89 protein-coding genes and 1 pseudogene (2 of these 90 cut by a window edge) are annotated in these 115,343 nt (G+C 71.1%); 40 read left to right on the top strand and 50 right to left on the bottom strand.

Going from position 1 to position 115,343, the window contains the following annotated elements; all coding sequences use genetic code 11:
• Together CP984_RS40220 and CP984_RS40215 are read left to right on the top strand one after the other, a co-directional pair.
• Positions 1–1,070, top strand: partial view of an epoxide hydrolase family protein gene (locus CP984_RS40220; protein ID WP_078587020.1) — the 3' portion only. Its footprint begins 175 nt before the window's first position; 1,070 of the gene's 1,245 nt are visible here — the last part of the coding sequence; its start codon lies off the left edge, out of view; it ends in the stop codon at positions 1,068–1,070.
• Between the two features lie 157 nt (positions 1,071–1,227).
• Positions 1,228–1,923, top strand: coding sequence for a DUF4232 domain-containing protein (locus tag CP984_RS40215; protein WP_032920061.1), 696 nt, complete (start codon positions 1,228–1,230; stop codon positions 1,921–1,923).
• Between the two features lie 57 nt (positions 1,924–1,980).
• Here CP984_RS40215 and CP984_RS40210 read toward each other — a convergent pair whose 3' ends face one another.
• Complete coding sequence (locus tag CP984_RS40210; protein ID WP_078587022.1) at positions 1,981–2,301, bottom strand: hypothetical protein; 321 nt, start codon at positions 2,299–2,301, stop codon at positions 1,981–1,983.
• A gap of 118 nt (positions 2,302–2,419) precedes the next feature.
• A complete protein-coding gene (locus CP984_RS40205; RefSeq protein WP_003979188.1) occupies positions 2,420–3,220 on the bottom strand; it encodes an inositol monophosphatase family protein in 801 nt (266 codons plus the stop codon).
• Positions 3,221–3,343: 123 nt separating this feature from the next.
• Between CP984_RS40205 and CP984_RS40200 the strand changes: the two genes are divergently transcribed.
• A complete protein-coding gene (locus tag CP984_RS40200; RefSeq protein WP_003979187.1) occupies positions 3,344–3,910 on the top strand; it encodes a GNAT family N-acetyltransferase in 567 nt (188 codons plus the stop codon).
• A 62-nt stretch (positions 3,911–3,972) separates the two neighbouring features.
• Here CP984_RS40200 and CP984_RS40195 read toward each other — a convergent pair whose 3' ends face one another.
• On the bottom strand, positions 3,973–4,509 hold the full coding sequence (locus CP984_RS40195; RefSeq protein WP_030182192.1) for a hypothetical protein: 537 nt from the start codon (positions 4,507–4,509) through the stop codon (positions 3,973–3,975).
• A gap of 171 nt (positions 4,510–4,680) precedes the next feature.
• On the opposite strand from CP984_RS40195, the gene CP984_RS40190 reads away from it, so the two are divergent.
• Positions 4,681–5,961: a serine hydrolase domain-containing protein gene (locus CP984_RS40190; protein ID WP_100246448.1), complete on the top strand. Its 1,281-nt coding sequence runs from the start codon at positions 4,681–4,683 to the stop codon at positions 5,959–5,961.
• Between the two features lie 68 nt (positions 5,962–6,029).
• Here CP984_RS40190 and CP984_RS40185 read toward each other — a convergent pair whose 3' ends face one another.
• On the bottom strand, positions 6,030–6,497 hold the full coding sequence (locus CP984_RS40185; protein WP_003979184.1) for a cupin domain-containing protein: 468 nt from the start codon (positions 6,495–6,497) through the stop codon (positions 6,030–6,032).
• Positions 6,498–6,674: 177 nt separating this feature from the next.
• On the bottom strand, positions 6,675–7,538 hold the full coding sequence (locus CP984_RS40180) for an SDR family NAD(P)-dependent oxidoreductase (RefSeq protein WP_003979183.1): 864 nt from the start codon (positions 7,536–7,538) through the stop codon (positions 6,675–6,677).
• A gap of 58 nt (positions 7,539–7,596) precedes the next feature.
• Here CP984_RS40180 and CP984_RS40175 point away from each other — a divergent pair, with 58 nt between their 5' ends.
• The gene (locus CP984_RS40175) at positions 7,597–8,343 is read left to right on the top strand and encodes a TetR/AcrR family transcriptional regulator (RefSeq protein WP_003979182.1); all 747 of its coding nucleotides are present in this window, start codon (positions 7,597–7,599) and stop codon (positions 8,341–8,343) included.
• 160 nt (positions 8,344–8,503) lie between these two features.
• Here CP984_RS40175 and CP984_RS40170 read toward each other — a convergent pair whose 3' ends face one another.
• Positions 8,504–9,109, bottom strand: a complete 606-nt coding sequence (locus CP984_RS40170) for a hypothetical protein (protein ID WP_003979181.1) — start codon at positions 9,107–9,109, stop codon at positions 8,504–8,506.
• A gap of 221 nt (positions 9,110–9,330) precedes the next feature.
• Here CP984_RS40170 and CP984_RS40165 point away from each other — a divergent pair, with 221 nt between their 5' ends.
• Positions 9,331–9,807, top strand: coding sequence for a DUF4279 domain-containing protein (locus CP984_RS40165; protein ID WP_003979180.1), 477 nt, complete (start codon positions 9,331–9,333; stop codon positions 9,805–9,807).
• A gap of 60 nt (positions 9,808–9,867) precedes the next feature.
• Here the strand turns inward: CP984_RS40165 and CP984_RS40160 are convergent, their stop codons facing one another.
• A complete protein-coding gene (locus CP984_RS40160) occupies positions 9,868–10,443 on the bottom strand; it encodes a restriction endonuclease (RefSeq protein WP_003979179.1) in 576 nt (191 codons plus the stop codon).
• Between the two features lie 115 nt (positions 10,444–10,558).
• Here CP984_RS40160 and CP984_RS40155 point away from each other — a divergent pair, with 115 nt between their 5' ends.
• Positions 10,559–11,281 carry a PhzF family phenazine biosynthesis protein gene (locus tag CP984_RS40155; RefSeq protein WP_003979178.1) on the top strand — a complete coding sequence of 241 codons (723 nt, stop codon included), beginning with the start codon at positions 10,559–10,561 and terminating at the stop codon, positions 11,279–11,281.
• Between the two features lie 238 nt (positions 11,282–11,519).
• Here the strand turns inward: CP984_RS40155 and argG are convergent, their stop codons facing one another.
• Positions 11,520–12,965, bottom strand: a complete 1,446-nt coding sequence (gene argG, locus CP984_RS40150; protein WP_003979177.1) for an argininosuccinate synthase — start codon at positions 12,963–12,965, stop codon at positions 11,520–11,522.
• A gap of 140 nt (positions 12,966–13,105) precedes the next feature.
• Here argG and CP984_RS40145 point away from each other — a divergent pair, with 140 nt between their 5' ends.
• Complete coding sequence (locus tag CP984_RS40145; RefSeq protein ID WP_003979176.1) at positions 13,106–13,639, top strand: DUF4334 domain-containing protein; 534 nt, start codon at positions 13,106–13,108, stop codon at positions 13,637–13,639.
• A 91-nt stretch (positions 13,640–13,730) separates the two neighbouring features.
• On the opposite strand, the gene CP984_RS40140 is transcribed toward CP984_RS40145, so the two are convergent.
• The 5 genes from CP984_RS40140 to CP984_RS40120 all read right to left on the bottom strand — a co-directional run bounded on the left by CP984_RS40140 (position 13,731) and on the right by CP984_RS40120 (position 16,841).
• Positions 13,731–14,588, bottom strand: coding sequence for a calcium-binding protein (locus tag CP984_RS40140; RefSeq protein ID WP_003979175.1), 858 nt, complete (start codon positions 14,586–14,588; stop codon positions 13,731–13,733).
• A 170-nt stretch (positions 14,589–14,758) separates the two neighbouring features.
• Complete coding sequence (locus tag CP984_RS40135) at positions 14,759–15,079, bottom strand: hypothetical protein (RefSeq protein ID WP_003979174.1); 321 nt, start codon at positions 15,077–15,079, stop codon at positions 14,759–14,761.
• 67 nt (positions 15,080–15,146) lie between these two features.
• Positions 15,147–15,836 (bottom strand): DJ-1/PfpI family protein, encoded by a 690-nt coding sequence (locus CP984_RS40130; RefSeq protein WP_003979173.1) that lies wholly within the window; start codon positions 15,834–15,836, stop codon positions 15,147–15,149.
• 203 nt (positions 15,837–16,039) lie between these two features.
• On the bottom strand, positions 16,040–16,294 hold the full coding sequence (locus tag CP984_RS40125; protein ID WP_003979172.1) for a hypothetical protein: 255 nt from the start codon (positions 16,292–16,294) through the stop codon (positions 16,040–16,042).
• 109 nt (positions 16,295–16,403) lie between these two features.
• Complete coding sequence (locus CP984_RS40120; protein ID WP_030182199.1) at positions 16,404–16,841, bottom strand: HIT family protein; 438 nt, start codon at positions 16,839–16,841, stop codon at positions 16,404–16,406.
• A gap of 43 nt (positions 16,842–16,884) precedes the next feature.
• Here CP984_RS40120 and CP984_RS40115 point away from each other — a divergent pair, with 43 nt between their 5' ends.
• On the top strand, positions 16,885–17,469 hold the full coding sequence (locus CP984_RS40115; RefSeq protein ID WP_003979170.1) for a 2'-5' RNA ligase family protein: 585 nt from the start codon (positions 16,885–16,887) through the stop codon (positions 17,467–17,469).
• 213 nt (positions 17,470–17,682) lie between these two features.
• Complete coding sequence (locus CP984_RS40110; RefSeq protein WP_030182202.1) at positions 17,683–19,998, top strand: glycosyl hydrolase family 18 protein; 2,316 nt, start codon at positions 17,683–17,685, stop codon at positions 19,996–19,998.
• Between the two features lie 775 nt (positions 19,999–20,773).
• On the opposite strand, the gene CP984_RS40100 is transcribed toward CP984_RS40110, so the two are convergent.
• The gene (locus tag CP984_RS40100) at positions 20,774–22,309 is read right to left on the bottom strand and encodes an FG-GAP-like repeat-containing protein (protein ID WP_003987311.1); all 1,536 of its coding nucleotides are present in this window, start codon (positions 22,307–22,309) and stop codon (positions 20,774–20,776) included.
• Positions 22,310–22,422: 113 nt separating this feature from the next.
• Positions 22,423–22,950 (bottom strand): hypothetical protein, encoded by a 528-nt coding sequence (locus tag CP984_RS40095; RefSeq protein WP_003987310.1) that lies wholly within the window; start codon positions 22,948–22,950, stop codon positions 22,423–22,425.
• A 405-nt stretch (positions 22,951–23,355) separates the two neighbouring features.
• Between CP984_RS40095 and CP984_RS40090 the strand changes: the two genes are divergently transcribed.
• Positions 23,356–26,673, top strand: a complete 3,318-nt coding sequence (locus CP984_RS40090; protein WP_158706233.1) for an ALF repeat-containing protein — start codon at positions 23,356–23,358, stop codon at positions 26,671–26,673.
• Between the two features lie 67 nt (positions 26,674–26,740).
• Entirely contained in the window at positions 26,741–27,139 is a 399-nt protein-coding gene (locus tag CP984_RS40085; RefSeq protein ID WP_003981416.1) for a hypothetical protein, read from the top strand.
• A 298-nt stretch (positions 27,140–27,437) separates the two neighbouring features.
• On the opposite strand, the pseudogene CP984_RS40080 reads toward CP984_RS40085, so the two are convergent.
• Together CP984_RS40080 and CP984_RS40075 are read right to left on the bottom strand one after the other, a co-directional pair.
• Positions 27,438–27,732, bottom strand: a pseudogene (locus CP984_RS40080) (transporter); the annotation flags it as partial.
• Between the two features lie 125 nt (positions 27,733–27,857).
• The gene (locus CP984_RS40075) at positions 27,858–28,724 is read right to left on the bottom strand and encodes a PhzF family phenazine biosynthesis protein (protein ID WP_003981414.1); all 867 of its coding nucleotides are present in this window, start codon (positions 28,722–28,724) and stop codon (positions 27,858–27,860) included.
• A gap of 142 nt (positions 28,725–28,866) precedes the next feature.
• Between CP984_RS40075 and CP984_RS40070 the strand changes: the two genes are divergently transcribed.
• The gene (locus tag CP984_RS40070; protein WP_003981413.1) at positions 28,867–29,796 is read left to right on the top strand and encodes a LysR family transcriptional regulator; all 930 of its coding nucleotides are present in this window, start codon (positions 28,867–28,869) and stop codon (positions 29,794–29,796) included.
• A 32-nt stretch (positions 29,797–29,828) separates the two neighbouring features.
• Here the strand turns inward: CP984_RS40070 and CP984_RS40065 are convergent, their stop codons facing one another.
• From CP984_RS40065 to CP984_RS42720, 3 genes are all read right to left on the bottom strand, one after another.
• Positions 29,829–30,422 (bottom strand): hypothetical protein, encoded by a 594-nt coding sequence (locus CP984_RS40065; protein ID WP_003981412.1) that lies wholly within the window; start codon positions 30,420–30,422, stop codon positions 29,829–29,831.
• A 166-nt stretch (positions 30,423–30,588) separates the two neighbouring features.
• Entirely contained in the window at positions 30,589–31,386 is a 798-nt protein-coding gene (locus CP984_RS40060; RefSeq protein WP_003981411.1) for a MerR family transcriptional regulator, read from the bottom strand.
• Positions 31,387–31,515: 129 nt separating this feature from the next.
• Positions 31,516–32,550 (bottom strand): helix-turn-helix domain-containing protein, encoded by a 1,035-nt coding sequence (locus tag CP984_RS42720; protein WP_003981410.1) that lies wholly within the window; start codon positions 32,548–32,550, stop codon positions 31,516–31,518.
• A 107-nt stretch (positions 32,551–32,657) separates the two neighbouring features.
• Between CP984_RS42720 and CP984_RS40050 the strand changes: the two genes are divergently transcribed.
• Positions 32,658–33,554, top strand: a complete 897-nt coding sequence (locus CP984_RS40050) for an alpha/beta hydrolase (RefSeq protein ID WP_003981409.1) — start codon at positions 32,658–32,660, stop codon at positions 33,552–33,554.
• Positions 33,555–33,572: 18 nt separating this feature from the next.
• Here the strand turns inward: CP984_RS40050 and CP984_RS40045 are convergent, their stop codons facing one another.
• From CP984_RS40045 to CP984_RS40035, 3 genes are all read right to left on the bottom strand, one after another.
• On the bottom strand, positions 33,573–34,619 hold the full coding sequence (locus CP984_RS40045; RefSeq protein ID WP_176564564.1) for a helix-turn-helix domain-containing protein: 1,047 nt from the start codon (positions 34,617–34,619) through the stop codon (positions 33,573–33,575).
• A 166-nt stretch (positions 34,620–34,785) separates the two neighbouring features.
• Positions 34,786–35,934 carry an alpha-lytic protease prodomain-containing protein gene (locus CP984_RS40040; protein ID WP_050498889.1) on the bottom strand — a complete coding sequence of 383 codons (1,149 nt, stop codon included), beginning with the start codon at positions 35,932–35,934 and terminating at the stop codon, positions 34,786–34,788.
• Positions 35,935–36,306: 372 nt separating this feature from the next.
• Positions 36,307–37,647 carry a sensor histidine kinase gene (locus tag CP984_RS40035; RefSeq protein WP_003981406.1) on the bottom strand — a complete coding sequence of 447 codons (1,341 nt, stop codon included), beginning with the start codon at positions 37,645–37,647 and terminating at the stop codon, positions 36,307–36,309.
• A gap of 479 nt (positions 37,648–38,126) precedes the next feature.
• Here CP984_RS40035 and CP984_RS42870 point away from each other — a divergent pair, with 479 nt between their 5' ends.
• Complete coding sequence (locus CP984_RS42870; protein ID WP_003981405.1) at positions 38,127–39,128, top strand: bifunctional class I SAM-dependent methyltransferase/NUDIX hydrolase; 1,002 nt, start codon at positions 38,127–38,129, stop codon at positions 39,126–39,128.
• A 140-nt stretch (positions 39,129–39,268) separates the two neighbouring features.
• Here the strand turns inward: CP984_RS42870 and CP984_RS40025 are convergent, their stop codons facing one another.
• The 4 genes from CP984_RS40025 to CP984_RS40010 all read right to left on the bottom strand — a co-directional run bounded on the left by CP984_RS40025 (position 39,269) and on the right by CP984_RS40010 (position 43,420).
• Entirely contained in the window at positions 39,269–40,639 is a 1,371-nt protein-coding gene (locus CP984_RS40025; RefSeq protein WP_003981404.1) for an FUSC family protein, read from the bottom strand.
• A gap of 173 nt (positions 40,640–40,812) precedes the next feature.
• Positions 40,813–41,643 (bottom strand): SigB/SigF/SigG family RNA polymerase sigma factor, encoded by an 831-nt coding sequence (locus tag CP984_RS40020; protein ID WP_003981403.1) that lies wholly within the window; start codon positions 41,641–41,643, stop codon positions 40,813–40,815.
• A gap of 355 nt (positions 41,644–41,998) precedes the next feature.
• Positions 41,999–42,916: an aminoglycoside phosphotransferase family protein gene (locus CP984_RS40015; protein WP_003981402.1), complete on the bottom strand. Its 918-nt coding sequence runs from the start codon at positions 42,914–42,916 to the stop codon at positions 41,999–42,001.
• A 42-nt stretch (positions 42,917–42,958) separates the two neighbouring features.
• Positions 42,959–43,420 carry a MarR family winged helix-turn-helix transcriptional regulator gene (locus CP984_RS40010; RefSeq protein ID WP_030182216.1) on the bottom strand — a complete coding sequence of 154 codons (462 nt, stop codon included), beginning with the start codon at positions 43,418–43,420 and terminating at the stop codon, positions 42,959–42,961.
• Between the two features lie 193 nt (positions 43,421–43,613).
• Here CP984_RS40010 and CP984_RS40005 point away from each other — a divergent pair, with 193 nt between their 5' ends.
• Positions 43,614–43,997, top strand: a complete 384-nt coding sequence (locus CP984_RS40005; RefSeq protein ID WP_003981400.1) for a VOC family protein — start codon at positions 43,614–43,616, stop codon at positions 43,995–43,997.
• Positions 43,998–43,999: 2 nt separating this feature from the next.
• Positions 44,000–45,112: a DNA-3-methyladenine glycosylase family protein gene (locus CP984_RS40000; protein WP_003981399.1), complete on the top strand. Its 1,113-nt coding sequence runs from the start codon at positions 44,000–44,002 to the stop codon at positions 45,110–45,112.
• A gap of 16 nt (positions 45,113–45,128) precedes the next feature.
• On the opposite strand, the gene CP984_RS39995 is transcribed toward CP984_RS40000, so the two are convergent.
• A complete protein-coding gene (locus CP984_RS39995) occupies positions 45,129–46,115 on the bottom strand; it encodes a helix-turn-helix transcriptional regulator (RefSeq protein ID WP_003981398.1) in 987 nt (328 codons plus the stop codon).
• Between the two features lie 248 nt (positions 46,116–46,363).
• Here CP984_RS39995 and CP984_RS39990 point away from each other — a divergent pair, with 248 nt between their 5' ends.
• Both CP984_RS39990 and CP984_RS39985 read left to right on the top strand, forming a co-directional pair.
• Positions 46,364–47,803 carry an MFS transporter gene (locus tag CP984_RS39990; protein ID WP_003981397.1) on the top strand — a complete coding sequence of 480 codons (1,440 nt, stop codon included), beginning with the start codon at positions 46,364–46,366 and terminating at the stop codon, positions 47,801–47,803.
• A 378-nt stretch (positions 47,804–48,181) separates the two neighbouring features.
• The gene (locus CP984_RS39985) at positions 48,182–48,364 is read left to right on the top strand and encodes a hypothetical protein (RefSeq protein ID WP_003981396.1); all 183 of its coding nucleotides are present in this window, start codon (positions 48,182–48,184) and stop codon (positions 48,362–48,364) included.
• Positions 48,365–48,415: 51 nt separating this feature from the next.
• Here the strand turns inward: CP984_RS39985 and CP984_RS39980 are convergent, their stop codons facing one another.
• From CP984_RS39980 to CP984_RS39960, 4 genes are all read right to left on the bottom strand, one after another.
• Positions 48,416–48,886, bottom strand: a complete 471-nt coding sequence (locus CP984_RS39980) for a GNAT family N-acetyltransferase (protein WP_030182228.1) — start codon at positions 48,884–48,886, stop codon at positions 48,416–48,418.
• A gap of 143 nt (positions 48,887–49,029) precedes the next feature.
• The gene (locus tag CP984_RS39975; protein WP_003981394.1) at positions 49,030–49,614 is read right to left on the bottom strand and encodes a DUF1360 domain-containing protein; all 585 of its coding nucleotides are present in this window, start codon (positions 49,612–49,614) and stop codon (positions 49,030–49,032) included.
• A gap of 200 nt (positions 49,615–49,814) precedes the next feature.
• On the bottom strand, positions 49,815–50,189 hold the full coding sequence (locus tag CP984_RS39970; protein WP_003981393.1) for a cupin domain-containing protein: 375 nt from the start codon (positions 50,187–50,189) through the stop codon (positions 49,815–49,817).
• Positions 50,190–50,901: 712 nt separating this feature from the next.
• The gene (locus tag CP984_RS39960) at positions 50,902–51,837 is read right to left on the bottom strand and encodes a hypothetical protein (RefSeq protein WP_003981392.1); all 936 of its coding nucleotides are present in this window, start codon (positions 51,835–51,837) and stop codon (positions 50,902–50,904) included.
• A gap of 100 nt (positions 51,838–51,937) precedes the next feature.
• On the opposite strand from CP984_RS39960, the gene CP984_RS39955 reads away from it, so the two are divergent.
• The 7 genes from CP984_RS39955 to CP984_RS39925 all read left to right on the top strand — a co-directional run bounded on the left by CP984_RS39955 (position 51,938) and on the right by CP984_RS39925 (position 58,426).
• A complete protein-coding gene (locus CP984_RS39955) occupies positions 51,938–52,756 on the top strand; it encodes a maleylpyruvate isomerase N-terminal domain-containing protein (RefSeq protein WP_003981391.1) in 819 nt (272 codons plus the stop codon).
• Positions 52,757–52,887: 131 nt separating this feature from the next.
• The gene (locus tag CP984_RS39950; RefSeq protein ID WP_003981390.1) at positions 52,888–53,901 is read left to right on the top strand and encodes a hypothetical protein; all 1,014 of its coding nucleotides are present in this window, start codon (positions 52,888–52,890) and stop codon (positions 53,899–53,901) included.
• Between the two features lie 71 nt (positions 53,902–53,972).
• The gene (locus CP984_RS39945; RefSeq protein WP_003981389.1) at positions 53,973–54,371 is read left to right on the top strand and encodes an STAS domain-containing protein; all 399 of its coding nucleotides are present in this window, start codon (positions 53,973–53,975) and stop codon (positions 54,369–54,371) included.
• A gap of 111 nt (positions 54,372–54,482) precedes the next feature.
• On the top strand, positions 54,483–55,367 hold the full coding sequence (locus CP984_RS39940) for a LysR family transcriptional regulator (protein ID WP_003981388.1): 885 nt from the start codon (positions 54,483–54,485) through the stop codon (positions 55,365–55,367).
• 100 nt (positions 55,368–55,467) lie between these two features.
• Positions 55,468–56,526 carry a tartrate dehydrogenase gene (locus tag CP984_RS39935; protein WP_003981387.1) on the top strand — a complete coding sequence of 353 codons (1,059 nt, stop codon included), beginning with the start codon at positions 55,468–55,470 and terminating at the stop codon, positions 56,524–56,526.
• Positions 56,527–56,606: 80 nt separating this feature from the next.
• Positions 56,607–57,974: a C4-dicarboxylate transporter DctA gene (gene dctA, locus CP984_RS39930; protein WP_003981386.1), complete on the top strand. Its 1,368-nt coding sequence runs from the start codon at positions 56,607–56,609 to the stop codon at positions 57,972–57,974.
• 47 nt (positions 57,975–58,021) lie between these two features.
• Positions 58,022–58,426 (top strand): RidA family protein, encoded by a 405-nt coding sequence (locus CP984_RS39925; RefSeq protein ID WP_003981385.1) that lies wholly within the window; start codon positions 58,022–58,024, stop codon positions 58,424–58,426.
• Positions 58,427–58,673: 247 nt separating this feature from the next.
• Here the strand turns inward: CP984_RS39925 and CP984_RS39920 are convergent, their stop codons facing one another.
• On the bottom strand, positions 58,674–59,246 hold the full coding sequence (locus tag CP984_RS39920; RefSeq protein WP_030182235.1) for a hypothetical protein: 573 nt from the start codon (positions 59,244–59,246) through the stop codon (positions 58,674–58,676).
• A 410-nt stretch (positions 59,247–59,656) separates the two neighbouring features.
• On the bottom strand, positions 59,657–60,628 hold the full coding sequence (locus CP984_RS39915; protein ID WP_050498898.1) for an SDR family NAD(P)-dependent oxidoreductase: 972 nt from the start codon (positions 60,626–60,628) through the stop codon (positions 59,657–59,659).
• 196 nt (positions 60,629–60,824) lie between these two features.
• Between CP984_RS39915 and CP984_RS39910 the strand changes: the two genes are divergently transcribed.
• The 7 genes from CP984_RS39910 to CP984_RS39880 all read left to right on the top strand — a co-directional run bounded on the left by CP984_RS39910 (position 60,825) and on the right by CP984_RS39880 (position 68,741).
• A complete protein-coding gene (locus tag CP984_RS39910) occupies positions 60,825–61,628 on the top strand; it encodes an alpha/beta fold hydrolase (RefSeq protein ID WP_003981382.1) in 804 nt (267 codons plus the stop codon).
• Positions 61,628–62,896 (top strand): SpoIIE family protein phosphatase, encoded by a 1,269-nt coding sequence (locus CP984_RS39905; RefSeq protein ID WP_003981381.1) that lies wholly within the window; start codon positions 61,628–61,630, stop codon positions 62,894–62,896. Before CP984_RS39910 ends, CP984_RS39905 begins: the two co-directional genes overlap by 1 nt.
• Positions 62,897–62,933: 37 nt before the next feature.
• The gene (locus CP984_RS39900; RefSeq protein WP_003981380.1) at positions 62,934–63,272 is read left to right on the top strand and encodes an STAS domain-containing protein; all 339 of its coding nucleotides are present in this window, start codon (positions 62,934–62,936) and stop codon (positions 63,270–63,272) included.
• A 167-nt stretch (positions 63,273–63,439) separates the two neighbouring features.
• On the top strand, positions 63,440–63,868 hold the full coding sequence (locus CP984_RS39895; RefSeq protein WP_157849542.1) for a DUF2690 domain-containing protein: 429 nt from the start codon (positions 63,440–63,442) through the stop codon (positions 63,866–63,868).
• Positions 63,869–64,037: 169 nt separating this feature from the next.
• Positions 64,038–64,913, top strand: a complete 876-nt coding sequence (locus CP984_RS39890) for a hypothetical protein (RefSeq protein WP_003981378.1) — start codon at positions 64,038–64,040, stop codon at positions 64,911–64,913.
• Positions 64,906–66,672: a GMC family oxidoreductase N-terminal domain-containing protein gene (locus CP984_RS39885; RefSeq protein ID WP_003981377.1), complete on the top strand. Its 1,767-nt coding sequence runs from the start codon at positions 64,906–64,908 to the stop codon at positions 66,670–66,672. Before CP984_RS39890 ends, CP984_RS39885 begins: the two co-directional genes overlap by 8 nt.
• A 98-nt stretch (positions 66,673–66,770) precedes the next feature.
• The gene (locus CP984_RS39880; RefSeq protein ID WP_050498890.1) at positions 66,771–68,741 is read left to right on the top strand and encodes a hypothetical protein; all 1,971 of its coding nucleotides are present in this window, start codon (positions 66,771–66,773) and stop codon (positions 68,739–68,741) included.
• 620 nt (positions 68,742–69,361) lie between these two features.
• Here the strand turns inward: CP984_RS39880 and CP984_RS39875 are convergent.
• The 4 genes from CP984_RS39875 to vanH are packed head-to-tail and all read right to left on the bottom strand — an operon-like array spanning position 69,362 to position 72,699.
• Positions 69,362–70,036, bottom strand: coding sequence for a hypothetical protein (locus CP984_RS39875; protein ID WP_129820782.1), 675 nt, complete (start codon positions 70,034–70,036; stop codon positions 69,362–69,364).
• Positions 70,008–70,634 carry a D-Ala-D-Ala dipeptidase VanX gene (vanX, locus tag CP984_RS39870; protein ID WP_003981376.1) on the bottom strand — a complete coding sequence of 209 codons (627 nt, stop codon included), beginning with the start codon at positions 70,632–70,634 and terminating at the stop codon, positions 70,008–70,010. Before vanX ends, CP984_RS39875 begins: the two co-directional genes overlap by 29 nt.
• Positions 70,631–71,671 (bottom strand): D-alanine--(R)-lactate ligase, encoded by a 1,041-nt coding sequence (gene vanA / locus CP984_RS39865; RefSeq protein WP_003981375.1) that lies wholly within the window; start codon positions 71,669–71,671, stop codon positions 70,631–70,633. Before vanA ends, vanX begins: the two co-directional genes overlap by 4 nt.
• Entirely contained in the window at positions 71,668–72,699 is a 1,032-nt protein-coding gene (vanH, locus tag CP984_RS39860) for a D-lactate dehydrogenase VanH (protein WP_078587031.1), read from the bottom strand. The genes vanA and vanH overlap by 4 nt, the downstream gene beginning before the upstream one ends.
• A 496-nt stretch (positions 72,700–73,195) precedes the next feature.
• Between vanH and CP984_RS39855 the strand changes: the two genes are divergently transcribed.
• Entirely contained in the window at positions 73,196–74,578 is a 1,383-nt protein-coding gene (locus tag CP984_RS39855; RefSeq protein WP_003981373.1) for a UDP-N-acetylmuramoyl-tripeptide--D-alanyl-D-alanine ligase, read from the top strand.
• Positions 74,579–74,586: 8 nt separating this feature from the next.
• Positions 74,587–75,705: a lipid II:glycine glycyltransferase FemX gene (locus CP984_RS39850; protein ID WP_003981372.1), complete on the top strand. Its 1,119-nt coding sequence runs from the start codon at positions 74,587–74,589 to the stop codon at positions 75,703–75,705.
• Positions 75,706–75,814: 109 nt separating this feature from the next.
• Here CP984_RS39850 and CP984_RS39845 read toward each other — a convergent pair whose 3' ends face one another.
• Together CP984_RS39845 and CP984_RS39840 are read right to left on the bottom strand one after the other, a co-directional pair.
• Positions 75,815–77,074 (bottom strand): sensor histidine kinase, encoded by a 1,260-nt coding sequence (locus CP984_RS39845; RefSeq protein WP_003981371.1) that lies wholly within the window; start codon positions 77,072–77,074, stop codon positions 75,815–75,817.
• Entirely contained in the window at positions 77,067–77,762 is a 696-nt protein-coding gene (locus tag CP984_RS39840) for a response regulator transcription factor (protein ID WP_003981370.1), read from the bottom strand. Before CP984_RS39840 ends, CP984_RS39845 begins: the two co-directional genes overlap by 8 nt.
• 86 nt (positions 77,763–77,848) lie before the next feature.
• On the opposite strand from CP984_RS39840, the gene vanY-N reads away from it, so the two are divergent.
• Positions 77,849–78,400 (top strand): D,D-peptidase/D,D-carboxypeptidase VanY-N, encoded by a 552-nt coding sequence (vanY-N, locus tag CP984_RS39835; RefSeq protein WP_050498891.1) that lies wholly within the window; start codon positions 77,849–77,851, stop codon positions 78,398–78,400.
• Positions 78,381–78,560, top strand: a complete 180-nt coding sequence (locus CP984_RS39830; RefSeq protein ID WP_030190919.1) for a hypothetical protein — start codon at positions 78,381–78,383, stop codon at positions 78,558–78,560. Before vanY-N ends, CP984_RS39830 begins: the two co-directional genes overlap by 20 nt.
• Positions 78,561–78,796: 236 nt before the next feature.
• Here the strand turns inward: CP984_RS39830 and CP984_RS39825 are convergent, their stop codons facing one another.
• Complete coding sequence (locus tag CP984_RS39825) at positions 78,797–79,339, bottom strand: hypothetical protein (protein ID WP_003981368.1); 543 nt, start codon at positions 79,337–79,339, stop codon at positions 78,797–78,799.
• Between the two features lie 254 nt (positions 79,340–79,593).
• Here CP984_RS39825 and CP984_RS39820 point away from each other — a divergent pair, with 254 nt between their 5' ends.
• Entirely contained in the window at positions 79,594–80,355 is a 762-nt protein-coding gene (locus CP984_RS39820; RefSeq protein WP_003981367.1) for a MerR family transcriptional regulator, read from the top strand.
• Positions 80,356–81,019: 664 nt separating this feature from the next.
• On the top strand, positions 81,020–81,811 hold the full coding sequence (locus tag CP984_RS39815; protein ID WP_032920656.1) for a phytanoyl-CoA dioxygenase family protein: 792 nt from the start codon (positions 81,020–81,022) through the stop codon (positions 81,809–81,811).
• 61 nt (positions 81,812–81,872) lie between these two features.
• On the opposite strand, the gene CP984_RS39810 is transcribed toward CP984_RS39815, so the two are convergent.
• Positions 81,873–83,174 carry a condensation domain-containing protein gene (locus tag CP984_RS39810; protein WP_003981365.1) on the bottom strand — a complete coding sequence of 434 codons (1,302 nt, stop codon included), beginning with the start codon at positions 83,172–83,174 and terminating at the stop codon, positions 81,873–81,875.
• Positions 83,171–83,425 (bottom strand): acyl carrier protein, encoded by a 255-nt coding sequence (locus tag CP984_RS39805; RefSeq protein ID WP_003981364.1) that lies wholly within the window; start codon positions 83,423–83,425, stop codon positions 83,171–83,173. The genes CP984_RS39810 and CP984_RS39805 overlap by 4 nt, the downstream gene beginning before the upstream one ends.
• Before the next feature lie 176 nt (positions 83,426–83,601).
• Between CP984_RS39805 and CP984_RS39800 the strand changes: the two genes are divergently transcribed.
• The gene (locus tag CP984_RS39800) at positions 83,602–85,128 is read left to right on the top strand and encodes an amino acid adenylation domain-containing protein (protein ID WP_003981363.1); all 1,527 of its coding nucleotides are present in this window, start codon (positions 83,602–83,604) and stop codon (positions 85,126–85,128) included.
• Positions 85,129–85,157: 29 nt separating this feature from the next.
• On the opposite strand, the gene sbnA is transcribed toward CP984_RS39800, so the two are convergent.
• From sbnA to CP984_RS39765, 7 genes are all read right to left on the bottom strand, one after another.
• On the bottom strand, positions 85,158–86,225 hold the full coding sequence (gene sbnA, locus CP984_RS39795) for a 2,3-diaminopropionate biosynthesis protein SbnA (protein WP_078587039.1): 1,068 nt from the start codon (positions 86,223–86,225) through the stop codon (positions 85,158–85,160).
• A 15-nt stretch (positions 86,226–86,240) separates the two neighbouring features.
• Positions 86,241–87,326, bottom strand: coding sequence for a 2,3-diaminopropionate biosynthesis protein SbnB (gene sbnB, locus CP984_RS39790; RefSeq protein WP_003981361.1), 1,086 nt, complete (start codon positions 87,324–87,326; stop codon positions 86,241–86,243).
• A gap of 43 nt (positions 87,327–87,369) precedes the next feature.
• Complete coding sequence (locus CP984_RS39785; protein ID WP_050498892.1) at positions 87,370–88,410, bottom strand: TauD/TfdA family dioxygenase; 1,041 nt, start codon at positions 88,408–88,410, stop codon at positions 87,370–87,372.
• On the bottom strand, positions 88,407–90,929 hold the full coding sequence (locus CP984_RS39780; protein ID WP_003982966.1) for a non-ribosomal peptide synthetase: 2,523 nt from the start codon (positions 90,927–90,929) through the stop codon (positions 88,407–88,409). The genes CP984_RS39785 and CP984_RS39780 overlap by 4 nt, the downstream gene beginning before the upstream one ends.
• An 88-nt stretch (positions 90,930–91,017) precedes the next feature.
• Complete coding sequence (locus tag CP984_RS39775) at positions 91,018–91,236, bottom strand: MbtH family protein (protein WP_003982967.1); 219 nt, start codon at positions 91,234–91,236, stop codon at positions 91,018–91,020.
• A 69-nt stretch (positions 91,237–91,305) separates the two neighbouring features.
• The gene (locus tag CP984_RS39770; protein ID WP_003982968.1) at positions 91,306–104,544 is read right to left on the bottom strand and encodes a non-ribosomal peptide synthetase; all 13,239 of its coding nucleotides are present in this window, start codon (positions 104,542–104,544) and stop codon (positions 91,306–91,308) included.
• 670 nt (positions 104,545–105,214) lie between these two features.
• Positions 105,215–115,343 carry the end of a non-ribosomal peptide synthase/polyketide synthase gene (locus CP984_RS39765; RefSeq protein WP_003982969.1) on the bottom strand. 11,918 nt of this gene lie beyond the right edge of the window, so only the last 10,129 of its 22,047 coding nucleotides appear in the window; the start codon falls outside the window, past its right edge — the gene reads right to left on this strand; the stop codon is at positions 105,215–105,217.

Below are 115,343 nucleotides of genomic sequence, written 5' to 3'. Positions count from 1 at the left end.
CGACACAGGGCCTCGAACTCGACCGGCTGAGGACATTGCTGGACACCTGGCGCCGGCACGACTGGCGGGCCACGGAAGCCCGCTGGAACGCCATTCCTCATTACCGCGCCCGCCTCGACGGCCTGGGCATCGCGTTCTGGCACGTACGCTCGCCCGAGCCCACGGCGCTCCCCTTGGTGCTGACCCACGGCTGGCCGGGCTCCGTACTCGAATTCGAGAGCGTCCTCGGGCCGCTCACCGATCCCGTCGGTTACGGCGGTTCGGCCGCCGACGCCTTCCATGTGGTCGTACCGGCGCTGCCGGGATTCGGGTTCAGCGAGCGTCCGCGCGAGCGCGGCTGGCAGCCCGCCCGTACGGCACGGGCGTGGGCCGAGTTGATGACCGCGCTGGGCTACGAGCGGTTCGGCGCGCATGGTGGGGACTGGGGCGCGTACGTCAGCACCGAACTGGCGCGCCAGGTGCCCGAGCGCGTCGCCGGACTGCACCTGACGATGCCGCTCGCCTCTCCCCTGCCGGAGGACCGCGACACGCCGACCCCGGCGGAGCAGCGCATGCTGGAGCGGCGCGACACCCACCTCGCGGACGGCTACGGCTTCGGGATGATCATGGCTACGCGTCCGCAGACGCTCGGCTACTCCCTGCTCGACTCCCCCGCCGGCCTGGCGGCGTGGCTCGGCGAGAAGTTCGCCGCCTACGCCGACACCCGGCCGGAGGCAGGTGGCGGGGTGAGCCTGACACGACAAGTCGAGAACATCGCCCTGTACTGGCTGACCGGGACCGGCGCCTCCAGCGCCCGCTGGTACTGGGAGACCATGCGCTGGGTGCCCCGCAGCGCCGAAGAGGAGAACGCGCAGCCGGTGACGACACCCACCGCCTGCTCACTGTTCCCCGCCGAGCCGTGGCCGACCGCCCGGCGCTGGGCCGAGCGCCGCTACCGCGACCTCCGCTCGTGGCACGAGATGGACCGCGGCGGCCACTTCCCCGGCCTGGAACAGCCTGACCTGCTGGTCTCCGAAATCCGGGCCGCGTTCCAGCACGCGCGACAGCGCACCGACGGTCTCGCGCGGTGACGGCTTCTACAGTCCCGGCCCGTCGGCGCATGCCCTCGGGGGGCTGTACGGGTGTCAGCCGGGCGTTGGCGGAGCGGCGTCCTCGTGCTGGCGGGCCCGGACAAAGTGAACGACATATCGAGCAGACAGCGACACCAACTGTCCTGGGGGATCCGAAATGAGCTCCAGCGCCACCGCCCGTACGGCCCTTCGCCGTACGTTCCGTATCGCGGCCGCGGTCGCGGGTCTGGCTCTGACCGCCTGCTCCGGGTCGGACGCTGCCGGTACGAGGGCTGCGGACCGGCCGGATACGGGGGTGGCCGACGCGGACCCCGGGGGCGCGGCCTCCCCCACCGCAGGGCAGGACTTCAGCGATGAGGTCGAGGCCAAGGCCGGGTCCGCGGGCGAGCCGACGGCCGGAGCGCGCGCCGGGGCCGGTGGTCCCGGCGGTCAGCGCTGCCACACCTCGGACCTCAAGGCGGCCTTCGCCACCGGCGAGGACGCGGTCCCCGACCCGAACGCGAGCGGCGGGACGACCACCAGCATCGTGCTGACCAACAAGAGCAGCCACACCTGCAAGATCGGCGGCTTTCCCGGTGTGGACCTCCGGCCGGACGCCGGCGGCCCCAGCTGGTCGCTCGCCCGCTCCTCCGCCAAGCACGGCTCGATCACCCTGGGCCCCGGCGACAGCACCGACTTCACCCTCAACCTCGGCATGGCCAAGAACAACGAAGAAGGCTCCTGGAAACCCCAAACGGTCGCCGTCACCCCGCCCAACGAGACCACCGCGCTCACCCTGAAATGGCCCTGGGGACCCCTCATTCACCAGGACGGCGCCACCCACCCCACCACGTTCGTCAACCCCATCGGCTGACCGTGACCCGGCTCCCCCTCACTGGGATTCGCCGGGCTGAAATACGAAGCGGCAGTGCTAAGCGGCGTCGGCTTCGTCGAGGAGCCGATGCAGTACGGCGGCCTCCTCGCGCAGCCGCGCCGCCCGAGCGGCATGTGCGGGAGCCGTCAATTGCGCTGCCACCGCGAGTCGTTCATCGGCCTCCGACCGCACGATGTCAACGACATGGCTTTCACTGAGCTCTCGTCGCGCCACTTCGGTGGCACCGGCCCCGACCGGCAACTGCTCAATGGCCAGGCCGCGTGTCTCGGAGGCATCCGCAGGTACCGCCTCGGCGTTGTCCAGTGCGGCAAGCGTTGAGCGCAGGGCACTCACCGCGGTCTTGTCACGGGCGCTCATGGCTTCCCGTAGGGCTTGACGCATTCGAGGACGCAAAGACATGAGGGTGACCTTATGTACGTATCGCCGGGACCACAACGGAATTACCCCGGCGCCACACCAGCCATCAGCTCCAGCCTCATCTGCATCTGCGCATCATCGACATCAACAGCCCATGGGTCTCGTCGTCGGCCGCGGCGACAAGCCCACGGCCCGCCTCACCGATCGGGGCACCGTCGATCCCGGTGACAACGCAGCCGGCAGCCCGGCACACGGCGATCCCGGCCGCGAAATGCACGCTCTCGGAGAGATTGCCGCCGTCGGTGACGTACGCGGCACGCTTGCCGGCAGCGACCCAGGCCAGCGCCAGCGTCGTGGAGACGACGCGCGGCCGGAAATAGTCGATGAACCCGGGGTGGGCCAGCAGATCCACGGCCCGGAATTCGGGCGCGCTCGGAAAAGGCGGATCCAGGTTGACATCCACCAGTCGGGAAGCGGGCGTGGGCGTAAGCAGTGCGTCGTCGGCCCCGTCATGCCGCACCCAGGCGGCCTTCCCGTCGGTGAAGAAGACCTCGCCACTGAACGGATCGGCCACCGCCGCCGCCCCATCACGCAGCGCCACGTTGACGGCCACCAGCATGTTGCCGACGGCGTAATTCAACGTGCCACACAGCGGATCCACCAACCACTGACGCACAGCCTCGGCAGCACCCTGCTGCCCGCCTTCCTCCCCGAGGATCGCGTCATCGGGCCGTGCGGCACGGATGACACCGAGAATGGCCTTCTCGGCCTCCACATCTGCGGTGGTGGCAAAGTCCCCCGCGCCCTTGTCGATACGGCTGAGCCGCCGGCCGTACATGGCGCGGACCACGTCCGCGCCGGCCCGCGCCCCGGCTATCGCGACTGCGGCATCGTCGGAATTTGCGTATGAGTCGACCATGCCGCGCAGACTATCGAGGCGCGGCTATCACCAAGCGAACTTTCCGTAGGCAGCAGTAGTTTGCCGTAGTTGGTCAGTATTGGTGCTCGGCCGGAGCAGGGGTGACTGGGTAGGCTCACGATCATGGATACCAGCGAGAGGGCCAGTGGGCCGGTCATTTTGGACGCGATGGAGCTGACGTCCGATCCCGGCCTTGCAGAGCGGTTCGCGGAGTCGGCCCATCGAATTCTGGCGGACCTGGTTCGCGGAGGCGCTGCGCTCGGCTGGGTCGAACCGCCTTCACGCCGCGAGGTGCAGGATCTCTTCCGCGATGTCTTTCGTGCGGTGCAGGACGGAGACGGGGCACTACGCGCCGCTTATGTCGACCGTCGGCTCGTCGGGCTGGGTTACTGGATGCGCTACGCCCGCCCGACCCACCGGCCGCACGCCGATCTGGAGAAGATCGCGGTGGCCGCCTCCGCGCATGGACGTGGCGTCGGCCGCGCGCTGACCGCTGCCTTGATCTGTGACGCCCGGCGGGCGGGTATCGAGGTCCTCACCCTGGACGCCCGCGGCGACAACGACAGCGCCCTGCATCTCTACCGGTCATTGGGTTTCACCGAATACGGCAGGCTGCCCGACTTCGTCGCCGTCGGCGAGCACCGCTATGACAAAGTCTTCTGCATGCTGGACTTCCGACGGCAAGGCTGACGCCGGGCACGGCGGTGAGGTGCCCCATTACGGCGACCGGCCACTCCGCATTCCCCATTCCACTACCCTTCGTCCTTGACCTCCAGCGCCTGTCTCGCCTGACCGATGAACGCGACATAGGCATCACGGAATTCCAGATACGCGGCGTCGTATGCGTTTCTCGGCTCGGGATTCTCCGCACCGATGAGTGCTTTGAGCAGCGGCTGTACGCGTCGCGCCCTCTGCCGTACCTGCTCCGCCGCTGCGGAAACCTCGGCCGGGCCGTCGAGCCGGACCTCGTGGGTCGCCTTGTTCATGTTCCCGATGGCCGGGCCGATGCGTTCGTACATCTCGGTCAGGAGCCGGTCCTTGCTTCCACGGTCACGCGCCGCGTCGACCTCGTCGATCTGCCAGGTGACCTCGGAGAAGGCGTGTGCGCAGCGCATCATTTCCCGGTACGTGGACCGCCGTCGGTCGCGCTGCTCGCGAAGGGCCTCTGCCATCGTCGTCGTCCGTGCTTGGGCCAGCGCCGCGCGCGAGGTGGCCCGCGCGGTGATGTAGCTGGCTCCGAGGGCGGTCAATGCCGTGAGGACGCCGACCCATAGTCCGCTGTTCGCCATGATCGAAGAGTCTGCCAGCTGGGGGTGCGGCCAGGAAACGGTCCGCCGCACAAGACACTTCCCCAGGCGGCGATTATGCTCGGCCGACTGTTGCTCACCGAGTCGCACGCGGCCCGCGCGGCGGGAGGGGCGACGCTTTCGCCGAGTATCGCGCGCAGTTGGGGATTGCGTATGCACAGCCGCACCGTCCGATCCGGCGCACGTCGCGTCCGCGCCCGTTTGCGTGCGTACGCAGCTATGGCGGCGTCCCTCGCCCTTGGCGTAACCGCCCTGGCGGGACCAGCGCACGCCACAGGAGTCGGCCACCACCCGCCCGTCCGGCACCAGTTGACGCAGGAGGCCCTGGACCGGCTGGTGACGAAGGCCGGTCTGCCCGGCGTGGCTGCTCTCGCCCGGGATCAGAACGGAACCTGGAGCGGTACGGCCGGGGTCGCCGACCTCGACACCGGCCGCGAGCGCGTAGCCGCCGACCACTTCCGGGCCGCCAGCGTCACCAAGACGTTCCTCGCCACCGTCATGCTGCAACTGGAGGCCGAGGGCGCGCTCCGCCTCGACGACAGCGTGGAGCGGTGGCTGCCGGGCGTGATTCGCGGCAACGGCAACGACGGCCGTCGCATTTCCGTACGTCAATTACTTCAGCAGACCAGCGGACTGTTCAATTTCGCCGAGGACCCCGAGCTGAGGAAGCTTTACGCGGGCGCGGGTTTCCTCGATCACCGTTATGACACCTTCGCTCCCGAAGATGTGCTGAAGGCCGTGCTACGGCACCGGCCACTGTTCGAACCGGGCAGCGGTTGGGCGTATTCCAACACCAATTACCTAGTCGCCGGAATGATCGTCGACAAGGTGACCGGGCACTCCTACCGTGACGAGATCGAGCGCCGCATCCTGCGCCCGCTACGATTGGGCGAGACGTATTTCCCCGGCACCGACCCCAGCCTGCCTGCCCCACACCCCATCGCGTACTCGAAGCTCTACGTGCAGGCTCCGCACGCCGAAGTTCACGACGCGACGGAATACAACACCACCATGTGGGCCGGCTCCGCAGACCTGGTATCCACCACCGGGGACCTCAAGCACTTCCTGACCGCGCTGCTGCACGGAGACCTGCTGCCGCCGACGCAGATGCGCGCCATGCTGCAGTCGGCACACGTGCCGGAAGGGGCCCTCTTCAACCGGTACGGACTCGGCCTCATGGGCCGCGACCTGTCCTGTGGGATCACGGTCTGGGGCCACGACGGGAGTCTGCACGGTTCCCTCACGCACGTTTCCGGCACCGTGGGCAGCCGGCATGTGCTCGCCTTCAACATCAATGGCGACTGGCTGACTCAGCAGACGGCACAGAATTACCAGGACGTCATGGAGGCGGAATTCTGCGGCAGGAAACCCGGCACGACTTCCCCGAGGAAGTACACCGGGCTTCCCGCCTCAGACATGACGCGGCCGCATTGATCCCCACCCGGCCCGTCACGAGCCCTGCGACGTGCGCCTTACGCCCGTTTCCCCTAAGCCCGCTTCGTCTACGCGGGAGGTGGCGGAGCGTCGTGGAGCACCACTCCGTACTGCTCCAGAATGCCGACGTGCTCCGCGTCGCTGCGCGCGTCGGCGGGGCCGATCGAATGGAAGTAGCCCTCAATGGCGCCGGGGTTGTTGATGACGAGAACCTCTGCCGTCGGCGTGACGGCCTGGAACGTGTGAGGGACCAGCCTGGGCCCGTAGACGTAGGCGCCCGGCTCGGCGTCGCGTACCTCGCACTCGGCGAGTGAGGCCGAGCCGACCCAGAACCGGACGCGGCCGGCCAGGACCACCCAGCTCTCGTCCTCCCGGCTGTGGGTGTGCAGGGGCGGTGCGTCCCCGCGCCCCACGGTGAGACGCATGACGGTGACCGCTCCGTGCGTCTCGGCACTGGTCACGACCTGCTCGATCACGCTCTTGTAGTAGCGGAAATCCGGCCCGTCCCCCGGGTTCCGCACGAGGGCAATGCTCATGTGAGGTCCTTCCGACGCGCGGCCACACGTCGGCGGCCGGCTCACCGGAGACGCATTGATTTATCGTTCAAGCGTTGCATGCGGCGAGGGCCCCGGCCATACACCGAAAGGAGTTGGCTTGTTCTCACCCACCTCCAGGCAGCGCGCCCTCTCCCAGCCACGAGAGAGACGGCCGGCCTACGCAACGCCCTCCGGCAGCCCGACGGGGTACTCCGCGCCGAAATCGGCGGAGACGGAGACGGCCTGCCAGGCTTCGGCCTCGGCGATCTGCTGCCGCGAGTGGTCGAGCGCCATCCTGGCCGCGGTCTCGCCAAGGAGCAGGTGGGTGGGGAGGTGGTCACGCTTGACCACGCGTACGAGGATTTCAGCCGCGCGGTCCGGGTCGCCGGCGGTCCGGCTGCCGCGGGCCCGGTCCGTGAAGGCGCCGACAGTCGCCTCGTACTCCGGCGGGACGTCCTGGATGTCCATGGACGCACCGGCCCAGTCGGTGGCGAAACCGCTGGGCTCGACGACCAGGTAACGGATGCCGAACGGCGCGGTCTCGGTGGTGAGTACGCGGGTGAGGCCGTCGATCGCGAACTTGGCCGCCTGATAGGAGCCCAGGCCGGCGCTGCCGCCCACCCGGCCGCCGATGGAGGAGAACTGGACGACGATGCCGCCACCCTGCGCCTTCAGCAGGGGCAGCGCCGCCTTGGAGACGTTGTACACGCCCCAGAAGTTTGTCTCGAACTGGCGGCGGAAGTCGTCCTCCGGGGCCGTTTCGACCGGGGCGACGTTCGCGTAGCCGGCGTTGTTGACGATCACATCGATGCGGCCGAAGCGGTTATGGGCGGCGTCGAGCGCGGCCGCGGCCGCCGCGGCGTCGGTCACGTCGAGCGCGACCGGGAGGACCTTGTCGCCGAACCGCTCGACCAGGTCGGCGAGTTGCTCCGGTTTGCGAGCGGTGGCGACAACCTGGTCGCCTGCCTCCAGGGCGGCGACTGCGAGGGAGCGGCCGAAGCCGCGGGACGAACCGGTGATGAACCACGTCTGGGTTGCCATGGCGATAGCAAAACACGGTTGCGTTAATAGTGCAACCTGGTTGCGTTAGGATGCCCGTATGGCCAGCCGCAGTCAGTCCACGAGAGCCCGCAGCCCCGAGGCCAAACGCGCCCGCGAGGCCACGATCCTCGCCGCGGCAACCCGTCTGGCCACCGCGAACGGCATCCGATCGGTGACCTTGACCGACATCGCCGCCGAGGTCGGCATGCACAAGTCGGCGATGCTGCGCTACTTCGAGACCCGCGAAGAGATCTTCCTGCGCCTGGCTGCCGCCGGGTGGGTGGAGTGGTCGCAGGCGGTACGCACGCAGCTCGCCGACGCGACGCCCGGCGCGGACGGCGAGGACGCGGCGAGCGCCGCCGACGCCGCGAATGACGCAAGCACCGCGAATGCCATGAACAGCGTGGGCCACGAGTCGCGCCCGCACGCGGTCGCCGCCCTGCTGGCCGAGTCGCTGGTGGCGCGGCCCCTGTTCTGCGACCTGCTCGCGCACACGCCGATGAACCTGGAGCGCAACGTCTCGCTGGAGAGCGTACGGGCCTTCAAACTGACCGCGATCGCCGAGGTCACGGCCGCGGGCGACGCACTGCGCCGAGTGGTCGCGCTGAGCCCCGCCCAGGCCGGCAACGTCGTCGCCACGGCTACGTCGATGGCCGGAGCACTGTGGCAAATGGCCGCCCCGGGCACCGAACTCCGCCGCCTGTACGAGTCGGACCCGCACCTCGCCCACGCCGTCGTCGACGTGGCCCCCCGGCTGACGGACATCTTGGGCGGGCTGCTTCGGGGCTACGGGGCCGACGGCTAGTTCGGGTGGGCGAGGACCAAGCGGGCACGGGGCGCGGGCGGGCGGCATGGGTGCGCCCGGTGGAGCCCGTATAGGGAGGTACCTCTTCGCTAGGCCCCCAGGGACCGCAACCCGCTCAGCTCAGCCCCGCACCTCCACCACCGACACCACAAGCAATGGCTCAGCGATACGGGCTCCAGCGGCCGAAGCGGGCCATCAGCCTCCGGGCCTCGTCCTTATTCAGCCCCAGTGCCGCGGCGGCCTGCTCGGGGCTCGTGTCCCGCCTGGCATCGTGGGCCGGCCAGTACCCGGCCTGTACGGCGGTCACCTCCAACAGGCGCGCTGCCCGCAGAGCCGCCAGCGGCGAGGTTTTCGCCAGCTGCTCGATCTCCTCCCCCAGTTGGGTCAGCAAAGTGGTGACCGTCTCCGGAAGCAGGATGGCCGACCATTCCACCTCTTCGGTGTGGCCGTCCCAGTCCTCCATGCAGGCGTCCGCCGCGCCCGCGCCCGCCTCGGCCAGCTTCTGTTCGCCGATCTCGTCCCAGTCCAGCGCGTGTTCTTCACCGGTCCAGCCGCAGGAACACACCGCGCGCAGCGCGGCCGCCCGTGGGACGCGCGTGAAGCGGCCGTCATAGACATTCCATTGCGAAACGCTCGGCCCGCCCGCACCGGAACCGCTGTCGAAGTAGACCGGGCCCGGTACGGTCCCGTCGGCCAGGAGCACACCGACCGCGCCTTCGTGCGAGGTCCCGAACTCCTCCGTCGTCCACGTCTCCCGCTCGCCCATGGGCAACCTTCCCGCCGTTCCGACCACGCCCGAACGCGCCCGTGCGCCAGACCCTCGCGCACAAGGCGCCGAGACGACCATGCCTCAATTCTGGAGAGCCGCACTACCGGATTCGCCAAAGCGGTGAAGATACCTCCGCCCCGGAAGCCCGTCAGCCGCTCCTGTAGAACTCCTATCGGAATTCCTTCAGGCCGGAGTCGTACAAAGGTAGGCTCCCGAAAATGCTTCTTGAACAGTACGTTTACTTCGCTCTGTCCAGTGAGCGCATGACCGCGCGGGAGATGACGGTGCTCCTGGGCGTCCAGCCCGACGAGACCTCGGTTCGCGGCAGCCGCAGCAGCCAACCTGCCATACCTGTGTGCCACAGATGGAAGATCGTGTGCCGGGAGCCGGGCTTGAGGGTCGATGAGCAGATCGCCCATGTTCTGGACCGGCTTCGACCACATACGGATCGCATTGCCGGGCTCGTGAAACAGCTGGCTGACGAGCCCGGGGCGGAGGGCACCGCGGTGTTGGAGGTGGTGCGCTATTTCAGGGATGCCCATGAGCCCGGCGATGACGGCGACAACGGCGATGACGAGCAATCAGGTACGGAGAAGCCCAACCTCCTCGGGTGGTCGTTGGACCGGAAGGTGCTGGAGTTCCTCGCCGTCACCGGGGCCGTCCTGGACGTCGATGAGTACGACATGACGGGCTGAGCGCGTTCGCTCGTACCGACCGGGGGGCCGGACAGGGGCGGCCGCCCTCCCGGACGCAGTTCAGTCGTCGGGAGCGATCTTGCGGTGGTTCCCCGACCGTCCGATGTCGAGGTTCAAGAAGGCGGTCAGGGGCGTGCCGCCGTTCCAAAAACCGAGCAGATTGACGTCGATGAGCACCAGTTGGCGCCTGGCAGCGAAGGCGCGCGCTTGTTGAGTGAAGACGCAGGAGGCGACGAAGACGGGGATATCGGCTCCGTGTTCGTCGCGGGCGGTACCATTGAAAGTCTGCAAGTCGCGGCTGCCGACCGAGCGGTGCTTGGCGTAACGCTTGCACTGGATGACGAGTTTTCGGCCGTCGGGCAGGTAGCCGATGACATCCGCACCCAGGTCACCGGCGCCGCCGACCTGCCGCACCTGCGTGCAGCCGTCCCTGCGGCACAGCTCCGCGACGTGCTCCTCGAACTGCCGGCCGTTCATCTTCCACACCGCCTCCAACGACCGGCGTGCCTCCCGGCGTTCCTCCTCCTGCCGTCGTATCCGCTCGGCACGCGCCTCACGCTGCCCCGCACGCACCAGCCCCACGACCACCACGGCCACCGCCGCAACAGCCAGCACCGATAACACCAGCGTCACCATTCCGCCCCCTCCCGAAGCCCGCGCTGCCGAACCGGCGATACGGCATGATCACCCGGGACGCGCGCGATCTCATCAACAGAACTGCACGACCTCACCGACGCACAAGGAGCCGGCCATGGTGGACTGCCTGCTTGCCCACGCTTTCGTCGACGACAACGGGGAGTTCGGGAATCCCGTACTCGTGGTGATCGAGCCGGACGGCGGCGGTCTCCCCCAGGACCGGCGGCAGGAGCTGGCCGACCGGCTCGGTATCCCCGCGGTCGCCTTCGTCCGCTCCCCGCCCGCGCGGCGTACGTCGATCGCCATCCACGGCTCGTACGGCCTGCCGATCCGGTTCGGCGGCCACCCCGTACTCGGCACGCTCGAAGTCCTCCACCACCTGGGGCACACCGTCGAGGAGATCGTCCCGGAGGCCGGACCGGTCGCCTGCCGGCGCGACGCGGAGGGAATCTGCCGGCTGACCGCGCCCGCCACCTGGTCCAAGCCGTGGCGCCATCTGCAGATGGCGTCCGCCGCGGAGATCGACGCGCTGACCGGGCTGCCGGACGGGGAGGATTTCACTCAGGTCTGGGCCTGGACGGACGAGGCCGCCGGTGAGGTCCGCGCGCGGCTGTGGGCCCCGCGGATCGGAAAGGGCGAGGACGAAGCCTGCGGCAGCGCGTCGATGCTGCTCACCCTGCAGCACGGGCGCCCGCTGCGGGTCCTGCACGGGCGGGGCTCGGTCATACACACCTCCCCCGCCGGTGACGGCCTGGTCGAACTCGGCGGCCGGTGCGCGGTACGAACGCCCGCCGAGGAGGTGACCGCCGCGGTGGACCGGGCCTACGGCCGGGGCTGAGACGCGCGTACCGGTCGGGTCGACGGCACGGCGCCCGGCCCGGTTTCGGGCCGGGCGCCGCGTGCACCGCCGGTTTTACGAGGCTGTCGGCCTTATGAGGCTGCCGGTCGTACGAGGCCGGGGCGCCGCCGCCTCGCCGAGCGACGCGCCCCTCCCCCAGTGGTACGAGTCCCCATCGACCGAATGCCGGAGCCGGCCGCCGATGGCCACCGCCCCACAGCCGTCAACCACGCACCAATCAGTCCGTCCCCGACTCCATCGCGGCCCGGTCCAGCAGCTCGTCGTCGCCCGAAACCACACCCCGGGAGGCGATGGCCTCGGCGCCGCCCTCCGGCATGCTGCCGATCAGGCCGGTCGCCGCGGCCTGGGCGGCGCCGATGGCGGGGCTCGTGGCGCCGATCAGTCCGAGGCCGGCGTACTGTTCGAGCTTGGCGCGCGAGTCGGCGATGTCGAGGTTGCGCATGGTGAGCTGGCCGATCCGGTCCACCGGGCCGAACGCCGAGTCCTCGGTACGCTCCATGGACAGCTTGTCGGGGTGGTAGCTGAACGCCGGGCCGGTGGTGTCGAGGATCGAGTAGTCCTCACCGCGCCGCAGGCGCAGCGTCACCTCGCCGGTCACGGCCGCGCCGACCCAGCGCTGCAGCGACTCGCGCACCATCAGTGCCTGCGGGTCGAGCCAGCGGCCCTCGTACATCAGCCGTCCGAGGCGCCGTCCCTCGGTGTGGTACTGGGCGAGGGTGTCCTCGTTGTGGATCGCGTTGACCAGCCGCTCGTACGCCGCGTGCAGCAGCGCCATGCCGGGCGCCTCGTAGATGCCCCGGCTCTTCGCCTCGATGATCCGGTTCTCGATCTGGTCCGACATGCCCATGCCGTGCCGACCGCCGACGGCGTTCGCCTCCATGACCAGGTCGACGGCGGTGGCGAACTCCTTGCCGTTGATCGTCACCGGGCGGCCCTGTTCGAAGCCGATCGTCACGTCCTCGGCCGGGATCTCGACCGAGGGGTCCCAGAACCGTACGCCCATGATCGGTTCCACGGTCTCCACGCCGGTGTCCAGGTGCTCCAGTGTCTTGGCCTCGTGGGTGGCGCCCCAGATGTTGGCGTCGGTGGAGTATGCCTTCTCCGTACTGTCGCGGTAGGGCAGGTCGTGGGCGAGCAGCCACTCCGACATCTCCTTGCGGCCGCCCAGCTCGGTCACGAAATCCGCGTCCAGCCAGGGCTTGTAGATCCGCAGGTTCGGGTTGGCGAGCAGCCCGTACCGGTAGAACCGCTCGATGTCGTTGCCCTTGAAGGTCGAGCCGTCGCCCCAGATCTGCACGTCGTCCTCGAGCATCGCCCGTACGAGGAGCGTGCCCGTGACGGCGCGGCCGAGCGGCGTGGTGTTGAAGTACGCGCGTCCGCCCGAGCGGATGTGGAACGCCCCGCAGGCGAGCGCGGCCAGGCCCTCCTCGACCAGCGCGGCACGGCAGTCGACCAGGCGCGCGACCTCGGCACCGTAGGTTTTCGCGCGGCCGGGCACGGAGGCGATGTCCGGCTCGTCGTACTGGCCGATGTCGGCGGTGTAGGTGCACGGGACGGCACCCTTGTCGCGCATCCACGCGACCGCGACGGAGGTGTCGAGACCACCGGAGAAGGCGATGCCGACGCGCTCGCCGGCGGGGAGGGAGGTGAGGACCTTGGACATAGGAAGAGTATGCGTCATTCCGCATGCTCATGCAACGAGGGGTGGGGGGTGAGGTTCGGATGCCCGGGTGGTCGGGGCGGCAGGAGCTCGGCGGCGGCATGGGGCATCCTGTCCGTCCGATCCGAGGGAGGTCCCCGTCCATGAGTACCGAGCAGGAGGCACACGCATTGCAGGGCACACAGGAAACTCAAGAGATACGGGAAATACTGGACACCATCGCGTCCGGCGGCGAGTACGCCAACGCGAAACTGGCGGAACTCTTCGACCGCCTCGAACCGGTCGACCTCGGCGTCCTCACCGGCACCTGGCAGGGCGGCGGCTTCGAGCGGACCAGCGAGAACGCCGTGCTGCTGGCGAAGATGCGGTGGTACGGCAAGCGGTTCATCGACGCCGATCACGTGGAGCCGCTGTTGTGCCGCGACGAGAGCGGGGCCGTGTACTCGTACGAGGAGATGGGCCTCGCGACGCTGCACGAGGTCGTCTACCGCGGTAAACAGTCCACGGCGATGGTCTATGACCAGTTGCCCGTCATCGACCACTTCCGTCGGCTCACCGACGATGTGCTGCTGGGCGTGGTGGCCAAGAAGGGCGCTCCGGCGGATTTCTACTTCCATCTCACCCGCGTATCCGCCGCCTCCACAACACCGTCGCGGCCTGCCGGGGACGGCGGGTAAGCCGGCAAGGACCGGCGACTGAATGGCGACCGGGTCGGCCCGAGGCCAGGGCTCAGTCCCAGCTTCGTACCGACCCGGCCCGGCTCCACGCTCAGTCCTGATGCACCTCATTGCGTCCGGGGCCCCCGGAGAGCTTGTCCGTACCCGGGCCGCCCCACAGGACGTCGTCACCGCTGTTGCCCCAGAGCGTGTCGTCACCGGCCTCGCCGTACAGGCGGTCGTTGCCCTTGCCGCCGTAGAGGACGTCGGCGCCGCCCCTGCCGTGCAGGACGTCGTTGCCGTCGTCGCCGTGCAGGGTGTTCCCCTCGTCCGTGCCGGTCAGGGAGTCGTTCCCGGCGCCGCCGTAGCAGTCCTGCCCGCAGTGGGTGAGGGTGTCGTTCCCCGGGCCGCCGTAGGAGCCGAAGCCGAACGGTCCACTGCCGCCGTCGATGCGGTCGTCGCCGTCGTCCCCGTGCAGCATGGCGCCCGGAGACCCGTTGAGCACGTCGTTGCCCTTGCCTCCGTGGACCCGGGCCCAGGCGCTGCTGTCCGGTTCGAGCGTCACGGTGTCGTCCTGGTCGTCGAGGTCGATGCCGTAGGTGTCCGAGTCGTCGGAGTTCTCCGGGATCTTGACCGCGCAGCGTACGGCGGTGCGGTCCCCCTGCGTGGGATACGCGCACTCGTCCGCGTCGGCCGCGCTCGCGTCGATGGCGATGTCGTACCGGTCGTGGAAGGTAAGGACGTAGTACGACTCGAACTCGCCGCGGTGCTCGATCTCCTCGTCGACCGTCAACTTGTTGTGCTGGCCGGGAGCGGCCTTGTACGAGAGTACGGTGCCGTTCTGGTGGATGACCGTGGCCCTGGTGGCCTGTGAGGCTGCCTGGGCGGCCGGTGCCGTAAGGACGGACGGGCCGAGGACGAGAGTGAGGGCGAGGGAGGCGGTAGCAGCGACGGTGCGGTGGGTGCGCATACGGAAGTGGCCCTTCGGGACGTCGGTGTGCCGTGGTGCTCGCGGTCACTCGGTTGGACCAGAGGGCCGAGAGGGGCGTTGTGGCGTCACGCGTGAACATCGGCGGGCCGGGCGGTGGCTGAGATGTGGCCGGGCCGCTGCCGTACGCGACAACGGCCACTGCCCTGCTCTCAGTTCTCCGTACTCGCCGGAACGGCGCGGCGCTCGCCGGTGACCTTCGAGGCCGGGAGGCGTCCCGCCTTGGAGGTTCCCGTCAGGGTGTCGCCGTCGACCGTCACGGCGAAGGCCAGGTTCAGCCGCATGGGCTTGGTGATGGACTGCTTCCACGTGAGCCGGTCGCCGTCGAGGACGACTTCACTGAACGGTACTTCCTCTCCCGTTCCGTGCGCGGTCCCGACGAGAACACCATCCTCGCGCCGGAATTCCGCTACAGCCTTGATTTTGCCGATCGGTGTGGACATGGACAGATCCCAGGTTCCTTCAATGGACATGGTGCTGCTCTTCCTGACGGTGTTGAGTGGTGTAAGAGGGCAAAGCGAGGAAAGAGAAAGGCGCGGGTCAAAACCCAGCGGGTTCCGGCCCCTCGTTCCGCCAGACGGTGCCGCGGCGCTCATGGGCGAAGAGCTCTTCCACGGCGTGGGCAATACGGGGGCCCGCCTCCCGCTCCAGCAGGTACAGGCCCAGGTCGAGTCCGGAGGTGACGCCGGCGCCGGTAACGAGGTCGCCGTCGTCGACGACACGGGCGCTCACCGCGTGGGCGCCGGTGGCGTCGAGCATGTCCAGGCCCATGTGGTGGGTGGTGGCACAGCGCCCCTCCAGCAGACCGGCCATGGCCAGGACGAGTGAGCCCCCGCACACGGCGCTGACCGTCACGTCGGGGTTCTCCATCGCGGCCCGCAGCAGTGCGGGCAGTTCGGTGGTCAGGGTGCGGCCCAGCAGTACGGGGATGGTGTCGCCCTGCGGCGTCTGCCCGGCCCCCGCGTCGTGGTCAGGGGTCTCGCCGGGATCTCCGATGCGGCCCGCCGCGCCGGGGATCACGATCAGGCCGGGGCGCCCGGGGTCGAGGGCGGCCGTGGCGCGGAGCGCCAGCCCACCGGTACCGCTGACCACCTCGCGCGGCCCCTCGGCGGAGACCAGCTCCACGCTCACCGCGCCCGCGGAGGCCGCGCCGCCGGCGCTCAGCACCTCGTAGGGGGCGACGACATCGAGCGGATCGAAGCCGTCGAACAAGACGAATTGGGCATGCATGGAGCGGTCCTTCGCTAGGGAGAAGTCCGGTCTGCGCCGGGTACGCCCCGAACGTAACCGGCTGCCGACCGCGCCTCCCAGTGGCTGAAGTGACACTTGTCAACGGGATCTCGCCAATGCCGCGAAGAGGCCGCTGAGCTGCGCAGCGGCGGTGATTCCGGGAGGCGGAGGCCGACGTGCCGACAGCGCCCGCCCGTCGTACGTCAGCCCAAGTGCAACAACAGGAGCAGCCCGCCCAGGGCGATCAGAGGAAGCCCCAATGCACGGAGAACGGCTGGCTGGGCGAGCGGACCCGCCACGTAAGTCGCCTGCAAGTGGCCGTAGCGCGCCATCATCTCGCGGTGACGCTCGGCCGCCTTGCTCTGTACCCGTTCACATCGCCGGGTGATGAACCCGCCGATGTCGAACAGCACGAGCACCCCGATCAGCACATACAGAATCGCAAAAACTATTCCCATTGATCGGATTCTACGGTTGCCGACCACCGGAACAGGCCATCGAGGGCACACCGCCGGGGGCTGCTGACAAGCGCACGCCCGTAAAGCCCAACACCCAACGCCCCTCGCCTCATCCAGCGTCGAGCGCCGCGAGGCCACCGCGGACAGCGGCAGCCGCCCTGTCGAGCTGCGCCCGCTCCTGCACGCGCCAATCAGCCTCCATACGGAACGGGTCGCCCGCAAAGCGGGGAAAAACATGCAGATGGACGTGGAAAACCTCCTGAAAGGCCGCTTCACCATCCGCAAGAAACAAGTTGACGCCTTCACATCGCAGACCTGACCGGCGCAGTGCGCGGCCGAGTTGATGCGCCACCTTCCAGACCGCGACGCCGACACCCTCCTGAAGGTCCTCCAGGCCCACCGCGTGCGCCTTGGGGATGACCAGCACATGGCCGGGAGTCACGGGCTGGAGATCCATGAAGGCGATCACCGAATCGTCTTCATGGACGACACTGGCGTCAGCCCGACCGTTCACGATCGCACAAAAGACGCATCCATTGTCCGTCACGGCACGCCCCCTAAGGCCACGAGAAACACCCGCCGATGCGATCATGGCGCAGATGTACGCGGACGAAGCACACGAAGGCGCGGGCGAGGGCAAGAACGCGCCCTCAGGATGGCCGGACCTACCAGGTGACACCGCATTCACCATCAAGGTCCCCGAAGCCGATCCGCTGGTCCGGGCCGGATTCCCTGCCCACGTGATCGTGCTGTACCCGTTCGTGTACGAAAGTCGGATCGATGCCGCCACCGACCGCGAATTGACCACTCTCTTCGCCGGGCATGACGCTTTCACGCTCACCTTCGACAGCTTCCGTCGCTATCCCGGCGTGCTCTACCTCGATCCGTGGCCGCACGACCCCGTGACCGCACTGACCAAAGATCTGACCCGGCGGTGGCCGGAGGCGGTCCCTTATCGGGGGATATTCGGCGCCGGACTCGCCCCGCACCTGACGGTCGCGAACAGCGAAGGTCCTGCCACCCAGGACGCCGCATACGACGCACTGCAGGCCGAACTGGAGCCCCGGCTGCCGCTGAGCTGTCGCGTCCAGGCGGTCAACCTCATCATCTGGGACGGAGCGCGCTGGCGCGATCGGGCCGCGTACCGGCTGAGGGGCTGCCATGACCCCTGCTGACACACCGCCGCCCGCGCCGCTAGCCACCCCGCGCCGCTACACCTCCGCACCCTCAACTGCCGCCCGTGCCCGGCCCGTTGACGCCTTGGTCCAGACCTTTTATCGTGCGACTGCCAAACGGCATCCGGCGCCACACCTGCCACCCTGGCGCGCGGCCGGGGATGCGCACTTCGGTTGTCACACCCTGTACCACTCACACTCACAGGGGTGCTCATGAAAGACCGGCGCAGATTCCGCAGCAGAGCCGCGGCCCTGCTCACCACGTTGATCCTGGCCGTGGCCGCCATGCTGACCGGCCCAGCGGCCCCCGCCCAGGCGGCGGGAACGCTCACCGCGGCCTTCACCGCTCAGGAGAACGGCTCCTGGTGGAAGGGCACTTACGTCGTCCGCAACGGTGGTTCCGCCGCCGTCACCGGATGGACCCTGGAATTCGACCTGCCGACCGGTGTCACCATCAGCGGGCATTACAACGGCGACGCCACCGTCAACGGCCGCCACGTAACGGTCAAGAACGCGCACTACAACGCGACCGTTCCGGCCGGCGGCAGTACCGATCCGTTCAGTTACTGGTTCATCGCGAGCGGACCCGTCGGTACGCCGACCACCTGCACCGTCAACGGGGACAAGTGCGACGGCTCACCCGACGTACCGCCGTCCGCGCCCGGTACGCCCGAGGTCACCGCCACCACCGCGCGCAGCGTCTCGCTGAGCTGGCCGGCCGCTTCCCAGGGCGATTACCCGGTCACCTCGTACGAGGTGCTCAGCGAGGGCCGTACGGTCGCCACCTCCCCCGGTACCAGTGTGACCGTCACCGGTCTGACCCCGGCCACCCGCTATACGTTCACCGTCCGGGCCAAGGACCGGCGCGGCAACGCGGGGCCGCCGAGTGCGCCGGTGACCGCGAGCACCGTGGACCCGGCGAGCGATCCCGTACCGCCGTCCGCGCCCGGTGGGCTGCGCAGCACCGCGATTACCTCCTCCAGCGTCTCCCTGGCCTGGGACAAGGCCACCGACAACGTCGGCGTGGTCGCGTACGACGTGTACCGGGGCGCCGAGCTGGCCACCACGGTCCCCGGCAGCACCACCAGTGCCACGGTCGGCGGTCTGACGCCCGCCACCGCGTACACCTTCTCCGTGAAGGCGCGCGACGCCGCCGAGAACGCCTCGCCCGCGTCCAACGCCCTGACCGTCACGACGGACGACGTGGCCGGGCCCGGCAAGTACCTGAAGGTGGGCTATTTCGCGCAGTGGGGCATCTACGGGCGCCAGTACTTCGTCAAGAATCTGGACACCTCGGGCGCAGCCTCGAAACTCGACGTCATCAACTACGCCTTCGCCAATATCGACCCCGTCAACCTCACCTGCCTGGCCGGGGTGACCAAGGGCACCTCGGGCAAGCCACAGGACCCGGACGAGGGTACGGGGGCGGGTGACGCGGACGCCGACTACGGGCGTGCCTTCCCCGCCGCGCAGTCGGTGGACGGGGTGGCGGACGACGGCTGGGGCAAGTTGCGCGGCAACTTCAACCAGCTCAAGAAGCTCAAGGCCAAGCATCCGCACCTGAAGGTGGTGATGTCGCTCGGCGGCTGGACGTACTCGAAGTTCTTCTCCGACGCGGCGGCCACCGACGCCTCCCGCAAGAAGTTCGTCGCCTCCTGCGTCGATGTGTGGATCAAGGGCAATCTGCCCGCCTACAACGGCGCGGGCGGTCCCGGAACGGGTGCGGGCGTCTTCGACGGGATCGATCTGGACTGGGAGTGGCCGGGCGCCGAGGGCCACCCGGGCAATCACTACAGCCCGAACGACAAGGCCAACCTCGCGCTGCTGATCAAGGAGTTCCGCCGGCAGCTCGACGCGCTGGGCGGCGAGCACAAGCTGCTGACCGCGTTCACCCCTGCCGACCCGGTCAAGATCCAGCAGGGCTGGGACCTGTCCACGATCTTCGAATCGCTGGACTACGCCAACGTCCAGGGCTACGACTTCCACGGCTCGGGCAGCGACGATTCCTGGGAGCCCAAGCGCACCGGCCACCAGGCCAACCTGTACCGCGACGCCCAGGATCCGTACACCTTCGACTTCAGCGTCGAGCGCGCCGTCAAGACGTACCTGGACGCGAAGGTCAGTCCGCGCAAGCTGACCATCGGCTTCCCGTTCTACGGGCGCGGCTGGAAGACGGTCGCGGACGGCGGGGTGCACGGCGAGTGGCAGTCGGCGGACGGCGCGGCCCCGGGCCAGTTCCCGGAGGAGGCGGGCATCCGGGGTTACCAGAACCTGCTGGCCAACGTGCCCAACATGACCATCCACCACGACGAGCAGTCCATCTCGACGTACGGATACACCGGGGCGGGCGGTCAATGGTGGTCGTTCGACGATACGTGGTCGATCGGAAAGAAGACGGACTGGGTCAAATCCAAGGGACTTCTTGGCGCCATGGTCTGGGAGATGTCCGGTGATACTCCGACGGGCACCTTGATGCAGGCCATCACGACCGGACTCGCCGGGCGGCCCGGCACCGCTCCGGCCGGCTAGCCGCGCGCGGTCGCCCCGCCCCCGGGGGCCGCTGCCCACCCGTGGGCATCGCCGCGGAAACCACCAGGTCACAGCGGTGCGGCAGTCGCGGGCCCCCGCGCGCCGGCGCAGCCCGGCCCGCATCGCGCGAGCCGGGCTCCGCACCCGCGCCCGCACCCGCACCCGCACCCGCACCCGCACGGCAGTTTCTCGCAGAAACCGGCGCCTTTGGATAGAAGCTCGCAGAGACCGGGTGTCCGAATTTCCCATCCGTCTCCCAGTGGACCATGCCCGGCTGGCGCCGGAACCGCCCCACAAAGCGGCGGCCCCGGCGCACCGGAACCGCCCTCCGGACCCGCGGTGCGGTACCGCCGCAACGGAGCCCCCTCCCTCGCCGGAAGGGCAGCTCGCCCTGCGTGACGATGGCGCTCCGGCGGTGTGGGGGTACCGGTCCGCGGAGAGCGGGGTGTGGTGGGGGCCTGGGCGAGCCGGGCGCGTCGCCGGAGCTTCCGGCCCGCGCACCTCACCGCCCGCACCCCGACACCGCCACGCACGCCCACCTCGACCGTTCCCTACCGCGCCTTCACCGCCACCGACTCCTCCCCCACCGCTGCCCGGACCCTGCCGCCTGCTCCGGTTGGCTTCGCGCGACTTCGGGTCGGTAGCCACCGTCGAGCGTGACCAGCCGTAACGAGCGAGCACCGCGCGGAGCGTTTGCCTGGCCAAGTGGGCAAAACGGAGAGGGGCACCCGGTCATGCTGCCGGGTGCCCCTCTCGTCATGCGCTGGTGCGAGGTTCAGGACGCGCTGGGCCACATTGGGGAGCGCGAACCGAGGGTGCCCTTCCCGTTGCCCGGGTAGAGGTACAGGCCGCCGGAGCTGTTGACGGCGGCGATGTCGGCCTTGCCGTCACCGTCGAAGTCGCCGCCCATGACGGCCCGGAAGCCGCCCCAGCTCTCGTCGGGCCACATCGCCTTGTCGTAGTCGAACGTGCCCTTGGCGTTGCCGGTGTACAGGCCCAGGCCACCGGTCTGGGAGACCGCCGCGAGATCGTCGCGGCCGTCGCCGTTGAAGTCGGCGGTGGTCAGGTGCTTCTTGGACCAGGTCTTGTCGTGCCACACCTGGCGCTTGAAGCCGGAGAGACGGCCGTCCGCGGCGGTGGTGTAGGCGTACAGCGAGCCGTCGTTCCAGATGGCCACCAGGCCGTCGCGGCCGGAGTCGTCGGCCTTGTAGCGGGCGAACTTCGAGACGGTCTTCCAGGAACCGTCCTTGGCCATCGAGCGGGGAGAGCCCAGCTTGCCGCTCTTCGTGCCCGGGTACAGGTCGAGAGAGCCGTCGACGTTGAGGGCGGCGATGTCAGTCAGGCCGTCACCGTCGAAGTCACCGGCGGTTATCGCGCGCTTGCGACCCCAGGAACCGTCGTGGTTCCACAGCTCGCGGCCGTATTCGAGCTTGCCGTCCGGGCCGGTGTAGAAGACGTGCAGGTTCTTGTCGTCAAGGACGGCCGCGACGTCGGGACGGCCGTCACCGTTGAAGTCCGCGCCGGCGACGACATCGGTGACATGTTCGTACAGGGCCGTCAGCCGGATCTGCTGGACCCAGCTGTGCAGGTCGTCGACGCGGGTCTCGACGGCGCCCGTACGGGTCTCCTCGGAGCCGAAGCAACCTCCCTGCCACGAGGCGCCGTTGACCCCGACCAGCTCGTAGCCACCGGCCTCCGTCGCCCGCAGGGCCGGGCCGCCGGTGTCGCCCATACAGACACTCGCACCGTCCTTGCCGGTGACGGCGAGCGTCGTCTTCTCCACCGCGTCGACGGAGAAACCACCGCTGTGCAGACGGTCGGGAACCCACTCGTCCTTGGTACGGCCGTAACCGGCCAAGCGCAGCGTGTCGTTCTTGGCAGGAGCAACGGAACCGACGGTGACCGGGGTGATGTCGTCGACCGGTGCGGACAGCTTCGCCATCACCAGGTCACGGTCCGCACGCGGCACGAGCTCGGTGACGGTGCGCACCTGTCCGCCCTTGCCGGACAGGTCGGTGCGGCCGATGGAGGCCGAGGCGGCCAGCTTCGGCTTGCCGGCGGCGACCTTGTCCTGGCCGGGGTGGTCGGCGAAGCAGCTGGCGGCCGTGAGCAGCCACTGCGGGTCGACCAGGGCGCCGGTACAGGCGCGCTTGCCGCTGCCGATGTCGAGCTTCGCCGTGAACGGGTACGTCCCGTCCTTGGCGGCGTCACCCACGACAGCGATGGCCGGGGTGCCGGTCAGGACGCCGGCCGCGACGGCGGTCGCGGCCAGTCCGGTGAGCCATGCGGCGCGCGGACGTCTGCCAAACACTCTTGCTTCCTCAATTCTTGGGAGGGAGATGGCTGGGAGGGGGCGGGAAAGGCGCGGGTGCCCGCGAGGGCCGGCACTGCAGCGCCTGACGGAGGGCCCGGGCCCGGACGGGACTATTTGCTCGCGATGATTTCGAGCAGCATGTGCTCCCGGCCCGCGGGGTCGGCGTTCTCCCCGATTCCCTTCCAGGAGTTCTTCGGGACGTCGAAGGACTTCTTCTCGGTGCCGACGGTCATGTTGACCTTGGCCTTGTAGTCGTGGCTCTGCACGCCGCCGACCGCGGGGACCTCCAGCGCGAGGTAGCCGCTGTCCCCGGAGACCTTGAAGCAGAAGTCCGCGCGGTCGCGGGCGATGAACCGAAGCAGGTTCGGGCTGCTGTCGCATTCGGCGAGGACGATGTGGCCGTCACCGTGCTTCAGCTTGAGGTTCTTCTCCTTGAGGATGCGGTCCGCACCGGGGTAGGAGAAATCCTCGATGGCGAGCGGGGGCTGCTCGGACGAGCCGGCGGCAACCGAGATCCGGTCCGCGCGGGGGCCCGAGGTCTGGTCGGCGGCGCTGGCCGCTCCGGTCAGCAGGACGGCGCCGGCGACGAGGGCGCTTCCGGCCAGGCCAACGGCCAGCGGCCGCAGGGGTATCCGCATCGATGACTCACTTTTCGCTCGGTGAAGGCTGAAGGGAGCAAACCGCCCCCAGCGGAAGGATTATCACTCGGCGTCACACACCATCAAACTCCGGAGCTTTGTTATCAAAGCGTCACCCGTCCACCTATCGGCTTACGTATCCATCGATACCCAGGCACCGCTTCACCCTCAACTGCCTAGGAGAGGTGGTTAGTTGACACTCCGCGCCATTCGCCCTGCTTCCGCTCGCGGGCTCGCCACCCGCAAGAAGCCCCCATTGTCAAGGTTTTGCTTATGTGATCATCTTTCCGGACGCGTGGCCGCGCTTCTCGACTTCAACAAGAGATCCCGAATGGGGAAGCACCTGACATGAAACCGTCAAGCATGTCGCGCCAAGTTCGGCAGTTGCGCGGCAGACTCACCGCCGTGGCCGCAGCGGCCACGGCAGCGGTGATATTCGGTACGACCGCGGCGCACGCGCTCCCGGCGCAACCCGGCGAAGCGGCGCCCGCGCAGGACGCCCGCGCGCGGGCCGTGGAGGCGTGGAAGGCCGGCGGCGCGGCGACCAAGCGGGAGGCCGTCAAGGCGCTGACCGGCTCGGACGCCGACATGAACGCGTTCCTCGGCGGTGCGCTGCACCGGGCCGAGGTGGAAGACGCCCGGTTCGCCATCCTCAAGACGATGGCGAGCGCCGGCAAGGGCGTGTCCGCCGCGTCGGACAAGGCACTGACCGGCTCCGACGAAGAGGTCCTCGCCTTCGTCAAGGACGGATACGAGAAGCCGCTCCAGGACGACAGGCGCTTCGCGGTCCTGCGCGCCATGAACGCGGGCGGCAAGGCCGTCAACCGCGAGGGCCAGCGGGCCCTGGACGACGGCACCCCCGCGGTGCTGGAGAAGTTCCTCCAGGAGGGCCTGGAGAAGGCCACCAACGAGGACAACCGCTTCGAAGTCCTGCAAGTGATGAACTCCGGCGGACCGGCCGTCAAGCAGGCCGCCGAGCGCGCGCTGAACGGGGACGCGCAGGACATCGCCGAGTTCCTGGAGCGCGGCCAGGAACTGGCCCGGGCGCGCGACCAGGAATCGATGACGGTCGGGCAACTTGCCCAAGTCGCCACCGAGGCCGGCAAGAAGGCCAAGGTCCAGACCGACGAGGCACTGGAAGCTGCCGAGGTCGCGGACAAGGCCGCGGCGAAGGCCAAGGCGGCCGCCGAGGAGGCGGCGCGGCAGACCGCGGAGGCCAAGTCCGACGCGGACAAGGCCGGCCGCTTCGCCACCAAGGCCGCGCAGGCCGCTGAGGGCGCCGCCGATGCGGCCCGTACCGCCATCCGCGCATCCAACAACGCGGTGGCCGCGGCCCGTACGGCAGCGCGCGCCGCCTCCAACGCCGCCTCCGCCGCTGCCGCGGCGGGACAGGCCGCGGCCCGCGCCTACCGCGCGGCGAACGCCGCGGTGTCGGACGCCGGACAGGCCAAGGCGGCCCGCCAGGCCGCCGAGCAGGCACGCGACGCGGCGGCGGGTGCCCGTACCGCCGCGGCCGCCGCCGGCCAGGCGGCGAACGCCTCCGCGGCGGCCGGCAGGTCCGGTGCCGCGGCGGCCAGCGCCGCCCGCAACGCGGCCGCGGCGGCCGAGGCCGCCGCGCAGTCGAGTGCCAACGCGGGCGCCGCGCAGGCCGAAGCGGCCCACGCCAGGCGGGCGGCGGCAACGGCCCGTGCCGAGGCCAACCGCGCGACCACCGCCGCCAACAGCGCGGTCTCCCTGGCCGATCAGGCGGCCAAGGCCGCCCGCCAGACCCGTACCGCGGCCGACAACGCGGCCGCGCACGCGGACGCTGCGGCCAAGGCGGCCGACAAGGCCGCGGACGAGGCGGGCAAGGCACAGGACGCGGCCAACAAGTCCAAGGCTCACGCGGAAGCCGCGCTCCAGGCCGCCAAGACGGCGGGTGAGGCGACCGAGCAGGCCACCGAGGTCTTCAACGTCGCCCGGGCCGCCGAGAAGAAGATGCTGGAGGCCGACCTCGCCGCGTCGCTCGAGCAGGCGCGCGACGCCAAGCGCTTCGAGGACGACCTCAAGCCGGTCCTCGCCAAGCAGGAGACGCAGGCCGCCCAGACGGGCGAGGAGACCAAGCGGCTGATCTCCGAGGCCGGCGAGAAGCTGGGCAAGGACGACCAGGGGGCCGTACAGGCGGCCCGCCAGGCTGCCGTCAACCTGCTGTCGAGCCAGGGCACCTGGACCCGCGCGGCGGCCGAGGACGCCCTGTCGGGCTCCGATGAAGACATGAAGGCGTGGATCAAGCAGGACCGGACCGACGCCGAACACCAGGACGACCGGGAGAAGACCGTCTTCTTCAGCCGGATCGGCACGCCCCGCACGGCAGCGGCTGCCGAGGCCGCGCTGGCCAAGGGGCCCGAGGCGGTGCAGGAGTTCCTGACCAAGGGGGCCTTCGAGGGGCAGAAGGAGGAGTACCGCTTCCAGATCCTCAAGGTCGTCAACGAGGCGGGCAAGGCGGTGAAGGACGCCGCGACCAAGGCGCTCGACGACGGCTCCACCGAGGCGCTGCACTCCTTCCTCACCGAGGGCTACACCAAGGCGCAGGCCGAGGACGACCGTTTCCAGGTGCTGCGGCAGCTGGAGCAGGGCGGCCCGATGATGAAGGCCGCCGCGCAGGTCGCCCTTGAGGGCACCGACACCATGCGCCGTGTCTTCGTCGAGCGTGCGCAGTACCGCGCCGCCCAGGCGGATCAGGACGCGGCGGCCCACACCGCGGCGATCCAGGCCCAGATCAGCGTCGCGGCGAAGGCCACCTCCCAGGCGTACGAGAACGCCGAGACCGCCTTCGAGGCCGCGGCCCGCGCCCAGGGCAAGGCGGACGACGCCAAGAAGTACGCCGCTCAGGCCCAGGCCAAGGCGAAGGAGGCCCAGGGCCACGCCAACCGGGCGCAGGAGTTCGCCAACCAGGCCGACAAGTCGGCCGCCTCCGCAGCCGCCTCCGCCAAGACGGCCAAGGCCGCGGCCGCCAAGGCGCAGGTCGCCTCCCGCCAGGCCAACTACTCGGCCACTCAGGCCACCGCTTCCGCACAGCAGGCAGTGGCCTCCGCGGCCGGCGCCCAAGCGTCGGCCAGCCGTGCCAAGGCAGCCGCCATCGAGGCCGGCAAGGACGCGGCGGCCGCGCGCGTGGCGGCCAGCCAGGCCAAGCAGATCGCCCAGAACAAGCGCGAGGCCGAGCAGCGCGCGGCCGCGGAAGCCGCACGCAAGAGGGCCGAAGAGGTCGCGAAGCAGAAGCAGCGGCCCGAGGACGACGCCAAGAACGACAAGGCCGAGCTGCCCGGCAGCAAGGGCGGCGGCGACGGCGGCAGCAGCAGTGGCGGCTGCCCGCCGGGGAAGCAGACCTGGTGCGACTGGGCCGGTTACATGAGTGAGACCAGCACCTGGACCGGCTGGGCCGCGGCGGCCGCGAACCTGATTCCGGCCCCGGGCGTCGCGCAGGGCGTCAGCGCTGTCGCGGGAGGCATATCCCTCCTCTCAGGAGTCGGCAGCAGCATCTTCACCGGTGTCGCCTACGGATTCGGCAGCGATGAATTCTGGACGTCCGCGCTCGGTACCACCGTCGGCTTCGTCGGCGGCAAGTTCAAGAGCGCCGTCTCGAAGGGTGCCGGTCTAGTAAAGTCGGCAGGCACGAAGGCCAAGGAAGTGTTCGGCGACGCCGCCGGTTCGATCTATTCGGGCGTCACCGGCTTGTTCGGCTGACCGAACCTTTTATAGAGCTGAGCTGTGGGGCCCGCTCGCGGGCCCCACAGTGGTAAGGGAGAGAATCTTGCACGCCCCGCACATCCCCGTAAATGTCTGGTGGATCATCGCTGTCGGCACGACGGTCCTTTTCCTCGCGGTCTGGCTGCCCATGATGCCAACGTCCCGGGCCAAGGCGCAGATCGCCATGATCCCCCTCTTCGGTATTGTCTTCCTGACGGTGCTCGGGAAGCTGCGTGGGCACGATTTCACCAAACTCCTCTCCATCTATTCCACCGTGTCCGTCGGGCTGATTCTCGGTGTCATAGGGCGGCGCGCGGACATGCTCATAGCGGTGAAGCAGGGTGAGGACCCGCTGGGCACGCCGGCCAGCAAAGCGGGCCCGGCGAACAAGCGGCTGACAATTCAACTGTCCGTCGGATTCGTCGTGGCGTTCGCCCTGTGGGCATGGCTCAACTGGGGTTGACTCCGGACGGCATCCGTGAGCAGGTCAGTCAGCTCATCGAGCAGACAGGCGCCTGACGGGCAGAGCCCGTGTCAGGCGCCTTTTTCGGATGCCTGGAAGAACCCCGGCCCCGAGGTTGTGGGAGCGAAAGGGAGCGGGGCGGGGCGCGCCAGGAGTTCCGCTGGATGTGTCATGCCGTCACAAGCACACCGCCGGACCGGCCAGGACGAAGGAGGCGGCGGCGTGGCACGGGCTGAGCAGACCTGCGAGATCACTCTACGGACGGGACGAGGTGCTGCAGGTCCCGACTCCGGACGGTGCGGACCCGACTCCGGGAGGCGTCGTTGTGCTTCATCAGCCAGACCATGTAGCAGACACCCTGATTGATCATGCCTGCGTCGGTACCGCACTTGTACTCGACGATCACAGGGGCACCGTTCTCGTCGAGCCCCAGCGAGTCGATCCGCCCGCCCTCGACACGGTCGATGACGTACTCGCTCGCCAGGAACCGCACGCCCAGGATCGTCTTCATGTGCGCCTCGATGAGATGCTGCACCTCCATCTGCCTCGACCTCAGCAAGACGCGGCGCGACCTCGCTCACACCGCCGCCCATCGTGCGGAACAGATTCAGCCCCGCCCCCCTCGACTCCGGGAACTGCAACGCCTGCAAGGAGCACATTTGCTCAGGTCAGACGCTATACACAGATCGTCTGACTCTCAGGCCGCCCCAACACCGGGTCAGGTGAGTACGACGGCCTGGCCGCTCACGCTCACGCGCGGGTCGGACGCGTCGGTGGTGACGGTGAGCAGGCTCGGCCGGCCCATGTCGTAACCCTGCAGCACCGTTATGGGGGTGCCGACCGCTTCCCATCCGATCGCACGCAGGTAGCCGCCGAAAGCCGCAGCCGCCGCACCGGTCGCCGGGTCCTCGACCACTCCGCCGAGGGGGAAGGGATCGCGTGCGTGGAAGAGGGTGTCGGTCTGCCGGTGGAAAAGGTGAACGGTGGTCCAGCTCTGGTCACGGGAAAGTGCTTCCAGTGCCTCGAAGTCGTAATCGAGTCGAGCCAGGCGTTCCCGGGAAGCGGCTGCCAGGATCAAATGGTAATTACCGGCGAAAGCCACATGGGCCGGAAAGGCGGGGTCCAGATCGTCCTCGGACCAGCCCAGCGCTTCGAGAGCGGAAGCGAGGTGCTGAGGTGCGACCGGCTCCGAGGAGGCGGAGACGCTGGTGAGCGTTGCGCGAAAGCCGTGCCCGTCCGCTTCGGTCCTTTCGGTCATCACGTCGACACGTCCGGCGTTGGTCTGAAAGGCCAGCGCTCCGGGTGCGCCGCGTTCGGCGAGGGCGACGGCGGTGGCGACGGTGGCGTGACCGCAGAAGTCGACCTCCGCGCGGGGGCTGAAGTAGCGGACGCGGTGGGTGCGGTCGGGCGTGTGAGTCCCGTCGGGCGTCTCCGCGGCGGTGACGAAAGCCGTCTCGGAGAACCCCACCTCCTTCGCGATACGGAGCATGTCCGTCTCATCAAGTCCCTGAGCGTCGAGGACCACCCCCGCGGGGTTGCCTCCATCGGGCCGGTCGGTGAAAGCGCTGTAACGCAGAATCTCCATGCCTTCAGCATCCCAACCAACCGCTATCACGTCCAATGATTGATCATGAGAGCTGCCATCGGTATCTTCGATGGGCCCTTGGCCGAAGGGCGCCGCGTGCCTCCGTGCACGGAGGCCGGACGGAAGAGACGGGAGGCATCCCTTGGACACCCGCCTGCTGCGGACCTTCACCACCCTGGCCCGCACCGGAAGCTTCACCGCCGCCGCTGCGGAACTCCACCTGGCCCAGTCGACCGTCACCGTGCAGATCCGCGCCCTGGAAAAGGACCTGCGCGTACGGCTCTTCGACCGCCTGCCCTCCGGAGCCGTCCTCACCGACACCGGAGCCCGCCTCCTTGAGCGGGCCCAACACGTGCTGGACGCCGAGGACCGCCTCCACCACGAGGCGCACACCGCGGCCCCGATCGAGGGCAGCGTCACCCTCGGCGCCAGCGAATCCCTGTGCGCCTACCGCCTGCCGCTGGCGGTGGCAGCGCTGAGCCGGGACTTGCCCACCGTCGAGATTCACATGCGAGCAGTGGGCAGTCCGTCGGAGGCATCGGAGCAGCTGAGCTCGGGCCGTGTCGATGTCTCCCTGCTCCTCGAATCCCGCGTCGACATACCGCATTTGGAGACGGAGGTCATCGGACACGAGCCGTTGGCGCTCGTCGCGGCGCCCGGCCATTCATGGGTTGAGGCCGAGACGTCACCGCGCCACCCAGGCGAACAGGTCGACTTGGGCGAGTTGGCCGAACTGAGTGAACAGACTTTCTTCCTGCTTGAAGAGGGTTGTTGCTATAGCGACGATTTCGCCCGCCAGTTGCTCGCTACGCCCGGCGAGCCTCCCCGCATCACCCGTTTCGGCAGTATCGAGGCCGTACGCGCCTGCGTCGAGGCCGGCCTCGGTCTCGCCCTGCTGCCAGTGGTCAGCGTCGCCGCCGACCTGGCTTCCGGCCGACTCCACACACTCCGGAATTTCCCCGAATTCCCCATTCTCATGCTCCGCCACCGCAGCCGCTGGACCAGCCCGGCAGCGCAGACGGTCATGGCCCGGCTGAGGCGGCTGGCTGCTGAGGGGTGGGTGGGCGGGTGATGCCGAGGAGGGAATGTTGCGGCTGGATACGGTTAGCGTCGGCCGGCTTGGGGGCGGAGGCCGCCCTCTGAGCGGCCCGCCCTCAGCGCCGCCACAACTGGCGCGGCATCGTCAGCGTAAAAGCGGAACGTGCGGGCCTCGGTGGGCTTGCCCAGGCTCGTATGTAACGGACGGGCTCGGTGAATTCGACGGTGATGGTCGTCTGGCCGGCTACGGCCATGTCGGTGACGTCGTTTTCGTTTCACGGCGGCCAGCTTGTCGCTCGGGAACTGCCGGTCCAGGCGTACGGAGGCTATGCGGTCGGCCGGGATGCGGATGTCCAGCAGGGCGCCGTAGCGCAGGCGCAGTGAGCCGTCGAAGAGGAAGCCGTAGGTGACCGCCACCTGGCCGGGGGCGTACGGGGCGGGCAGGTCGCCGGCGCGTACGCCGTGCGGGCCGCGGTGGGTCACCCAGCGCAGGAAGCTGGTGGAGAGGAAGAGCTCGTGGGCCGTCAGCTTGCGTACGGCCGCCGGGACGGTGTCGGCGAGCGCGGCGGCGACGGCGGAACGATGGTCGAGACCGTCCCGGCGGTGCCTGCGGTGGTCGAGGGCGAGCAGTACGGCTGCCGTGATCATGAGCACGGGCACGGCAAGCTCCACCGCTGGCCGGGCGACCGGGCGACCGGGCGACCGGGCGACCGGGCGACCGGGCGACCGCGGGTATCCGTACCCCGCCGGCCACACACAGGACCAGGACCAGTTTCAAGAGGCAGGAGTGCGACGAAACCCCAGTGCACGGCCTTTCGCAGCGTTCTCACCTGGCACGCTCCCGCAGCAGCTCGATGGCGCGGTGCATGGCCGCGGCCTGGGCGGGGGCGAAGTCCGCGAAGAAGGCGTCCGCGAAGCCGCCGTGCTCGCCGGCGTCGCCGGAGTTCCGGAGGGTCATTGCCTGGGCCGCCTCGTCCGGGACGCTGTCGGCGATGGCCCGGGCGGTCTCCTCCACCCGGGGGTCGTCCTGCGCGGCTTCAGCCAGCTCGTCCAGCCGGGCGTAGACGGCGTAGGCGCGCCGCATGGCCTCCGGGTCGGCGGTGAGGCTGTGCACCATGGCGTCCAGCCAACCGCGGTCGCCGCCCGGCGAGCCGGTCTCCAGCAGGGCGAGGAGCTGCCGCTCCTTGGCCGCCATCGCCGGTTCCGGCCCGGGCAGTCGCGCCGAAGCGCGGGCCATGTCGTCGAAGACGGCCGCGAGCTCGGGCGACACAGGGGCCTCCGCGGGCAGCCGCCCGGACTGCGCGGCCTGCTGGAGCAGCTGATGCAGGCGGGCGCGGCGCTGCCGGATGGCCTCCTCTTGGCGGGCCAGGTCGGCGTCCAGCTCGGTGAGGATCTCGACCAGGTCCTTGCCCGCGTCGTCCGCCAGCGCGTCCTTCACCTCGTCCAGGCTCAGTCCGAGCTCGGTGAGCCGCCGGATACGGGCCAGCTCCGCGGCGTCGCGCAGCGAGTACTCGCGGTACCCGTTGGGCTGCCGCGGCGGCTCGGGCAGCAGCCCGATGCGGTGGTAGTGCCGCACGGCGCGGGTGGTGATGCCGGCAGTTCCGGCGAGCTCTCCGATGCGCATGACAGCAGTAGAAACGTTGTCGCTGCGACAAGGTCAAGTGACATGGGCCGGTAGGGGGCGGGGTGGGGTCGTACTGCATATGTGGGTTCGCGAGGGCCCGACGGTGGCCGCAGCGGCGCCCCACCGTCCTCAGCCGTCAAGCAGCCGCCACGCCGTGAGGGCAAACGTGGCCCGGGTCAATCCCATGGGGTCGGTGAGGTCGATGTCCAGGGCGTCCGAGATCTGCGCGAGGCGGCGGGAGACGCTGCTGTGGTGGAGGTGGAGGAGGTCGGCGGCCCGGCGCAGGGAGCCGGTGGCGCAGTAGGCGTCGAGGGTTTCGAGGTCTTCGGGGTGGGCGGCGAGGCGGGCGATCGCGGCCACGTCGGTGTTGTCGCGTATGGCGTCCCGGGGCACCTCGGCGAGGAGGGCCACGGCGCCCAGGTCGGTGTGGTGGAGGACCGGGCGGCGCGGGGTGGTGAAACGCAGGGCGGTACGGGCCTGCTGCCAGGAGCGGTGCGGGCTGTCGGCGGCGCCGATGCCCGCGTGGGCCCCGGCCGGGAAGCGGGTCCGGTCCACGGTGGTGGCCAGGAGGACGCCCACCTCGGCGAGGGGCGCCGCCTTCACGGGGCGGGCCGGGCAGATCAGCGCGCCGATCCGGTCGAGTGGGAGCCGGGTGCGTACGGCGACGACATGGACCGGCAGGCCGGCGGCGAACCCCAGCAGCCGCAGCGCCCGGGCCCGCGCGGCCTCGTCGCTGTCGGGGCTGATGGCCAGTTCGACGAGGGCGGGGTCGGCCATGGTGGTGCGGGCCGGGCCGTAACGCTCGGCGGCGGCCGCGGAAGCCAGCGCGAGCCGTTCCAGGAGCACTTCGTCGAGCGGATTGGGCGGGCCGGGGCGCTCCAGCCACACCGTGCCGATCTCCTCGTCGTCAAGGGTGATCGGCACGGTGGTGGAGGCGGGCTGCGGCGGGGCGGGCGCCGGCCGGCCGTCGGGCGCGAAACGGATCGCGCGCCCCGTGCCGTGCAGGCAGATCGCGGCCACGCACTCGGCCAGGCCTGCCGAGGCCCGGGCCAGCGCGGGAAGATCCACCCGCCGGCGCATCAGCGTGTCGTAGAACGTGATGACGCGCATCGCGCCGTCGACGTACGCGTCCAGTCCTGACAGCCGTACGGCCAGTGCCTCCATGGCAGGAGCATAGAAGGACAGGGGCGCGCCGGTCGGTGCGGAACCGGGGTGGGATGCGCGACAGTTGGCGGACGTGCCCGGGGACGGCAGCCGCCAGGATGAACGGCATGGATCCCGAACTCGAAGCGTTTCTGCCGCTGTTCCCACCGGCCGACCTGGACGACCCGGTCACCGCCCGCAAGAACTTCGCCGACCTGGCGGCCAAGCTGCCGCCGCCGGACACCACAGGGCTGGTCATCGAGGACCGTACGGTGCCCGCCGACCCGGACGTACCGGTACGTATCTACCGCCCGAACGAAGCGCGGGGCGCCCTCGTGTCGCTGCACGGCGGCGGGTTCGTCATGGGCGACCTGAACACCGAGCACCCGTGGGCCACCCGGCTCGCCGGTCTCTCCGGCGCGGTGGTGATCTCGGTGGGCTACCGCCTGGCCCCCGAGCACCCGTTCCCGGCCGCCCTGGACGACGCCTACGCCGTACTGGCCTGGACGGCCGAGCACGCGGCCGAGCTGGGCATCAGCCCGGACCGGATCGCGGTCGGCGGACACAGCGCCGGTGGCGGGCTCGCGGCCGCGGTGGCCCTGCGGGCCCGCGACCAGCAGGGACCACCGCTCTGCTACCAGCTGCTCAGCCAGCCCGAACTCGACGACCGGCAGGAGACCTGGTCGCAGCGCAACTTCACCGACACGCCCTGGATGAACCGCAGCAAGGTCACGGCCAGTTGGCGGCACTACCTGGGCTCCGCGCCGGCCACACCGTACGCCGCCCCCGCCCGGGCCACCGACCTGTCCGGCCTGCCGCCCGCCTACATCGCCACCGCGGAGCTGTGCCCCAACCGCGACGAGGACATCGCCTACGGGCTGCGCCTGCTCCAGGCCGGGGTCCCGGTCGAACTGCACCAGTGGTCCGGCACCTTCCACGGCTCACAGGCCATTCTGTCCGCCGAGGTCTCACAACGGCAGATCGCCGAACTCGGGGCGGTGCTGCGCCGCGCCTTGGCCGACTGAGGATGGGGAGCAGATCGGTTACGAGGAGCGCGGAACGCGCTTCCCCGACTGCTCCGCGTCCGCTCCTCGTCGCCCCTTCCAGAGAATTCCGTAAACGCCCGGCCCGCATCGCGCAGGCAGGATGTGGACACTGTGCGAAACATCCAGACTGAGAGGCCGTATATCGATGCGGGCGGCTTCGGTGTTCTGCCGGTAGTAGCCGTACGCGGCTGCCGGAATGTGCCGTGGATGGAAGTAGATGTGCAGCAGATATTGCCGCACGCTCAACGGCAGGGCGCGCTCGTGGTGTTCCGATGGCTTCCAGCGGGGGCCGACGTCCAGCGTGTAGTTGATGATCGCCGTGTCGCCCCGGCCGAGGGCTCGCCCGAAGCCGATGTCGAAGACGGCGGAACCCAGTTCGTGGTGGAACCGCAGGGCGTTCAGGCGCCCGCAGTGGACGGTCACCTGCACGGACGGGGTGTCGGGGTCGTCCAGTTGGTGGTGAGCGGTCAGGCGCCGTACGCCGTCACGCGTGGCCCGTACGACGTTGCTGACCGCGTAGCGCGCGATGCACCCGTACTCGTCGAGGTGAACCGTCTCCTGAACGGAAAGGGAAACGAGGTTTTCGTTGAACCGGTAGGCATCGGCGCCGAGCGCTTCCGGCAGAGGAGAGCCGGGAGTGTGAATATGGGACAGAGCCTCCGATATCTCCTTCCCCGTGACCAGCGCTTTGCCTCGCGGGCGACGATGGCTCAGGAGGCTTTGCAACGCACCCGGCGCCGTATTCAGGATGGATTCGACTTCGCTCACCGCGCGCAGCGACTGCTGGCGCTCGGGCTGGCTCCGTCCGCGTTGCCAATGGCTAAGCGTCGCGGGGCTGACGGAAATGCCGCGTACGGCCAGGTGGTGGTGCAGCCGTTGCAAAGTCAGTCCGCTGGCCTTGAGCGCCTGACGGAATGCTTCGCCGAAGGTGGGGTGGGGTGGGTCGGCTTGCCTGTCGGGGGTGGGGTCGTCGGGGTCGTGGGGCCGCCGTATCGAGGACTCCGGTCCTGGGTGATCCGGTCCTGAGTGTGCTGGGTGGATCATCGACGCTCCCGGTCGGCGGGCAGTTCTGACAGAAGGCATTCGACAGGCATTCGACGGAGTAGGGGCCGGATCAAAAGAATCGGCGGTTGCCGCCGACGCTGTACCTCCGCTGTCCGGCGCGGGGCCGCGAGATGACCGCCCGCGCCGGTACGCGTGACGCCGCCGGTCAGGCGGTGTTCAAGCGGAGCCCGTAGTAGTTCAGCGCGTCGTCGAGGGGCTGGAAGTACGACGTTCCCTCGCCGTAGACGCCGTCGCACCGGTTGGAATTCAGACCACCGGACGTCACGCCCTGGGCCTGGTTGCCGGAGACCCAGGCGCCGCCGCTGTCACCGCCCAGAGTGCACACGGTGCTCAGGCCGAGGCCGGAGACGAGAGTGTCGGGCTGGCCCTCGTCGCTGTAGGTCACCGTGTAGTTGTACGACTCGATCGACCCGCACGTCCAGCGCGACGTGGCACCGGACTTGCAGACGTCCGATCCGACCGCGGCGCGCTGGCCGCCCTTGACGGCGACATTGCCGCCGTTGCCCCACGTACCGATCCGGGTGGCGATGCCGGAGCCGGAATCGACCGAGGCCAGCCCCATGTCGATGCTGTTCCGACCGTGCTTGAACCGGGTCTTGATGCCCTTGGCGAAGTGGGTTCCGTCGTAGCTCAGGTCCGGCAGGTTCTCGACGCAGTGCCCGGCGGTGACCAGGACCTGTCTGCCCGAGGAGTCACGGGCGCCGAAACCGACCGAACAGTAGTGGTTGCCGTAATCCATACGGCTTCCCGGGTAGACGGTGCCGGTCGTCGTCACCGCTTGGCCCTCGTTGTCCTTCACCGCGACGGCCGAACCGTACGACGCGGCCCGCGCGAGGAATGCTTCGTCGGCTGCCGCGGCCGTCCCGCGAAGCCGTATGACGACCTGGTTGGACGCGGGCTCCACGCCCCAGCTCTGCACGCCCGCGGGTACGTGGCGGACGGCCGCCTTGTCCAGCGCGGCCTTGATGCCGTCCAGCTCGTCGGCGGTGTGCGCGACCATGCGCGCCTTGAGGCCGGCGGCTTGGACGGTGCGGGCCGCCTGCGTACCGGTGACGTTGACGGTGAGCTTGCCCTTTGCGTCGAAGAAAGCCCCGCGTGAATCCGCACCCGACGACTTCAGTGCCGCCAAGGTCTTCTGTTGAGCGGCCTGGGAGTCCAGCCTCCGCACGGCAGCGGCGTCATCGATACCGAGCGAGTCGGCGAGAGCCCGCACCATCTGCTTCTGGTAACGCCCCTCCCCCGCCGAGGAATCCGCCGAGGGAGCGCCGTGGGCCGACACGACACCTGCCGCCATGACCAGAGCCGCCGAAGCGGCCCCCGATACCAGGACTGCGCGTAGACGAAGCACCTTGTCTCCATTTCCGAGAGGCCGCTGACCGCGGCCTGGCGAGGGGGGAATGAATGCGGACCGGTTGTGGGGAAACCGGTCCGCATTCGCAGGAGAACTCTGGGCGGCGGTGCCCGTGCATGACAAGACTGGTGGTCGAGGATGAAATCAACAGAACTGCGGTTAACTGTTTATGGCGGGGTTCGGGGCGATCATCGCCCGCCGACACTCGGCAGGGGTTGGCCGTATCCGTGAGGGGGCACAGCTTGGATGTGCCTGACGGATTCGGCTGCCAAGGCGTTGGCCAGCCCTCCGTAGGGGCCGTAATTGTGGGCGGCTTCAGCCCGGGGTTGGAGTGCCCGGTGGCGTGTCGGTCTGTGCGGTGATGCTGGTTTTGTCCGGGGTTGCTTGCTCGTTCGTGGTCTTGTCACGTGGCAGAACGACCCGTATGACCAGGCCGCCGCCCGCGCGGGGGTGGGCGGTGGTGGTGCCGTCGTGGGCGCGTACTGCCGCGCGCACGATGGTCAGGCCGAGGCCGACGCCCTTGTCGCTGCCGGTGCGTTCCGTGCGGAGGCGGCGGAAGGGCTCGAAGAGGTTGTCCACCTCGTAGGCCGGGACTGCGGGGCCGGTGTTGGAGACGATTAGTACCGCGTAGTCCTGTTGCGGCTCTGTGGTCACTTCCACCCAGCCCTCGTCCTTGATGTTGTAGCGCACAGCGTTCTGTACGAGGTTGAGCGCGATGCGCTCCAGGAGGACGCCGTTGCCCTGGACGAACGCCTGCTGGCGCACGCCGCGGATCTCCACGCCCTTGGCCTGGGCCTCGGCGCGGGCCTGGTCGAGGGCCTGGGAGGCGACCTCGGCCAGATCGACCGGCTTCTTGTCCACGATCTTGTTCTCGCTGCGGGCGAGCAGCAGCAGGCCCTCGACCAACTGCTCACTGCGCTCGTTGGTCGCCAGCAGCGTCTTGCCCAGCTGCGCCAGCTCCGGCGACGCCTCCGGATCGGCGAGCTGCACCTCCAGCAGCGTGCGGTTGATCGCCAACGGGGTGCGCAGCTCGTGCGAGGCGTTGGCGACGAAACGGCGCTGCGACTCGAAGGCCCGGTCCAGGCGGTCGAGCATCTCGTCGAAGGTGTCGGCCAGCTCCTTGAGCTCGTCATCCGGACCGCCCAGCTCGATACGGCGGTGCAGATCCGAACCGGCCACGCGCTGCGCGGTCCGGGTGATCCGGCCCAGCGGCGACAGGACACGGCCGGCCATCGCGTACCCGAAAGCGAACGCGACCACGGTCAGGCCCAGCAGCGCCAGCAGGGAGCGGTTCAGGAAGGTTTGCAGAACCGCTGCGCGCTGGTTGCGGAGGCACTTGTCGATCGCCGCATTGATGTCGTTGACCGTGCCGACCGACGGCAGGTCGTGGCAATTGGCTTTCCCGAGGGTGATGTTGGTGCCGAAAACCTGGATTTCCAGGGTGCCTTCTTTGAGGGTGTTGGCCGCGAACAGGTAGATGATCGCGAGGAGCACCACGCCGGCCATCAGGAACATGCCGCCGTACAGCAAGGTGAGCCGAATCCGGATGGTCGGCCGGAACCACCGCAACGGGACCCGGACCGGGTGGGTGTCGAGGGTGGGGCCGGGCTTCGCATGTGCGGTCGCGGGCAGGGGTGGTTCGGAAGAGACAGCCATGGCGGTCAGCCTCGGTGGCCCGGCGAAGCGGGTATGGCGGCCGGTGCCGAGGCGGTGGGAATACGCACTGCTGGTCCTTCCTCGGGTGCCGCGATGTCCGCGGCACGACAGGTGTTGAGTTTCGCCCATCCTGCATGGAGACGTCGTAAGTCGGAGGTAAGGGGTTGGGGGCCAGGTGTGAGCGAGGGGTTCCCGTGAGAGGGGAGAAAGAGTGGAGGAGGGAGTGGGAGGGGGAAGCGGGGGATGGAGGGGATGCGGCGGGACGAGGAGCAACCGTTGAGCGGTTAAGCAGGTTGGCAATTCCGGGTATCGGTACGGGTGTGAGTACAGGATCAGGGAGTGATACGGGTGTAAGTACCCGCGCGGAAAGTGGTGCGTGCACCGGCACGCGGGCGGCTACGGAATCCACTCCGGGCAGTGGGTGGGATGAGCACTACCGCCAAGGGAAGTCGTTTCGTCCGCTCGGTGAGCGGGAGCGGGTGCTGCTCGCCTCTCGCGTACCGGCCCGGGCGGGCGCGGTCGCTCTCGACGTCGGCTGCGGGCGCGGGGAACTCGCCCGTCACCTGGCCGCCACCGGCTATCGCGTCGATGCCGTCGACTACTCCCCTGCCGCCATCGCCGCCGCCCAGGAGGAGATGCACGCCCATGGCGACAGCGACGACGACGCCGACGGCGTGGTGACCTACGTACACCTGGACATCGAACGCGACCGGCTCGCCGCGCTCCCCCAGCCTGCCTACGACCTCATCACTTTCCGCCTGAGCTACGCGTTCGTGCAGGACCGCACCAGAGTGCTGCACCGGCTACGAGAACGGCTGCGTCCCGGCGGCGCGCTGTGCGTGATCACACCTGTCGCGGACGCCGTGCCGCCCGGCAAGCGCGGCATCGCCCTCGACGAGGAGGAGATCGCCCTGCTGTCCGCCGGGTGGGACACCGCCGAGCGGTACGACGCCGAGGGGCTTGCCCTGCTGGTGCTGCGCGGTCCGCTCCGTACTCCGGTGGCGTTCGGAAACCGGGGCAAGCCGGCGCCGCACGCTCTGACCGGCGCGGGCGCGGTGGTGACGGACGAGACCGGCCGGGTGCTGCTGGGCCGGTCCGTACACGGGCTGTGGGAACTGCCCGGCGGGAAGAACGCGGGCGGCGAGTCGTTCGTACGGGCCGCCGTCAGAGAGCTGGAAGAGGAGACCGGGCTGCGGGCCGAGGCGGCTGACGCGCGGCTGGTGGCGATGGTGATGGACGAGATCCATGGGATGCCGCGCGTGACGGCGGCCGTGCGGATCACCGCGTATACGGGGGCGCCGGTTGTGCGGGAGCCGGAGTTGGTCCGGCGTTGGGAATGGCACGAGGTCGCCGATCTGCCGGCGCTGGCCGGTGGGCTGTTCGTTCCCAGCGCGCACGTACTGGAGACGGTGTGGCCCGGCTCGCTTCCCGGACTGCCGCCCGTGCACCGGTATCAGGTCGTGGAGGCCGCGCCGTCGTAGGCGTCCACCCGGACACCGGCGATGTGTGGCACGTCCGCCGGTGGCGGTTGCCGAAGATCACTCGGATGGCTCGGCACGTGGGTGAGAGGGAGCCGCCGGGGCGGCGGGCCCCAGCGGCCCGACCGCCCCGGCCGGCGGCATCACCGCGCGTCCACCTGGCTCTGCAGCACATCGCAGGTGTACTGGAACTCGTCCATCAGCCGGGTGGCCTCCACCACGAGCACCCCGTACGGGTAGGCCGGATCGGTCAGCGGCAGACCGTCCTGCTCGGCCCGGTCCGTCACCTGACGGCAGCACTGCTGTGCCTCGTCGGCGAGTTGGCACAATTGGCGGGCCTGGTCGGCCAGCGTGTCCTCGTCCATCTCCCCCAGGACCTGGGCGATCCGGGAGATGGATTCGAGGAAGTCGGCGTAGCCGCGCAGGAAGCGCCGGTCGCGCTCGCTGCCGTCCTGGCGCCACTGATCGAGGCTGCGGGTGAGCGAGGCCAGCTGGTACATGGTCCGCTTCAGCGCCTCCAGCACCGCGCCGTACCCCTCGAAGCCCGCGCGGCCCCGATGGCGGCCCAGGCGGCTGCGGGGGTTGAAGTAGAGGCTTTCGCGCGCCGTTCGCAGTCCGTTCTCGGCCTGTGTGATCAGCCCGCCGGTCTGCTCGGCCCGGCCACGCCAGTGGCTGATGCGCTCCTCCTCTATCTCCCCCTCCCGCATGGCCGGGTACATGTCGCTGACCAGGTCGCACAGTGCGCGGGCGAGAGTGTGGATGCCGTGTTCGGCGCTGCGATAGCGCAGTGGTGGGACGAGGACGACGTTGACGATGACGCCGACGCCGCATCCGATGAGGACCAGCAGGATGATCTGCGCGAGGTGGGTGATCTTGCCGATGCCGGCCGGGGCGGTGACGTACGTGGAGAAGGCGAAGAACGCCGCCGTCGCCACCTGCGAGCCCTGCGAACCGAGGGCGGGCCACCGGCCGATGGTGAGGGCGACCACCGCCACCAGCGCGAAGGTGAGCAGGTCGGGACCGGCCAGGTATCCCAGGGCCGCCTGCACGGCGACCCCGGTCGCCACGGCACCCACGTACCGCAGTGACTGGAGCAGCGACTGGTACACCGTCACCTGCATGATCAGGACCGCGGAGAACGGTGCGAACGCCGGTGACTCGGCCTCCAGCAGGTTGTACGAGAAGAACCAGGCGATGGTGGCGGCCAGCGTGCTCTTGGCGATCAGCAGCAGCGTGTGGCGTTCGTGGCCCGCCGATCCCCAGGCCCGGTTCCACCACTGCTGTGCGCGGGCGATCCGCCCCTGAGCCGCGGGCTCCTCCCGGTGTCCGGGCTGGGTGAGGGTACGGGCCTTTCCCGTACCCGTCTCTCCTGTACGCGCCTCCTCTTTGCGCGCCTCCCCCGTGCGCGCCTCTTCTGTAGGGGCCTCCTCGCCATCGGCGCTCGTCCCCCGCCGCTCCCTCCGGCCGTTCTGCTGGTGAGCCTCGGTCTCCTGCTTCCGCGCCTGACCGGCCATGCACGCTCCGTTCCTCATCCGGTCCGCTTCTGGCGGCGGGCCGTACGTTTCCACTCGGTACGCCGTACGTCGTTCACTCGGTACCCCGTCGGCGCGGCCACGTCCCAGGTCGCATCGACAACGGTGTCGACGGCGCACCGGGCCAGGCCGCCCCGACGGGTTCCGTTTCCGGCTCAGGCCGCCTTGCGGTACTTCCCCGCCGGGGCGCGCGTCGCCTCCGCCCGTATCCGGGCCAGGGCCCGGTTGAGCAGCCGTGAGACGTGCATCTGTGAGACGCCCAGCTCGGCGGCGATGGCGCTCTGCGTCATGTCCTGGAAGAACCGCAGGTAGAGGATGCGGCGGTCACGCTCGGGGAGCCGGGCGAGGACCGGCTTGACCGACTCTCGGTCCTCGACGAGCGCGAAGGCGTCTTCGAGCGCGCCGATGACGTGCAAGAGGGTGTGCTGCTCCTCGCTGCCGCCGTCGCCGTGATCGAGAGCCGCGTCCAGGGACAGGGACCGGTAGGTCTCCAGGGCCCGCAGCCCCAGGGTGACGTCCTGCTCGGACAGCTGGGCGTGTGCGGCGATCTGCTCCGTACTGGGCGTGCGCCCGTCCAGGGTGGTGCTCAGTTCCTTGACCGCGATGCGGACCCTGTTGCGCAGGTCCTGGATACGGCGCGGGACGTGCACGTGCCACGTGTGGTCGCGGAAGTGCCGTTTGAGTTCGCCGGTGATCGTCGGAATGGCGAACTGCTCGAACGCGTCGGCGCGGTCCGGGTCGAACCGGTCGACGGCCTTGACCAGGCCCAGGGCGGCGACCTGCTTGAGGTCGTCGAGGTGTTCGCCGCGCTCCCGCAGCCGGTACGCCAGGCGGTGGGCCATCGGCAGCCACGCGGTGATGATGCGCCGGCGTATCTGTTCCTTGACCGGCCCGTCCTCCAGCGTTGCCAGCAGACGGAACTCGTCGCTGGTGTCGACATCCTTGGCACCGCGCTCGCCGGGGCGCGCGGTTGCGGGGGTGGCCATCGCCGGCTCTCCTTTTTCGCTCAAGAAGTGGTGTCCGCAGACAGCCGGGAGGCCGGTCCGGAAAACGGCAGACGGGCCCCTCGGCAAGAAAAGGGAAGGGTGCCTACGGTTCCGAAGCACTGCCGCTCGTGTGTCCCGCCGGTCGCCCCTTACACCCGGTAATCCAGCGGTATCGCTGTGGTGTGGGTCACGGGGCGGGAGCGGGGAGGAGGAGGGGAAGTGGCGAAGAGGGGAGTGAGCGCAGGAGGCGGGCCGGTGGCCGGGCGGAGGCCGAGGGGGTGATGGATGGCGGCTGGGAGACGGGACCGCACGTCCGGCCGTACGGTCCCCCGTGACCCACGGCGCCCGCTCACCTCTACCGCCCCACCACCGCCTCCCCCACCACAACCTGCGAAGCGTCCAGTGCCGTCTTCCCGTCCTCGATGTCCCACAGGGAGTTCTGCAGCAGGCGGCCCAGCGTCCACCCGGCCGCGCGCTCGCGGTCGAGGGCGAGCGCGTCGGTCAGCAGGTCGAAGCGGCGGCGTACGACGCGGTGGGCTTCGCCCGTCGCCGCCACCTCCTCCCACCGGCTGTCCAGGGCGGGCCACAGGTCGAAGCCGGGGTCGCCGGCGAGGGGTTCGGGGTCGATGGCCAGCCAGGGTTCGCGGTCCCCGGCCAGCACGTTGTCGTAGTGCAGGTCCCAGTGCAGCATCCGGTCCCCGGGCTCGCCGGCCAGGTCGGCCACCACCGAGGCCCAGGTCCGCAGGCGCTGCCGGTCGGCGGGGTCGGCCAGGGCCGCCACCGCCGCGGGCACCTGCTCCAGCATGTCGGCGGCGATGTCGCCGAGGCCGCGGAGCTCCTTCGGGGCGGGGACGGCGACGAGGCGCCGCAGGAGCCCGGCGAGGATGGTCATCGCGGTGTCGTCGTCCCCGACGGACGCGAGCGTGCGGGACCCGTCCAGGCGCTCCAGCAGCATGGTGCCGCTCGCCCCGTCGTGCTCGATGAGCCGCACGATGCCGTCGCCGTTCCAGGTGCGCAGACCGATCAGCGCGGCGGTGGTCTCCTCCCTGGGCTGCTGGAAGCGCAGTGCGGCGCGCGTGCCGTCCGTACGGAGTACGGGCAGGACGAGGGACGCCTCGCCGAAGCCGGCCTCGCCGTCCCGTTTCAGTTGCCAGCGGTCGAGGAATTCCGCGGCCAGTGCGGGCAGGCCGGCGATCCACGCCCTTCCGGCTTCGGTCGTGCCGTACGAGACGGCGAGCTCGTCCGGGACGTGGAGGGGTATCGGCGTACTCATGAGACCTTCTTTCCGCTCGGGCGGTGACGGAGTGTCGGTGAGTCAGCTTCCCAGGGCCTCCGTCATACGGTCGAGGTCGGCGAGGAGGGTGGTCAGGCGCCTCGGCGGGATCGCCTCGATCATCTGCCGTTCGATGGCGTAGACGGCGTTGCGGGCCGCGTCGAGACGGTCGCGGCCTTCGTCGGTGAGGTGGGCGGGCAGGGCGCGGCCGTGGTCGGTGGTGCTGGGCCGGGCGACCAGGCCGGCTTCCTGGAGGCCGCGCAGTACGACGTTCATGGACTGGCGCGTGACGAACGCGCCGCGGGCGAGTTCGGCGTTGGACAGGCCCGGCTGCTGGTCGAGGAGTTCGAGACAGGCGTACTGCGGCACGGTCAGACCGTGCTCGCGCAGGGCCTTGTCCAAGGCGCCGCGCAGTGCGGCGGCGGAGCGCTTGAGGCGGTAGCCCACGTGCTCGGTGACGTCCTGGGCGGGGTGGGGAGGCGCTACGGGGTTACGGTCTTCCATGTCAGCATTTTGACATACGGAGCGGCGCGGGCGTACGTTGCTGAATGTCAAAAGCCTGACATCGGGTTTTGGGTGCGCCGGGCTTGAGCCGCCCGGCCCGGGCCCCCGTCGAGGGCAGGGGCCGGGCTCCGGCATCGGCCCCCGGTGACACGTTCCGGCTTCGCGTACCGCCACGTAGGAAGAGAGACACCTCATGACCCAGCCCACCCCCGCCACCCTGGACGGCCCCGACTTCATCGCTCTCCAGGTGCGCGATGTCGAAGCGGCGGCCGCCTTCTGCGAGGAGCGGCTCGGGATGCGCAGGGCGCCCGCCTCGCCTCCCGGTGCGGTGGTATTCGCCACCGCACCGATCGCTTTCGCCGTCCGCGAGCCGCTGCCGGGCGTCGACCTCGACGCCGTGTCCCGGCCCGGGTTGGGAGTGGCGCTGTGGTTCCGTACCGCCGACGCGCAGGCGCTGCACGACCGGCTAGCCGCCGACGGGGTGACGATCATCAGCCCGCCGCAGGACAGCCCGTTCGGCCGTACGTTCACCTTCGCCGGGCCCGAGGGCTACGCGATCACGGCGCACGGCGGCTGATCGTGAGCGCCGTCGCCATCGCCCCACAGGGGCCCTTCTCCCTCGCGGCGAGTGTGCGGTTCCTGGAGAGCTTCACTCCCGCGCGCTACCGCAAGGCGCCGGACGATGTGCTTCGCCTGGCCTTCCCCTCGGACGACGGCCATACGACGGTCGCCGCGGCGGTACGGCAGGAGGCGGCGGCGCCGGACGGCACCGCGGGGAGCGTACGGGCCGAGTTCACCGTGTACCCGGGTGGTGCGGGCTCCGGTCCGGCGGGCTTGGCGTCCGCCGGACCGGGGCGTGGCCTGGCCGTCCAAGAGCAGCTTTTCCTACCCGATCCATCGGTCGTACGGGAACGACCGGTCTCCGGAGACCAACCGCTCGTCGGAAAACCACCGGCAGCCGAAGACCAACGGGCCGCCCCAGAACAACCGGACGCCCCAGCCCAGTTGATCGTCCGGGACCAACTGGCCCGCATTCTCTCGCTCGATGTCGACGGAAGCGGCTTCCAAGGGCTGGCCGTCGGCGATCCCGTGGTCTCCCGGCTCATGGCGGAGTATCCGGGACTCCGCCCGGTGTGCTTCCATTCGCCGTACGAAGCCGCCGTGTGGGCGGTCATCGGGCAGCGTATGCGCAGGACCCAGGCCGCCGCGATCAAGGCGCGCCTCGCCGAACGGTACGGACAGCGCGTCCGGGTCGCCGGCCGGGATCTGCATGCCTTCCCCACTCCCCCGGTCCTGCGCTCGCTCACCCGGATTCCCGGGCTGCCGGACGAGAAGGTCGCGCGACTGCATGCCCTGGCCGAGGCCGCCGAGGCCGGTGAACTGGACGCGGCGCGGCTGCGGGCGATGCCCGGGGACTACGCGCTGGCGACGCTGCGTGCCCTGCCCGGCGTCGGACCGTTCTCCGCCGAACTCATCCTCATACGGGGAGCCGGGCATCCGGACGTCTTCCCCCGTCACGAGCGGCGACTGCACGCGTCCATGGCCAACGCGTACGGTCTCGGCGCGGGCGGTTCCGAGGACGTGGGGCGGCTGGCCGCCATCGCCGACCGCTGGAGGCCGTACCGCAGTTGGGTCGCGCTGCTGCTGCGTGTACGTGCTGAGCAGCGGACGCGGCCACCGGCAGATACGTAACGCCCCGCGCGCCCGCTCACGGTTGGGCCGGGGCGTTGCGGCGGCCGGCCGCCGCGGCGGCGTACCGGCGGGCGAGCTGCCCGCACGCCTCCGTGAGTTCCGGCGGGCCGATCACTTCGATGTCGCAGTCGAAGGTGCCGATCAGGGCTGCCAGCCCCGCCCAGGACCACGCGCCGAGGGCGAGCCGGCAGCGGCCGGGGGCGACCTCCTCCACCACGGCGCCGCCGGGCGCCCAGCGGGCGACGACCGGGGCGGGCGCGTCGAGGATCACCTCGCCGTGACAGGGCCACTGGCCGGGGATGTCACCGCGGTCGAACTGGCCGAAAACGAACGCCGTGACATCGGCACCGGGCAATTCGCGCGGGGTGAAGCGCAGCCCGGTCGGGGCGTACGGCGTGATGCGGTCGACCCGGAAGGTGCGCCACTCGGAGCGCCCCAAATCCCAGGCGACGAGGTACCAGCGGCCGGACCACATGGCGAGGTGGTGGGGTTCCACCCGGATGGACGGGCTCGGATCGCCCGCGTACGCGAAAGCCAGCACCTCGTCATTACGGACGGCCGTACCGAGGGCGAGCAGCACCTCGGCGTCGACCGGAGGCGCCGACAGGTCCCAGGCGTTCTCGATCGACGTGACCCGTACGGCGTCGACCTGTTGCCGTAGGCGCGCCGGCATGACCTGGCGGACGGTGGCCAGCGCGCGGGCGGCCGCTTCTCCGAGGCCGGCCACCGTGGCGGGTGCGGTCTGCAGCGCGACGGCCACGGCGATGGCCTGCTCGTCGTCGAACAGCAGGGGCGGGACCTTCGCTCCGGCGTCCAAGCGGTACGCGCTGCCGGGCCCCTTGGTGACATGTACGGGGTAGCCCAGCGCCCGCAGCCGGTCGATGTCGCGGCGCATGGTGCGCGGGCTCACCTCCAGGCGCTCCGCCAGTACCGCGCCCGGCCACGCGCGTCCGGTCTGGAACAGGGAGAGCAGGAGGAGAAGGCGCGCGGAGGTTTCAGCCATGGCCTCATTCTGCCGAGAAAGGCGGCCGTTATGTGGCCACTACTCCTGTGAGGCTGGTCGGCATGACCACTCCTTCCCACAGGAACGGCGGCACGGCTGCCGCCTCTCCGGCACACCCGACGACAGGTTCGGGTAAGCCTTCTGATCTCTCATGTAGTTCTGCTTCTGCTTCTGTTCCCTCTCCTGTTCCTGCTGCGTCGGGTGGATCGCCAGGCACGAATTCGGGCATTGTCTCCGGCCGCTCGGCGGTGGTCGCGCTCGTCGTCGTACTCATCGCCTCGTTCATGGAACTGCTCGACGCCACAATCGTCACGGTCGCGGCCCCGGCGATCGCCGAGGGGCTGGGCGCCGGTGAGGCGACGCTGCAATGGACGGTCGCCGGCTACACCCTCGCGCTCGGCGCCGGGCTGATCACCGGCGGCCGGATCGGTGACCAGTTCGGCCGGCGGCGCATCTTCCTGATCGGTCTGGCCGCGTTCGCGATCGCCTCGGCGGCGTGTGCGCTCGCGCCGAACCCGGCAGTGCTCGTCGCGACCCGCGTGGCCCAGGGGCTGGCGGGCGGCCTGATGGTCCCGCAGGTGTTCGGCATCATCCGGTCGTCCTTCGCGCCGGTCGCGCGGGCGAAGGCGTTCGGCGCGTACGGGGCGGTGCTCGGGCTCGCCTCGGTGGCTGGGCCGCTGGCCGGCGGGCTGCTCGTCGAGGCGGACGTGTTCGGGCTGGGCTGGCGGACGATCTTCTGGGTGAACGTGCCCGTCGCGGCCGTCGGCCTCGCGCTCGGCACGCGGTTCCTGCCCGAGTCCGCCGCGACCGCCCGCACCCGGCTCGACCTGCCCGGTGCGGCGCTCGCCGCGGCGGGCGCGGTGTGCGTGCTCCTGCCCCTGGTGCAGGGTCACGAGTGGGGCTGGCCCTGGTGGGGCTACGTGATCCTCTTCCTGTCGGTCCCATTCATGGCGCTCTTCCTCCGGCGCGAACGCCGCCTGGTCGCCCGCGGCGATCAGCCCGTCCTCGATCCGGGGCTGCTGCGGGTACGGGCCTTCAGCAGCGGGCTGGCCGCCTCCACGCTGTTCTTCGGCGCCATCGGCTCGTTCTTCCTGCTGCTCTCCCTCTACCTCCAGTTCGGCACCGGCCGCTCGGCCCTGGAGACCGGGTTGCTCATCCTTCCGTACGCGGTCGGCTCGACGCTGACATCCGGGATCGGCGTCCAACTCGCCGCCCGCGTCGGCCGTCTGCTGCTCGTCACGGGTTCGCTCGTGCTCGCCGTCTCGCAATTCCTCCTGCTGCTCGTCGTACGGGACGGAGGCGCGCCCTCCTACTGGGCGCTGGCGCTGCCGCTGTTCGTGGGCGGTCTCGGGCTGGGGCTGACCTCGCCCTCCCTGGTCAACGTCGTCCTCGCCGGGGTGCCGGCGCGGGACGCCGGTGCCGCGGGCGGGGTGCTCACCACGGTGGGCCAGATCGGGAACGCGGTCGGGGTCGCCGTGCTGGGCGTCCTGTTCTTCGCCGAACTGGACACGTCGACCTCGGCGGGCGCCACCCCGCTCACGGCGTACGGGGACGCGTTCGCCTCGGTGCTCCCCTGGCAGATCGCGTTCTACGTCGTGGCAGCGGGGCTCATGATGCTGCTCCCGAAGCACACGGATGCGCTCGGGGGTGGCGGGACCTCCACGGACGTGGCCGTATCGGAGAAGTGACGCCTGACGGCTGAAGTGGGGCGGGCCGGGCCGTTCGGGGCTCGGGGCTTCGGATTCGGGGCTCCGAGCCAGGCGGCTGGGCCCGCCGGTGCCTTCAGGGGGCGGGGGCGTCAGACAGGGGCGCGCTCCAATGATGTCTGCGCCCCCTGGAAGCCACCCACGCTCCGGTACGGGCGCCGTGCGCCGGTACCGCGCGTCCACGGCCTCCGCGTAACCGTTCCCAGGGGGTTTTGTGATGTTTTTGTAGGCACACTCTCTCGTTGGGGAAGTCGCGGACTTCGGAGGCACGGGGGAGGGCATCATGAGTTGCAGCCGGTGCGGCGCCGAGATCATCCAAGGGCCCGACGGCAGGTGGTCATGCAATTGCGGAGCGTCCGGATGACGGAAAAGCACAAGGTCCAAGCGGAGGAGAGCAGCGGCGTCGGTGTGGGCGAACCACGCCTGCCGTACTTCACCTCCGCCACATGCCCCGAGTGCCAGAGCGCCAACGACGGCCTCAACGGCCGTTTCGCGTGCGGCGCGTGCGGCACCACATATGCCCTGGAGCCGCCGGTTCTCTGACGCGCCGCCAGGCGCGATGATGCCCAGCGAGCATCGCCCCCGGCCCGGGCCTCACGGACGTCGGCACAGCGACGGGTCCGGGTGATCGACGAAGCCGAGGTCACGGTAGAGCGGCTCCCCGTCGGCGGACGCGTACAGGTCCACCCGGGCCGCATCCCGCTCCCGGAACCAGTCGAGCAGGCCCCGCATGATGGCGCGACTGTGCCCGCGCCGCCGGTACGCCGGGTCGGTGACCACGCCGATGACATGGCCGATCCGCCCGTTGCGCAGGTGCGGGCCGGGCAGCCGCTGTTCGAGGGTGCCGATGCCGCAGGCGGCGAGGCCGCGGTCACCGTCCACGACGAGGATGCGTACGGCGTCCGACGCCAGCTGGTCCTTCAGCACCACGACGAGCGCGTCCCGCCAGCCGTCGTCACCGGACGCCGGCGCGAAGAAGTCGCCGCCGAGAGTGTCGAACAGCAGCGCCCGCAAGCGCACCAGCTCCGGGACGTCACCTTCCACTGCTTGCCGCACGCATGACATGTAATGACTCTATAGCCCAACCGGCGCTTACGGCAGTGGGGTTCGCGGCGGGGGCTGTCCCGGGAGGCGGCAGGCCGGGGGCGACAGGCCCGGGTAAGGATCTCGGGCGCGGCCCTCGCTCACCGGCGCCGTGCGCCCACCCCTCACCCCTCCGCCCGCTCCTGCGTGACGCTCCAGGCGTACTGCAGCCAGTCGGAGATCGTGACGGCGCTCAGGCCGGTGGAGACGAGCCGGGTGGCGCGGGGGGCCACCGCGTAACCGCAGACCAGCGAGGTGCCGACCCAGGTGGCCAGGCAGAAGGGGCAGGCGAGCAGTTCGCCGACGGCCAACTGCAGGCCGTGGCCGCGGGGCTCGTCCATGACCTCGCTGGCGCTGATGGTCTCCTTGCGCCGGGTGAACGGCGCCCGTACGAGAGCGGTGATCTTGTCCTTCGCGAGCAGCCGCGACGCCTTGTACGTCGCGGCGCCCAGGAGCAGCAGGTCCCACGGCGGGACGCGGGAGGGCAGCGTACGTCCGGACTCGCGGAAGGCCAGCGCGAACAGGGCCGTGGCCCCGGCGTAGCCTCCCGCCAGTACGGCGTAGCCCCGCAAGGGGATCCCCTCCCCCGGCGCGTACGCCTCATCCCCGTGGCCCGCTCCGCACCGCCGGTGGCCGTCGTCCGTTGCCGAGCCGGCGCGGTCCGCCGTGCCGCCGGGTTTGCCTTCTTCCGGGAGCGGATTGAATGCCATGATTCCTCTGCTTCCTACGACGACGTTGCAGGGTGGACCGGTACCCCCGCCGCCGCCCGGTGCACGCCCTGGAGCCGAGATGCGGCCGAACGCGTCGCCGAAAGAGGGACGTACAGTGCCGTACGGAACCGTCACACGACGGCGCCGCCCCAGGCCGCCCGCGCCTCACCCGAGCTACACCCCCACGCGATGGCCTGCTGCTACTGCGCCCACGGAGGCGGGAATGTCGCGCCCCCGAGGGTGGCCTTTATGCCGGCCGAAGTGATGACGGTGACGGTCGCGGGCGTGTCGGGCTCGCCGTTGCGCAGACTCAGCTCCGTGCGCGGGGGCACGATGATGGCGTCGCCCGGCCCGGCGACGACCTCTTCGCCGCCGACGGTGGCAGCTATCCGGCCGGTCTGTACGACGAAGACCTCCTCGTGGTTCAAGCTGTGCGGTTCGCTGGTGGCTCCGGGCGCCGCGTGCAGCGTCCAGACCGCCAGTTCCGTACTGCCGCGCGAAGGAACCGCGAGGGGCCGGAAGGTGAAGCCGGGGCGCTCGAAGGTGGGAGCGTCGGCTCCGGTGGACAGGGGCATGGCACGTCCTTCATGGGTCCGATGAGCGCGTTCGGGAGCCGGGAAGCCAAGGGAGAGGAAAGGCAAGGAAGGCAGGGAAGGCGGAGAACAGGGCAGTCGGCTCGGAGACGCGCCCAGTGGTCAACTTGGTTGTCTTGTTGGAGCGTAAGCGGCAGCGCCACACATGGTCAACCGGGTTGTCTACTAGGGTTCTGCTGTCGACCTCCGACGTCACCGCCAAGAACCCGCCCACGCAAGGAGACCCCTGACCGTGACTGCCGCGCACGACGAGCCGAAGCCGACGAGCGGTCCGGGCGATCTGCCCGGTCAGGTTCCGCTGCTGCTCGCGATGGCCTTCCGGGCCATGAACGACCGGTTCCTCGGCCGGCTGGCGGAGTTGGGCCGCGAGCCGCTGCGGCCCGCGCACGGCTACACCTTCCGCTATCTCGCCGCGCACACCGACGCGACCACGGTCGACCTCGCCTCCTACTTGGGCATCACCAAGCAGGCCGCCTCCAAAGCCGTCGCGGAGCTGGAGGGGCACGCTCGCCCTCACCGGGCGCGGGCGCGACTACCTCCGTCAGGCAGATCGGCTGTGGGCCGAGGCGGAGCAGGAGTGGGCCGAGCTGATCGGCGCCGACCGACTGGCGGCGGTCCGCGCCGACCTGGAGACCTACCTCCGTCATACATACGGCGGCACCGAGGTCCCCCTCCGCCCGGTGTGGTGAATCCGTCAGGCGGCGCGCTGCTGCTTGATCTTCGTGCCGAGCTCCTTGAACATCTGCAGCAGATCGGCGGTATCCGCGGGCGGCGGGGCCTGCACCGTGGCCTTGGCGCCGTAGTCGGAGTAGCTGGTGGCGGTGCCTATCTTGCCCTGCGGGGTCTGCATGTCGACGTTCACCTGCACCGGGAGGTCGTCGCCGTTGACCCAGACGTCGTAGTCGTAGCCCTTCAGACCGGACTTCTTCATGTTGGCGAGCAGCTTCTCGCGCTCCTGGGGCGAGAGGAGCTCCGCGCTCTTCCGGCCCTTGAGCGCCTCCTGCAGCGTCAGCGAACCCTTGTAGTGCTCGGCCCGTTGGCCGTTGACCTCGCCCGGGCCCAGGTGCTTGATGTTGGGCGAGTTGAGCAGCAGCGCGAGCTGCTGGGACGGGTCCTGCTTGATGTCGGACAGACCGGCGGACAGCTGCTTGACGAGCCCGGCGTCACCGGATTCCGCCGCGGCCGCCTTCAGATCCATCTTGGCCCACGTCTTGCTGCCGTCGATCCGCTCCCCCAGGTCCACGTACATGACGTCATCGACCCAGATCAGACGGTTCTTCTCGGCGCCGCCCATCGCCGCGGCCCCGCTCTGGCTCACCGTCACGTCCATGACCAGCGGGTCCCAGCCCATGACGCCGGTGATGCGCGCCTGCCCGCCGCCTGTCATCGAGGCGGGCATCGACACCGTCATCGTGACCTTCGCGGACTTGGCCGCCGCGGTCTTCTTGTAGGCCGCGGTGAGCGCCTGCGTCGGCGTCCGCTTCCCGGCTTCCTGACCCGCTTCCTGGCTGCTGCGGGCGCCCGCCGCGCCCTTGGTCTTGTCGCCGCCGTCCTGACAGCCGGTCACGCCCGCCAGCACGGCCGTGGCCGCCAGCGCCGCGGCGACCCGCCGCGCGATGTGCTTGTGCACGTCCCACCCCTGTGGTTCCGCCGGGTGGCGTTCGTGCCCACCCACGCCATCCGGATCTTTCCGACACTTACGCAACGCACAGTAATGCATAGGTCTGACATTGCCCGCGGGTGCCGTTCCGCGGCCTACGCTGCGGGCCACGACGCTCCTGACCCACGACCTCTACTGCCGTCATCTCCTCGCCGATACCGACGCGTTCGCGGCCACGCTCGCCGACGCGGACCCGTCGGTCACCGTGCCCACCTGTCCCGACTGGTCGCTGCGTGAGCTTGTCGCCCACCTCGGCAGGGCACAGCGCTGGTACGCGGCGAACGTCCGCGCCCGGGCGGCGGACCCCCTGCCGTTCATCGAGGAGAGCCCGGCCGAGAACGCCGGTCCGGCCGCGCTCGGCGCCTGGCTGGCCGAAGGCGCGGTCCGGCTCGCGCAGACGTTGCGGGAGGCCGGGCCGGATGAGGAGATGTGGACATGGGGTGAGGCGCGGCGTACCGGGTTCTGGGCGCGGCGGGCGGTCCACGAGACGCTGGTCCACCGTGCGGACGCGGCGGCGGCCACGGAGCGCGGGTTCACCGCGGATCGGTGGGTCGCCGCGGACGCCGTGGACGAATGGCTGGAAATGCTTTCCTGTCCTCAGGCGCGCACGCACAGGCCGCAGCTGGCCGAGCTGCGCGGGCCGGGCCGGAGCATCCACCTGCATGCCACCGATGAGGTGGCCGACCTGAACGGCGAGTGGGTCATCGAGTTCGGCGAGGACGGTTTCACCTGGCGCCGGAACCACGCCAAGGCGACGGTCGCCCTACGCGGCCCGATGGCGGACGTCCTGCGGGTCTTCTACCGGCGGCTCCCGGCGGACAGCGACCGGGTGGAAGTCCTCGGCGACGCGCGACTGCTGGACTTCTGGCTGGAGCGGGCCACGTTCTGACCTTTCCCTACGGGAACGCGAGCCCTCCGGCACCACGCATCCCACTTCCCCCACCATCGCGCACAAACCGCCCAACGCGCCCGGCACCCACAGACAACAGCAACATTGAGGGCGGGCGTACTGTCGCCACCATGCCCACTCCACCCCGCCTCGCCCCCGTATTCGCCCTGTTCCTGCTGTCCCCGTTCGTCGGTGAGTTTCTGCTCGGCAATCTCACGCTCGCCGAGTTGCCCCTCGGGCTCGTGCTGGCGCCGATGTACGGCTGTGGTGCTCTGTTGGTGCGGGAGGTGGGGCGGCGCAGTGGTGGCGGGTGGCCGGCCATGGTGTTGTTGGCGGCGGCGTATGCGCTGATCGAGGAGGGGCCGATCGATCAGCTGCTGTGGAGCGACTCGTACGCGGGGGCCGATCTGCTGCACGGGCCGTCCTACCTTCCGGCCCTGGGGATGAGTGTGGAGCTGACCCAGACGGTGCTGGCGCTGCACACGGTGTGGAGCGTGTGCGTGCCGATCGCGCTGGTCGAGACGCTGACCCGGTCGCGGCGCAGCGAACCGTGGCTGGGCCGCGTGGGGCTCGCGGTGGTGGCCGTCGTGTTCGTGGCGGGCGGGGTGCTGGTCTTTCTGGGGAACTACGCCGACGAGCATTTCGTCGCCTCTCCGGGGCAGCTCGCCGGTATCTGCCTGGTCATCGCCCTGCTGATCGCCGCGGCCTTCGCCGTACGGGCGTTGCGGCTGCCGCCGCTGCCGGGCCGGGCGCCCGCGCCGTGGCGGGTCGGGCTGGCGGCACTGGTCCTGACGAGTGCGTACTGGGGGCCTGCCAATCTGCTCACCGACAACTGGTACGAGTGGGTCGGGGTGGGCGTGTGGTGTGCGGGGACGGTGCTGGGGGTGTGGTGGGTGAGCCGCTGGTCACGCCAGGAGGGCTGGGGCGTCCGCCACCGGTTCGCGCTCGCGGCCGGTGCCCTCCTCACGTACGTATGGGTGTCGTTCCCGGTCCGGCCCGAATCGGGCGGCTCCGTACGCGCCGATCTGGTGGGCAACGCCGTGTTCGGGGCGCTCGCCTGTCTGCTCCTGGTCTGGTGCGCCAGGCGAACGCGCGTACGCCCGGCGGAAGGGAACGTAATTTCGCGTACGTCGGCGGAGGCGTAACCCGGGCGCGGCGGAGAACCCGGGAAGTTCGCGCGATCGCGCGAACGGCCTCATGAGAAAGGTGACCGACCATGTCCTCGTCCGCCACGGGTTCCCGCTATCACCTGCTCGCCCTCACGGGGCACGCCCCCACCGCCGCCACACGCCTGGCCAGGGCCGTCCGGCTCGGCGCGACGGCGCCAGTAATCCTGGTGGACGTGACAGCGGCCGACGGCCTGGACGTCGAGGCCCTGGGTACCCTGGCACGCCTGTCGATGGTATTGCGCGCGACCGGCGGCGGGGTGGTGCTGGTCGGCGCCGACTCCGCGGCGCGCCAGTTGACCGCCCGTACCGGCACCGCCTGGCTGCTCCCCGCCCACCAGGACGTCGAGGCGGCGATCGCCGGCCTGCCCGCCTCCGGCCGCCCGTGGACGGCCGCCGAACTGGCCTCGGGCAACGGCGACTTATCCCATACGACGGAGGGCGGCTGAGCGACGGCGTACGAGAGGGACGGGGGCGGCGGCTGGGGCGAGCCCTCGGGCAGCCTCCCCACCCGAAACCCTCAGCGAGCCCGCCCGACCCCCACAGGCAAGAATCACCGCATGGACATCCGGCAGCTGGAGTACTTCCTCGCCATCGTCGACCAGGGCGGCTTCCACCGGGCGGCATCGGCCCTGTACGTCTCGCAGCCGTCGTTGTCCCAGGCCGTCCGGGCGCTCGAACGGGATCTGGGCGGCGAGCTCTTCCACCGGATCGGCCGGCGTGCGGTGCTCACCGAGGCGGGGCGGGCGCTGATCGAACCGGCCCGCGCGGCGGTGCGCGGGCTGGCGACCGCGCGGGCCAGCGTCGCCGCCGTGCACGAGCTGCGGACCGGGCGGGTGGAGGTGGCCGCGATGCCGTCCCAGGCGGTGGAGCCGCTGACCTCGATGATCCGTGCTTTCAGCGGCCGGTATCCGGGTGTCTCCGTGGTCATCAGGGCCGCGTTCACGTCCGGGGACGTGGTCGAGATGGTCCGTACGGGTGCGGTCGAGCTGGGGCTGCTGGCCACGTCGGGGCCGTTGCCGGACAAGGAGGTGACGTCCCATCCCGCCGGGGAGCAGCGCTTCGTACTGGTGGTGGCGCCCGACGGCCCGTTCGGCGGGCGCCGCGGCGTGGGCTGCGAGGAGTTGGCGGGGCAGCGGTTGATCGTCGGGCAGCGTGGCACCGGAATGCGGGCGTACGTGGACGGTCTGCGCGAGCGCGGCGTCGCGTTCACCATCGCGGCCGAGACCGAGCACCGGGTCGCCCTGCTCCCGCTGGTGCTCGCCGGGGTGGGTTCGGCGGTGGTGACGGAGTCCTGGCGGGCGATGGCCGAGCAGGCCGGCGCCCGGGTGCTGGACATCGAGCCGACGACGACGCTGAACATCGGCCTGGTGAGCCGCCGTACGGGACTGTCCCCCGCGGCGCGGGCGTTCGTGACGACGGCGCTGGACCAGGTCGCCGGCTGACGGACCCACGTCACCCTCCCGCGCTGATAGCGCCTGCTTATCAGGCAGATCACCACTACGTCTTGGACGGTCCGACGGCCCCGTTGCTGCAATCGGACGCATGACGAACCACCGCATCGCCCTGATCCCCGGCGACGGCATCGGTACCGAGGTGCTGCCCCCGGCGCAGCGTGTCCTCGACACCGTCGGCCGCCGCCACGGCTTCACGTTCTCCTACACCTCGTTCGACGACTGGTCCTGCGAGCGGTACCTGCGCGAGGGCGCGATGATGCCGCCGGACGGGCTGGACCGGCTGCGGGACAAGGACGCCATCCTGCTCGGCGCGGTCGGCCGGCCGGACGTGCCGGACCACGTCTCGCTGTGGGGGCTGCTGATCCCGATCCGCCGCGGCTTCCGGCAGTACGTCAACCTGCGGCCGGTCCGGGTCTTCGAGGGGATCGACAGTCCGGTGCGGGGCGCGGTGGCCGGGAAGGTCGACCTGGTCGTCGTACGGGAGAACGTCGAGGGCGAGTACAGCGAGATCGGCGGGCGCCTGCACCGCGGCTTCCCCGAGGAGGCGGCCGTACAGGAGTCGGTGTTCACCCGAGCCGGGGTGACGCGGGTGCTGGATCACGCCTTCGCGCTGGCCGCGGGCCGCCGGGGCCGGCTGACCTCCGCCACCAAGTCGAACGGCATCGTGCACACCCTGCCGTTCTGGGACGAGCTGGTCGCCGAATGCGGCGCCGCGCACCCGGAGGTGGCCTGGGACCAGGAGCACATCGACGCGCTGGCCGCCAAGTTCGTGCTCGACCCGGCCCGCTTCGACGTGGTGGTCGCCTCCAATCTCTTCGGTGACATCCTCAGCGATCTGGCCGCCGCCGTGGCCGGGTCGATCGGCATCGCGCCGGCCGCCAACCTCAATCCGGAGCGCGAGTTCCCCTCGATGTTCGAGCCGGTGCACGGTTCGGCGCCGGACATCGCGGGGCGCGGCATCGCCAATCCGCTGGGCGCGATCTGGTCGGCCGCCCTGATGCTCGACCACCTCGGGCACCCCGAGGCGGCCGCGGACGTCACCGACGCCATCGCGGCGGTCCTCGCCAAGACGGACGTCCGTACGCCCGATCTGGGCGGCACCGCCGCCACCGCGGAGTTCACCGACCGGCTCCTCGAACTGCTGTGAGGGCCGCGGCCCGGCGTACCCGCGCCGGGCCGCCGCTCCCCCGGCCGCGTCCGTTCCGCAGAGGAGACGAGGAGATCGCCATGGCACCGTCCGTGTCCGCCGCCCCGGCCCGGCCGCCCGCACCGGCGCCCACCCGGTCCCGGCCGTGGTACCGGCAGCTGTACTTCTGGGTCCTGTTCGCGATCGTCTCCGGCGTCCTGACCGGCTGGCTGTGGCCGGCCGCCGGGACGGCGCTCGGGCCGGTCGGCACCACCTTCGTGGCCGCCGTGAAGATGCTGATCTCGCCGATCGTCTTCCTGACCGTCGTGGCCGGCATCGGCGGCGTCGACAGCCTCGGCCGGGTCGGCCGGGTGGGTCTGAAGTCGCTCGCCTACTTCCAGGCGGGCACTCTGGCCGCCCTTCTGCTGGGTCTGCTCGCCGTCAACGTCTTCCGGCCCGGCGCCGGGGTGCACGCCGACCCCGGCACCCTGCGCCTGGAGGGCGACGCCGCGCGCTACGCCGAGCAGGGCTCGGACCAGAGCTGGTGGCACTTCCTCACCGACCTGGTGCCCACCAGCCCGGTCGGTGCCTTCGCCGAGGGCAACGTCCTCCAGGTGCTCTTCTTCTCGGTCCTCTTCGGCGTCGCCCTGAAGACCGTGGGGCCCGTCGGCGCGCCGATCGTGGACGGTGTGCACCGGTTGGGCGCGGTGGTCTTCAAGATCCTGCACTACGTGATGCTGGCCGCCCCCGTGGGCGCGTTCGGCGCGATGGCGTACACCATCGGTACGTACGGGATCTCCACCCTCACCGGCCTCGGCCGCCTCGTCGCCCTCTTCTACGGCACGTCCCTGGTCTTCGTCGTCGTGGTGCTCGGCGGCATCACCGCCTTCCTGCGGATCAACATCTTCCGGCTGCTGTATCACCTGCGGGAGGAGTTCCTGCTCGTACTGGGCACTTCCTCCTCCGAGAGCGCCCTGCCGCGGCTCATGACCAAGCTCGAAGGGCTCGGTGTCCGCCGGGACATCGTCGGGCTGACCGTCCCGACGGGCTATTCGTTCAACCTGGACGGCAGCTCGATCTACCTCTCGCTGGCCGCCGTCTACATCGCCCAGGCCACCGACACCCCACTGGGCCTCGGACAGCAACTCGGCCTGCTCGCCGTCATGCTGCTCACCTCGAAGGGCTCCGGCGGCGTCACCGGCGCGGGCTTCATCGCGCTGGCGGCCACGCTCTCGACCGTCGGTACGGTGCCGGCCGCGGGCATCATGCTCATCTTCGGCGTCGACAAGTTCATGTCCGAGTGCCGTGCCCTGACCAATCTGGCCGGCAACAGCGTCGCCACCCTCGTCGTTGCCCGCTGGGAGCGCGTCCTGGACAGCGCACGCGTCAACCAGGTCCTGCGTACGGGCACGCCGCGCCCCGAAGCGCCCGGAGAGCGGGCGTCCGCACCGGTTCCGGCCCGGCGTTGACCCCGGCGGACGGACTGCGATGATCGTTTCCGACGGAAGGAGACGGCATGGAGCACATATTGCGCCCCGAAGGCGCACCGCCGGTCAACGGGTACAGCCACGCGGTGCGTTTCACGGGACCCATGGTCGTGGTCTCGGGGCAGGTGCCGGTGGCCCCGGACGGTGCGGTGGTGGGTGTCGGTGACGCCGAGGCGCAGGTCCGGCAGGTGTACGCGAATCTCGCCACAGCGCTGGAGGCGGCGGGCTCGGGTCTGGAGCACATCGTCAAGCTGACGGTGTATCTGACCGACCTGGAGGACCTGCCCACGTTCCGGCGCGTACGGGACGAGCACCAGGACGCGGAGCGCCCGCCGGCCTGCTCGCTGGTGCGCGTCGCCGGGCTGGTGCACCCCGACTTCCGGGTCGAGGTCGAAGCCCTGGCCGTGGCTCCGGACGGCCCGGCCACCGCCTGACAGGCGCGCGGCCCCGCACCTGACGGACGCGCGGCCCCGTATACGGAGAGGGCCGCCCGGAGCGGGCGGCCCTCGTGGTGCGGGCGTGCGGTGGTTGCTGATACCGCGGTGGTCCTGGGAAGTGCCGGTCTTACGGGTCATGGCTGCGGTGCGCGGCGCCTTTCCGATGCGTCAGGGGATCGACCGGCCATGGGGGAGCTGACCGCTCAACTACGAGGAGGCCGATGGCCGGTGGTGATCGCGGCCGTCAGCAGGGGCGGGCGTACCAGACCGGGGTCCAGCCGGCCGTGCCGGAGCTGTAGGCGCCGCCGGTGTTCCAGCGCTCGCTGCCGTCCCGGTTGTAGAAGCGGCCCACGGTGCCCGGCGTCTGGTTGTTGACCCAGGTGCCGTCGCCGACCAGGTTGGGCAGCTGGTAGTAGCCGCAGCGGTAGTAGTCGAAGCTGTTGCCGTTGCCGCCGGCGCCGTTGGCCCAGCCGCACAGGTGCCCGTAGGAACAGGCGGGCTTGATGTCGCCCTTGGCCGGCCCGGCGGCCAGGTCGTGCGCGTACTTCTGGCCGGGGGCCCGGACCACCATGCTGCCGCCGGGCACAAGGATCTTGTTGGCGGAGACCTGCTTGCCGCCCAGGTCGGCGACGTAGCCGTCGACCTGCGCCTGGAGCTGTGCGGACTGGGTGCCGGTCAGGCCAGCCTGCCGGGCCTGCGCGGCGAAAGGGGCGACGGTACTGGTGTCGGCCGAGGCCGCGCCGGTGAGACCGAAGACCGATGCCGCGGCGAAGGTACCGGCGGCGAGGAGCATCGCGGACATTCTTCGTACTGCCATGAAGGGGTCTCCCTCGGGTGTCCGGGTGGGCGAGCCGGTACCGTCCGGCTCGCCCGTCCAAGATGCCCCGGAGGGCAAACGGCGGACCACCCGTTTCTGGTCCACCTCCCGCACCCCTCCCCCAGGTCACGGGTGACCGTGGAAATAGCTGCTGACCAGGGCGGAAGCGCTGTTTCCGGTTCGCGGGCGGCCGTCGTACGCAGACTGTTACCCCCGGTGACCAGCGACACAAGACGTCACAGGAATGCCCAAAAACGTCACTGGCGGCATCCAGGATTTCGCGTACAACCCGGGCGGTGGTCCGGGCGTCGCCGGGCGTTCACCCGGAGGGCGATCAGTGGACGGAAATCCCGCCGCCGGAATGCCGTCCCCGAAAACCGCCGCCGAACTCCCCTGCCTGACAACGCCGTTCACCGGAACCCCAGATCCGCCTCCACTCCGGTCAGCTCACAGCTGGCCTCCCACAGCCGCGCCGCGAGGGCGGCGTCGGCCATCTGCTCCTGCACCGGCTCGGCCCGCGGCAGGCCGCGCAGCCCGAACACCCGCGGCCCCCACAACTGCCCGCCCGTCGCCAGCGGGTCGAGGACGGCCCGTACGACGGGCCACGCACCGGCGTCCTTGCCCTGGACGAGCAGTCCGGCGGGCAGCCCGAGCAGCCGCTCGCCCGAGGTCCGTACGTGCACCGGCGCGCGCGACGGCGTGAGGGCGTCCAGGGCGCCGCCAGGGTGAGCCACCAGGCTACTGACCGTGCTGCCCAGCGCGCGCAGCCGGCGATCGAGGGCGAAACCGAAGGTCATCTGCGCCAGTTTCGAGCGTCCGTAGGTCCGCTTCGGGCGGTAGTCGTCCGCGCGGGACTGGAGATCGGTCAGGTCCAGTCGCTCGGATTTCGCGGCGAAGCTGCCGACGGTGACCACGCGGCCGGCCGGCGCGGCCATGAGCAGCGGTGCGAGCCACCGGGTCAGCGCGAAGTGCCCGAGGTGGTTGGTCCCGAACATCAGCTCGTGGCCGTCCGCGGTCTCGCGGCGCGGCGGATCGTCGAGCGCCACCCCGGCGTTGTGCACCACCGCGTCGAGGCGGTCCAGCGCGAGCGCGTCCACGGTGGCCGGGAGGGACGCCAGGTCCGCGAGGTCCAGCGGCACGTGCCGCACGCGGGCGCCCGGGACCCGGGAGCGGATGCTCGCCGCGGCGGCCTCGGCCTTCGTACGGTCGCGGCTGCCCAGCACGACGGTGGCTCCCGTACCGGCGAGCTGTTCCGCGACGAAGTAGCCGATGCCCGCGTTGCCGCCGGTGACCAGGATGGACCGGCCCTCGGCGGACGGCGGACGGTGCACGTCCCAAGAACCGGGCGGGGTCGGGCGCGGGTGCTGGGCTGCGGAAGGCACGGTGTCGGGCTCCTCGGTCACGTCGTGGGCCGCCGGACGGCGGCGGGCGCCCGGCCGCCGCGGCGTCGGGCCGTCCCGTACGACAAGATCGCAGCGGCCACCGACACGGCGCCGACGCGCCACCGACAGCCCGGCTCTCCGTCCCGGCCCGGCGGGGGCCTGCCGGAGTGATCATGAAGGATGCGAGGATGGCCGTATGGACATCCTGCGCAGGAACCACGTCACCGTCACGGGGAACCCGGACGGACCGGCCGTGGTGCTGGCCCACGGTTTCGGCTGTGACCAGAACATGTGGCGTCTGACCGTTCCCGCCCTGGCCGATGTCCACCGTGTGGTGCTGTTCGACTACGTCGGCTGCGGCCGCTCCGACCTGTCGGCGTTCCGGGAGGACCGCTACGCGTCCCTCGACGGCTACGCGCAGGACGTGGTGGAGATCGCCGAGGCCCTCGACCTGCGCGACGCGACATTCGTCGGGCACTCGGTCAGCGCCATGGCCGGCGTGCTCGCCGCCCGGCGGGCCCCGGAGCGCTTCGGCGCCCTGGTCATGGTCGCCCCGTCCCCGCGCTACATCGACGACGAGGGCTACCGCGGCGGGTTCACCACGGCGGACATCGACGAGCTGCTGGACTCGCTGGACTCCAACTACCTGGGCTGGTCGGCCGCCATGGCGCCGATGATCATGGGCAATCCGGAGCGGCCCGAGCTCGGCGAGGAGCTGACCCGCAGCTTCTGCGCCACCGACCCCGACATGGCCCGCGTCTTCGCCCGCACCACCTTCCTGTCCGACTCCCGCGACGACCTGAAGTCGGTGACCGTGCCGACGCTGGTGCTGGAGTGCACCCAGGACATGATCGCCCCGCGCGAGGTCGGCGCGTTCGTCCACCGCCAGATCCCCGGCTCGACGCTGGTCACCCTGGACGCCACCGGCCACTGCCCGCACCTGTCCGCGCCCGAGGCCACCAACCGGGCGATCACCGGCTTCCTGACGGGGCTGCGGTGATGAGCCGCACCGGACGGAACAGCCCCGAGCCGCACGGGGCGGGCGGCGATGGCGCCACGACCGCCGCGTTCGCCGCCCTGCTGGAGGACAGCGCCGAGGAGCTCTACGACTCCGCGCCCTGCGGCTATGTGTCCACGCTGATGGACGGCACCATCGCGAAGGTCAACGCCACGCTCCTGGACTGGCTCGGCCTGGAGCGGGACGCGGTGGTCGGGCGGACGCGGTTCGCCGATCTGCTCACCGTGGGCGGCAAGCTCTACCACGAGACGCACTTCGCGCCGCTGCTGCGCATGCAGGGCGAGATCAACGGGATCGCACTGGAGCTGCGGCGCGCCGACGGCACGCGTATCCCGGTGCTGGTCTCGGCCACCGTCAAGTACGGCAGCGAGGGCGAGCCGCTGCTGATCCGCGCCACCCTCTTCGACGCCCGCGACCGGCGCGCGTACGAGGAGGAGCTGCTGCGGCGCCAGCAGGAGGCGGAAGCGGCCCGCCGGCGGGCGGAGGCCGACCGCGCGCGCCTTCAGGAGGCGCTGGCCGTCCTTCAGCAGAGCCTGCTGCCCACCGTGCTGCCCGAGATACCGGGGCTGGAGGTGGCCTCGTACTACCACACCGCCTCCCCCGACCGGCTCGGCGGCGACTTCTACGACCTGTTCGCCCTGGACGGCAAGCGCTGGGCGTTCTTCCTCGGGGACGTGAGCGGCAAGGGTCCCCGCGCGGCCGCCCTGACCTCGCTCACCCGCTACACCCTGCGCGCCGCCGCACTGCACGACCCGGATCCGGAGGCCGCGCTGGCCACCTTGAACACGGTTCTCCACGAGCGGTACAGCGGCGGCGATCCGCGGTACTGCACCGCCATATTCGGAGTGCTGGAGCCGGACCAGGACAGCGGGGAGGTCACCGTACGGCTCGCCTCCGGCGGCCACCCTCCCGCTCTGGTCCTGCGCGCCGACGGCACCTGCGACTACCTGCACACCCCGGGCGGTCTGCTCGTCGGCATCCTGCCGGAGCCACGCTTCGTCACCGCCACCACCACCCTCACCCCGGGCGACGGCCTCCTGCTGTACACCGACGGTCTCACCGAGGCCCGCACGGGCCCCGACCGCGTCCTGTACGGGGAGGAGGCCCTGCGTACGTTCGCCGCCGACCATGCCGGATCGCCGCCGCGTGCCGTGATCCAGGCGCTGACCGGCCTGCTGGAAGGTTTCGGCGACGGCCTGGACGACGACACCGCCCTGCTCGCCCTCGGGGTCCCGGCCCTACAATCCTGACTCCTTCCGTCCCTGTCCCTCCGACCCCACCCCAGAGATGAGCCCGCTGAAGACCACCACCCGAGACGCCGCGACCGGCCCCGTACTGGAGATCGTCGGCGACCTCGACTACGAGCACGCCGACGAGCTGCGCACCGCCGTGTCCGGTCTGACCCTGCGGCCGGGCCAGCGGCTGGTCCTCGATCTCGCGGCAATGGAGTTCTGCGACTCCAGCGGCATCACCGCCCTGCTGGCCGCGCGCAACCACGCCCTCGCCGCGCAGGCCGACATCGCCCTGGCCGCGGTGCCCGCCAACACGCTGCGCGTCCTCCGTTACGTAGGACTCGACCAGATCTTCCCCTGCCACCCGGACAGCGAGACCGCGACCGCTTCCTGACGGGCGCTCCCGACCGTCCGGCGCCGCCACGGGACACACCGCCATAAGTCGCATTGTCCGACTTATTACTACTCGGGCTTCTTGTCGCACCCTTCGGCGTAGGCTCCCGTCGACAGGACGGCCCCGGCAAGGGGCTTCTGCCGCACCAGGGGGTAATCACCATGCGCATGATCTCCACGGCTGTCGCCACACTGGCCCTCGCAGCCTCCTCATTGATCCCCGCCACCCACACCACCGCTCCCCACACCTCCGCCAAGGCTCCGCTGCCCACCTGCAAGGGCCCGACCTGCAACGGGCTCACTCCCGAGGAAGGCGGCTGCGCCGACAACGCGGACACACTCGATTCGAGGACCCTGGGCAGCGCCAGGGTCGAGCTCCGCTACAAGGCGGCGTGCCGGGCCGCCTGGGTCAGGGTCCACGGCCCGGTCGGGACGATCGGCACGGTCGCCAACACCGCGAACCCGCAGAACACCTACGAGACCCGGATCGACCGGGGCAGCGACGCGCACTCCCGGATGGTCAACGACATGGACCTCAAGGCCGCCGCGTGCATGACCGTCCCCGGCGCCGGAACCGTGTGCACCGACTGGAAGTGACACCGGTCCGCCGCACGGCCCAGGGCCCTCCCGGAGATGCCGTTCCTCTTCCGGCCGTCTCGCCGCGGAACCCCGCTCCTCCGGGGAGGCCCGGTACCTGACACGTACCGCCCGCGTTGTTCAGTGCCGACGGCCCGGGCACGGGCCCCGGACCGGACGGAGCCGCCCCATGACCGAGCCCCCGTCGTTGCCGCGGCGCGCCTTCCTGGCCCGTACGGGTGGCCTCGGCGCCGCCGGAGCGGGACTCGCCGGTGGTCACGGCCGGGCCGCCGCCGCGCCGATGCCGGGCGTGGAGGAACTGATCGGCCTGGTGCGGCCGGTGCTCGCGCAGCTGGCCCTGGACACCTTCCGCGGTCTCGCCGCCTTCGCGCTGCCCGGCGACGACGCGTACTCGCGCGCGCAGGGCACACCGCGCGGCCGGGCGGGCGGGGTCACCGCTGAGGCCGGTGAACTCGTCGAGGCCTCGCTCGACCGGTTCGTACCGTTCCCGCAGGAGGTGGCCAGGCCGCTGACCATGGCGCTGGTGACGGCCACGGCGGAGGCGGGGATCGAGCTGCCCCGGCACCTTCCGTCGGAGCTGGGACGGCTGGACGCGGCGCTGCGCCTGCTGCTGCGCGGGGACGAGAAGATCCCCCTGTCCCTCGTCGCGGCCGTGCTGCTCGGCCTCCTCGCCGCGCAGGTGAATCCGGCGGCGACGGGCGGCCCCTTCCTGTCGCCGTTCTCCCGGCTGTCCTACCGCGACAAGGCCCGGGCCTTCGAACTGCTGGAGCACACCGACTCCGACCTCGTCGCCCTGCTGGACACCCACCTCCCGCAACCGCTGCGCGGCTCCGTTTCCGGCCTGCTGAAGTACCTGGGCAGCGGCCTGCTGTCCCTCGTCGCCTTCGGCTGCTTCACCGAACACGCCGTATGGGACGCCGCGCGGCGGGACATCACGGCGCTGCCCGTGGGGTGGCGGCTCACCGGCTACGACGGGCGGACCGACGGGCTCGACGACCTCAAGGGCTACTACCAGGGCCGTAAGGAGGCCGTCGGACGTGCGTGATGTCATCGTCGTCGGCGCGGGCGGCGGCGGCCCGGTGATCGCCAAGGAACTGGCGGAGCGCGGGCTGGACGTCCTGCTCCTGGAGGCCGGTCCCCGGCACGCCCGTCCCCGCGAGGAATGGACGCATTACGAGAACGACGCCAATCACCCGCTCACCGGTTTCTTCCGCTTCGGTCCGGCGGACCGGGCGAAGAGCGCGTGGTTCCGGGAGACCCCGCAGAGCTCCTTTGTCATGCAGCTTTCCGGCGTCGGCGGCACGACGCAGCATTACTTCGCCAATTCCCCGCGCGCCTATCCGGGCGTGTTCTCCGGCTATTCCGGCCCGGACGCCGGCGCGTACGACACCCGCCACCGCTTCCCGTTCCCCTACGCCGAATTGGTGCCGTACTACGAGTGGGTGGAGGCCACCCTGCCCGTCCAAACGGCAGCGATGGGCGCCAAGGAAGAAGTCTATTTCCAGGGGTGCGAAACGCTCGGCATTCCCGTGCAGACGGCCCTGACCACCACCGGCGATTCCTACCGCCCGCAGCAGAACGCCATTCTGCAGCCCGGCGGCCACGCCGGGCGCACCGCCGACCCCCGCCTGCTGGTCTTCCCCCGGTCCACCGGCTGTACGTTCTGCGGTCATTGCTCGCAGGGCTGTATGCAGCCGGTCCACGCGCCGCGCAACCAGTTCGCCAAGCGCTCGACGGACAACAGCTACGTCCCGATGGCGCTGACCGCCGACGCGTGGTCCCCCGGCGGCCGGGCCGCCGAGCTGATCACCGACGCGTTCGTGACCCGTATCCACACCGAGGCGGGCGCGGCGACCGGCGTCACCTGGCGCACCGGCGCGACCGGCGACTCGCACCGGGAGGACGCGCGGGCGGTCGTGCTGTCCGGCGGCTGTACGGAGAATCCGCGGCTGTGGCACAACAGCGGCCTGCCCGACCCGAACGGCTGGGTCGGGCGCGGGCTGACCGACCACCACCTGGACTTCGTCGTCGGCGTCTTCGACCACGACGTCGGCAACAGCCGCGGCCCCGGTTCCGCGGCCCGCTGCGACTTCCCCGGCCGCGGCGCCCTGGAGCAGACCGGTTTCCCGCCCGCCCTTCAGGCGCTGATCCTCAGCACGTCCGACAGCGGAATCCGCGGCGCCTACACCAACGGCCGTGGGCCGCGAGGCCCTTGGGACGGCCCCGCCGGGCGCGTCCTCGGGCCCCAGCTGGCCGACCTGATGCAGGACGGCGGCCACGACCGGCTGCTGAACGTCCTGGTGCTCACCGACGACGACGTGGAACCGGACAACCGCGTCCTGCCCTCGGTCTTCCCGGCCGACGCGCACGGTCCCGTGCCGAAGGTCGAGGTGCACCACCGCCGCCGCAGCGCCCGTACGCTCGCCAACCGCGAGTTCCTGGCCCGCAAGGCGACCGCGCTGCTGCGGGGCGCGGGGGCCCGTACGGTCCTGCGCGTCGACATGTTCCCCGTACCGCTGCACGTGCAGTCGTCCCTGCGTACGGGCCTGGACCCGCGCACCTCGGTGCTGGACGCCGACTGCCGCAGCCGCGCGGTCGACCGGCTGTACGTCGCCGACAACTCCGCACTCGCGAACTCCCTCGGCGGCCCGAACCCGACCCTGACCACCCAGGCCCTGGCGACCCGCACCGCCGAACGCGTCTTCACCCGGGTCTTCGGCGGGGACCCGTGGGTCCGCACCGGCGCGCCCGTCGTGTCGACGGACGTACGGGTCAGCCGCCGCCTCGCCGAACTGGGCCTCTGAGCGCCCCCGAATGTCACGGTGACCCCGGCACCATTCACTCGTTTGAAGGAAGGAAGCGACGCCCGTACCGCAGTCAGCCTTGGGAGGCGCCCCAGTCCATGGTCACGTCCCGCCACCGCTCCCCGGACGGCCGTGAACGGATCACGCTCGACGAAGCCGAGGCCGGCCTCGTCGAGCAGTACCCCGACCTGGTCCGTCTCGCCTACCTGACGCTTCCGCCCACGCTCAGCAGACACCGCAAGGTCCTCGCCGCCCACGGTCTCGTGCAGCGCGCGCTGCCCGGGTTCCGGCAGCGCAGGGCGGTCCCCCGGGTGCCGGCGCAGCGCCTGGGGACGGAGCGGCACGGAGCGGCGTGGGTACGGGAACGGGTGCTGCGCGCGGCGCTGGCGTACGAGCGGCGTCCGCGGTGGTGGCCGGCGAGCCTGCCGCCACCGCGTGCCCTGCGGCCCACGCTGCCGCTGGTGTGGGGGCTGCGGCTGTTCCCGCGGGCGGGCGGCCGGGAGGAGATCGCGTTGGGGCAGGCGCTGTCCGGGCTCTCCGCCGACGTACGCGCGGCGTTCGTGCTGTGCCGCGCGGACGGACTCCCCGAGACGCAGGTCCGGGCACTGCTCTGCGCGTCCGGGGCACGCCGCCCGGACCGCGCCCTACGGATCGCTCGGCAGCTCGACGCACCGGCTGTCGCGGCCGCCCAAACCTTGCTGCGCTCCGCCGAGTTCAACGCCTGCGCGGTACAGACCCGGCCCACGGACCTGCTGCGCCGCAGGCACCGGTTCCGCCTCGCCTGGGCGGTGGCTGCAGTGGTGGCGGTCGGCGCCGTGGTGCTGGCCGCCACCGGCGCGCCGACGGGACAGCGGCCCCCGCGCGCGGCCGTCGGCACCACTCCGGTCGCCCCCGAGGACCTGGTACGGGCGCCCCGCGAGGAGTGGGCCGACACCGCGCGGGTGGACTTCACCGCCTGGCCGCCCCGCGGCGGACGCACCGACGACCGCGACCTGCTCACCCGCGCCCTGACAACCTGGACCCACCCCGCGCGCGGCACGCACATCACCCGTACGCCCGGCACCTTCACCGGCCCTCCCCCGGCCGGCACGCAACTCCTGTACGCGGGCGAAGCCGACGGCAGCGCCGTAGTGATCTTCCACGACGGCCTCCGCGCCATCCGGTACACCGAACCCCTCTCCCCCGACGGCCACGCCACCCTCGCCTTCACCCGTACGGACAGCAGCGACATGACCACGGCCGCCGCACTCGTCGTCACCCGCCCGCACGGCGCGGCCCGCTACCTGACCGCCCCATGGATCGCCGAGGCACGCACCCGCGACTTGCTGCGGCCCGACGGCCCCGCGCGGCGGTTGCGGGTCTCGACGGAAGGCGTCACCGAGCCGGTGCCCAGCCCGGCGTCCGCCGGAGCCTGCGGGTCCTGGCCGACCCTCCAACTCCGCACCTCCGCCCGCATCGCGGAGAAGACCACCTTCCTCGCCACCGACCTGGGCGGCCTGACACCCGCCCACCTCACCCACACTCCCCAGCCGGGCGACGACACCCCGACATGGCAACCGCGCGAGCCAATCACCGAGGCAGCCCTACAGAGCTGGTCCCGCACGGCCTGCCACCTCTCCGACCTGCCCCACGGCGTACGAACGGTCAACCTATGGAACTTCGCCGAACAGCCCCTCCCCGAGAACGGCGGGCGCGCCGTATGGTCATGCGTCCGGGCGGACACCTGGCGTGGGACGGGCGAGGTGAGCGTGCTGTTCACGACACCTGGAGAGGCGGGGCGGGTGGTGGCCCGGGAGAGCGCGACGGGGGCGTGCAGCCGGTACGGCCGGGAGGTTGTGGCAAGCGCCCGGTGGCGGGCGCCGTCCGGGCATGGGTATCTGGTGGCGGCGGGGAGTCGGGGGGTTGTGGGGATTGAGGTGGTGGGCGTGGTGCGGGCCTCGGAGGAGGGGCGGCTCCTGGCCGTACGGGCTCCCGGGGGCGCGCGGGCTCAGGTCAGGGGCGCCTTGCCGGGGGCGGGGAGACCGCCGAGGTCGGGGGCTCGGCGGAGGATTGATGGGGGGCGCCGGTAGAGGGCGGCGGGCGCGCCGGAGAGGACGACGCCCGCTCCGCCGGGCGGAGGCATCCGGGGGGGGCGTGCGGCGGTTTCGATGAGTGAGCCACCGCGCGAAGTTCCGCACCGGCCACACCGCCGCACACACAGCCCGTTTCCCGCAGTTTCCGGCAACCCGCGGCGGTGGCCCGCAGGAAACCACCGCACCGAGTTGCCGTTCGTCTCCCAGACGATCACGCCGGACTGACACGGGACCGCCCACAACAGAGGCGGACCTGACTCCCCGATCCGACATGCGCGAGCGCGTCACGGCTCCGACGGAACCGATCCTTCCCTCGTCGCAGGGGTGCACCAAGGAGAGCGGCCGCCCGACCTGGACCCAAACCTGGGCACCGCCACTTGCCTGGCGACGGATGCCCCCGAACCGAACGAACTGCTCGCCGTAGAAACGGTAGCGAACCAGGCCGACTGTGACGCAGAAGGCTAGTTGGCCACTCGGCGGTCCGTGGTGCCGGCCCACGGCGGCGTCGTGTCAATTCGCAGTTGGCCACCTTGTCGACTGGAGGTTCATCGTGGGCTCTGTGTGCCCCACCGAGTGGCCGCCGGCGACAGCGACGCACGGTACCGGTTCGCCCGGCCTCACGATGTCGCGCCGACCAGGATCCCTCGTCCTGCATGGAACCGCTCGAAGACGCGCATGGGCAGCGATGCGGAGTCTGCATTGTGGGAGTAGCCCGACGGATTATGGAACCGCACCATCCCGCCATGGACCGCATGCACCAGCACCAGGTGCCCTCCCCGTCGCGGTGCGGGGGTTCTTGGGTCGCGGATCTCAGGAGATACCGAAGCGATCAGGACCTGCCCGGGGCGCACTGCTTGGGCGGATTTTTGAATCGGCGTGTTCTCGACCAGTTGGCACGTGAAACCGAATTGTGAGCTGGCCCATGCCATGAATGGCCTGTAGATCAGTCCTTGGACTTTGCCCTGGGGTTCCACCACATAGTAGCCCCAGTCGAGGGCCAGCGCAAGGAGTTCACGCATCGACAGTCGGATGTCCGTCCAGCCATGGAGCAGGGACTGCAGACATGCCAGACCGCAGATCTTGCGGGACCAGAACAGGTACTCCTCACGCGAGTGGTAGCCGTCGGAGGCCCAGTCGTGCAGTTGCGATGAATCGGTGTGCCTCAGGAAGACATCGAGACCCGATGGGGCGGCACGCCGCATGACGACCTCGTCGTTTCGGTCGAGGCTTCCCCACTGTGAGACGTAAGGGAGAAGGCTTCCATCATGTGACGGGAAAGTCGAAATAGACATCTGAGTAAGGCTCGCTTTTCAGCGTGTAGTGCCACCACTCGCAGGCGTAGCGAGCAAACCCGCAGTTCTCCATGATGGAGCAAAGGCGCTCGCGGTTTCCCGCTTCGGTGGGCGTTAGTCCGCTAGCTCCGTGGTGTGAGATCGGGTCCATGAGGTCGTGGTCGCCGCCCATGCGTGCTCTTCCTCCGGTGGCAAGGCTGTAGAGCGTCAAGTCGACGGTACTGCCGCGACTGTGGCTCGACTTGGTGGCCACGTATCCCTCGTCGACAAGCTGGGATCTGTCGATATTTGGGTAGTGGCGCCTCTTGGTGCGACCATCCTCTGGCTGTTCTGACCAGCGCAGGAAACAATCGACGGCGCGCTGCGGACGGTACCCGTCCCAGACAAGCAAGCCGAACCCGAGGGAGGCGGCTTCTTCTTGCACTCGCCTGAGGGCTGCGCACAAAGCTCTGGTGCCGATTATCCGGTTAGCCAGGTATCCGTCTACCGGCTTTCCGGTAAAGTTGTCCCGGGTAGCGTACTTGGCGTCCCAGCGGATGCCCGGCACATGTTCGTCCAGGTACACGAACTCGTCCAGGTAGACGAAGTCGCCCTTCATCGCTTTTTCCGGTTCAGCGTTATGGACACGAGACGATCGATCACGTCGGAAAGCGGCAGACCTGCGGCGGCCATCATCCGGGGATAGCGACTGTAGGAGGTCATGCCGGGCAGGGTGTTGACTTCGTTGAGTACCACCTGACCGTCCTCCTTGAGGAACATGTCCACGCGGGCAAGCCCCTGGCAGCCCAGGGTGCGGTAGATGGTCTTGGCGCTCTCCTGGACGAGCCGACGCGATTCCTCGGAGATGTCGGCGGGTACGATGAATGTCGAGTTCTCCGAGCCGGTCTCGGGTGAGTCCTCCTGGTGGATCCTGAAGAATCCGTGTGAGAGGGCCACACGGTCCACCTCGCCCGCGATCGGGCTTGAGGGGTCGCCCAGGATGGCACAGCCGATCTCGCTCCCGACCACGGCCTCTTCGATCAGGATCTTCGAGTCGTACTGTCGTGCCGCGTCCAGTGCGCCCGGCAAGTCCTCTTTTCCGGCGACTTTGCTGACGCCGAAGGATGAGCCCGAACGGGCCGGCTTCACGAAGACGGGATAAGGAAGTTGCTCTGCGTCGACCTTCTCGTTCCCCGCGACCACCCGGAAATTCGGCGTGGCGATTCCCGCGCTCTTGGCGACGGTGTAGGTCAGGGATTTGTCCATGCAGATGGCGGAGCTCTGGACGTCGCAGCCGGCATAGGGGATGCCGGAGAGTTCCAGCAGGCCCTGGAGCGCACCGTCTTCACCGAGTGCGCCGTGCACGAGGGGCAGCACGAAGTCCAGCCGGATCGCTTCGAACCGTCCCTGTTCCAGGATGAGCAGTCCGTGGACGCTTCGGTCGGGTGACAGCGCGACCGGACGGGCGCCCTCTTTTTCCCAGTCTGCGCTGGGGACGTCACAGAGCTTCCAGGCGCCGGACTGCGTAATGCCGATCCAGTACGGTTCGTATTTATCGGTACTGAGATTCTTCGCGACTTCCTGAGCGGACTTGACGGAGACAGGGTGCTCTTCGGAAGAGCCCCCGAAGACGATGCCGACCTTCAACCTGTTCATGTGTTCCCGCTTTCGAAGTGGAGGCAGTTGACGATGCTGTTTCTGATGGTGTCGCGCAGCGCGTGGTCGGTGTAGTAGGCCGTGTGTGGGCTGATGAACACATTCGGCAGCTCTTGCAGTCGCAACAGCGAGCGGTTCTCGATGGGCTTGTTCCGGCAGTCGGTGTAGAAGATGCCTTCCTCGCCGTCGAGGACATCCAGCGCCGCGCCGCCCAATTTGCCGCTCTCCAACGCCGGGAGAAGGGCTTCGGTATCAATGAGCGGACCGCGTCCGGTGTTGACGATGAACGCGCCGTGTTTCATCTGCTCGATACGCCGGCGATCGAGGAGGTGGCGGGTTTCTGCGGTGAGCGGGGTGTGGAGCGTGACAATGTCGCTGTGCTGGAGCAACTCGTCGAGCGGCACGTAATCGGCGGAGGTCTTGTGGCGGTTGTCGTAGGCCAGCACGCGGCAGCCGAAGCCTCGCAGCCGGTCGATGACTGCTGTGCCGATACGCCCCGTACCGACCACTCCAACCGTCAGATCGCGCAATTCTTTGCCGCGTATCTCACTCAGCCGGTAGTCATGGGCATCAGCGCGGCGGAGGGTGGCCTTCGCGTGGCGCACGGCCATCAGCATCAACATCAACGTGTAGTCGGCAACGCTGTCGGGAGAATACGCCACCTTTCCGACGGAGATACCGACGCTCTTGGCGTAGCTCACGTCGATGTGGTCGCATCCGACGCTTCGTGTGGAGAGATACTCCACACCGACGCGGCTCAGTGCCATGAGCGTGGCACGGGTGACGTGCGTCTTGTGGCCGATGCTGATGCACCGGTTGCCGGCGGCCAGGCCAACGTTGGCTTCACAGACCGCTGCCTTCGTGATGGTCGGCACCACGCCAAAGCGAGGCGCCATTTCCCGGAAGAGGTGGGCCTCATCTTGCTCGCACCCATAGACCGTGATTCCCGTGGTCGAGTCAGCCCGTGAGGGCAGCGCCGGTGCTCGGGTGCGGCACGCCGCCGCTCGTGTGGATCCGCTGGAACTCATGTCGCCCAGTCAAGAGAGCGTGGTGTTGCCGAGGCGTATGCGTTTTTTGATACGCCGGCGATATGTAGGCAGCCGCTGCCCGCGCAGGACGATGACCGTCACGGACCAGCCCTGGCCCCGTAGAGGATGTCGGCGGAGGGCCTCCGCCACACGGTGCCGTGTCGCCTTCGCAACTCCGGGCGGTCGTGAAACGGCGCTCGGGCGGGCCGACGACGCCGCGGCCGGACCGGATGCTCCACCTGTCGGGTGATCCGGTCGATCCCACGGACGAAGTCGGCGCGGCCGTCAATGCTCGCGCGGGGTGATGGCGGGCAACATATCGTCGGCGTATCGAAAACTGCATACGTCTCGGCAACACCACGCTCTTTTCACTGGGGGGCATGAGTTTCAGCGAACATGCCTGTGTCGTCCTGTGCCTCGCCGGCCCGCCTGCGCCCGCCCTCACTGTGCCGGGCCGGTTGTTGCTGCCCTGCACCACTCCTTGCGTGGTTGAGGCGTGATCCCGCTCAGCCTCGGCGAGATCGCCGCAGTGGTCGGCGGGAGCGTCGTGGGCGACGGCGCCGTGACGGTGACCGCGCCGGCCGTGCTCGACAGCCGGCAGGCCGAGCCGGGCAGCCTCTTCGTCGCCTTCGCCGGCGAGCACGCCGACGGCCACGACTACGCCTTCCAGGCCGGCTGGGCCGGCGCGGTGGCCGTGCTCGGCTCCCGGCCCACGGCGCTGCCGACCGTCGTCGTCACGGACACCGAGACCGCGTTGCAGGCGCTCGCCGCCCACGTCGTGGCACGGCTGCGCGAAGGGCTGACCGTCGTCGGGGTGACCGGGTCCCGCGGCAAGACCAGCACCAAGGACCTGCTGGCGGCCGTGCTGTCGAGCGCCGCGCCGACGATCGCCACGAGCGGCTCGCTCAACAACGAGCTCGGCGTGCCGCTGACCATGCTGCGGTGCACTGCGGCTACCCGCTTCCTCGTCCTGGAGATGGGAGTGCGCCACATCGGCGACATCGCCAAGCTCACCGGCCTGGTCGCGCCCGATGTCGGGGTCGTCCTCAATGTCGGCCAGGCCCACCTCAGCCGTCTCAAATCACGCGCGGCGATCGCCCGGGCCAAGGGCGAGCTGGTGCAGGGCCTGGCACCCGGCGGCACCGCGGTCCTTTGCGCCGACGACCCCCGGGTGGCCGCGATGCGCTCGCTCACCGACCGCCCGGTGCTGACCTTCGGCCGGGCGGAACACGCCGACGTTCGCGTACTCGACGTGGTGCTGGACCGGCTCGCCCGGCCATCCTTCACCCTGCGGACCGCCGCCGCCCGGGCTCCGGTCGCGCTGCCGCTCGTGGGCGCTCACCAGGCGCTCAACGCGACGGCTGCCGCGGCGGCGGCGCTGGCGGCCGGTATCTCCCTCGATGCGGCCGCGGCGGCGCTGCCCACGGTCTCGCTGTCACAGTGGCGCTTGGAGCTGCGTGACCTCGCCGGCGGGGCAACGCTGCTCGACGACTCCTACAACGCCGACCCCGACTCGGCCCGTGCCGCTCTGGACGCGCTGGCGGCCATCGAGGGCAAGCGCCGCATCGCCGTCCTCGGCGAGATGCTCGAACTCGGCGACGGCAGCGAGGCCGAGCACCGCGCCGTTGGGGAGTACGCCGCTGCCCGGGCCGACGTGGTGGTCGCGGTCGGCAGCCGGCCGCTCGCCGACGGTGCCGGAGAGCGGGTGGTGGCGCTGGCCGACAACGCCGCGGCCATCCAATGGCTGCGCGGCCGGCTCACGGCCGGCGATGTGGTGCTCGTCAAGGCCTCCCGCGGGGCGCGCCTGGACGAGGTCGCCGCCGCGCTCGCCTGCGGACCCCAAGATCAGCCGGCGGACCAGCCCATGGACGACAGGTAGGAGCGGTTGTGGCTTTTCGCGTACGGACCATCACGGCAGGCGATCACGCCGCGTTCAACGCGTCCCAGCCCGCGGTGAGTTTTTTGCAGACCCCGGCCTGGGCGTCGGTGAAGAGTGAGTGGGGGTCGGAGTCGCTGGGCTGGTTCGACGACCGCGATCAACTGGTTGGCGCGGGCCTGGTGCTGTACCGCCGACTGCCCGGGGTCAAGACGTCGCTGGCGTATCTGCCCGAAGGTCCGGTGATCGACTGGGCTTCGGATGATCTGGCCGGCCGGCTCGGCCCGTTGGTGGAGCACCTGAAGCGCTCCGGCGCCTTCGCCATACGCATCGGGACGACGGTGGCGGCCCGCACCTGGAGTGCGGCGACGGTCAAGGCCGCGATCGCCGACCCGGGGATCACCAGGCTCAGCGACGTGCCGCCGGACACGGTCAACGACGTCGCTGCCCAGGCACGCGTCCAGCTCCGACATCTGGGCTGGCGCCCGCCGAAGGAAGACGAAGGGTTCTCCGCCGGGCAGCCGCGCTGGGTTTTCCAGGTCCCGCTGGCCGGCAAGGACGAGAATCAACTGCTCAAGGGGATGAACCAGCTCTGGCGGCGCAACATCAAGAAGGCCGGCAAGGCGGGCGTCGTCGTAACCCAGGGCGGTATCGGGGACCTGCCCGACTTCTATCGGGTCTACCTCGAGACCGCGAAGCGCGATCATTTCATCCCGCGGCCGTTCAGCTACTTCCCGGCCGTGTTCGAGGCGCTGCTGGCCGAGGACAAGGACCGGATCCGGCTCTATCTCGCCCATCACGAAGGTGACCTCGTTGCCGCCACCATCTGGATCCGGGTCGGGCAACACGCCTGGTACAGCTACGGCGCCTCCTCCACCGCCAAACGGGAGGTACGCGGGTCGAACGCCGTGCAGTGGCAGATGGTCACCGACGCGCTGGCTGCCGGATGTACGGTCTACAACCTGCGCGGCATCACCGACACCGTGGACGAGAACGACCCGCACCTGGGTCTGATCCAGTTCAAGGTCGGCACCGGCGGCGAAGCCGTGGAGTATCTCGGCGAATGGGATCTGCCGCTCAATCGCCTGCTCTACAAGGCATTCGACGTCTACATGTCCCGTCGAAGCTGAGGCAGCCCTCCGGTGGCGGGTCTCAGCGGGGGCGAGGCGACGTGGGCGCAGGAAGGCAGTAACCAGCGTAGTTCACAGGTGGGGCGTGCCCGGCGGGCGCACGGCCGCCTCAGCGCTCCACGGGTCGGTCGATGGCCGCATCGGGCCGCTCGTTCGCCTCGCACCTGGCCCAGGCCGGCCGCCGGGTCCCGCGAGGTAGCTCCGGCCGTGAGCGGGCAGCCGGTTTCCCTGGTGCGGTGCGGGCGTTGGTTGGAATCGGCCGGTCTGGTTGTGTGTGCGCTGACGCGGCGGGGAGTTGCACCGTGACGCGGAGCCCGCCGGCAGGGCGTGGGGTCAGGGTGAGGGTTCCGTCGTGTGCTTGAGTGATGCTTTTGACGATGGCCAGGCCGAGACCGACACCTGCGTGGCCGGTGTGCAAGCGTTCAGTGCCGCGCTGGAATGGCTCGGTGAGTGTCGAGACCAGCTGTGTGGTGAGCTTTTCGCCGGTGTTCTCGACGGTGAGTACCACGGTGTCGGGGCGGGCGCTGGTGGTCACCCATACGGCGCCCTGTTCCGGCAGGTTGTGGCCGATCGCGTTGTGCACCAGGTTCGTGGTCATCTGCAGCAGGAGCGCCGGTGAGCCGATGGTGGTGCTCGTGTCACCGGAGGCTTCGAGGGTGACGCCATGCTTTTCTGCCAAGGGGAGGAGCGTTTCCGTGGCTTCTTCCGCCAGGAGGGACAGGTCGACGTGTTCCCTGGTGAAGGAACGCTGGTTGGCGCGGCTGAGCAGGAGCAATGCTTCGGTGAGGTCAATGGCTCGGGCGTTGACCGCGCGGAGGCGATCGACAAGCTCGGCGGTGTCGCGGTTCGGATCGTTGCGGGCCACCTCGAGAAGCGCCTGCGTGACCGCCAGCGGGGTGCGCAGTTCATGCGAGGCATTGGCCGCGAAGCGTTGCTGTTCTGCGACGTGGGCTTCGAGCTGCGCGAGCATGGTGTCGAAGGAGTCGGCGAGTTCGCGGAACTCGTCTCGGCGGCCCGGCAGGCGGATCCGGTAGGAGAGCGGCCCGTTCGCCACCTTGCGTGTGACGTCGGTGATGCGAATCAGCGGGGTGAGCATCCGGCCGGCCAGAATCCACCCGCCCACGAGACCGAACACCAACAAGAACGCCAGCACCAGGATTCCCGCCGGAACGAAGACGACCGGGCCAAAATTACGTGGGTCGAAGACGCGTAGGAAGTCGGAAAGATCGGGGACGCTCAGGCTTTTCGACCTTCCGCGAAGAAGGAACACCCACACGGCGGCGAGCAGCAAGGCGCCCGCGATCACGAGGAACCCGGCGTAGCTGAGGGTGAGCTTGAGGCGGACGCTCAGCCCTTGGCGCCTACCCACACTCCGCTCCCTGGTCATCGGCGCCCGGTCCGGTGTCGATGCGGTAACCGACCCCGGGCACGGTGGCGATCAGCCAAGGCTCGCCGAGGCGTTTGCGCAGGGCCGAGACCGTGATGCGCACGGCGTTGGTGAACGGGTCTGCGTTCTCGTCCCACGCTCGCTCCAGCAGCTCTTCCGCGCTGACGACACCGCCTTCGGCAGCGACGAGGACTTCGAGCACGGCGAACTGCTTCCTGGTGAGCGCGATGTAGCGGCCCTCGCGGTAGACCTCGCGGCGGAACGGATCCACACGCAGGCCCGCGATCTCTCGCACAGGCGGCCTGCTGTGGGCGCGCCTGCGGTCGAGGGCTCTGAGCCTGAGCACGAGTTCTCGCATGTTGAAGGGCTTGGTGAGGTAGTCGTCGGCGCCGAGCTCGAACCCGCTGGCCTTGTCGTCGAGCCGGTCGGCAGCGGTCAGCATGAGGATCGGCATGCCTCCGCCGGTGGCGACGATGTGCTGGGCGATCTCGTCACCGGCCGGCCCGGGGATGTCCCGGTCCAGGACGGCGATGGCGTAAGTGTTGGTGCTCAGCAGTTCCAGGGCGGTATCACCGTCACCGGCGATGTCGGCCGCGATGGCCTCCAGGCGCAGCCCATCGCGGATGGCCTCGGCCATGTAGGGCTCGTCCTCGACGACTAACACACGCATGGCCAAATGCTACAAGCCGGTGCATATCGCCGGTATATCGAAAACCGGATACGGGCCGGCAACACCCCGCCTCCTTGTCTGGGGGCATGAACGGACCACACATCATCCCGCCTCGGCCCCGTGACCGGCTGTTCGCTGTCCTTGCGATGGTGCTCGCCGTGCTCCTGCTGCCCGTTGCGTTCGTCCGCCATCCCGGCCGCGCCTGCGAACTGGCCTGCCACTGGGCGCTGGGGATCCGGTTTCCTGCCGAGGATCTCACCGGGCTCACCGACGGCACCAGGGCGGCGTTCAGCGCTGCACGTGCTGCGGCGCTCTGGCGCCACGGGCAGCTCATCGGCCTCACCTCGGGGTACCGCGACCCGCTCGTCCAGCAACGGTTGTTCGACAACGAGGTGCGCCGCGCCGGCTCACCGGCCGCGGCCCGGAGGCTCGTACTGCCACCGGAGGAATCCAGGCACGTCAAGGGCACCGCGCTGGATGTGCGCCCGTTCGAAGGCGCGCGCTGGCTCGAGGAACACGGTGCTCGCTATGGCCTCTACCGCACCTACGACAACGAGTGGTGGCACTTCGAATACCGACCGGACGCCGGCTTGGCGCCAACGACCCAGGAGACCCGTAATGCTCTGCAAGCTCGATGACGAGGCAGGCATCCCGCGGCCTGAAGCGATCGTCGGCCGACCTGTCGCCCGCTACCTGGACAACGGCACGAGCCCCGAAGTCACCCACCTTCCGGCCCTCAGTGCGGTATCGGTCGAGTGGCGGCGTCCGGAGCGCGTGCAGCTGGATGGCTATCTATAACGGACGCAGGCCCTCCACCGGCTGGTCCGGGAGGAGTTGTGCCCAGTGGTGGTCTGCGATGAGGCGGCAGTGACAGCGAGTCGTCCGCAGGCGGAGGCGCATATATAGGACCGCTCCCGAGGGGCAGACGCGTACGTGGTGGCCGCCTTATCCGTCCCACGACTTCACCCCCACCAAGAAACATTCCATTGCGGCAGGAACCTACTGCGCCGGGGAGCCCGCAGCGGGTACGAGACTCACCCCCGGCTGCCTCGCGTCACGTTCGATGAGCCCGGCACCTGCGGCACGGCCGGCGTTACCGTGCGCTGCTGTGCCCAGGCCGTGCGGTACTTCGCCATGGCGAGGACCATGGTCACGGTGAGGAGGAGCGCGCCGCCGTCCGTTACGGCGCTCGGGACGATTGCCCAGGTGCCGTACAGGTTCGTGGCGGCGTCCCACATCGATGGCGGGATTGCCCAGAAACCGAGTCCCTGTGTGCAGTTCACGGCGAGCACGATCCACCACAGGGCGCGCGGCCGGCTGCGCAGGGCCAGGATTCCTGCCGCGTTGCCGAGGATGTAAAGGCAACCGACGATCCGGAGCCCCAGAGTGAAGCCAGGAGCAGAGGCCGTCGGATCGGCGCTTCCGCTGGTCCGCATCATCATCTCCACCAGCTCGGTGTTGATGATGACGAAATTCTGCACAGTGGTGCCGATGGTGAAAACGACCGAGCACACGCCCACCGTGATCTGCAGCTTCTTCGTGGCGGGTGTGGCAATCCATTGCGTTCCGGTGCTCATGGCAGCCCCTCAGTAGGTCGGCTTCCTGCCGCGTCTCCCATAAGGACGCGTCCTGGGGCTGGTTACCTGCCGGTCGGCGCCTCGCCTGGAACCAGGTGCCCGCCGGGTTCTGTCGGCCGACCGGGCCGCGCGTTGTCCCGCCGCGGCCTGGGAATCCGATAGGCGGGCTTGAAGCTGCCGCAGCGGAAGCCTCTACCGTCCTGAGCAGGGCCGGGGATTCCGGCCCGGTGCCGGCAGGTGTGAGGGAGGCGGCGATGGCCTGGCCGATCGCGGAGGTCGCCCGGATGTCGGGGGTGACGGCCCGGACGCTACGGCACTACGACGAGATCGACCTGCTGCCGCCGGCCTGGATCGGGACCAACGGCCACCGCTACTACGAGGAGCGCCAGCTGCTGCGGCTGCAGCAGGTTCTCGTGCTGCGGGCGCTGGGCCTGGGACTGCCCGAGATCCGCCGGATCCTGGCCGCGCAGGTCGACGAGCTTCAGGCCCTGCGGGGCCACTACCGTCGGCTGCTCGCCGAGCGTGACCGGCTGGATGCCCTGGCCGGCACCGTCGCCCGCACGATCGCCGAACTGGAGCAGTCCAGGAAGGACGGCACAGACATGATCAGTATCAGCCGGCCGGAGAACCTGTTCGAGGGCATCCGGTCCGCCCAGTGCATCAAGGCCCTGCACGGTTTCCCGGAGCTGGTCGGGGCCGTCGAGCGGCGTACCGCGGCGTTGAGCAGGGCCGAGGTCGAGGCCGACGAGCGCGAGCGCACGGCGCAGATGGTCCGGCTGGCCGAGTTGATGGCCACCGGCCTGCCCGCCGACGCCGACGCGGTGCAGGCCGAGATCGGCGCCCAGTACCGGACGTTGGCCCGGAGCCGGGCCGCCACCGCCGAGGAGTACCGCGCGATCGGGCGTTGCTGCGTGGAGAACGAGCACTGGCGCGCGGCGTACGAGGCGATCGCGCCGGGTCTGGCCGCGTACCAGCGGGCCGCCATCGAGGCGTACGCCGCGACTCGGCTGGGCTGAGCCAGGCCGGGCCGCCGTCACGGGGGTGCGGCGGCCCGGCCGGGCCACTTGCCAGTTCCGCTGATGGACGGGCCATAGTTGTCGAGGCCCGTGACGCTGCCGTTGAGGGTGGTGATCGCCTCTATCGGCGTCTGCGACCGTGACGCCGGCCGAGCCGTGCTTACCGCCTGGGGCGCGGGCGTTGGCGAGGTACCGGGGCTCTCCCCCGTGGTGTACGAAGCGTTGCGGGCTGGGTTCGGGCGCGGCCCTGTAGCCGCGGGCCACGCCGGCCCCGCCGATCCGCAATTCCACGAAGGCCCAGTCGGCCGGGACGCGCCCGGCCCCGTGACCGCCCGAGTAGACCACGCCTTCGGTCGCCCCGCCGCAGGCGACGACGCACCCCCTCCACCCCACGCCCGAACCCCTCATTCCGCTTCCGGCAACGGTTGCGCGGTGGATCATCACTGGAGTTAACTGGTCCCGTTGAACGGGGGCTGGAAAGACGGGTCGTGCCGGTGTGTCCGGGCGGCCGTCTTGCTGGTGCGGGCGTATGACACGGCCCGGCACCGCCGTTCTTCTCTTCGCGGCCTGCCGCCGCATTCCACGCCGCTGCCCCGGCGCTCAACGACGCTCGCGGGCACGGCACTTCGCAGAGGAGACGTCATACATGTCACGGGGAACCGCTGTGCCGCAGAATGCACGCGAGGAATACGAACGCAGCGGATGGCTCGCCGTTCCGGACCGGCTCGCTCCGGAGGCGCTGGAGAAGGTACGGGACAGCATCGCGGCGATCTCCCGCACCGACCGGCCGGAAGTGGTGCAGGAAGCGGGCAGTGACACGGTGCGGGCGCTGCACGGCTGCCACGGTTACGACGATGTGTGCGCGCAGCTCGTTCGGCATCCCCTGCTGCTGGATCTGGCCGAGGAACTGGTCGGTGACCGGGTGTACGTGTACCAGTTCAAGGTGAACATCAAGAGTCCGCGCGAGGGCCAGCAGTGGCCCTGGCACCAGGACTTCGCGTTCTGGGCGCACGAGGACGGCATGCCGGCGGCGGACGCGGTGAACATCGCGATCAACCTGGACGAGGTGCACGAGCACAACGGTCCGCTGACCGTCCTCACCGGCTCGCACCGCCTGGGTCTGATCGAGGCGCCGGAGGCGGCGCGGGCGGTCACCGGGCGCGACTGGCACGAGCATGTGTCGGCGCGGCTGACGCACACCGTGCCGGACGCGCGGGTGCGTGAACTCGCCGCGGACTTCCCGCCGGTGCGGATGACCGGTCCGGCGGGCGCGATCACCGCCTTCCACCCGAGCATCGTGCACTCGTCCACCGACAACCTCTCGGACGACCGGCGTGCGGTGCTGCTGATCACGTACAACTCGGTGCGCAACGCGCCCGTGCGGCCGAGCCGTCCGGACTTCCTGGTCGGCCGGGACACCACGCCGGTGGAGCGCCTGGCAGGCGCCCTGGCGTAACCGGGGGCCGAGCGCGCCGGAAGGCCCGCGCCGCCGCGAGCGGTGCGGGCCTTCCGGGAGTTCAGCGCGCGGCGCCCTGCCCGACGGCTTTTCCGTCCAGGAGAGTCGGCACCGAACGCAGCAGGCCGAGGAAGGCGTCGAGGTGTCCGGCCAGTTCCGTACGGCCGTACAGCGCGTCGTTGCCGTCCAGGGAGACCTGGAGGCCCTGGCCGTCCAGCCGGTCGTACACGTTGACGGTCAGGTCCTCGACCGGCCCGGCGGCGAGGTTGTGGACGGTGGCCGGGTGGCCCGCGTAGCCGTTGCCGAAGCCGAAGGACATGATGTTCACGTCGGGGCCGAACTGCTTGCGGCCCTCGGGCAGTCCGGGCAACTCCCGCACCAGCCGCTCCTGTGGGTAGCGCTGGTGCTCGACGGCCTCCGCCAGCCGTACCGAGAGCTCGGTGACGACCTCGGCGAACGTGCGCTCCGGGGTAACCGTGACGCGCAGCGGCACGGTGTTCGTCAGCATGGCCGGTACGCGGCGGAGCATCGGGGCGGTGCGGCCGGTGACCGGCAGGCCCAGGACGACGTCGCGCACGCCCGTCGCACGGTGCAGCAGCACGGCGACGGCGGCGAGCACCACCTCGGGCCAGGTGACCTCCAGACGCCGGGCCGCGGCGCGCAGGGCGTCCACATCACCGGGGCCGAGGTGGCCGCTGTGCCGGATGTAGGAGCGGGTACGCGGCGGCTGCCGGTCCGCGAGGCTCGCGACCTCGGTCTGGTCCGCCATGCGCGCGAGCCAGTACCGGCGGTCGGCCGCGAACTCCGGCGACTCCTGGTAGGCGGTGTCCGCCGCGATCGCCTCGGCGAGCGTGCCGGGCGGGCGGGGACGGCGCGGGCGTCCGGTGACCAGCGACGTGTAGACGTCGGCGACGTGCGCGGCGACGAGCGAGAGCCCGAAGCCGTCCACGACGACGTGGTGGGCGGCGCGGTACCAGAAGTGGCGCTCGGGGCCCGCCTTGAACAGGGCCCAGGAGAACAGCGGTCCGGTGGCGAGGTCGTAGGTCCTCTCCAGGTCCCGGCGCATCCGGCGTTCGGCGGCGGCGCGCGGGTCCGGTGCGGCGCTGACGTCCTCGTAGACGAGCGGTACGTCCACCGTGTCGTCGATGTCCTGGCAGAGCCCTTCCTCACCGAGGCCGAAGCGGGCGCGCAGGGCCGGGGTCGCGGCCACCACCTCGCGCAGCGCCGCCTCGAAGAGGGCGCGGTCGACGGGGCCTTGGATGTCGCAGTACTCGGCGATGTTGAAGGACCGGTCGTCCGGGTCGAGCTGCTGGGCGACCCAGACGCCGGTCTGGGCCGCGGACAGGGCCAGTCGTGCGGTCATCCGGCGGCCCGCAGTTCGCCGACGAACGCCACGACGCTGTCCAGGCTGTGGAATTTCTCGGCGAGCGGGGTGTCGCCGGGCATGACGACGCCGTAACGCTTCTCGATAAAGGCGCCGAGCCGGGCCACGGAGAGCGAGTCGAGAATCCCCCATTCCAGCAGCGGAGTGTCGCCTTCGACCGCGCCCTGGCCTTTGAGGACGTTCTCCTCGATGAATCCCTTGACAGCGTCAAGGGTCTCGCTATCCTTCATTTATCTCCCCCAGAGTTCATGTCAGGTATACGTCGGCATTTTCGCCGCATTCTCCCACCGAGCGGCTCCGCGAGCTGCACCTGACGGTAAATCACGCTACTGTTCTGCCGGGTTGACTGTCAAGGAACTTGAGGTTTTCCGGGCGGGCCGGGCAAGGAAGACATGGAGACCCGACTGTGAAACTGCACCAGCTCGTCCGGGAAGCGGCCCGGCGGACTCCGGACGCACCGGCCGTCTCCGGTCCGGACGGGTCGGCGAATTACGCACAACTGGACGCCTGGGCGGACGGTATCGCCCGCGAACTGGCCGCCCGCGGGGTGCGCGAGGGCGACCGGATCGGCATCTGGCTCGACAAGTCGGTGGCGGCCGTCGCGGTCATGGAGGCCACCCTCCGGCTGGGCGCCGCGTATGTGCCGCTCGATCCGCAGGCGCCGCCGGCGCGCGTGGCCAAGCTGGTCGGCAACTTCACTCCGGCCCTGGTGGCGGCCCCTCCGGAGCGGGCCGCCGCGCTGGCGGAGCACGGCGGCACGGCCCCCGTCATGACCGCCTGGCCCGACGGCGGCGCCTGGGACCGGCTGCCCGCCGGGCCGGTGCGGCCCGGCCCGGACGTGCCGGAGCCGGACATCACCGACGACGACCTCGCCTTCATCCTCTACACGTCCGGTTCCACCGGTGAGCCGAAGGGCGTGTGCCACAGTCACAACAGCGCGTGGGCGTGGGTCGAATGGGCCGCGAAAGCGGAGGGCGCCACGGCCGCCGACCGCCATTCCAATCACGCTCCTTTTCATTTCGACATGACGGTGATCGACGTTTACGTCCCGTTCTCCGTCGGCGGTTCCGTGCATCTCGTGCCGCCGGAGACGGCATACAACGCCAAAGCCCTGGTCCGGTTCCTCGTCGACCATGCGATCACCGTCTGGTATTCGGTGCCGGCGGCCCTGATGCTGATGATGCGGCACGGCGGTCTGCTGGAGACCGAGGTGCCGTCGCTGCGCTGTCTGCTGTTCGCCGGCGAGTCCTTTCCGATCGGCCCGCTGCGGCAGCTCCGGAGGCATTTTCCGGACATTCGGTTCATGAATCTCTACGGTCCGACGGAAACCACCGTCTGCACCGCCTACGAAGTCGGTGACATTCCGGACGACCGGCTGCTGCCGGTACCGATCGGCGGCCCGGTGTGCGGGGACCACGTCGTCGCGGTACGGCCCGACGGGCAGCCGGCCCGGCCCGGCGAGGAGGGCGAGCTGATCGTCACCGGGCCGAGCGTGATGCTCGGCTACTGGGGGCGCCCGCCGGTCACCGACCGGACGTATGCCACCGGGGACATCGCGCTCGTCCTGGAGGACGGCACCTTCCAGTTCGTCGGCCGTCGCGACGCGATGGTCAAGGTGCGCGGCAACCGCGTGGAGCTGGGCGAGGTGGAGGCCGTGCTGCAGAGCCACGAGGGGGTCGCCGAGGCGGCCGCCGTCGTGCGCGGCACCGGCATCGACGCCGCCGTCGTGGCGTACGTGGTCGCCGCGGACGGTCACGACCCCTCGCTCATCGACCTCAAGCGGCACTGCGCCCAGCAGCTCCCCCGGTACGCGATCATCGAGACCGCGTACCGGCTGCCGTCCCTGCCGCGCAACGCCAACGGCAAGGTGGACCGCCGGGTGCTGACCGAGCGCGCCGCCGCGGAGGCGGACGGAGCGTCCGCCCCCGCGTAGAAGCGTGCGGTGGCCGCGCGGCGGCGCGGTCACCGCGCCGCCGACCCCGCGCCCAGCGTGCACTTGTCCGCCGGTCCGTACGCGTCCTGCGACGACGCACCGTACCCGTCCTCGGCCGGGGCGTCGGAGCCTTCCGTGCCCTCCTCGTACGGGGCGTCCCCGTAGACGTTCCGTACCCACGACTCCTGGTAGATGGTGTCCAGGTAGCGCTCGCCCAGGTCGGGTGAGATGGCCACGGCCGTGCCGGGGGCGCCGGAGCGGTGGGCGGCCAGCCAGCGCCGGGCTCCGGCGACGACCGTGCCGGTGGACCCGCCGAACAGGAACCCGGCGGCGGCCAGTTGGTGGCAGGTCCGTACCGTCTCGGGCTCCGGCACGATCACCACGTCGTCCACCAGGGAGTGGTCGAGTTGCGGCGGCCGGACGCCCGCGCCGAGCCCCGGGATCATACGGGTGCGCGGCGGCCCGCCGAAGGTCACCGAACCGGCCGCGTCCACGGCCACCACGGTCACCGGGCGCGTCCACTGCCGGAAGAAGCGGGCGCACCCCATCAGCGTGCCGGTGGTGCCCGCGCCGACGAAGAGCACGTCCAGGTCCGGGAACTGCCGGGCGATCGCGGGGGCGGTGGTGTGCTGGTGGGCGAGGGCGTTGTACGGGTTGGTGTACTGGTTCAGCCAGACGTACCGGGCGTCGGAGGCACACCGTTCACGGACGTACCGCAGCCGTGCGCCGAGGTAGCCGCCTTGTTCGTCGGGCCGGTCGACCGTGTGCACCTCGGCGCCCATGGCCTCCATCAGCCGCCGGGTGCCGACGTTGCAGCGGGCGTCGGTCACGCACAGGAAGCGGTAGCCCCGGTCCGCCGCGATCATGGCGAGCGCCACGCCCAGGTTCCCGGACGACGACTCCACCAGGACCGACCCCGCGCGCAGCACGCCGGAGCGCTCGGCCGCCGCCACCATCGCGGCGGCGGCCTTGAGCTTGACGGAGCCGGCGAAGTTGAAGCCCTCGCACTTCAGGTGCAGTGCGGTGCCCAGCACCGGGCGCAGGTCGACGTACAGGTCGTCGGTGTTGAACTCCTGGGGAGAGGTGATCACCGGCACCGCGGCCACCCCGCCTCACGCATGGCCGCCGCCCGCCCCGCCGCCCGCCGGTCCGGGCGTCTTCGCCGGGTCGTCGCCGTAGCGGCTGGTCTCGTGGAAGAAGTCGTCCACGACCTTGAGGGTGCCCTCGGCGGCCACTCGGTCGTAGACGTACTTGCTCACCGCGAGGTCCAGGACACCCAGCCCGAAGGGCGAGAACACCACGGTCCGGCCGGCGGGCACAGCGGTCCGGCCGGTCATGACGTCGTAGAGGGTGCCGTCGATGAAGTCGCGGTTGCCGGTCTGCTGTTCGGCCAGGTGCGGCGAGGTGTCGGCCTTCAGGCAGTGCTCGATGTCGTCGACGATGTTGGCCGACTCCAGGATGACGGCGGGCGCCAGGTCGCGCAGCGACACGTGCAGGACGACCGGGTGGTGGCTGAACCACCCGGGGTCGGTGACGTGCGGGGTGCCCGCGACGGTCGCGAACACCACCAGATCGCTGGACCTGATCAGGTCCTCGGCCCGCTCGTGCACGGTGACCTGCCCGGTGGCGCCGCTGCGCGCCAGGTACGAGCGGAAGCCGCCCGCGTGCTCCAGATCGAGGTCGTGCACCCCCACCTCGTCGAAGGTCCAGCCCGCGCCGTGCAGATAGGTGTGGATATAGCGGGCGATGAAGCCGGTGCCGAAGAAGCCGATGCGGCGCGGCCGGCCGCGCTCCTTGGTCAGCACGTCGGCGGCCAGGGCGGCGGAGGCCGCGGTGCGCGCGGCGCTGATGATGGAGCTCTCCATGCAGGCGATCGGGTAGCCGGTGGCCTGGTCGTTGAGCACGACGACGGCGGAGGCGCGCGGGATGCCCGCCTCGATGTTCTCCGGGAAGCTGGAGATCCATTTGATGCCGTCGACCTTGCTCTGCCCGCCGATGGAGGCCGGCAGCGCGATGATGCGCGAGGAGGGACGGTCGGGGAAGCGCAGGAAGTACGACGGCGGGTTGACCGTGTCGCCCTCGCCGTGGACGCGGTAGGCCGCCTCGATCAGCGCGATGACGTGCTCCTCCTGCCCGGAGAGCACCTGGTGCACCTGCGAGCCGGGGACGACGGCGAAGGGGGGAATCCGGACGGTCATGAGGGAGCGTGGCTCCGTTTCTCCGAAGGGGCGGGGGCGCGGGTCAGGAGTGGGTGGGCGAGCAGTCGGCGAGCCGTACCGGGGTGCCGAGGACCATGCCCACCTCGCGCGGCCCGGTGAAGGGCTCGCGGCTGTGCGCCATGCGGATGTTGTCGACGAGCAGCACGTCACCGGCCTGCCACGGTTCCCTGAGGGTGGCCGCCTCGTAGACCTCGTTGACGGTCGCGACGGTCTCCGGTTCGAGGGGGGTGCCGTCGCCGTAGCGGGTGTTGAACGCCAGGGCGTCCTGGCCGAGCTGGCGCACCAGGTAGTCGCGGATGGCCGGTTCCATGGTCCATTCGCTGAGGAACGCGATCTGGTTGAACCAGACCCGCTCGCCGGTCAGCGGGTGGCTGATCACCGCGGAGCGGCGCTGGCGGGTGCGCAGGCTGCCGTCCGGCTGCCAGGTGAAGTCGATGCCGTTGGCCGTGCAGTACGCCTCGGCCTCGGCCCGGTCCTCGGTGCCGAACGCCTCCGTCCAGCCCAGCCCGACCACGCTGTTGTACGAGCGGGTCAGCTGCCAGCCCTGCGCCGTGAACCGTTCGACGATCGGGGCGGGCAGGTCGGCGAGGACCCGGCGGGCGTCGGCGAGGCCGGTCACGCCGCCGGTGGCGGGCGGGGTGAAGCAGCCGATGGCCAGCAGCCGCGGGAACTCCAGCGCGTAGCTCAGTTCGTGGTGCATGCACATGGGCTGGTCCGGCGGCCACTCCAGGGAGGAGAACACCGGTCCGCCGAGCGGGCGGCGGCGGGCGAACGCCTCGCGCTCGGGCACGGCCGGGCCGGTGACGGGTGCGGCCAGCCGCCCCAGCGCGGCGGCGTCGCGTACGCCCAGGCCGCGGACGAGGACGGCACCGTGGCGCAGCAGCGCGGCCTCCAGCGCCGGGCCGCGCTCGGCGGCCCAGTCGCCGAGGTCGGCGGCCGGCACGGCTTCGTCCACGTGCAGCACCGGCGGTTTGCCGGGGGCGAGTTCGAGGGCGGCCTCCAGGTCCGGGGCCGGTGCGTCCGCTGACTGCGGTACGGCGTCGGTGGCGGGCGGCTGTGTCATGCGCTGATGTCCTTCTGCTGGTCGTTCTCGTCCATGGCCGCGGCGAGTTCGGACAGGACCGGGAGCCGGACGATGTCCTCCAGCGTCACCGCGTCCCCGATGGCCACGCCCAGCCGTACGGCGGACAGCGAGGTGCCGCCGGACTCGAAGAAGTGCTGGTCGCGGCCGATGCTCTCGACGGGTATCCGCAGCACCTCGGCCCACAGCCGGGCGAGCCGCCGCTCGGTGCCGGTCCGGGGCGCGGCGCCGTCCGTACCGGCGTCGGACGCGGTGCGGGCCGCGGCCAGTTCACCGGCGTGCCGGACCAGGGCCTTGCGGTCGGTCTTGCCGTTGCCGGTCAGCGGCAGGGCCGGCAGGTGGTGGAAGTACTGGGGAACCATGTACGCGGGCAGGGCGTCGCCCAGCGACCGCCGGATCTTTGCCTCGTCGAGCGGGGCGTCGGCGGCGTAGCAGGCGACGAGGTGCTTGCCGTGGTCGGGGCTCTCCAGCACCACGACCGCGGCGTCGCGCACGCCGGGCACCCGCAGCAGCCGGTTCTCGATCTCGCCGATCTCGATGCGGAAGCCGCGGATCTTGGTCTGCGCGTCCCGGCGGCCCAGGAACTCCAGGCTGCCGTTGGGGAGCCACCGGCCGATGTCGCCGGAGCGGTAGAGCCGCTCCCCCGGCCGGTGTGGGTCGCTGCCGAACGCGGCGGCGGTGCGCTCGGGGTCGTTGATGTAGCCGCGGCCGACGCAGACGCCGGAGAAGACGATCTCACCGGGCGCGCCGAGCGGTACGGGGGCGAGCGCCTCGTCCACGACGTACACGCGGACGTTGTTGACCGCGGGGCCGAGCGGCACCCGGTCCGTCTGCGGGACCCGGTCCATCACCTCGTGGTTGGTGTCGTCGGAGGTCTCGGTGAGGCCGTAGGCGTTGACCAGCTTGATGCCGGGGTACGCCGCGAACCACCGCTCGGTCAGCTCCTTCTTCAGCGCCTCACCGGTCGCCGAGACGCTGCGCAGCCGGCCCAGGGGCCGCGGGTGCTCCTCCAGGTAGGTGAGCATCACCTCCAGGTAGGAGGGCACCACCTGGAGGACCTCCACGTCCCCGTCGACGAGGCTGTCCACGAAGCGCCGTACGTCGAGGATGTCGCGCTGCCCGATGATCCGGGTGCGGCCGCCCGCCACCAGGGCACTGACGAGCTGCCACAGCGAGATGTCGAAGCACTGCGGCGCGGTCTGCGCGACGGTCTGCTCCGGGCCGATCTCCAGGTCGTCGATCTTCGCGAAGAGGTGGTTGACCAGGCCCGCATGTTCGCACATCGCGCCCTTGGGCTCGCCGGTCGAGCCGGAGGTGAAGTAGATGTACGCGAGCCTGTCGGCGGCCACGGGCACGCCGGGGTCGGTGTCGTGCGCGCCGTCGGCGGCCGCCGCGGTCACCTCGGTGATCAGCAGGCGCGCGGTGGCGCCGTGGTCCGTCAGCGCCTCGTCGAGGGCGGCGGTGGCGCCGGGCTCGGTGAGCACGAAACGGCAGGCGCTGCGGGTGAGCATGGCGGCGATGCGGGCAGCCGGGAAGTGGGGTTCGACGGGTAGGTAGACGCCGCCGGCCTTGAAGACGCCGAGCACGGCGGCGAGCCAGTCGAGGTTGCGTTCGGTGACCACGGCCACCACGTCCTCGGGCTCCAGGCCGCGGCGCAGCAGGGCGTGGGCGACGCGGTTGGCCCGGCGGTTCAGCTCGTCGTACGTCCATGAGGCGCCGTCGTGTTCGGCGGCGGTGCGGCCGGGGTGCTGCCGTACCCGCTCCTCGAACAGTTCGTGCACGCGCCGGTCGGGCACCGAACGCTCCGGGCCCGCCAGACCGTCGATCTGGTACGCCAGTTCGTCGGTGGACAGCAGGCTCTGCCGGTGGTGGGCGGCCTTCGGGGTGGCGGCCAGGTGTTCCAGGGCGGCCACGTGGTAACCGGCGATCCGTTCCGCGTACGGCAGGTCGACGACGTCCGCACGGCCGTCCAGCCGCAGGTGCAGGCCGTTCTCGGGTGTGCCGCCGAAGGCGACGCGCAGTACGAGGTGTGCACCCGCGTCCGCCAGGTCCTTGAGCTCAAGTCCGGCCGGTCCGGCGATGTCGCCCAGCGTGGAGAGGTCGCACACGACCTCGTACCGCTGTTCCGCATCCCCGGGGTCCGCCGCACCGTCGGCCGCGCGCTGGGCGGCGAGCACCAGCTGCTCCCAGTCGCCGTCCGCCACCGGCATCCGGCACGGCCGGTGCGCGCCGCCGTCGCCGGGCGCGGCCCGGCCCGTCAGCACGTCCGTCTCGCCGGTGAGCGCCGACAGCACCTTGGCGTGCGCCGCGAGGAGGACGGCGCCGACCGGCACACCGAGCCGCTCGGCGAGCCCGGTGAGCGCCGGGACCAGGGAGTCGGGGACCCGGCACGTGTACGCGGTGGCGGGCCCGCCGTCCTGCTGTGGCTCGGTGCGCCACCGCGGGATGACGGAAACGGTCCCGGACCCGCTGGGGGAACCGGTGTCTGTCGGTGTGGCCATGTTCTCTGTGCCTTCGCCGGAGGAGTGGTGACCGGGGGCGCCGTACGCGGTGGGCGCCCCCGTGGCTGCTGCGCTCTGCGGACGCGTCTCAGGACCCGGCGGCCGCCATGGCCTCGACCAGGGTGGCCGGACGCATGTCGGTCCAGTGCTCCTCGACGTAGGCGAGGCAGGCGTCCCGGGTGTCCGCGGTCTTGGCGACGGTCCAGCCGTCGGGGACCTCGATGAAGGCGGGCCAGAGGGAGTGCTGCTTCTCGTCGTTGACGAGTACGAGGTAGCTGGCGTCCGGGTTCTCGAACGGGTTGGTCATCTCGGGTCCTCACTTTTTCTCGGTGGGCGGACGGCGCCGGGAAGACGCCGTCCGGTCGTATGTGGTGGCTCAGGTGCGGTCGGTGGGCCGGGGCATCCGGCGCAGGGCGGGCCGCTTGGCGGCCGGTTTCGGTGCCGCCGCCAGGCGTTCGGCCAGCCCGGCGACGGTCGGCGCCTCGAAGACGGTGCCGATGGCGACCTCCGTGCCCAGCGCCGCGCGGATGCGGCTGACCAGGCGGGTGGCGAGCAGCGAGTGGCCGCCCAGGTCGAAGAAGCTGTCGTCGATGGAGACCCGCTCCACGCCGAGCACTTCGGCGAACAGGCCGCAGAGGGAGGTCTCCTGCTCGGTACGGGGCTTGCGGCCGCCGGCCGTGGCCGCGTAGTCGGGCACCGGGAGGGCCTTGCGGTCCAGCTTGCCGTTGGGCGTGAGCGGCAGCCGGTCCAAGACCATGACGGCGGAGGGGACCATGTACTCCGGCAGGCGCTCCGACAGGCGCGCGCGGGCCGCCTTGACGACCGCGCCGATGCCGCGGGCGGCCACGGGGTTGTTGGTCCAGGGACCGCCGGTGGTGGCGGGCACGTACACGCCCGACAGGGCCGCGTCCCCGTCGTCCGCCGGGAGCAGCACCGCATCGAAGAGGGCTACCGACCGCGACGACCAGGTGGGGATCACCCGCAGGCCGTGCTCCCGGCCCCGTTCCACCAGGTCCTGCGGATCGACCGGGGCCCCGCCGAAGTCCTCGGCATCCAGGCCGTCCAAGGCCCGTTCCGCCGCCACCTCCGCCATCAGACGCGCATTGGGTATGCCGGTGATGCGCAGCGGCCCCTCAGGCAGGGCCCCCAGGCCGAGACCAGCGCTCCACGCCACCTGCCGGGCCCCGGACAGGTCCACGACCCGCTCGGGCGCCTTGTGCAGCACCACCTCATAGCGGTGCCGGGTCAGCTCGTTGTGGTACGCGCCCGGCTTGAGCCGGATGTCCAGCGCGCCCACCCGCTCGTCCCGCTCCGCCAGCTCCGCGAAGAACTCCGGAGCGGTCACCAGCTCCTTCTCCAGAAGCACCGCCCGGTCCACGACAGCACGCGCTGACGCACCACGCCCGGCATTGACCGCAGCGTGCAACGCCCGCAGCGAACCGGCATGCCGCACGTCACCGATCACCAGCCGGCCACCGGGCGCCAGCAGCTCCAGCGCCTGGCCGACGACCTTGGCCAGGTACGCGTCGTCCGGGAAGTACTGGATCACCGAGTTGATCAGTACGGTGTCGAACGTGCCGGCCGGCAGTCCCTCCGTCACGTCGGCGGCCTGGCAGCGCAGATGCACCCGGTCGCCGAGACCCGCCGCCCGTACCTGGCCGGTCAGCCGCTCGATGACGGCACCGGACAGGTCAGTGCCCCAGTAGGCGTCCACGTGCGGGGCCAAGTGCCCCATGAGCAGGCCCGATCCGACGCCGATCTCCAGCACCCGGCGGCCACCGAACCCGCGAACGCGCTCCACGATCGCGTCCCGCCAGGCCCGCATCTCGTCCAGCGGGATCGGCTCACCGGTGTAGGAGCTGTCCCAGCCGGAGAAGTCCTCGCCGAGACCGAAGGTCTCGCCGCCCGGCCCGGAGTACACCGAGTCGTAGATCTCCCGCCACTCCCCCACCTGCGCGTCGACGCCGGAGGCGGCCTCCTCGACGGCTCCGGCCACCGCGGCGGCGGCGAGGTCGGGCACCACGTACGCGGCGAGGCGCTGGTCGCCGGGGACGTCCTCGCGGGCCAGGACGACGGCCTGCCGTACGCCCTCGGAGGCGGTCAGCAGCGACTCGATCTCCCCGGGCTCGATACGGAAGCCACGCACCTTGACCTGCTCGTCGGCCCGGCCCATGTACTCCAGCTGGCCGTCGGCCCGCCAGCGCGCCAGGTCACCGGTGCGGTACATCCGCGCCCCCGGCTCGAACGGCGACGCCACGAACCGCTCCGCCGTCAGCCCGGGGCGGTTCGCGTAGCCACGGGCCAGGCCCGCGCCCGCCGCGTACAGCTCGCCGACCACGCCCACCGGCACCGGTCGCAGCCCGGCGTCCAGCACATACGCCTTGGTGTTGGCGACCGGGCGCCCGATCGGCACCACGCCGCCGGTGAACGTGTCGCTCATGGACACCGCGACCGTGGACTCCGTCGGGCCGTACGCGTTGACGACCTTTCGGCCGCCGGCCCACCAGTGCGCCACCAGCTCGGGCGGCGCGGCCTCGGCGCCCACCACCAGGCAGGCAAAGTCCGTCAGCGCGGCACCGGCGCCGTCGGGCAGGGTGGCCACCACCGACGGCGGGATCAGGGCGTGGGTGATGCGCCGGTCGGCGAGGACGCCCTGGAGCTGCTCGCCCACCAGGCGCCCGCCCTCCGGCACCACCAGGGTGGCGCCCGACGCGAAGGCGACGACCAGTTCCCAGACGGCCGCGTCGAAGCTGGGCGAGGCGAACTGGAGCACCCGGCTGCCGGAGGTCACGCCCAGGCGTTCCCGCTGGGTGTGGGCCAGGCTCGCCACGCCCCGGTGGGTGACCACCACGCCCTTGGGCAGGCCGGTGGAGCCGGAGGTGTAGATCACGTACGCCGGGTTCTCCGGTGCGACGTGCACGCCCGGGTCGGTGTCCGGGAAGCCGGACAGATCCTGCCGCAGCGCCGCCTCGTCCAGGACCAGCACCGGCGCCGCGTCGGCGAGCATGTAACGGCGGCGCTCCTCCGGGTAGTCCGGATCGACCGGCACGTACGCGCCGCCCGCCTTCAGTACGGCGAGGACCGCCACCACCAGGTCGGCGGACCGGGGCAGCGCCACCCCGACCAGGTGCTCCGGGCCCACGCCCCGACCGGCCAGCCAGTGCGCCAGCCGGTTCACCCGCGCGTCCAGCTCCCCGTAGGAGAGCGACAGATCACCCGCCACGAAGGCGGTCGCGTCCGGGGTGCGGCGGGCGTGCCCGGCGACGAATCCGGCGAGGGTGGTGCCGGGCACCTCGGCGGCCGTCCGGTTCCAGCCGGACACGACCTGGTCGCGCTCGCCGCCGGACAGCAGCTCCACCTGGCCGATGCGCAGCGACGGGTCGGCCGTCACCTGCTCCAGCAGCCGTACCCAGCGGTCGAGCAGCGCCTCGACCGTGGACCGGTCGAAGAGGTCGGTCGAGTACTCGACGGTGGCGCTGACGCCCTGTTCGCCGCTGCTCTCGTCCAGGCTGAGCAGCATGTCGAAGCGGGACCTGCCGATGCCGACCGCTTCCGGGGCGACCCGCAGGCCCGGCAGTTCGAATTCGCTGCGCGGCGTGTTCTGGAGGACCAGGGCGACCTGGAAGAGCGGGTGGTGGGCGGTCGAGCGCTGCGGGTTGAGGACTTCCACCAGGTGCTCGAACGGCACGTCCTGGTGGGCGTACGCGGCGAGGCTCGACTCCCGTACGCGTGCGAGGAGTTCCTCGAAGCCGGGGTCGCCGGACGTGTCCGTCCGCAGGACGAAGGTGTTGACGAACAGGCCCACCAGATCATCCAGCGCCTCGTCCGTACGGCCGGCCACCCCACTGCCCAGCGCGATGTCCGTCCCCGCGCCCAGCCGCGTCAGCAGCGCCGCCATACCGGCCTGGAGGACCATGAACACCGTCGCGTTCGCGCGGCGGGCCAGCGCCACCAGACGCTGGTGCAGCTCGGCCGTCAGCTCGTAGTCGAGGTGGGTGCCCTCGTACGTGGCGACCGCCGGGCGCGGCCGGTCGGCGGGGAACGTCACCTGCTCAGGTACACCGGCCAACTGCCGCCGCCAGTAGGCGATCTGCTGGGCGTAGAGGCTGTCCGGGTCGGACTCGTCGCCGAGCAGTTCGCGCTGCCACAGGGTGTAGTCCGCGTACTGCACCGGCAGCTCCGGCCACTGCGGGGCGGCGCCACGCGAACGCGCGGTATAGGCCGCCACGAAGTCACGGGCGATCGGGCCCATCGACCAGCCGTCGCCCGCGATGTGGTGGACGAGCAGCAGCAGGACGCCTACCTGCGGACCGGTGCGGAAGAGCCACGCCCGGACCGGGATCTCCCCGGCCAGGTCGAACCCGTACTTCGCCGCCGCGTCGAGGGCGCCCGGCAGCTCCGCCTCGGTGAGGTCCCGGCTCTCCCACGGGAAGTCCGCCTCGGCCGGGTCCAGCACCCGCTGGTACGGCTCGCCGTCGGTCACCGGGAAGACCGTACGCAGCGACTCGTGCCGTCCGATCACGTCCCGCAGGGCCGCATGCAGTGCGTCCGCGTCCACGTCGCCGGTCAGGCGCAGCGCCAACGGCATGTTGTACGTGGCGGAGCGGCCCTCCAGCTGGTGCAGGAACCACAGGCGGCGCTGGGCGAAGGACAGCGGCACCGTGCCGGGACGCTCCATCGGGACCAGGGCCGTACGGGTGCGGCCGTTGCCGGTGAGGCGGGCCGCCAGTCCGGCGACGGTCGGCGCCTCGAAGACCGCGGCGATCGGCACCTCGACGCCCAGGCTGCCGCGGATACGGCTGACCAGGCGGGTGGTGAGCAGCGAGTGGCCGCCCAGGTCGAAGAAACTGTCGTCGATACCGACCCGGCCCACGCCCAGCACCTCGGCGAACAGGCCGCACAGCACCTCTTCCTGCGGGGTGCGCGGGGCGCGGCCGCCGGGCGTGGCGGCGTACTCGGGTACGGGCAGCGCCTTGCGGTCCAGCTTGCCGTTGGGCGTGAGCGGCAGCCGGTCCAGGACCATCAGCGCCGACGGCACCATGTATGCGGGCAGTCGCGCCGCCAGGTGGTCGCGGGCCGCCTCGACGATGGCGCCGATGCCCTTGGCGGCCACGGGGTTGTTGGTCCAGGGGCCGCCGGTGGTGGCGGGCACGTACACGCCCGACAGGACCGCGTCCCCGTCGTCCGCCGGGAGCAGCACCGCGTCGAACAGGGCCACCGACCGCGACGACCAGGTGGGGATCACCCGCAGGCCGTGTTCCCGGCCCTGTTCCACCAGATCCTGAGGATCAACCGGGGCCCCGCCGAAGTCCTCGGCATCCAGGCCATCCAGAGCCCGTTCCGCCGCCACCTCCGCCATCAGGCGCGCATTGGGTATACCGGTAATACGCAGCGGCCCCTCAGGCAGGGCCCCCAGGTCGAGACCGGCGCTCCACGCCACCTGCCGGACCCCGGCGAGATCCACGACCCGCTCGGGCGCCTTGTGCAGCACCACCTCATAGCGGTGCCGGGTCAGCTCGTTGTGGTACGCGCCCGGCTTCAGCCGGACGTCCAGCGCACCCACCCGCTCGTCCCCCGCCGCGAGGCCCGCGAAGAACTCGGGCGCCACGACCAGTTCCTTCTCCAGCAGGACGGCCCGGTCCACGACGGTCCGCGCCGCCGCGCCCCGCCCGGACTGCACCGCGGCCCGCAGGGCCCGCAGCGAACCGGCGTGCCGTACGTCGCCGATCACCAGGCGGCCGCCGGGCGCGAGCAGGTCCAGCGCCCGGCCGACCACGCGTGCCAGGTACTCCCCGTCGGGGAAGTACTGCACGACGGAGTTGATCAGTACGGTGTCGAAGTACCCGGCCGGGAGTCCCGTCACCTCGTCGGCCGCCTGGTTCCGCAGCCGTACGCGTTCGCTCAGCCCCGCCTCGGCCGCCTGCCCCGTCAGCCGCTCGATGACGGCGGCCGACAGGTCCGTGCCCCAGTACTCGTCCACGCCGCCGGCCAGGTGCGCCATGAGCAGACCGGAACCCACGCCGATCTCCAGGACACGACGGCCGCCGAACTCCCGCACCCGGTCCACGACCGCGTCCCGCCAGGCGCGCATTTCGCTCAGCGGGATCGGCTCGCCGGTGTAGGAGCTGTCCCAGCCGGAGAAGTCCTCACCGAAAGCGATGTTCTTCGTACTCGTCTCGGCGTACACCGAGTCGTAGATCTCCCGCCACTCCTCGACCTGCGCGTCCCCGTCCGCCTCCGCACCGGCACCCGCTCGCGCGGCCACGTCCAGGTCGGGAACGACGTACGCGGCCAGCCGCTGGTCACCCGGCACGTCCTCACGGGCCACCACCACGGCCTGCCGTACGCCGTCCGAGGCGGTCAGCAGCGATTCGATCTCGCCGGGCTCGATACGGAAGCCGCGCAGCTTGACCTGCTCGTCGGCGCGGCCGGCGAACTCCAGCTGACCGTCGGCACGCCGGCGTACCAGGTCACCGGTCCGGTACATCCGCGCGCCCGGCGCGAACGGGCAGGCGACGAAGCGTTCGGCGGTCAGTCCGGGGCGCCCCACGTATCCGCGCGCCACCTGGACGCCGGTCACGTACAGCTCGCCCACGACGCCCACGGGCACCGGCCGCAGGCCCGCGTCCAGGACGAAGGCCCGGGTGTTCCACATGGGGCGGCCGATCGGTACGGCGTGGCCGCCGGTGTCCTCGCCCGTCCAGACGGCGGAGGCGACCTGGATGGTCATCTCGGTGGGGCCGTACAGGTTGGACAGCTCGCTGTTCCAGGCCGTGCTGATGCGGGCGGCCAGGTCGGGGCGGAGGGCCTCGCCGCTGGACCAGATGTGGCGGACCGCGTGTCCGGCGGGCGGCTCGGGCAGCGTGGCCAGCAGGGACGGCGGGAACTGGGCGACGGTGACGCCGTACTCCGCGATGTGGGCGACCAGCCGCTGCGGGTCGCGGACCACGTCGGCGGGCGCCACGCTGATCGCGGCACCGGTCAGCAGCGGGAACCAGATCTCCAGGCCCACCGAGTCGAACCGCACCGACGTACGGAACAGCAGCACGTCGCCGGGGCCCACCGGGTAGGCGTCCCGCATCCACTGGAGGTTGTTGGCCAGGCCGCGGTGCTCGACGAGGACGCCCTTGGGGCGGCCCGTGGAGCCGGAGGTGTAGATCACGTACAGCGGGCCGGCGGGGGTCAGCGGCGTGGTGCGCTCGCTGTCCGCCAGGTTGCCCGCGGCGTGCCGCGCGACGGCCTCGGTGGTCTCCGCGTCGTCGAGGACGACGGCCGGGACGCCCGCGGCGGCCGTGTCCAGGCCGCCGTCCCGGGTGACCAGAGCCAGCTGGGGCCGGGCGTCGCGGAGCGTGGCCAGCAGCCGTTCGGCCGGATCGTCGGGGTCGAGCGGCAGGTAGGCGCCGCCGGCCTTGAGGACGCCGAGAAGGGCCACGACGGTCTCCGCCGAGCGGGGCAGCGCGACCGCGACCAGCCGCTCGGGTCCGACGCCGAGCCCGACGAGGTGCCGGGCGAGCCGGTTGGCGCGCGCGTTCAGCTCGGCGTAGGTGAGCGCGGTGTCGCCGTACAGGACGGCGGTGGCCTCGGGCGACCGCTCGACCTGCGCCTCGACCAGGTCCACCAGGGTGCCCGGGTGGACGTCGGCCGCGGTGTCGTTCCAGTGCTCCAGCAGTTGCCGGCGCTCCTGCCCGGTGAGCAGGTCGGCCTGGCCGATCAGCCGCTCGGGCGCGTCCAGGGCCTGTTCCAGCAGCCGTATCCAGCGGGCGACGAGGCTTTCGACGGTGGACCGGTCGAAGAGGTCGGTGGCGTACTCGACCAGCGTCGCGATGCCGGCCGGGCGGCCCGCCGCGTCGTACTGCTCGGTGAGCGAGAGCAGCATGTCGAAGCGCGAGGTACCCGCGGCCACCTCCTCCATCCGGACCCGCAGGCCGGGCAGGGTGAAGTCCCCCTGGTCGGTGTTCTGGAGGACCAGGGCGACCTGGAAGAGCGGGTGGTAGGCGGTCGAGCGCTGCGGGTTCAGCAGCTCCACCAGGTGCTCGAACGGCACGTCCTGGTGGGCGTACGCGGCGAGGCTCGACTCCCGTACGCGTGCGAGGAGTTCCTCGAAGCTGGGATCGCCCGAGGTGTCCGTGCGCAGGACGAACGTGTTGACGAACAGGCCCACCAGGTCGTCCAGCGCCTCGTCCGTACGACCGGCCACGCCACTGCCCAGCGCGATGTCCGTCCCCGCCCCGAGCCGCGTCAGCAGCGCCGCCATACCGGCCTGCAGCGCCATGAAGACCGTCGCGCCCGAGGCGCGGGACAGGTCCGCCAGGCGCTGGTGCAGCGCGGCGTCGATGGTGAACTCCGCGTAGGAGCCCTGGTACGAGGCGACCGCCGGGCGCGGCCGGTCGGCGGGGAACGTCACCTGCTCGGGCAGGCCGGCGAGCTGGGTGCGCCAGTAGGCGACCTGGCGGCTGAACAGACTGTCCGGGTCGGACTCGTCGCCGAGCAGTTCGCGCTGCCACAAGGTGTAGTCCGCGTACTGCACCGGCAGCTCCGGCCACTGCGGGGCCGTGTCCTGGACGCGGGCGGTGTAGGCGGCGACCACGTCGCGGGCCAGCGGGCCCATGGACCAGCCGTCGCCCGCTATGTGGTGCAGCAGGAGCAGCAGCACGCTGTCCTGCGCCCCGGCTTCGAAGAGCCAGGCGCGCATCGGCGGCTCACCGGCCAGGTCGAAGCCGTACCGGGCGGCTTCCTCCATCGCCGACGGCAGCTCGGCCTCGGTGACCGTGCGGCGCTCCCAGGCGAAGTCCGCCTCGGCCGGGTCCAGCACCCGCTGGTACGGCTCGCCGTCGATTTCCGGGAAGACCGTACGCAGCGACTCGTGCCGCCCGATCACGTCCCGCAGGGCCGCGTGCAGCGCCTCCGTGTCCACGTCGCCGGTCAGGCGCAGCGCCAACGGCATGTTGTACGTGGCGGACGGGCCCTCCAGCTTGTGCAGGAACCACAGGCGGCGCTGGGCGGACGACAGTGGTACCCGGTCGGGGCGCGCCACCCGGGTGAGCGCCGTACGGGTGCGCCCGCCCGGGGCCAGCCGTGCCACCAGTTCGGCGACGGTCGGTGCCTCGAACACGTCCTTGATCGGCAGCTCGGTGCCGAGGACGCTGCGGATGCGGCTGACCAGGCGGGTGGCGAGCAGGGAGTGCCCGCCCAGGTCGAAGAAGCTGTCGTCGATGCCCACCCGGTCCACGCCCAGCACCTCGGCGTAGAGGCCGCACAGCACCTCTTCCTGCGGGGTGCGGGGCTTGCGGCCGTCCGCCATGGCGGCGTACTCGGGTACGGGCAGGGCCTTGCGGTCCAGCTTGCCGTTCGGGGTGAGCGGCAGCCGGTCGAGGACCATGACGGCGGAGGGGACCATGTACTCCGGCAGGCGCTCGGCGAGGCGCGCGCGGGCCGCCTTCACGACGGCGCCGATGCCTCGGGCGGCAACCGGGGTGTTGGTCCAGGGGCCGCCGGTGGCGGCGGGCACGTACACGCCGGAGAGCGCGGCGTCGTCCGCGCCGTCCGGCAGCACGACGGCGTCGAACAGCGCCACCGAACGCGACGACCAGGTGGGCACGATCCGGAGTCCGTGCTCACGGCCCCGCGCGACCAGCTCGTCGGGGTCCACGGCCGGGCCGTCGAACTCCTCGGCGTCCCGGCCGTCCAGCGCCCGCTCCATGGCCGCCTCGGCGACCAGGCGCGCGTTGGGTATGCCGGTCAGGCGCAGCGGCCCCTCCGGCAGCTGTCCCAGGTCGGTACCGGCGCTCCAGGCCACCTGCCGGACCCCGGACAGGTCCACGACCCGCTCCGGAGCCTTGTGCAGCACGACCTCATAGCGGTGACGCGTCAGCTCGTTGTGATACGCGCCCGGCTTGAGCCGGATGTCCAGCGCGCCCACCCGCTCGTCCCGCTCCGCCAGCTCCGCGAAGAACTCGGGGGCGGCGACGAGTTCCTTCTCCAGGAGCACGGCGCGGTCCACCGCGGCCCGTGCGGACGCACCGCGACCGGCGTGCACCGCCGCATGCAGCGCGCGCAGCGAACCGGCGTGCCGGACATCACCGATGACCAGGCGGCCGCCGGGAGCCAGCAGCCCCAGCGCCCGGTCGACGACCCTGGCCAGGTACTCCCCGTCCGGGAAGTACTGCACCACGGAGTTGATCAGTACGGTGCCGAAGGAGCCGGACGGCAGGCCGTCCACATCGTCGGCCGCCTGGGCACGCAGCCGTACGCGCTCGCTCAGCCCCGCCTCCGCCACCTGTGCCGACAGCCGCTCGATCACGGCGCCGGACAGGTCCGTGCCCCAGTACTCGTCCACGTCCCGCGCGAGGTGGGCCATCAGCAGACCGGCGCCGACACCGATTTCCAGCACCCGCGAGCCGCCGAACTCCCGCACCCGGTCCACGATCGCGTCCCGCCAGACGCGCATTTCGCTGAGAGGGATCGGCTCGCCGGTGTAGGAGCTGTCCCAGCCGGAGAAGTCCTCACCGAAAGCGATGCCCCTGGTGCCGGTCTCGGCGTACACCGAGTCGTAGATCTCCCGCCACTCCTCGACCTGCGCGTCCCCGTCCGCCTCCGCACCGGCCCGCACAGCCGCATTGAGGTCCGGTACGACGTACGCGGCCAGGCGCTGGTCACCCGGCACGTCCTCACGGGCCACCACCACGGCCTGCCGTACGCCGTCCGAAGCGGTCAGCAGCGACTCGATCTCCCCGGGCTCGATACGGAAGCCGCGGACCTTGACCTGCTCGTCCGCACGCCCCAGGTACTCCAGCTGGCCGTCGGCACGCCAGCGCGCCAGGTCACCGGTGCGATACATGCGCACGCCCGGCTCGAACGGCGAGGCGACGAAGCGCTCCGCCGTCAGGCCGGGGCGGTTCGCGTAGCCACGGGCCAGGCCGGCGCCCGCCGCGTACAGTTCGCCGGCCACGCCCACCGGCACCGGCCGCAGCGCCGCATCCAGAACGTACACACGTGTGTTGGTGACCGGACGCCCGATCGGCGCGACGGTTCCGTCCGTGGTCCCGCTCATCGAAACGCACACCGTGGACTCCGTGGGCCCGTACGCGTTGACGACCACGCGGCCGTCCACCGCCCACCGGGTGATCAGCTCCGGCGGCACCGCCTCACCCGCCAGTGCCACCGCCCGCAGCTCAGGCAGCGCGGACTCGGCCCCGGCCGGAAGCGCCCCCAGCACCGACGGCGGCAGCGTCACATGCGTCACGCGCTGGTCGGCCAGCACCGTCTGCAACGCCTTGCCGACCAGGCGGCCTTCCTCCGGCACCACCAGCGTGGCCCCCGAGGAGAACGCCATCACCAGCTCCCACCACGCCGCGTCGAAGCTGGGCGAGGCGAACTGGAGAATCCGGCTGTCCGCCGTCACTCCGAAGCGTTCGATCTGCGCGTGTGCCAGGCTCGCCGCGCCCCGGTGCGGGACGACGACCCCCTTGGGAAGACCGGTGGAGCCGGACGTGTAGATCACATACGCCGGGTGGTCGGGCTCGACCGGCACGCCCGGATCGGTGTCCGGGAATCCGGACAGATCCTGTCGCAGCGCCCCCTCGTCCAGGGTGAGAACGGGCGCGGCGTCGGCCAGCAGGTAATCGCGGCGCTCCTGCGGGTACTCCGGGTCCACCGGTAGGTACGCGCCACCGGCCTTGTGGACGGCGAGGACCGCGACCACCATCTCGGCCGAACGCGGCAGCAGCACCCCGACCAGCTTCTCCGGGCCGACGCCCTGAGCCCGCAGCCAGTGCGCGAGGCGGTTCGCCCGTGCGTCCAGCTCCGCGTAGGTGACCGTCCGGTCCCCTGTCGCGAGGGCCGGCGCGTCCGGGGTGCGGCGGGCGTGGGCCGTGAACTCCTCGGCCGGCGTCACGGCGGGCACCTCGGCCGGGGTGCCGCTCCAGCCGGTCAGCAGCGTCTCGCGCTCGTCGCCGGACAGCAGTTCCACCTGTCCGAGGCGCAGCGACGGGTCGGCCGTCACCTGCTCCAGCAGCCGTACCCAGCGGTTCAGCAGCGCCTCGACCGTCGCGCGGTCGAACAGTTCCGTGGCGTATTCGACGACGGTCTCGATGCCCGAGGTGCCGTGCACGTCCTCGTGCCGTTCGAACATCTCGACGAGCATGTCGAACCGGGAGGTCGCCGTGGAGACGAACTCGCTGCGCACGTCGAGGTCGGGCAGCCGGAAGGACTCCTCCGGGGTGTTCTGGAGGACCATCGCCACCTGGAACAGGGGGTGGTGGGAGCCGGAGCGGTGCGGGTTGAGCAGTTCCACCAGGTGCTCGAAGGGCACGTCCTGGTGCTCGTACGCGGCGAGGCTGGTGTCGCGGACCCGGCCGAGCAGTTCCTCGAAGGTGGGGTCGCCGGAGGTGTCCGTGCGCAGCACGAAGGTGTTCACGAAGAGGCCGACGAGGTCTTCGAGGGCCTCGTCCGCGCGGCCGGCGACGCCGTTGCCGAGGGGGATGTCGGTGCCGGCGCCGAGGCGGGTGAGCAGGGCCGCCATACCGGCCTGGAGCACCATGAAGACGGTGGTGTTCGACTGCCGGGCCAGGGCGACGAGGCGCTGGTGCAGCGTGCCGTCGAGGGTGAATTCCAGGTGGTCGCCGTCGTAGGAGGCCACCGCGGGGCGCGGCCGGTCGGTGGGGAAGCTCACCAGGTCCGGCAGGTCGGCCAACTGCGCACGCCAATAGGCGACCTGACGGCTGACGAGGCTGCCCGGGTCGGATTCGTCGCCGAGCAGGTCGCGCTGCCACAGGGTGTAGTCGGCGTACTGGACGGGCAGTTCGGACCACTGCGGCGCGGCGCCGTCCGCGCGGGCGGTGTAGGCGGCCAGGACGTCCCGGGCGAGGGGGGCCAGGGACCAGCCGTCGCCCGCGATGTGGTGCAGCAGCAGTTGCAGCACGCTCTCGTCGTCGGACAGCTCGAAGAGCCAGGCGCGTACCGGGATCTCGGTGGCGAGGCCGAAGCCGTACCGGGCCGACTCGTCGAGCGCCGCGGGGAGTTCGGCCGCGGAGACCCGGCGGTGTTCCCAGGCCAGGTCGGCGTCGGCGGCGTCCAGGACGACCTGCCGCGGCTCGCCGTCCACCTCGGGGAAGACCGTGCGCAGCGTCTCGTGCCGCGCCGTCACATCCCGCAGGGCCGCGTGCAGCGCCTCCGCGTCCACCTTGCCCTTCAGACGCAGCGTCAACGGCATGTTGTACGTCGCCGACGCCCCCTCCAGCTTGTGCAGGAACCACAGCCGGCGCTGCGCGAACGACAGGGGCAGCCGTTCGGGGCGTGCCATCGGGGTCAGCGCGGCGCGCCGGTCGCCCTCGCCGGCCTCCGCGCCGAGGCGCCGGGCCAGGGCGGCGGGGGTCGGGTGCTCGAACACGTCCTTGATCGGGGGTTCGGCGCCCAGTACGCCGCGGATGCGGACCAGCAGCCGGATCGCGGACAGCGAATGGCCGCCGAGCGCGAAGAAGTCGTCGTGCGGGCCGACGTGAGGCACCCCCAGCACCTCGGCGAAGAGTGCGCACAGCGTCTCCTCGCGCGACCCGGCCGGTCCGCCGTCCGCTCCGGGAGCGGTCGGGTCCGGTGTCGACGATGGCGTGGCGTCCAACTTCTCGCTCGCTTTCCTGGCGGTTCATGTCCGTGCGGCGGCCGGGCGGCCGGGTACGGCGGCGCGGCCTGCGGCGGGCAGGGTCGATCGGTGGTCGGTGGGGCGGGAACCGTCATGCGGGCGGCATGGCCGGGCGGCCGGCCGGGCAGGGTGCCGCGGAACACCGGTTCATACGTTCGGGTACGGATACGGAACAGCCGTACGGCGATGGGAGATACGCGAGCCGGGCGGGCCCGCGGAAGGGAAACGCCGGGCCGGCGCCCTCGGGAGGACGCGCGCGTGCCCGGCCGACGTCAGCCGGAGCGGTTCGGCGAACGCGGCGCCGTACTGGATTTCCGCTGTGCGGGAGCCGTTGGACGCGGCCCTCTCCGCTTGACTCGTGCCATATCGCAATCCCCCGTAGACATGCACACTGCCTGTATCCGATCCGGCCAGCCGATGCCTGACCGGATCTCATGTGAGTCAACCAGCCACCCGGGGCGGCGTCAAGGTCGTTCATCTCCGCATCCGGTCAAATCCCGGACGCCGTCCGGGCGCCCGGCAGGCGGCATTTCCGCGGGCACGGACAATGGCGTCCGCGCCGCGCCGATAACCGCGGTAACGGTCGGCGTGGTGCGGACGCCCGGGCCCTTGCCGCGTCCCGGCGACAGGGCGGTTCGCCGTTGTCAGTTCACTCGGCCGCCCCTTCCCGGAAGACGGCCCGCAGCTTCTCGGAGACGATGGCTCCGATCAGTTCCAGCGGTCCGGGATTCAACATGTGCGTGTGCTCGCAGGGAATCTCCCGGAATTCGACGTCCCCGGTGAAATACGGGTCCCACATGCCCGGCAGGAGCTGATGCGCGGTCTCTTCGGAGGCGGCCAGGACGAGCGCCGGAGCGGATACGGGGCGGTGTGTCACGTCCAGCCCGATGCGCGCGTTGTTGATCGTGACCTCGGTCATCGCCCGGACCTCGGTCTCGGAGAGGCCCGCCAGTGCGGTGTTCTTGGTGCGCAGCAGGTCCACGGTGCTTTCGTGGGTGAGCCGCGCCGCCTCGTCGTCGTCGAGTTCGATGTCGAAAAGGCCCAGCATGGCGCGGTACACATCGGCTGTCCTGACCTTCGCGAGGGACTCCTCCACCTCCTCGCGGGTGACCGTGCCGACCGGGTGGCAGTCGAGCAGGGTGAGCAGCGCGACGCGCTTGCCGCGCCTCTCCAGCAGGTCCGCCATCCGGTGCGCGACGATTCCGCCGAACGACCAGCCGAGAAGGTGGTACGGGCCGTCCGGCTGCGTCTCCATGATGCGGTCGACGTAGTGTCCGGCCATTTCCTCGACGGAATCGGGGAGGTTACCCGAGCCGTCCAGACCGGCTGCCTGTACGGCGTATACGGGCACGTCCGGATCGAGATGCCGGAGCAGTCCCGAATACGACCAGCCGAGTCCGCTGCCGGCGTGCACACAGAAAACCGGCGGTTTGCTGCCGTGTGTGCGCAGCGGCAACAGGACGTCGAGCGCGCCGTCCTCGGTGTCCGTGTCCAGGCGCCGGGCCAGCCCGGCCACGGTGGGAGTTTCCAGAATGGCCTTCACCGGGAATTCCACACCCAGCACGGAATGGATTCTGACGAGCAGCCGGACCGCCGAGAGGGAATGCCCGCCGAGTTCGAAGAAGTTGTCGTCCACGTTCACTTGCGGGACGCCGAGGATTTCCGCGAAGAGGCCGCACAGCAGTTCTTCCCTGGGGGTGCGCGGCGGCCGTCCGGAACCGTCCGGCTCCCCCTGCGGCAGCGGCAGCGCCGGCCGGTCGAGGGTGCCGTGGGCGGTCAGCGGCAGCCGGTCGAGCAGCACCACGGCGGCCGGGACGAGGTGTTCCGACAGCCGCTCCGCGAGGTAGGCGTGGAGTGCTGCGGGGCTGGGTGCGCCGCCGGCACGCGCCGGTACCACGTACGCCGTCAAGGTCTCCTCCCCCGCGCCGTCCTCGCGCACGGCCACCGCGGCCGTGGCGACATCCCGGTGGGAGGTCAACACGCCCTCGACAGCGCGCGGTTCGAGCCGCAGGCCGCGCAGGACGGCGTGCTCCCCCGCCGGGACGACGGGCTCCAGCAACGGCCGCCCGTCCGCGCCGTCGCGGCGCCGGACCAGGTCGCCCGTGCGGTACATCCACGCACCCGGCCGGAACGGGTCGGGCACCAGCCGCTCCCCGGTCAGCACGGCCGCGCCCGCGTACGCCGCGTGCCGCTGCGGGACATGGACGTACAGCTCGCCCGGCACGCCCGGCGGCACCGGCCGCAGTCCGGCGTCGAGGACGTACACCCCGGGGCCGGCCGACGGGTCGCCGAGGACGGGTGCCGCCGCGTCGGCCACCCGGAGGGGCAGCGTCGCCGCGGCGCACCCGCAGGGGCGGTGCACCACGTACGCCCGGGTGGAGGGCAGGTCCCGGAGCCGGTGCCACAGTGCCGTACCGGCGGGCTCGCCGGACAGCACCAGGCCGACGGGGGCCGAGCCGTCGCCGTCCGGGGCGCAGAGGCCCGCGTCCAGCAGTTGTTCGGTCTGCCGCGGGGTGGTGGCGACCAGGTGGACGCCGGCCGCGCGGAGCTGCCCGGCGGCGTCCTCCGGGGCCGCCCCGGCCAGGCTGTCGCTCACATACAGCTCGTGTCCGGCGACGAGGGCCGCGAGCGCGTCCGAGGCTCCCGGAGCGGAGAACGGCACGGTCAGGGCGACACGCAGCCGGTCCTGCCCGGCCGCGGTCACGGCCTCGGTGAACAGGTGCCGCCGATGGTGGGCGGCCAGTTCGCCGAGTGCCGCGTGCGGTACGGGGAGGTGGCCGGGGTGGTGCGCGGCGCACGCCGGGTGGTCCGGCAGCAACGGCGCCGTCCGCTCGGCTTCGGTGAGGTCGGTGTCGGCCGCCGCCTCGTGCTCCTCGTCCAGCGGTACGACAGTCCGGCCGCCCGCTGCCGCGCCGTCGAAGCCCGCGCCGGCGACGACCAGCAGCGCTCCGGCCGCGTCGAGGGCGTCCCGGTGGGCCCCGGGCTCCACCGCGCCGTCGAGCGACAGGTACGCCGCGCCCGCCTTGAGGATGGCCAGCAGCGCGACGACCGCCCGCGCGGACGGCGGCGCAGCGAACGCCACCACCTGCCCGGGGCCGGCGCCGAGCCCGGCGAGCTGCCGCGCGAGCCGGTTGGCGCGGCCGTTGAGCTCCCCGTACGTCAGCGTGCCATCGTCGGCGGTCACGGCGGGTGCCGTCGGCGTAGCAGCCGCCTGCCGCTCGAACAGCCGGACCACGGTTTCCGGCAGCGCAGCGCTCTCCGGCCGCCGGTCCGCCTGCTCCGCCATGCGGCGGCGCTCACCGGCGGTCCGTACGTCGAGCCGGGAGACCTTCTGCCGCGGGTCGGCCACGACCGTGCCGACCAGTTCCACCAGCCGTTCCGCGAGGGCGGTGACCGTCGTGCGGTCGAACAGCTCGGTGGCGTAGCGCAGGGTGCCCACGACACCGCCGGGCGTGCCGTCGTCCGCGATCCGCTCGTTGAAGGTGAAGTCCAGATCGAACTTGGCCGCTCCGGCTTCCAGTTCGACCGCTTCGACGTCCAGTCCGGGCAGGCCGGGTCCGTCGGCGCCGTGCACCCCGAAGTCGACCATGACCTGGAAGAGCGGGTGCCGGGCCGTCGAACGGTACGGGTTGATGATCTCCACCAACCGCTCGAACGGCAGGTCCTGATGGGCGTACGCCTCCAGCCCGGCCTGCCGTACCCGGTCGATCAGCTCGCCGAACGACGGGTCGCCGGACAGGTCGGCGCGGAGCACCAGCGTGTTGACGAAGAAGCCGACCAGGTCGTCCAGCGTCTCGTCGGTCCGTCCGGCGACCGGGGTGCCGAGCACGATGTCCGTACCGGCGCCGTGCTTGGCCAGCAGCGCCGCCACGGCGGCCTGGATCACCATCGCGGGGCTCGCGCCGGAGGCGGTGGCCAGCGACGCCAGGGCGCGGTGGGTGCGGACCGGCAGTTCGAAGGTGACGGCGCCGCCCGCGTAGCTCGGCTCGGCCGGTCGCGGCCGGTCGGCGGGCAGGGCCAGTTCCTCCGGGGCGCCGTCCAGCAGCTTGCGCCAGTAGGCGATCTGCCGGGAGATCGCGCTGTCCGGGTCGTCCTCGTCGCCGAGCACGTCCCGCTGCCACAGCGCGTAGTCGATGTACTGCACCGGCAGCGCGGGCCAGCGGGGCGTGCCGCCCTCGCGGCACGCGGTGTAGGCGGCGGCCAGGTCACGGATCAGGCGGCCCGCCGACCAGGCGTCACCCGCGATGTGGTGCAGCAGGATCAGCAGGACGTGGCTGGGCCCGCCGTCGGCGTCGGTCTCCTCGAACAGCTCGGCGCGTACAGGGGCTTCGGCGGCCAGGTCGAACGGGTGGGCCGCCGCGTCCCGCAGCGCGCCCGCCAGCCCGTCCGCCGTGACGGGGCGCACCCGCCAGCCGAAGTCCACCGCCGCGGCCTCCAGGACCGCCTGCCGCGGCTCACCGTCGGCCTCGGGGAAGACGGTGCGCAGCGACTCGTGCCGGGCGATCACGTCGTGCAGGGCGCCGCGCAGCGCCTCGTGGTCCACCGCGCCCTTCAGGCGCAGCGCCAGCGGCATGTTGTACGTCGCCGACGGGCCTTCCAGCTTGTGCAGGAACCACAGGCGGCGCTGCGCGAACGACAGCGGTACGGCGTCGGGGCGCGGCCCGGCCACCGGTGCCGTACGGGCCCGGCCGCCCGCGTCCAGCCGGCCGGCCAGCCCGGCCACGGTGGGTGCCTCGAACACGGCGGCGATCGGCACCTCGGCGCCCAGCGTCCGGCGGATGCGGCTGACCAGGCGGGTGGCGAGCAGTGAGTGGCCGCCGAGCTCGAAGAAGCTGTCGTCGATGCCGACCCGCTCCAGTCCGAGCACCTCGGCGAACAGCCCGCACAGGGCTTCCTCGCGGGGCGTGCGGGGTGCCCGGCCGGCGCTGAGCAGCCCGTAGTCGGGCGCGGGCAGGGCCTTGCGGTCCAGTTTGCCGATCGGGGAGAGCGGCAGCCGGTCCAGCACCACGAACGCGGACGGGATCATGTACTCCGGCAGCCACCGGCTCAGCGCGGCCCGCAGCTCGCGGCTGAGTTCGGCGGTCCGGTCCGGGCGGGCCGGGCTGTTGGCGTACTCGGCCGGTGCCCGGTCGCCGGGCGTGCCGCGGTAGGCCGCGACGAGGGTGCCGGGCTCCTCGGCACCGGGCAGGAGGACGGCGTCGAAGCGGTCGTCGTGCCGGTCCGACCAGGTCGTGACGGCGTGGAAGCCGAGCCGTTCGGCGTACCGGTGCACGGCTTCCGGGTCGGTTCCGGTGCCCGGCCCGGTGCCGCCGTCGATGCGGCGCAGTACGGCCGCGTCGTCGGCCAGGCGTTCGTTGGGCACGTCGGTCAGGCGCAGTCCGCCGGGGTGCTCGCGCAGCGGCCCGGCCAGGCCGTCCAGGCCGGCACCGACCTGCTGCCAGGTGACGACGGGCAGGTCGGCCACCGGGGCGGGCGCGGCCGGGGCCCGGGTGATGACCACGTCGTAGCGGTAGCGGGACAGTTCGTTGGAGGAGCCGCCGCGCTTGAGGCGGATGTCGACGCCGCCTGCGTCCGGGAGGCCGGCGGCCAGGGTGGTGAAGAAGTCGGGCGCGAGGAGCAGTTCCTCCTCGGCCGCGGTGCGCTGGTCGGTCTGCACCCGCAGGGCCGTGCTGTCGGCGTCGGCGCCGAGGGATCGTGCGGCGACCCCGGCCTGGAGGGTGCGCAGCAGGCGTGCGTTGCGGATGTCGCCGAGGAAGAGCGAGCCGCCCGGGACGAGCAGGGCCAGGGCCTTGGTGATGACGTCGGTCAGATAGCGGGCGTCGGGGAAGTACTGGGCGACGGAGTTGACGACGACGGTGTCGAAGAACCCTTCGGGCAGCCCGGTCGTGTCGTGGGCGGGCTGGGCCCGCAGTTCGACGCGGCCGCGCAGGTCGTCGCGTTCCGCCACCCGCTCGCGCAGGGTTTCCACGGCGGCGGCGGAAAAGTCGGTGCCCCAGTAGGCCGCGCAGTGCGGGGCGACCCGGGACAGGATCAGGCCGTTGCCGACGCCCAGTTCGAGGACGTTGCGGGGCGCGAGGCGCCGGATGCCCTCGACGGCGGCGGCCCGCCATTCGTGCATCTCGGTGAGCGGGATGGGCGAGCCGTCGTAGCTGCTCGTCCAGATGCCGAAGTCCTCCCAGAACCCGCCGCTGCCGGCCTGGCCGCGGTAGACCTCCTCGTACACCTCCTGCCAGGCGGCGACCCGGCGGCCGTCCTCGCCGTCCGCCGCGCCGTCCCGGTCGGGGACGACGTAGCCGACCAGGCGCGGGGTGCCGTGGTCCTCGCGTACCTGCACGGTGGCGGCGGCAATGCCGTCCTGGCGGGTGAGGGCGGCCTCGATCTCGCCCGGTTCGATGCGGAAGCCGCGGACCTTGACCTGGTCGTCGGCGCGGCCCACGAACTCCAGGCCGTGCCGTGCGCGCCACTTGACGAGGTCGCCGGTGCGGTACATCCGCGCTCCGGGGTCGCCGTACGGGTTCGCGACGAAGCGTTCGGCGCTCAGCCCGGGGCGGCCCAGGTACCCGCGGGCCAGGAAGGGCCCGGCCACGTACAGCTCGCCGACGACGCCGTCCGGCACCGGCCGCAGCCGGTCGTCCAGGACGTAGACCCGGGCGCCGGGCAGCGGTGTTCCGATCATCGGCGGCCGTTCCGGGCCGGTGACCTCGCCGGTGGTGACCCAGACGGTGGCCTCCGTCGGTCCGTAGAGGTTGACGGCGCCGCCGCCCTGTGCGTGCAGTCGCTCGGCCAGGGCGGCGGGCAGCGCCTCGCCGCCGACCAGCAGCCGTACGCCCGAGAGGTCGCCCGCGCCCTCGTCCGGCCCGTCCCCGGAGCCGCCCAGCATCGACCGGTAGACCGACGGGGTGGCCTGGAAGAGGGTGGCGCCGCTCTCCGCGACCAGGCGCCGCAGGGCGAGCGGGTCCTTGGCCGTCTCCGAGGAGGCGAGCACCACGCTCGCGCCGGACAGCAGCGGGGCGTGGATCTCCACGGCGGCGATGTCGAAGGTGATCGTGGTGGCGGCCACCATGCGGTCGTCCGGTGTCATCGGTACGCGGGTCAGCAGCGCGTCCAGGAAGTGGGCGATGCTCGCGTAGGAGATCACCACGCCCTTGGGGCGGCCGGTGGAGCCGGAGGTGTAGATGACGTACGCGGCGTCCGCCGGGTGGACGGGGGTGCCGCGTTCGGCGTCGGTCACATCGGCGTCCCGGAAGGCGGCGAGCCGTTCCTCGGTCGCCGGGTCGCCGAGTAGGACGCACGCCTCGGGCAGCGGTCCGGGCAGCGCGCCGTGCAGCGCCGGGGTGGTGATCACGGCGGCCGGTGCGGCGTCCTTCAGGACGTACGCGAGCCGGTCGGCCGGGTTGGCCGGGTCGAGCGGCAGGTAGGCCGCGCCGGTCTTCATGACGGCCAGCAGGGCCGCCACGAGGTCGGCCGTACGGGGCAGCGCCAGCGCGACCACGTCCTCCCGGCCGACGCCGCTGTCCAGCAGGAGGCGGGCGAGGCGGTTGGCGCGGCGGTCGAGGTCCGCGTAGTCCGTCTCGTCGTCGCCGGCGCGGACGGCGAGGGCGCCGGGGGCGCGGGCCGCCTGCTGGGCGAACCGCTCGTGCGGCAGCGCGGCCGGCATACCGTCCCCGGTCGCGTTGCGGGTGCGGAGCAGTTCGGTGCGCTCCTCGTCGGACAGCAGCGGGGCGTCGGCGAGGCGGACGGAGGGGTCGTGCACGACCGCGCGCAGGAAGGTGACGTACCAGGCGGCGATCTTCTCGGCGGTGCTCCGGTCGAACAGTTCGGTGGCGTACTCCAGCGTGCCGCCGATGCCGTCCGGGCGGCCCGCCTCCGTCAGCGCCTCGCCCATGCTCAGGAACAGGTCGAACTTGGAGTTGTCGCTGTCCAGCGGGTACGGCTCGGCCTCGGCGCCGGCCATGGTCAGCGTCGGCGCCTCGGTGTTCTGGAGCGCGAACATGACCTGGAACAGCGCGTTGCCGGACCGCGACCGCACCGGGTTGACCGCCTCGACCAGGTACTCGAACGGCAGGTCCTGGTGGGCGTAGGCGGCCAGCGAGCGGTCCCGGGCGCGGGCGAGCAGGTCGTCGAAGCGGGGGTCGCCGGAGGTGTCCGTACGGAGCACCAGCGTGTTGACGAAGAAGCCCACCAGGTCGGTCAGCGCCTCGTCCGTGCGGCCCGCGATCGGCACGCCGACCGGGATGTCGTGACCCGCGCCGAGCCGGGACAGCAGCGCCGCGAAGCCGGTCTGGAGGACCATGAACAGCGTGGTGCGGGTGTCGGCGGCGAGCCGCCGCAGCCCGGCGTGGAGTTCCGCGTCCAGGGTGAAGTGCAGCAGGTCGCCCCGGTAGTCGGCGACCGCGGGCCGCGGCCGGTCGGTGGGCAGTTCCAGCTGGGCCGGGATGCCGTCGAGCGCGTCCTTCCAGTAGGCGAGCTGGCGGGCGGCCAGGCTGTCCGGCTCGTCGGCCCGGCCGAGGAGTTCCTGCTGCCAGATCGCGTAGTCCGCGTACTGGACGGGCAGCGGGCCCCAGTCGGGGGCCGCGCCCGCGAGGCGGGCCTCGTAGGCGGTGCTGAGGTCGCGCATCAGCGGGGCGCGGGAGGCGCCGTCGCCGATGATGTGGTGCATCACGAGGACCAGCACCGGCGCGCCGCCGTCCGGCTGCTCGAACAGCCAGGCGCGTACGGGCGGTTCGCCGGCCAGCCCGAAGCGGTGGCCGGCCGCGTCCTGCACGGCCCGGTGCAGCCGCTCCGCGGCCACCTCCTCGGTCCGCAGGTCCAGTACGGCGTCGGCCGGGTCGAGCACCACCTGCCGCGGTTCGCCGTCCACGTCGGGGAAGACGGTGCGCAGCGACTCGTGCCGGCCGACCAGGTCGTTCAGTGCCTCCTGGAGCGCCTGCCGGTCAACGGTGCCGGTCAGCCGGAGCGCCAGCGGCCAGTTGTAGGCGGCGGACGGGCCTTCCAGCTGGTGCAGGAACCACAGGCGGCGCTGCGCGAAGGACAGCGGTACGGCCTGCGGGCGGGGCATCGGCACAAGGGGCGTGCGCACCTGTCCCCCGGCCGCGTCGAGCCGGGCGGTCAGCCCCGCGACCGTCGGTGCCTCGAAGACCGCGCCGAGCGGCAGCTCGACACCGAGGACGGCGCGGACGCGGCCGACCAGGCGGGTGGCGAGCAGCGAGTGCCCGCCGAGGTCGAAGAAGCTGTCGTCGATGGAGACCCGCTCCACGCCGAGCACGTCGGCGTACAGGCCGCACAGCAGCTCCTCGCGCGGGGTGCGCGGCGCACGCCCGGCACTGCGGGCGCCGAAGTCCGGTGCGGGCAGGGCGCGGTGGTCCAGCTTGCCGTTGGGCGTCAGCGGTACGGCGTCGAGGACGACCACCGCGGCCGGGACCATGTACTCGGGCAGCCGTGCGGCGGCGTGCGCGCGCAGCGCGTCGGTGTCCACGGCGGCCGGCCCGTCCGCGCGGTTCTCGGGCACCACATAGCCGACGAGGCGGGTGTCGCCCGGCCCGGCGTCGCGGGCGGCGACAACGGCCTGCCGGACGTCCGGGTGGTCCAGCAGCGTCGAGGCGACCTCGCCGGGTTCGATGCGGAAGCCGCGGATCTTGAGCTGCTCGTCGGCCCGGCCCGCGTACTCCAGCTGGCCGTCGGGCCGCCAGCGCGCCAGGTCGCCGGTGCGGTACATCCGGACGCCCGGCTCGAACGGGCAGGCCACGAACCGTTCGGCGGTCAGCCCGGGGCGGCCGAGGTAGCCGCGGGCCAGCTGCGCGCCCGCGACGTACAGTTCGCCCGCCGTGCCGGTCGGCACCGGCTCCAGGCGCTCGTCGAGGACGTAGGCCCGCATGTTCCAGAAGGGGCGGCCGATCGGCACCGGCCCGGCGGGCAGCTTCTGCTTGGGGCCGATGCGGAACTCGGTGCAGTTGACGGTCGTCTCGGTCGGCCCGTACGCGTTGACGACGGTGACCCGGCGGTGATCGGCGCGCCACTGCGCGAGGGCCGCCGAGGTCAGTGCCTCACCGCCGAGGATCAGCATCTCCCCCGGCGACCACCGCTTGGGCAGGTCGCCGAGGAGCGGCAGGTGCGACGGGGTGGCCTTCAGCAGCGCCACCGGCACCGCGTTGTCCTGTCCGGCCACCTCGTCCAGGCTGCCCAGGTAGACCCGGCCGCCGACGGTCAGCGTCGTGTAGAGGCCGGTGACGGTCAGGTCGAAGGCGATCGAGGTGGGCACCAGGGTGGCGCCGCGGGCCGCCGGGTAGTGGTGGGCGGCCCAGTTGAGGTAGTTGACGACGGCGCGGTGTTCGGTCACCACGCCCTTGGGGGTGCCGGTGGAGCCGGAGGTGTAGATGACGTACGCCGGGTGCTCCATCTCGACGTCGGTCTCGGGGTCGTCGTCCGGGTAGCCGGACAGGTCCTCGTCGAGGGCTGCCTCGTCCAGGACGAGCAGCGGCGCCGCGTCGGCGAGGACGAAGTCCCGCCGCTCCTGCGGATACTCGGGGTCGACCGGTACGTACGCGCCGCCCGCCTTCAGGACGGCCAGCAGCGCCACGACCAGGTCCACGGACCGCGGCAGCACGACCGCCACCCGCTGCTCCGGTGCCACGCCCTGCTCGATGAGCCGGTGCGCCAGCCGGTTGGCCCGCGCGTTCAGCTCCCCGTACGTCACGGACTCGGTGCCGCACACCACCGCGACCGCGTCCGGTGCGCGCCGTACCTGGATCTCGAACTGCTCGGCGAGGGTGAACTCGGGC

The organism is Streptomyces rimosus, from assembly GCF_008704655.1.
GTDB classification, from domain to species: Bacteria; Actinomycetota; Actinomycetes; order Streptomycetales; family Streptomycetaceae; genus Streptomyces; species Streptomyces rimosus.
Note: the sequence above shows the minus strand (reverse complement) of the source record. Positions and strands in the feature narration are given on the sequence as shown.

What these genes read in the sequence shown, in the direction of transcription:
- CP984_RS40035 (WP_003981406.1), bottom strand. Translation starts at nt 37,647, where the DNA reads ATGGCTGTCTCTTCCGAACCACCCCTGCCCGCGACCGCACATGCGAAG.
- CP984_RS39820 (WP_003981367.1), top strand. Translation starts at nt 79,594, where the DNA reads ATGGCCTGGCCGATCGCGGAGGTCGCCCGGATGTCGGGGGTGACGGCC.
- CP984_RS39910 (WP_003981382.1), top strand. Translation starts at nt 60,825, where the DNA reads ATGGACATCCTGCGCAGGAACCACGTCACCGTCACGGGGAACCCGGAC.
- CP984_RS39875 (WP_129820782.1), bottom strand. Translation starts at nt 70,036, where the DNA reads ATGTCTATTTCGACTTTCCCGTCACATGATGGAAGCCTTCTCCCTTAC.
- CP984_RS40190 (WP_100246448.1), top strand. Translation starts at nt 4,681, where the DNA reads ATGCACAGCCGCACCGTCCGATCCGGCGCACGTCGCGTCCGCGCCCGT.
- CP984_RS39995 (WP_003981398.1), bottom strand. Translation starts at nt 46,115, where the DNA reads ATGGCTGAAACCTCCGCGCGCCTTCTCCTCCTGCTCTCCCTGTTCCAG.
- CP984_RS39945 (WP_003981389.1), top strand. Translation starts at nt 53,973, where the DNA reads ATGTCCTCGTCCGCCACGGGTTCCCGCTATCACCTGCTCGCCCTCACG.
- CP984_RS39880 (WP_050498890.1), top strand. Translation starts at nt 66,771, where the DNA reads ATGGTCACGTCCCGCCACCGCTCCCCGGACGGCCGTGAACGGATCACG.
- CP984_RS39935 (WP_003981387.1), top strand. Translation starts at nt 55,468, where the DNA reads ATGACGAACCACCGCATCGCCCTGATCCCCGGCGACGGCATCGGTACC.
- vanX (WP_003981376.1), bottom strand. Translation starts at nt 70,634, where the DNA reads ATGAAGGGCGACTTCGTCTACCTGGACGAGTTCGTGTACCTGGACGAA.
- CP984_RS40155 (WP_003979178.1), top strand. Translation starts at nt 10,559, where the DNA reads ATGGTGGACTGCCTGCTTGCCCACGCTTTCGTCGACGACAACGGGGAG.
- CP984_RS40050 (WP_003981409.1), top strand. Translation starts at nt 32,658, where the DNA reads ATGGATCCCGAACTCGAAGCGTTTCTGCCGCTGTTCCCACCGGCCGAC.
- argG (WP_003979177.1), bottom strand. Translation starts at nt 12,965, where the DNA reads ATGTCCAAGGTCCTCACCTCCCTCCCCGCCGGCGAGCGCGTCGGCATC.
- vanY-N (WP_050498891.1), top strand. Translation starts at nt 77,849, where the DNA reads ATGAACGGACCACACATCATCCCGCCTCGGCCCCGTGACCGGCTGTTC.
- CP984_RS39980 (WP_030182228.1), bottom strand. Translation starts at nt 48,886, where the DNA reads ATGTCATGCGTGCGGCAAGCAGTGGAAGGTGACGTCCCGGAGCTGGTG.
- CP984_RS39920 (WP_030182235.1), bottom strand. Translation starts at nt 59,246, where the DNA reads ATGGCAGTACGAAGAATGTCCGCGATGCTCCTCGCCGCCGGTACCTTC.
- CP984_RS40215 (WP_032920061.1), top strand. Translation starts at nt 1,228, where the DNA reads ATGAGCTCCAGCGCCACCGCCCGTACGGCCCTTCGCCGTACGTTCCGT.
- CP984_RS39825 (WP_003981368.1), bottom strand. Translation starts at nt 79,339, where the DNA reads ATGAGCACCGGAACGCAATGGATTGCCACACCCGCCACGAAGAAGCTG.
- vanA (WP_003981375.1), bottom strand. Translation starts at nt 71,671, where the DNA reads ATGAACAGGTTGAAGGTCGGCATCGTCTTCGGGGGCTCTTCCGAAGAG.
- CP984_RS40180 (WP_003979183.1), bottom strand. Translation starts at nt 7,538, where the DNA reads ATGGCAACCCAGACGTGGTTCATCACCGGTTCGTCCCGCGGCTTCGGC.
- CP984_RS39895 (WP_157849542.1), top strand. Translation starts at nt 63,440, where the DNA reads ATGATCTCCACGGCTGTCGCCACACTGGCCCTCGCAGCCTCCTCATTG.
- CP984_RS40045 (WP_176564564.1), bottom strand. Translation starts at nt 34,619, where the DNA reads ATGATCCACCCAGCACACTCAGGACCGGATCACCCAGGACCGGAGTCC.
- CP984_RS40145 (WP_003979176.1), top strand. Translation starts at nt 13,106, where the DNA reads ATGAGTACCGAGCAGGAGGCACACGCATTGCAGGGCACACAGGAAACT.
- CP984_RS40015 (WP_003981402.1), bottom strand. Translation starts at nt 42,916, where the DNA reads ATGAGTACGCCGATACCCCTCCACGTCCCGGACGAGCTCGCCGTCTCG.
- CP984_RS40005 (WP_003981400.1), top strand. Translation starts at nt 43,614, where the DNA reads ATGACCCAGCCCACCCCCGCCACCCTGGACGGCCCCGACTTCATCGCT.
- CP984_RS40060 (WP_003981411.1), bottom strand. Translation starts at nt 31,386, where the DNA reads ATGCGCATCGGAGAGCTCGCCGGAACTGCCGGCATCACCACCCGCGCC.
- CP984_RS40165 (WP_003979180.1), top strand. Translation starts at nt 9,331, where the DNA reads ATGCTTCTTGAACAGTACGTTTACTTCGCTCTGTCCAGTGAGCGCATG.
- CP984_RS40160 (WP_003979179.1), bottom strand. Translation starts at nt 10,443, where the DNA reads ATGGTGACGCTGGTGTTATCGGTGCTGGCTGTTGCGGCGGTGGCCGTG.
- CP984_RS40010 (WP_030182216.1), bottom strand. Translation starts at nt 43,420, where the DNA reads ATGGAAGACCGTAACCCCGTAGCGCCTCCCCACCCCGCCCAGGACGTC.
- CP984_RS40185 (WP_003979184.1), bottom strand. Translation starts at nt 6,497, where the DNA reads ATGAGCATTGCCCTCGTGCGGAACCCGGGGGACGGGCCGGATTTCCGC.
- CP984_RS39905 (WP_003981381.1), top strand. Translation starts at nt 61,628, where the DNA reads ATGAGCCGCACCGGACGGAACAGCCCCGAGCCGCACGGGGCGGGCGGC.
- CP984_RS40020 (WP_003981403.1), bottom strand. Translation starts at nt 41,643, where the DNA reads ATGGCCACCCCCGCAACCGCGCGCCCCGGCGAGCGCGGTGCCAAGGAT.
- CP984_RS40125 (WP_003979172.1), bottom strand. Translation starts at nt 16,294, where the DNA reads ATGGGAATAGTTTTTGCGATTCTGTATGTGCTGATCGGGGTGCTCGTG.
- CP984_RS39940 (WP_003981388.1), top strand. Translation starts at nt 54,483, where the DNA reads ATGGACATCCGGCAGCTGGAGTACTTCCTCGCCATCGTCGACCAGGGC.
- CP984_RS39810 (WP_003981365.1), bottom strand. Translation starts at nt 83,174, where the DNA reads ATGACCGCACGACTGGCCCTGTCCGCGGCCCAGACCGGCGTCTGGGTC.
- CP984_RS39985 (WP_003981396.1), top strand. Translation starts at nt 48,182, where the DNA reads ATGACGGAAAAGCACAAGGTCCAAGCGGAGGAGAGCAGCGGCGTCGGT.
- vanH (WP_078587031.1), bottom strand. Translation starts at nt 72,699, where the DNA reads ATGAGTTCCAGCGGATCCACACGAGCGGCGGCGTGCCGCACCCGAGCA.
- CP984_RS40135 (WP_003979174.1), bottom strand. Translation starts at nt 15,079, where the DNA reads ATGTCCATTGAAGGAACCTGGGATCTGTCCATGTCCACACCGATCGGC.
- CP984_RS40140 (WP_003979175.1), bottom strand. Translation starts at nt 14,588, where the DNA reads ATGCGCACCCACCGCACCGTCGCTGCTACCGCCTCCCTCGCCCTCACT.
- CP984_RS40040 (WP_050498889.1), bottom strand. Translation starts at nt 35,934, where the DNA reads ATGGCGGCAGGTGTCGTGTCGGCCCACGGCGCTCCCTCGGCGGATTCC.
- CP984_RS39775 (WP_003982967.1), bottom strand. Translation starts at nt 91,236, where the DNA reads ATGACCAACCCGTTCGAGAACCCGGACGCCAGCTACCTCGTACTCGTC.
- CP984_RS40130 (WP_003979173.1), bottom strand. Translation starts at nt 15,836, where the DNA reads ATGCATGCCCAATTCGTCTTGTTCGACGGCTTCGATCCGCTCGATGTC.
- dctA (WP_003981386.1), top strand. Translation starts at nt 56,607, where the DNA reads ATGGCACCGTCCGTGTCCGCCGCCCCGGCCCGGCCGCCCGCACCGGCG.
- CP984_RS39950 (WP_003981390.1), top strand. Translation starts at nt 52,888, where the DNA reads ATGCCCACTCCACCCCGCCTCGCCCCCGTATTCGCCCTGTTCCTGCTG.
- CP984_RS40025 (WP_003981404.1), bottom strand. Translation starts at nt 40,639, where the DNA reads ATGGCCGGTCAGGCGCGGAAGCAGGAGACCGAGGCTCACCAGCAGAAC.
- CP984_RS39780 (WP_003982966.1), bottom strand. Translation starts at nt 90,929, where the DNA reads ATGGCCACACCGACAGACACCGGTTCCCCCAGCGGGTCCGGGACCGTT.
- CP984_RS39805 (WP_003981364.1), bottom strand. Translation starts at nt 83,425, where the DNA reads ATGAAGGATAGCGAGACCCTTGACGCTGTCAAGGGATTCATCGAGGAG.
- CP984_RS40075 (WP_003981414.1), bottom strand. Translation starts at nt 28,724, where the DNA reads ATGGAGATTCTGCGTTACAGCGCTTTCACCGACCGGCCCGATGGAGGC.
- CP984_RS42720 (WP_003981410.1), bottom strand. Translation starts at nt 32,550, where the DNA reads ATGGAGGCACTGGCCGTACGGCTGTCAGGACTGGACGCGTACGTCGAC.
- CP984_RS39890 (WP_003981378.1), top strand. Translation starts at nt 64,038, where the DNA reads ATGACCGAGCCCCCGTCGTTGCCGCGGCGCGCCTTCCTGGCCCGTACG.
- CP984_RS40170 (WP_003979181.1), bottom strand. Translation starts at nt 9,109, where the DNA reads ATGGGCGAGCGGGAGACGTGGACGACGGAGGAGTTCGGGACCTCGCAC.
- CP984_RS40110 (WP_030182202.1), top strand. Translation starts at nt 17,683, where the DNA reads ATGAAAGACCGGCGCAGATTCCGCAGCAGAGCCGCGGCCCTGCTCACC.
- CP984_RS40200 (WP_003979187.1), top strand. Translation starts at nt 3,344, where the DNA reads ATGGATACCAGCGAGAGGGCCAGTGGGCCGGTCATTTTGGACGCGATG.
- CP984_RS40210 (WP_078587022.1), bottom strand. Translation starts at nt 2,301, where the DNA reads ATGAGCGCCCGTGACAAGACCGCGGTGAGTGCCCTGCGCTCAACGCTT.
- CP984_RS39840 (WP_003981370.1), bottom strand. Translation starts at nt 77,762, where the DNA reads ATGCGTGTGTTAGTCGTCGAGGACGAGCCCTACATGGCCGAGGCCATC.
- CP984_RS40115 (WP_003979170.1), top strand. Translation starts at nt 16,885, where the DNA reads ATGGCGCAGATGTACGCGGACGAAGCACACGAAGGCGCGGGCGAGGGC.
- CP984_RS39925 (WP_003981385.1), top strand. Translation starts at nt 58,022, where the DNA reads ATGGAGCACATATTGCGCCCCGAAGGCGCACCGCCGGTCAACGGGTAC.
- CP984_RS39970 (WP_003981393.1), bottom strand. Translation starts at nt 50,189, where the DNA reads ATGCCCCTGTCCACCGGAGCCGACGCTCCCACCTTCGAGCGCCCCGGC.
- CP984_RS40175 (WP_003979182.1), top strand. Translation starts at nt 7,597, where the DNA reads ATGGCCAGCCGCAGTCAGTCCACGAGAGCCCGCAGCCCCGAGGCCAAA.
- CP984_RS39900 (WP_003981380.1), top strand. Translation starts at nt 62,934, where the DNA reads ATGAGCCCGCTGAAGACCACCACCCGAGACGCCGCGACCGGCCCCGTA.
- sbnB (WP_003981361.1), bottom strand. Translation starts at nt 87,326, where the DNA reads ATGACCGTCCGGATTCCCCCCTTCGCCGTCGTCCCCGGCTCGCAGGTG.
- CP984_RS39785 (WP_050498892.1), bottom strand. Translation starts at nt 88,410, where the DNA reads ATGACACAGCCGCCCGCCACCGACGCCGTACCGCAGTCAGCGGACGCA.
- CP984_RS39830 (WP_030190919.1), top strand. Translation starts at nt 78,381, where the DNA reads ATGCTCTGCAAGCTCGATGACGAGGCAGGCATCCCGCGGCCTGAAGCG.
- CP984_RS40095 (WP_003987310.1), bottom strand. Translation starts at nt 22,950, where the DNA reads ATGCGGATACCCCTGCGGCCGCTGGCCGTTGGCCTGGCCGGAAGCGCC.
- CP984_RS40195 (WP_030182192.1), bottom strand. Translation starts at nt 4,509, where the DNA reads ATGGCGAACAGCGGACTATGGGTCGGCGTCCTCACGGCATTGACCGCC.
- CP984_RS39975 (WP_003981394.1), bottom strand. Translation starts at nt 49,614, where the DNA reads ATGGCATTCAATCCGCTCCCGGAAGAAGGCAAACCCGGCGGCACGGCG.
- CP984_RS40205 (WP_003979188.1), bottom strand. Translation starts at nt 3,220, where the DNA reads ATGGTCGACTCATACGCAAATTCCGACGATGCCGCAGTCGCGATAGCC.